Consider the following 110572-nt stretch of genomic DNA (forward strand, 5'->3'; position numbering starts at 1 on the left):
GCCGCCGGCGTGGTGCCGGGCTCGATGCAGGCGCAGTCGTTGTCCGGGATGCGGTAGGCCGGCTTCATCCAGAAGCCTTCGTAGACCTGGTCCACCAGCATGATCTCCGACAGGTGCTTGACCCAGTAGGTGCCGTAGTAGCCCGGCACCACCAGGCGCACCGGGTAGCCGTTGAGCATCGGCAGCTCCGCGCCATTCATCTGATAGGCGATCATCACGTCGGGGTCCATCGCCTGGCCGATGTCCAGCGACTTGACGAAGTCCCCGCCGCCCAACAGCGCCGCGTCCAGCCCGTCGAAGGTGACCTGGCGTGCCGTGTTCTTCGGCTCGGCGCGGGCCAGCACGTCCTTCAGCGGCACGCCGACCCAGCGCGCATTGCCCATCGCGCCATTGGCCAGCTGGCCGCCGGTGACGCGCGGGTTGAACAGCCCGCGGCTGTTGCCCGAGCACTGGTTCACCGCCACCACCTCCACCGGCTTGAACTGCGTGCGCAGCTCGGCCACCGTGATCTCGAAGGGCTTGCCGGCGGCATTGCCGCCGATGCGGATGACGTGCTTGTCGCCGTCGACCGAGGTCGGGATGCCGGCATTGTGGTAACGCACGAAGAACGCGTCATTGGGCGTGATGAGGCCTTCGTTGAACACCTCGAACGGCGTTTCCAGCTGCGGCGGCCGCGAGGTCAGCACGATCATCGGCCGCTTCTCGGGGTAGCGGGCGATCAGGCGGTGGCCATTGGCCATCGGCAGGTCGACGGCGGCGGCCTGCGCCCAGGCGGCCGGGGCAAGGGCGCCGAGGCCGGCGCCGGCCAGCAGGCGGCGGCGCAGGGGGTCGGTGGGTGCGGACATGGCGATCTCCTGGTGAGGTGCCGGCAGTGCGGCTGCCGACCGGCGATCGCCATTGGAGCGCGCCGCGCGGCGCGGCGCATCAGGCAAACCCCAAGGGTGCGTGCGGCGTCGACGTTGCCATCGCAGGCTGGCGAGGCGATGCGCCGACCTCCGAAAGGAGCGGCCAGCGAGGGCACCGCGTGCCGGCCGCACGGCGGCTCCGTCGCCAAGGATGATGAAGACAGCCAGCAAGCCCCGGCGCAGCATCACCGCCAACGGATCGACAGGAGGGCTGCCATGCGTCAATGTCCGTGCCGCCTGCTCAGGTTTGCCGCGGCGCTTGTTGCCGGCGCGCTGTGCGGATGCGGTGCAACCGTGAAGGAGAACCACTACTTCGCGGCCTTCAAGGACCGGGCTGGCGAGGAGCGCGAGGCCGTCCAGTTCTACCGGCTGAGCGTCAAGGGCGACAGCCACTTCGCGAATGCGCGCTACCTCACGGGCTATTTCGACGAACGCGCGATTGCGCTGTTCTTCAACGAATTGAAGTCCTTCGGCAACGCCAGCGCCAGCAACACCCACAAGCTGTTCGACGATGGCGCCAAGCTGCCCGGTGCGGATGCGGACACCAAGCTCACGCCGCTGACGCCCACGCCCGAGAACGGGGCCTTCGTGCTCATCATGAGCACCAACGCCGATGCGATCGCCAGCACCATCGGCAGCTTCGCCGAATCGCAAGTGGTGGCCGATGCACTGACGCGCGTGCTGAACAAGGATCGCTTTCTCGCGAAGGCACAGAGCGATGGCAGGTTGACGACGCTGAAGGCTGAAGGAGCCGCCCTGGCAGCCCAGGTCGACGCGCAGGCGGCAGCCGCCTCGGCGGCGGCCAGCGGCAAGGCGGCCGCAGTGTCCTATCGCCGGGCGCTGACGGCCCTGGCGCGTGGTCTGGGCTATACCGGACCGGAGTTCGTGAGCACCAAGGGTGCGGCCGACTGGTTCGCCTTGGAGTCGGCCAGCAAGTCGGGAGGCGGGCAATGAGTCGAGGTCTTTCCAGGGCTGCCCTGTGCGGCCTGTGGCTGGTGCCGTGCGCGTGGCTGGCGGGCTGTGCCGAGTTGCACGTGCGGGTGGACGTGCTGGATCCGGAGTACGTGCGCCAGCAGATGGACGACGAGCGCTTGCGCAAGCTCCACCGCGAACTGCAGGCTGCCCGGGAGGGTGACCAGGCGGCAACCGTCGATCGACAGTTCAGCGAGTACAAGGCCCAGGTGCTGCAGCTTGCCCAGACCTATGAGAAGGCTGCGAGCGTTGCCACCGAAGCCGGCGTCAAAGCCGGCTACAAGGCGGCGGCCGCGGGGCTGACAAGTGCCATGAGCTCCGGCCGAATCCCGGCCGAGGTCCAAGCCAAGGGAACCGAACTCGAACTGCGGGCGCAGGCGATCCGGGAACTGAGCACCGCGTTGAAGTGGAACGGCTTCGGCACCATCCCGCGCGAGTTGCGCGAACAGCTCTCGGCATTCCTGAGCGCTGCCCAGCAGTTGCGGGTGCTGCAGCAGAACGAGGTGCGAGAGGCGATCCGATCGCGACAACGCCTGGCCGCGCTGGCGAAGGACGGCGCGGCGGCGGACGGCGGCGCGGCGGCGGCGCAGGCCGCGACACAGGAGCGCATCGTGCAGTCGGCCATCCGCAGCCCCGTGCAGGGCTCCGAGCTGGCGAGCACCGAGTACGCCTATGTGGTCGCGAGTGCGCCGGACCCGCTGTGGCAGAAGAACTTCAACTATGCGCTGGGCAAGGCCACCTTCGGCAACAGCGACATCGTCATCCGGCTGAACTCGACCGCGGACTTCTCCGTCAAGGGCATGATGTTCGATGCCTCCAAGGTGGCGCAGGTGGCGAGCAAGGTGCTGACGCAGTCCGTTCTGCTCGGCGCGCAAATGGCAGGGGTTCCCGTCGCGACGGCCGGCAGCAACACCCAGACCGGGGGCGATGCGCTGAGCAAGGCTTCGGCGGACCTGGTCAGTGTCGACGCCTCGCTGGCCCAGCGACAGGCCGCAATCGGCGGTCAACGCGGCGCACTGCGTTCGGCGGCGCAGACGATGCTGGGCGCGATGCCCGCGCTGGAGGGTGAACTGGCCGACAGGCCGGCGGCCGATCGCGCGTCGCTGCATGCGACCGTCGACAAGATGCTCACGGCGGTGAAACCCCTGATCACCATTCAAGACCTGCAGTGAAGGAGCGCACCATGACCAGCAAGCGCAAGACGGGCGGTTCCGGTTCACGCCCGGCATCGGCCGGGCCTGCGGGCGCATCGCCGGGCGCTGAGGTCTCGGCGGGAACCGTGGCCGGCTTCGACGCCGGCGACGTCGTCCAGCGGGTCTCGGCGGGCGTGCATGCTGCGGCCGGCGGGGTCGTCGCCGCCGGGACGGTGGGTACCGTCTGCCGGGTCGTCAACCCGGGGCGCAGCTACATGGTCCGCTGGGCCGACGTTCCCATCTGCGTGCTCGTGTTCCAGGACTCGATGCGGCCAGCGCCGGCTGGAACTCCGGGCCCGGCGTGCGAGGCCGACTGCTGATGGCGATCCGCGGAAGCGCTGCCGTCGTCTTCGGGCAAGCGGCCGCTCAGCCGGCGAGCAGCGCGCAGTAGCGCGCGATGTCGACATTGCCGCCGCTGATCAGCACCCCGATGCGCTGACCCTTGAACTGAGCGGCCATGCGCCGGGCTGCGGCGAAACCCAGGCAGCCGGTGGGCTCGACGACCAGCTTCATGCGCTCGGCCATGAAGCGCATCGCGTCCACCAGTTCGGCGTCGCTGGCGGTGAGGATGTCGTCCACGTCGCGCCGGATGATCGGGAAGGTGATGTTGCCCAGGTGCTGGGTCTGCGCCCCGTCGGCGATGGTCTTGGGCGTGTCGATGTGGACGATGTGGCCGCTGCGGAAGGACTGCTGGCCGTCGTTGCCGGCCTCGGGTTCGACGCCGTAGAGCTTGCAGTTCGGCGCCAGCGCGCGCGTGGCCAGCGCCGAGCCCGACAGCAGCCCGCCGCCGCCCAGGCAGACGAAGAACGCGTCGAGCGGGCCGACCGCCTCGAACAGCTCCTTCGCGGCGGTGCCCTGGCCGGCGATGACGTCCGGATGGTCGTAGGGCGGGATCAGCGTCAGCCCATGCCTGGCGGCCAGGTCGCGGCCGATCTGCTCCCGGTCCTCGGTGTAGCGGTCGTACAGCACCACCTCGCCGCCGTAGCCGCGGGTGGCGGCCACTTTCGCGGCGGGCGCGTCGTTGGGCATCACGATGGTGGCCGGGATGCCGAGCATGCGGGCCGACAGCGCGATGGCCTGCGCATGGTTGCCCGACGAGAAGGCCACCACGCCGGCGCGGCGCTGCTCGGGCGTGAACTTCGACAGCGCGTTGAACGCGCCGCGGAACTTGAACGCGCCCATGCGCTGCAGGTTCTCGCACTTGAAGAACAGCTCGGCGCCGAGCTGCTCGTTCGCGGTGCGCGAGGTCAGCACCGGGGTCTGGTGGGCATGGCCTTGCAGGCGGGCCGCGGCGGCCTGCACGTCGTCGTAGGTCGGGAGGTTCTGCATGCGCCGATTCTGCCGTGCCAAGGCGGCTGCGGCCATGCCCGCGGCCGCCTCAGCGCGGGCGGAAGTAGTCCTCGTCCAGTCCGTAGACCACGAAGTAAGCGGCCTTGCGCAGGCAGTCGCGGATGGCGGCTTCCATCGGCGTGTTGCGGTAGACATTCAGCGCGCCCGGCACGGCCAGCGGCCCGATCGGCAGCGCGCCGGCGATCGTGCCCTGGGCCGAGCGCGCCATGCCGGGGATGCGCTGCGCGGCCAGCACGCGCGACGTGCGCAGGTCCACCACCCGCAGGTCGATGGCGAGCTCCGACCACCGGATCGTGGTGCCGATGCCGATCCGCGCGCCCATGACCGGGGTCATGAAGTGCGAGCCGCCGGCCTCGGGCTCGAACTCGGTCAGCGCGCCCAGCACCAGCACGTCGGCGCGGTCGGGGCTGCCGGCGTCGCTGGCGCCGCCGCGCTCGACGACGATGACCTGCCCGGTTTCCTGCAGCGCGCTGACCAGCATCTCGCGCAGGCCGTCGCTGATCGCGGCGCTGGCCTGCGCGGCCTTGAGCTCGAAGGCGCCGACCGCGACCCGCGCCATGCGGCCATCGGAGCGGCCCGCCGCGGCCACGGGCGGCGCGCGCGGCTCGGCGGCCGGCGTGCCGGCTGCCGGGGCCAGCCGGGCCGCGCACACCGATGCAGGCACGCCCCACAGCTGCAGCGTGAGCTCCCGTGCGTTGCCGTCGCGCTGCAGCCGCAGCTGCACGTGGTCGCCGGGCAGGGCCTGGGCGGTCCAGCGGGCCAGGTCCTCGATGCGGTGCAGCGGCGTGTCGTCGGCCGCGATCAGCACGTCGCCGGTGCGCAGGCCGGCCGCTGCCGCCGGGCCTTGCGGATCGAGCGCGGCAATGCGCACGCCGCTGCCGGCGAACTGCGGGTCGGGCGTCACGCCGATCCAGCCGCCGCCGCAGACCGCCGCCGTGGCGTTCGTCAGCGCAAGCAGCACGACCAGCGCGGGCAGCGCGACGAGGCGGTGCATGTCACAGGCTGTAGGGCTCGCGCCGGGCCGGCGCCGAGGCCGGCGCGGCCGGGGCAGGGCGCTGCGGGGCGGCCCGCTCCGGCACGGCGAGGCCCGGGCCGCGCGCCGCTGCGCGATCGGCCAGCTGGCGCTCGAAGGCGCGGCGGAACTTCTCGCATTCGTCGTCGAGCTGGTCGGTGTAGGCGATGTTCTTCGAGACCGAGCAGGTGGCCTGCAGCTGCAGCGCGCCGGCAGCCGCGGGGCTGACGCGGGCGTCGATCGTCAGCGTCATCACGTCGGCGCCGAACGAGTCCTTGCCGTTGCGCTCGCCGATCACCTGGCCCAGCGCCTCGCTCTGCCGCGTGGCGAAGTAGCCGATCGATTGCATCGCGCGCGCGGCCAGGCGCATGCCCTCGACGACACCGATGCCCTGGCCGGAGGCCAGCACGGCGTTCAGGGCATACGGGCTGGCGCAGCCCGCCAGCACCAGCAGCAGGGCGGCCAGCGCGGCCGGCAGCGGCGCGGCGCGGGGCGAAAGGCAAGGGCGCATCGTCGGCTCCAGGGGGTTCAGCGGTGGCGGAAGTAGGCGGGCGGCACCGTCGCGGCCACGTAGGCCACGGCCTGCTCGATGCACGAGCGGATGGCCGCTTCCATCGGCGTGTTGGCATACATGCCCAGGCCGATCGGGATGCCGAGCCCGTGCACGCTCGGTTCGGCCGAGATCGCGGTCTGCGACGAGCGCGCGTCGCCGGCAATGCGCTGCGCGCCGAGCACGCGGCCGCTGGCCACGTCGACCACGCGCACGTCCAGCGCCATGTGCGCGGTCTTGGCGCTGCGGCTCAGGCCCAGCAGGCCCGGCAGGTTGATCTGGCCGGAGGAGCCCTTGGCCTCGCCTTCGAATTCGGTGACCGCGCCGTAGACGATGATCTCGGCCACGTCCATGCGCTGCTCGGCCACCGCAGCCCCTTCGCGCGCCATGCGCGAGCGCGATAGCGCCTGTTCGGCGGCCAGCCCTTGCAGGTCCATGCGCTCGACGACGGCAAACGGGCCGGCGTTGTAGAACGCGGTGACGAGCATCTCGCGCAGGCCGTCGCCGATGGCGCGGTTGGCCGTGGCCGCCTTGACCTGGAAGTCGCCGATCGACACCAGCGCCTTGTGGCCGGCCGGCACGGCGGCCGCCGCGGGGGCGCTGGTTGGCGGCGGTGCCGGCGCCGGCGCCGCCGCCAGCGCGCCCTCGGGCGTGCCCGGTTGCGCCGCGGGGAAGACCGTCAGCTCGCGCGCCCAGCCTTCGCGCCGCACGCCCAGGTGCAGCGGCTTGCCCGCCGGCCAGTCGGCCAGCAGCGCGGCCACCTGGGCGGCATCGGCCACCGGCCGCGCCTCGGCCAGCACGATCAGGTCGCCGGCGCGCAGCCCGGCCTGCGCGGCCGGCCCGCCAGCGGCGACGCCGGTCACCTCCGCGCCGGCCGTCGCCGCGCCATCGGCACCGGGCGCGGGGTCGGCCAGCTGCAGGCCGATCCACGGGCGCGCCACCGCGGGCGCTGCGGCCACCGTGGTGCCGAGCAGGCTCACGTCCTTTTCCCAGCCATCGCGCGCCACCCGTAGCAGCAGGCCGTTGCGCGCCTCGGGCATGCGGGCGATGGCGAGCAGTTCCTCGGCATTGCGCACCAGGAAGCCCTGGGCCTGCACGATGCGGTCGCCCGCGCGCAGGCCGGCCGCGGCCGCGGCGCTGCCAGGCTGAACCGATAGCACCTCGGCGGCGCGGCCGTCGGGCGCGTCGCGCCACTGCAGGCCCCAGCCCTGGGCCGCGGCCAGGCCGGCCAGCAGCGCGAGGGCGATGGCCGCGGCCATGCGCCGGGGCCAGGCCGGGCGGTTGCGGGAATTCGTCGCGATGTCCATCGGGCTCACCTGCATTCACATCGATGGCGTGCGCCGCCGAGCACCGCGACCCCGCGCCGCCCGTCCTGCGCGCAGCGGGCTTCGCAGGCCTGCTGGACCCAGAGGTCCTTCTGCGTGTCCAGCTGGCGCTGCGCCTCGCGCTGGCAGTCGGTGCCGCGTTGGGCCCGGCCGGGCTTGCCGTCGGCGAGGAACTGGCTCTGGCACTTGGCGATGGCCGCGGCAAAGGCCGCCAGGCCGGCGCTGACCTTGGGCTCGTAGCTCGGGTGCAGCGGGCACCAGGCGGTGTAGTCACCGAAGCTGCCGCCACAGCCCGGGCAATCCAGCGCGCAGCCCGAGTAGCCACCGCCGGAGCAGTTCTTCTGCAGGCAGGCGTCGGTGGTCTGCTTGCATTGCGCCTGCGTGCGCTGGCCCACCGGCAGGCAGGGCTGGCCGCTGCCCTTGGGCTCGTAGATGCCCGCCGGCACCGTGGGCGTGGTGGGGGGTGTCGGCGCGGTCGGCGTGGTGGGGGTTGGCGGTGCGCTGCACACCACTGCCTTGGCGCCGCTGGGGCCCGTGTAGGTCGGCCGCGTCGGCAGCGGGCCGGCGTAGAAGCCGCGCCGCACCAGCGCCACCGCGCTGCGGCCGGCGCTCTGCGCACCCAGCGCCTTGGTGCTGGCATCGATCATCGCCTCGGTGGCCTCGGCGCGCAGGCCGAAGAACTCGCCCGAGATCGTCTGCGTGCACGCGGCGCCGCGGTACTGGTACGAGATCACCGCCTCGTAGCCCCACCAGGCCCGGGTCTCGGCCGGTTCGGGGACCCCGGGCTTGACCGGTGTCACCGGGACCACGGGCGGAACGCCGCCGTCGGTCACCGGGCCCTTGTCCTTGTCTTTGTCCGGGTCGGTCCGGGTCTGCTGGCCCTGCTCGCGCAGGCGGCGCAACGCATCGAGCTCGGCCTTGAGTTCCCACTCGCGCGGAATGATCTGCTCGTTCTCGCGCGGGTCCTGGGCCGCGCGGGCGGCGCGCTGCGCGGCCTCGGTGCTGCGGCGCTGGGCTTCGGCGCGGTTCAGCGCCAGGGCCTGCTCGGCCGCCGCATCGCGGCCGGGATCAGCGGCGGCGCGGGCCGGCGCAGTCGTGGCGGCGGCGGGTGTCCCGGACGAGAACAGGCCGGCGATCGCACCGAGCAGCAGGCCCAGCCGATCGCGGTCCTCGGCCGCCCACAGCGGGCCGAGCAGGTCGTTCATATCGGCCAGCTGGTCGGCGGCCTCGCGGCTCAGGCTGCGCAGCCCGGCGGCCAGCACGATGCCGGGCTGGCTCGCGCGCAGCGCCTGCATCTGGCGCAGCTCGACCTGGGCCAGGTTCTTCAGCGCCAGCGCCTCGTCCAGCACCAGCGGCAGGCCCTGTCGCATGGATTCCTTGACCAGCGCGCCCTGGTTGTCGACGAAGGCCTGGAGCCGCACGATGCGCCGGTCCATCGCCACCGCGGCCTCGCGCAGGCGCTGCGGATCTTCGAAGGCATAGCCCACCGTGTGCCGCGCGCGCTTGATGATGGCGGTCAGGCCCATCAGGCTTTGCGCGGTGTCGACGCCGAGGTCGGTGTTGGCCTCGAAGCGGTCCACGATGTCGTAGGCCTTCAGGCCCCACGGGCCCTGGAACTGCTCGCGCGGGAACACCCGACGCAGTTCGGCCACCGCGGCCTTCACCGTGCCCTTGATGCCGCCGCCGATGGCGTCCTGCGCAATCGCCACCGGCACCGCCATCACCCCCGCGGCGCCGCCCATCACCGCGCCGGAGCCCATGCCGATCAGTCCGCCGGGGCTGCCCAGCGCGGTGCCGCCGAGGGTGCTGATGACCGGCATCGACAGGTAGATGTAGCGGTTCTGGTAGACATCGCGCAGCGTGTGGTAGCCGACGCGCAGCATGCCGCGCTCGATAACGTTCAAAGAGCGCGTCGCCGGCGAGCTTGGCGAGGGTTCGTACAGCGCCACCGGCCGCAGCATGGCCGCCGGCGCCTGCACGATGTACTCGCGCTGGCGCTGCAGCCGCGGCTCGGCGCCGGCCAGGCCCGTCAGCCAGTAGGTCTGGCCGTCGAACTCGGTGGCCAGCTGCAGCTCGGCGCCACCGCCCCGCGCCAGCCAGGACAGCTCGAGCGCCTGGCCCAGCTGCAGCAGGGCGGCCAGCCGGTCGGCGGTGGGCAGTGCCGCGTCAGCGGCCCGCGCCAGTGCCGGGGCGGCGGCGCGCAGTGCGGCGGCCTGGTCGAACAGCCGCGTCCAGCCCTGCAGGCCGGTGGCCGCTTCGCGCCAGCGCGCGCCGGCCGCCGCCGCCATGGCCGCGCCGACGACCAGGTCGGTGCGGGCCTCCTCGTGCAGCGCACGCAGCTGGCGCTCGGCCGCCGCGTCCTCGCGCGCCTGGGCCTGGGCGGCATCCACCAGGCCCAGCGCCAGGCGGCCGATGTCGTCCTGCGGCGCGGCCGCCGGGCGCGTGGCGGCCAAGGCCTCGAGCGCAGCGGCGCGGCCCTGGCCGGCCTGAGCGGCGATCTCCCGCAAGGTGCCGAAGGCCGCTGCTTCAGCCTGGCCCAGGCGGTCCCACTCGGCGTGCCAGCGCGCCCAGCGTTCGTCGATGGCCTGCAAGGTCTCCAGGTCGCGGTGCCAGCGCGACGCGGCGTCGCCCAGCCGCGGCTCCGGCGTGCCGTGCGGGGCCGGGTCGAGCAGCAGCGCCAGCGTCAGCTGCCGCAGCCGGTCTTCGAGCTCGACCAGGACTTCGATGGCGACGGCGAACTGCTCGGTGGCCAGCGCGCCCGAGTCCGCGCGGGCCGAGGCGATGTCGCCGGCGGCGGTGGTCAGCGTGGCCACCTGCTGCCAGGCTGCGCGGGCCTCGTCATGCCACGTGGCGCGCAGCTGGCGTTGCGCGGCGCTCGCGGCCAGGTAGCCGGCCTCGTCCCACAGGCGGTCGCGCTCCGCGGCCAGCGCGCGCAGGGCGGGCAGTGTCGCCGCGCGTGCGGCCAGCCCGCGGCGCAGTGCGCCGACAGCGGCGGGCAGGCGCGCCAGCAGCGTGCTGCGCGCTGCGTCGGCGCTGCTGCCGGGGGCCGGCAGCGCGAGCAGGCCGTCGCCGTCGATGCTGCCGGCCAGGTGCGCTGCGGCGCGCAGCTGGGTCTCGGCGCTGGTGGCCAGCGCCGCGGCCGCTGCGCGCCGCAACCGGCCAGCGGGCGTGCCGTCGGCAGCGGCGCCCGCCTGCAGCGCCTGCTCGGCCTGGCGCTGGCCGGCCGCCGCTGCCAGCAGCCGGTCGGCCAGCGCCAGGTCCTGCAGCTGGCGCTCGGCCTGTGCCTGGGCGCGGCTGGCGGCCCAGGCGCTGGCCGCTGTCTCGTAGGCCGCGGCCACCTGGCGCCGGCGTTCGCGCAAGGGCGCCAGCGCGGCCAGCGCCGCGGGGTCGAGCTGCAGCCTGGCGCGGGACGCGCGGGCCAGCATCAGCGCATGCTGGCGGTCGAGCGCGAGCCTGATCTCGCGCTGTGCGCGCTCGGCCAGGTCCGACACATCGCGCAGCGCCGCGAGCCGCGCCTGGAAGTGGCCCCCGTCGTCGCCGGCGGGCGGGGGTGTGCGTTCGAGCACGCGGTAGTCCTGCTGCTTGGCCGCGAGCAGCGGCAGTGCGCCCAGGCGCAGCGCGGCTTCCTGCTGGCGCGCCGCGGGCGGCAGCAGCGTCGCCGGTAGTGCGCTGACCAGGGCCTCCCAGATCGGCAGCTCGGCGGCGTCCAGCTGTTCCAGCTGCGCGGCCTGGTCCAGCATTGGCTCGCGCAGCGCCGCTGCCGGCTGCGCGCGGGCGGCGCCGGCGGTGACGAAGAGCGCGGCCACTGCGCACAGGCCTGCCGTGACGCACAGCGCGATCCGTCCGCAGGCGGCCCGCGCCGATGCGGCGTGTGCTCGCGCGGCCAGGTGCCAAGGCCGGCGCGCCGGCCCCGTCATGCGATCGAACCGCGCGCGCTGCATGGCTGCAAGGTAGCCGCGCACGACGCGGCACGGAATGACGACGCTCAACGGGACTGCATGCGGGCCGTGCCCCGCCCTGCGTCGCGCGGCACCGCGCCGGCGGTCAGCGGCCGAGGGCCTGCTTCACCCAGCTGACGATCTCGGCCGCCGGCATCGCGCCGCTGCGCCGTGCGATCTCGCGCCCGCGGTGGAACAGCGCCATCGTCGGGATGCTGCGGATCTGGTGGCGCGCGGCGGTCTGCGGCGCGGCTTCGGTGTCGAGCTTGGCGAAGCGCACCTGCGGCAACTGGGCGGCCGCGGCTTCGAACTGCGGCGCCATCATGCGGCAGGGCCCGCACCAGGCGGCCCAGTAGTCCACCAGCACCGGCAACTCGGTGCCTTCGACGAAGGGGCCGAAGCTGCGGTCATCCAGCGCCACCGGCTTCGATGCCATCAGCGCGCTGCCGCAGCGGCCGCACACAGGCTGGTCGCCAAGGCGTTCATCGGGCACGCGGTTCCGGGTGCCGCAATCGGGACAGACGAGTTGCATGGTCGCAGGGGCCTCCGGGGCCGGGGTTCAGGCGCCGGGCTTGACGCCCAGCTTGCGCAGGATGATTTCCAGCGGGCACCAGCGCGTGAGCGCGCTTTGCAGCAGGTTGACGCCGACGAAGGCGGTGAAGGCCAGCCACCACTGGCTGACGAACAGCGGGCTGCCCGGGATGCCCAGGGCCAGCGACAACAGCACCATGCTACCGGCGAACAGGCGGACGATTTGCCAGGATGTCATGAAAGTCTCCTTCAACGATGCGGACATGAGGGTGGGGGGATGGAGCACAAGAGGTTTCTTCGTTTATTATTTAGCTGATTAGTTAAAAACGCAAGTGACTACATGGCTAGCCTTTCAAACACCGGCCGGATCGGGCATGATGCGGTTCCCTCATCCACCCCCGCGCCCACGATGGAAGGTCTGCCGCCCGAAGCGATGACACAGGTCGCCGCCTATTTCCAGGCGCTCTCCGAGCCCACGCGCCTGCAGATCCTGAACCTGCTGCGCAGCGGCGAGCGCAACGTGGGCGAGCTGGCGCAGGCCTGCGGCTTCACCTCGGCCAATGTGTCACGGCACCTGTCGGTGCTGATGCAGCAGGGCCTGGTCGCGCGCGAAGGGCGCGGCACCTCGGTGTACTACCGCATTGCCGACGAGTCGGTGTACGCGCTGTGCGACCTGGTGTGCGGCAGCATCGCGCGGCAGTTCGAGCGCAGCGCCGAAGACCGCAAGGTCTTCCTGCGCGGCGCGGCCGCTCAGCGTGGCGCCAGCGGCGCGAAGGTCTCGGCCGCGAAGTCGACGAAGGCCCGCACCCGCGCCGCCAGCTGAAGCCGCGGCGGCACCACCGCGTACAGGTCGGCCTCGGGCGTTTCCCACTGCGGCAGCACCGGCACCAGCCGGCCCTGCGCCAGGTGGCGCTGGATGTCCCACTCGGCCCGCATCAGGATGCCGTGGCCGGCCAGGGCCCAGTTGACCGCGATCTCGCCGTCGTTGGTGGCCAGGTTGCCGCGCGTCTTCACCGTCTCGGTGCGGCGGCGTGCGCCCTTTCCGGTGGACAGCCGCCAGGTGCCGTAGGCCTCGTCGCCCTGGCGGATGCCGATGCACTGGTGCCGCGCCAGATCGGCCGGCGTGGCCGGTTGACCGTGGCGCGCCAGGTAGGCCGGCGCAGCGCACAGCAGCCGGCGGTTCGGTGCCAGCCGGCGCGCGATGATGCGCGCGTCCGGCGGCGCGCCGAAGCGGATGCACACATCGAAGGCATCGTCGGTCAGCGGCGGCGGGTTCACCGACAGCTGCAGCTGCACCTCCACCTCCGGATGCCGGCGCACGAAGCGCGAGATCAGCGGCGCCACATGGCTGCGGCCGAAGCCCAGCGTGGCGTTCACCCGCAGCAGGCCGCGCGGCAGCTGCTTCGATCGCGTCAGCAGCTGGTCCAGCTCCTCGATGTCGCCCAGGATGCGGCGCGCGCGCTCGACCACCGCATCGCCCTCCGGTGTCAGGCTCATGCGGCGCGTGCTGCGGTTGACCAGCAGCACGCCGGTGCGCTGCTCGATGCCCGCCAGGCGCTTGCTGACCGCGGCCTTCGACAGGCCCAGCTCGCGCGCGGTGGCGCTCAGGCTGCCGCTGCCGGCCAGCGCCACCAGAAAGCCCAGTTCGGCGGGTTGGATGCCGGTGCCCATGTGCTGCCTCCAGTGTTCACTTCAGGTTGACGATGGATTCACTTTAGCCGCGATCGGCGCGGGGCTGGCGGCCTACAGTGGCGCCGTCACCACCACGGCCCGCAGTGCCAGGAACCATCGCATGAAGACCTATCGCATCGCCACCATCCCGGGGGACGGTATCGGCAAGGAAGTGGTGCCCGCGGGCCGGCAGGTGCTGCAGGCGGCGGCCGCCGCGGACGGCGGTTTCGCGTTCGCGTTCCAGGACTTCGGCTGGGGCGGCGACTGGTACCGCGCCCATGGCGAGATGATGCCGGCCGACGGCCTGGACGCCTTGCGCGGGCAGGACGCCATCCTGTTCGGCTCGGCCGGCGACCCGGACATTCCGGACCACATCACGCTGTGGGGCCTGCGGCTGAAGATCTGCCAGGGCTTCGACCAGTACGCCAACGTGCGGCCCACGCGCATCCTGCCCGGCGTGGACGCGCCGCTGAAGCGCTGCCGCCCCGAGGACCTGGACTGGGTGATCGTGCGCGAGAACTCCGAGGGCGAATACGCCGGCGTCGGCGGCCGCGCGCACCAGGGCCAGCCGATCGAGGTGGCCACCGATGTCTCGATCATGACCCGCGCCGGTGTCGAGCGCATCATCCGCTACGCGTTCCGGCTGGCGCAGTCGCGGCCGCGCAAGCAGCTGACCGTGGTGACCAAGAGCAATGCCCAGCGCCATGCGATGGTCATGTGGGACGAGATCGCCCGCGAGGTGGCGGCCGGCTTCCCCGACGTGCGCTGGGACAAGGAGCTGGTCGACGCGATGACCGCGCGCATGGTCAATCGCCCGGCCAGCATCGACACCGTGGTGGCCACCAACCTGCATGCCGACATCCTGAGCGACCTGGCCGCGGCACTGGCCGGCAGCCTGGGCATCGCGCCGACCGGCAACATCGATCCGGAGCGCCGCTACCCGTCGATGTTCGAACCGATCCACGGCTCGGCCTTCGACATCATGGGCCAGGGCCTGGCCAATCCGCTGGGCACCTTCTGGAGCTGCGTGATGCTGCTGGAGCACCTGGGCGAGCCGAAGGCCGCGCAGCGGCTGATGCAGGCCATCGAGCGGGTCACCGCCACGCCCGCGCTGCACACCCGCGACCTGGGCGGCCAGGCGCGCACGGCGGACGTGACGCAAGCGGTGTGCCGGCAACTGGCCGCGGCGGACCGCTGACATGCGGCCGCTGCGCATCGCGGCCTGCGCCGCCTTCATCGCCACGCTGGGCCTGCAGGCCGGCGCCGCCCGGGCCCAGACTTGGCCCGCCAAGCCAGTGACCCTGGTGGTGCCCTTCGCCGCCGGCGGGACCACCGACGTGCTGGCCCGCTCGCTGGCCGACCGGCTCGGCCAGGCGCTGGGCCAGCCGGTGATCGTCGAGAGCAAGCCCGGCGCCGGCGCGACGCTGGGCGCCGACTACGTGGCCAAGGCCAGGCCCGACGGCTACACCTTGCTGGTCGGCGCGGTGCACCACACCATTGCCAGCAGCGTCTACCGCAAGCTGCCCTACGACCTGCAGAAGGACTTCGTGCCGCTGACGACGATTGCGCTGGTGCCCAATGTCCTCGTCGTCAATGCTTCCACGCCGGTGCGCAACGTGGCCGAGCTGGTGGCGTTGGCCAAGGCCGCGAAGCAGCCGCTGACCTTCGGCTCCAATGGCAACGGCACCGCGCAGCACCTGATCGGCACGCAGTTCGAGCAGCTGGCCGGCATCCCGCTGCTGCACATCCCGTACAAGGGCAGCGGGCCGCTGACGACGGATCTGCTCGGCGGCCAGGTGACCATGAGCTTCGACACCGTGACGCCGGTGCTGCAACAGATCCGCGCCGGCAAGCTGCGCGCACTGGCGGTGACGACGGCCCGGCGCTCGTCGGCCCTGCCCGAGGTGCCGACCCTGGCCGAAGCCGGCTACAAGGGCTTCGACATCGGCACCTGGTTCGGCGTGCTGGCGCCTGCGGCGACGCCGAAGGAAATCACCGCGCGCCTGTCCACCGAGATGCAGCGCATCATCCAGTCGCCCGAGTTCAGGAAGCGCATGGACGAGATCGGCGCCGAGCCGATCGGCAATACCTCCGAACAGATGGCGCGCCAGATCAAGGACGAGACCGAGAAGTTCGCCAGGCTGGTGAAGGACGCGAAGGTCACGCTGGAGTGAGGCAGGCGCGCAGTGCGGCGCTGATGCGCAGCAACTCGTCGTGGGCCTGCAGCGCCAGCGTGCTCAGCCCGGACCCGGCTTCGGGGTCGAGTGCGTGGCGCTCGATCACCAGCAGCCGTTCGGCCAGGTCGAGCGCGCCGATCGTCGTGCAGGCGCCGCGGATCGAGTGGCAGGTGGCCTGCAGTGCCTGCGGGCTGGCCGGCGAGATCAGCTGCCGCGGCTCGGGCCGGCCCGGCGCGTAGCCTTCGACGAAGCGACGCAATACCTTGGCGAGCAGCGGGCCGCGGTCGCCGAAGGTGGGCAGCGTCGATGCGATGTCCAGCCCCGGGATGGCGCCCAGCGCCCGCAGCAGCCCGTCGCCTTCGTCGGCCGGCGCGCGGGCGGCGGGGTCAGACTGCGGCGGCCGGGGCCGTGCCGGCAGCCAGCGCAACAGCCGGGCGTGCAGTTCTGCCGGCTCCACCGGCTTGCCCAGGTGGTCGTTCATGCCGGCCTCCAGGCAGGCGGCGCGGTCCTCGTCGAAGGCATTGGCGGTCATCGCGATGATCGGCAGCTGCGTGCCGCAGCGCGCGCGGATGTCGCGCGTCGCGCTCAGGCCGTCCATCTCGGGCATCTGCACGTCCATCAGCACCAGGTCGTGCTGGCCGTGGGTGGCCTTGTCGACTGCCTCCAGGCCATTGGCAGCGATGTCGACCTGCAGGCCCAGCGACCCCAGCAACTCGGCGGCGACTTCCTGGTTGATCGGGTTGTCTTCGGCCAGCAGCACCTTGCGGCCGGCCGCGATGCGGCGCAGTTCGGCCATCAGCGCGGGCGCGTCGGCCGGGTGCGCCAGCGCGGGCTCGGCCAGCTCCTGGCCGCGCAGGGCGGCCACCAAGGTGTCGTGCAGGGTCGAAGCGGTGGCCGGCTTGGCAATCACCGGGCAGGACAGCGCGGCCGCCTGCAAGGCAGTGCGTGCGGCGTCGTCGCCGAAGGCGGTGATCAGGATCGACGGCGGCATGCCCGCGCCGAGCAGGCGGCGCAAGCCGACCAGGGTCTCGATGCCATCGAGCCCGGCCATCTGCCAATCCACCATCATCAGGTCGAAGGGATGGCCATCGACCAACGCCTGCTCGGCGTGGCGCAGCGCGGCTGCGCCGTCGCGCTCGGTCTCGACCTGCAGGCCGAGCTGGCGCAACTGGTCGCCCAGGGCCTGCAGCGATTCGTCGAGGTCGTCGACCAGCAGCAGGCGCAGCCCGCGCAGCTTGAGCGAGGTGTCAGCCACCGGCTGCGGCGCGGCGCGGCCCAGCCTGGCGGTGAACCAGAAGGTGCTGCCCTGGCCGACCTGGCTGTCGACGCCGGCATCGCCGCCCATCATGCGCGCCAGGTGCCGCGTCAGGGCCAGGCCCAGGCCCGTGCCGCCGTAGCGCCGGGTGGTGGAGCTGTCGGCCTGCTCGAAGGCCTCGAACAGGTGTTGCTGGCGCTCCGGTGCAATGCCGATGCCGGTGTCGCTGACGGCGAATCGCAGCAGCAGGCCATCGCCCGCCTCGGCCAGCAGCTTGGCGCTCAGGCGGACCCAGCCGTGCTCGGTGAACTTCACCGCGTTGGACAGCAGGTTGATCAGCGCCTGGGCCAGGTGCTTGGGGTCGCCGCGCAGGCGCGCGGGCAGGTGGTCGGTGTCGAGCACCAGTTCCAGGCCCTTGTGGGCTGCGGTTTCGGCGACCACCGTCATCACGCGGCTCATCAGGTCGTCGCGGGTGAACTCCACGGATTCGAGCGTCAGCTTGCCGGCCTCGATCTTCGACAGGTCGAGGATGTCGTTGATGACCTGCAGCAGGTGGCGCGCGGCGATGTCCACCTTGCCCAGCCGTGTGCGTTGCAGCGCATCGGCCGAATCGCGCGCCATCAGGTGCGTGAGCCCGAGGATCGCATTCATCGGCGTGCGGATCTCGTGGCTCATGTTGGCCAGGAAGGCGCTCTTCGCGCGCGTGGCGGCCTCGGCCTCGTCGGCGCGGCGCAAGAGCTCGTCCTGCATCGCCGCGATCTGCCGTTCGCGGGCGCGGCGCTCGCTGTTGTCGACCATCGTCGCGCGGTTGCCCACATGGCGGCCCTGGCCGTCGCGCACCATCACGGCGCTGATCAGCACCGGCAGCAGGCTGCCGTCGCCGCGCACGATCTCGTAGTCCAGGTCGCGCGCGGCGCCGGTGCGCTGGAACTCGGCATAGCGCTCGCGGAACAGCGCCTGGCTGGCCGGTGACAGGAAGCGCGCGATCGGCTGGCCGATGACCTCGTCGCGGGTGCGGCCCAGCATCGCCAGCTCGGTGGCATTGATCGCGACGACGGCGCCGTCCGGCGCCAGCGAGTGGTAGCCGCAGGGCGCGTTGTCGTAGAGGTCGGAGATGGCCTCGGCACGCTCGGCCAGCGTCGTGTTGGCCGCTTCCAGCGCCGCGGTGCGCTGCGCCACCAGCTGCTCCAGCGCCTGCTGCTGCTGCTCCAGCGTGCGGCGGGCCTGCACCTGCGGCGTGATGTCGACCAGCATCGCGATGAAGTGCGGCCGGCCGGCGATCTCGACCCGGCAGGCCGAGAACGAGACCTCCAGCGTCTCGCCCGAGCGGCGCCGCAGTTGGCGTTCCGCGGTCGGCAGGCGGCCCTGGCGGCGCAGCAGCTCGTGGGCCCGCTCGCGGAAGGCGTCGTCGGGCCAGAGCCCGAACTCGGCGCTGGTGCGGCCGACGACATCGGCCCGCTGGTGGCCCGTCAGCGCCTCGAAGGCCGCATTGACCTCGGCGAAGCGGCCATCCTCCAGGCTGCCTACCACCATGGCCACCGGCGCGGTGTCGAACAGCATCGCGAAGCGGTCGCGGGCCTCGCGCACATCGCGCTCGGCGCGCTGCTGCTCGCTGAGGTCCTCGGTCGAGAGGATCACGCCGCCGACCTCGCCCTGCTCGTCGGTCCAGGGCTGCAGCACCCAGCGCAGCCACAGCTCGGTGCCATCGGCGCGCTGCCAGTGGTCGTTGTCGTCGCGCAGCGTCTCGCCGGCCAGCGCGCGCTGGTGCAGCGTCTTGCAGGCATCCGGCAGGTCGGGCAGCACCGCGTAGTGGTTGCGGCCGACCAGGTCGGCATGGCCCTCGCCGAAGCGCTGCAGCCACATGCGGCTGGTGGCCAGGTAGTTCATCTGGCGATCGAACATCGCGATGCAGTGCGGCGCCTGCTGCACCAGCGCGGCCAGCTGGGCACGCGAACGGCGCAGCGCCTCGTCGGCCTGGCGGCGCGCGGTGATGTCGCGGTGCAGGCCCAGCATGCCCTGCAGCTCGCCACGGTCGTTGGTGATGCGGATGCCGGTCGATTCACACCAGAATTCGCTGCCGTCGCGGCGCCGGTAGCGCACCTCGAAGGATTCGCGGCGTCCCGCCATCGCGCTGGCGAAGCGGGTTTCGCCGATGGCGGAGAAGTCGGCCGCGTCGGCATACAGGAATTCGGTGCGGCGGCCGAGCACCTCTTCCGCTGCATAGCCGAACAGCTCGGTGAAGGCCGGGTTGGCCAGGCGGATGTGCCGTTGCGCGTCGGTCAGGATCATCGCGTCCGGCAGGCCGTTGAACATCGCGCGGAAGGTGGCTTCGCTGGCCTGAAGCGCCTGCAGTGCGGTCTCGCGCCCGGTCTGCACCGAATGCAGCGCTTCGCGCGCGGCCGTGATTTCGGCGATCGGCAGCGGCGCGGCCGCCGGCGCGGCCGCCGCCGTCGCGGGTTGGGCCAGCGTGCCCACGGCGCGGGCGAGCCGGCGTCCCCCATGCGCCCCGACCAGGCGCCCCATCAGCACGGCGCCGATCAGCGCCGAGGCCAGCAGCGCGCTCGCCACCAGGATCGGCTCCAGCCGGCTGCGGGCGGTGACATCGACCACCACGGTCCACGGTGCGGTCGCCAAGGCTTCGGTGTGGCGGGCGCCGCCTTCTGGGCCTGGATCGGCGCCGACGTTGCCGACGATCAGCGAGCGCGTGCTGTCCATCAGGCCCAGGTGCCAACCCGCGGGCACCTGGAGCGTGCGCATCAGCTGGGCGAAGTGCTCCACCCCCACCGAGGTGAGCAGCACGCGCGGGGCCCGCCCCGGGCGCAGCACCGGCACCGCCACCGCGACCAGCGGCTTGCCGATGATGGGGCCCAACACGAGGTCGCCCACCGCCGGCTTGCCGCTGGCCAGCGCAGCTGGCGCGGCCGCGCGCCCGGCAGGCTTGGGCAGCGGCGGCAACGGGCTGCCGAAGGGTCGGCCCGTGTGCAGCAGCATCTGCCCCTGCGCGTCGGCCAGGATCAGGTCATTGCCGAACTCCTCCCGGAAGGACAGGGCGCGGTGGTGGAAGTCCGCCAATCGCCCTTCGTCCAGCAGGGGCGACTGTGTCAGCAGCTTCAGCGCGGAGATGCGGCCGCGCAGTGTGTCGTCCACCGCCACCGCGACCTGCGTGGCGAGCCTGCCGGCCGCCCGGTCGTCGGCGGCACGCAGGCGGCGCACGCCATCGACGCCCAGCAGCAGCGCCAGCAGCAGCAGCGGCAGCATCGAGAGCCAGATCAGGCGCCGCAGGTAGCGTGCCAGCGACGGGCCGCGCGGCCGCGCGAGGTGCGGCCCATGTGCTGGGACGTCGGATGCCGGCATTGCGCCGTCGGACTTGCTGGCCATGGCGGCTTGGGGTTGGTTGCAGATCTTGGGCCGCAAGGTGCCACAGCCCCCCGGCGCGCGGCCTGACAAAGATCAATTCACGCCAATTGAAATGCTAGAAATTGCAGTCCATATCATATGATGTTTGGTGAACTTTTGAACGCTGCCCGGGCGCCCGTGTCCGAGCTGCTGCTGCGCCAGGCCGGCAGCGTGAGCCTGGACGCGATGCAGGGCAATCCGTTCCAGCCGGACCTGCAGTTCCGCGGCTTCACCGCGTCGCCATTGCCGGGCACGCCGCAGGGCCTGTCGGTCTGCCTCGACGGTGTGCGCTTGAACCAGCCACCTCGGTGCAGGGGCTGGGCGGCTCGTTCGGCCGCGCGGCAACGCGAACGGGCAGCACCAGCCCGATGGCCTGTACCGCACCGGCGCGGGCCGCAGTGCCGGCTATGCGCTGCTGAACCTGGGGCTGGATGTCGAGCCGGCGCCGCGCGGGGCCGGCCAGGGCGCCAACGGCGCCGGTACGAGACGCCCGCTGCTCAGGGCGCGGTGCTCTTGAGCAGCGACAGGCTCAGCGTCTGCGGCGTGCCCAGCACGGCCACCGGGTTGAGGCCGGCGCCGCGCATCGGCAGCGAGAGGAACTCGCTGACCGCCTGGCTGCTGCCGTCGCTGCCGGTCACGGTCTCGGGGATGCGGTGCGTGTAGCCCTCGCGGTAGCGGTTGATCTCGAGCCGCTCCGGGCGTGTCGCGCCGGTGGGGCTGATCAGGCTGTCGCGGCGGAAGGTTCCGGTCGTCGCGTCCGTGGCCACCACCGTGTGCCGGGTCTGGGTCATCTGCGCGGCCGCGGTGTCCGCGGTGGACACGGTGAGCTGCCAGAACTCCTGCACGCGTCCCAGCTCGGGCAGCTCGCTGCGTCGCGCCAGCGTCGAGAAGGCCAGCCGGCCGCCCAGCACCATCATCAGCTCGCCGCTGCCGCTGCGGTAGGCCGCCAGCCGGCCGGTGCTGCCGTCGCCGCGGTTGGTGACCAGGAAGCCACCGCCCGCGTCCACGCTCAGACGGATGTCGGGGATCTGCGTGCCCGTGCCGCTGATGCAATCGGCGGCCAGCTTGCCGGCGTCCTTGCCGCAGTAGGTCAGCTCGGTCAACCGGCCGCTGGCGTCGTAGGTGGAGGTGGCCGAGTGCAGGTAGCCCGCGGCCGCGGCCTGCGGGTCGAGCCCGGTGCTCAAGGCGTTCCAGCGGCCGGCCAGGTCGGCCAGGCCCAGGGTCTGCGCCGGCATCCCGATCACCGCCCGCGTGGCGCTGCCAATCGGCACGGTGCCGAGCAGCACGCCAGCGTCCGACACCGCGAGCTCCAGGCCGCCCTGCTGGTAGTGGCACTTGCCGGCGGCGGTCAGTGCCAGGTTCGGCTCCACCAGCTTCAGCGCGGTCGCATCGAGGGTCAGGGTCAGCAGCGGATTGGCGACGTCGCTGGTGGCGAACAGGTACTTGCCGCTGCGCAGCGCGCTGCAGTTCGGCGCCGCGGGGGCGAGCAGCAGTTCGGGCGGCAGGCTGGGCGTGCCCGCGGCCTTGGCGGCCGCGGTGGTGCGGGCGATGGCGTCCTCGAGCGTGGCCTGCGTCAGGCTGCCGCTCAATTTGGCAGCCAGCTGCACCAGCAGCTTGCCCTGCGCCGAGCCGTTCGCGCCGTGGGACAGGATGCCGTTGAAGATGTCGCCACCGGGCGTGAAGTCGAGGCCCGCCGTGCGCAGCGTGGACACCACCGAGGTCGCGGCGGCGGCCACCGCCGCCGGCGCCAGGCGGTCGGCCTGGGCGGCCGAGAAGCCCTCGTAGAACGCCGACGGCGCGCCGCCGGCGAGGTAGGCCACTGCCAGGCTCGTCATCGGCGTGATGTGGACGTTGTAGGAGCCGCCGAAGGCGCCCACGACGCTGGCGATCACCGAGTACAGCACCTGGCCGTCGGTTGCCGTGGCCCGCACCAGGCAGGGCAGGGCGTCGGCCGCGAAGAACTTGGTGTAGCGACCGGCGGCGTCCGTGGTCCCGCTGGTCACCGTCCCTTTGGCGCAGCGAAAGTCCACGCGCGCAGCGTCCCACGCGCTGGCGGCGCCGACGCGGCCGTAGGCGCAGGCCTGGTCGGTGGCCTGGCAGTAGTAGTCATTCGCCGCGCCCAGGCTCGTCAGCGTGCCGCCGGTGAAGGGGCCCAGGCCATAGACGACGCCGTCACCCTCGCCAATGCCGAGGTAGTTGCCGGTGCTGGCGTAGTAGCGCACCGTGTAGCGCTGGCCGCCGCTGTCGATGGTCTGGTTCGCGGGCCCGGCCGGGAACAGCGTCGGGTAGGCACGCTCGGCATAGCTGAAGAGCTGGGCCGGCTGGTACAGCAGCTGCACCGCCGCCAGCGCCTGCCGCCGCGGCTGCGCCGGCGTGTCGGCAGACTGACCGCCCCCGCACGACACCAGCGCAGTGGTGGTGATGATGATGGTGACGAATCGGCTGAGGATCCCCATGGCGGCGCCTGCTCCTTTGCGGCGCATGCTACGGGATGTGCGGGGTACCCCCGCTCGGGCCGGGGGCGATTGCGCGGCGCTGCGCGGCACGTGCTGCGCGCCCGACGCGCCGTGACATGGGCTGTCGGGAGTCAGGCCACCGGCTCTGCGACGCCGGGGCGACGCGCTCTCAGTTCGGCACGCAGTGCGCTGGGGGAGGCGCCCCAATAGCTTCGAATGGCGTGGGACAGCGCACTGGGCTCCGCATAGCCCAACCTGTCGCACAGGCTGGACAAGGGCAGCGCCGCATTGGCCAACAGGCGCAAGGCCTCGTTCATGCGCGCAGCCTCGGCCTGCTGCCGGAAGTTGGTGCCCGCCGCCGACAGGCGGCGCTGCAGCGTGCGGGTGCTCATGCCGAGCGCGCGGGCCACCTGCGCGCAGTCCACCGCGCCCAGGCCCTGGGCCATCAAGGCGGCCTGGACGTGATCGACCAGGCTCTCTGCATGGCCCTGGGATCGCAGCATCTCGTCGGCACGCGCCTGGGCGATCTGCAGCAAATGCGGATCGGCGGCCAGGAAAGGCCGGTCCAGCGCCGCGTGATCGAACTCGAAGCAGGCCTGCGCGGCGCCCAACACGACCTGACAGCCGAAGGCCGCTTCGTAGGCGGAACGCAGCCGCAGGTCAGGCGCCGGGAGGGCGACCCGTCGGGGCCTGACACCTGGCGGTGCGCAGTGCCTCAGCAGCGACAGGTAGCCGGCGAACACGCTGTCGATCTGGCTGGCATGCATCGCCACCGGACAGGGCGTGACCTGATAGTCCACGCGCAGGCCATCGGGCAACGGCCTGGCCCGCAGGCGGCCGGAGTTGCTGACCAGCGACTGGTAGCGAATGCTCAAGGCCAGCGCCTGGCGCAGGCTGGCGCTCTGCATCACCAGCAGGGCCACGACATTCATCGCCTGCAGGGGCAGGGCACCGCCCACCTTCAAGCCCAGCAAGGGATCGCCGGACTGCTCGGCCGCCTGTTGCCAGAGTCGGCGTGCCACCACGAGGTTGAGCTGGCGCGTCGGCGCGCGCCGGCAGGCATCCTGAAGCCAGGTGCCATCGCCCAGGCCACTCTGGCCGATGCCCTGCGACGCCAATTGCTCCAGCACGCCCACCAGCCAGGTGCCGATCACGGTCTGGGCGTGGGTCATGGACCGAACGCTAGGGGGCACGGCGCGGGCACGTCAAGATGTGCAGTCCCGGATGGCGTGTCAGATCAATTGTTTGGCGCGTCGTCGCACGTCGGCTTGCCACCCCGGCTTCAACAATGGTTCACGACCGACAGCCATCCAGTGGAGTGACCGCCTTGCCGAATCCTGCCGTGAGCGAAGCCGACCCGAGCTACAAGCGCGCGCTGGCGCGGGGCGACCTGGCGCGACCCTTCGATGCCCTGGTCATCGGCTCGGGTGCCGGCAGCCTGACCAGCGCCGCGTTGCTGGCGCTGGAGGGCCGGCGTGTGCTGGTGCTGGAGCGGCATGCCGTGCCGGGCGGCTGCCTGCAGGTGTTCAAGCGCCATGGCTACGAGTGGGACGTGGGCCTGCACTACATGGGCGAAGTGCAGCGCCCCAACAGCGGCCTGGCGCGGCTGTTCCACCGGGTCACCCGAGGACGTCTGGCCTGGGCGCCGATGCCCGAGGTCTACAACCGCATCGTCATTGCAGACCGCCGCTACGACTACCACGCGGGCGCCGAGGCCTTCAAGGCGCGGATGAAGGACTACTTCCCGGCCGAGGCCGCGGCCATCGACCGCTACGTGGCGCTGGTGCTGGCGGCCAACCGCGCGGCCAAGGGCTATTTCGGCGAACGTGCGCTGCCGCTCGCCATGGCAGACGCACGCCATGCCGAAGTGGCGCCGGCCTTCCGGGCCTTGTCCGACCAGACCGTGCTGCAGGTGCTGCGCGGCCTGACCGACAACGCCGAGCTGACGGCCGTGCTGTGCGGTCACTATGGGGATTATTCGTTGCCGCCCGACCAGGCCTCGTTCGCGGTGCATGCGATGGTCATTGCCCACTACCTGGATGGCGCCAGCTTTCCGGTGGGCGGCGCGGCACGCATTGCCGAGACCATGGCCGACACCGTCCGTGCCGCGGGCGGCCTGGTGCTGGTGTCGGCCGAGGTGCGGCAGCTGCTGCTGCACCGGCAGCGCGTGGTCGGCGTGGTGATGGCCGACGGCCATCGGCTGGAGGCGCCGGTGGTGATCAGCGGCATCGGCATCGCCCAGACGCTGCGCCTGCTGCCGAGCGACGGCGCAACGGGCGGCGACTCGGCCGCAGCGGCCGCACCGGCCGCATCGGCCGCTGCTGCGGCATTGCGCCAGACCGCGGATGCCATGCCGCTGTCGCAGTGCTACCTGGCGCTGAACATCGGCATCGAGGCGTCCAACGCCGAGCTCGACATGCACCCCGCCAACCTGTGGATCCACCCGTCGAACGACCTGGTGGGCAACTGGCAGCGCTACGCGGCCGCCCCGCGGGACACACCGATGCCGCTGCACTTCATCTCGCAGCCGTCGGCCAAGGACCCCAGCTGGCCCGACCGCTACCCGGGCCGCAGCACGATCGACATCTGCAGCATGACCGATTGGCGCCTGTACGAGCCCTTTGCCGGGACCGGCTGGATGAAGCGGGGTGCCGAGTACGCCGAGCTGAAGGCCCGGTTGACCGAGGAGATGCTGGCCGAGGTGTACCGCCACTACCCGCAGGTCCAGGGTCGCGTGGCCCATGCCGAACTGGCCACGCCGTTGAGCTTCAACCACTTTCTCAACCGCGATCGGGGCGACTTCATGTCCTTCGCGCAGACGCCGGCGCGCTTCGCGCAACGCTGGATGCGGGCCCATGCGCCGGTGGACGGCCTGGTCTTCAGCGGCCAGGACGTGGCCGCGGCGGGGGTCAGCGGTGCGATGGTGGGCGGCGTGATCGCGGCCTCGGCAGTGCTGGGCCGGGACCTGTTCCAGGGGCTGCGCGGATGAGCCGCGGCATCGCCTGCCTGGCCGACATCGAGGCGCTGGAAGCCGAGGCGCCCCTGGCACAGCGCCTGCCTGCGCGCACGGTCTGGGGCCTGATCGAGCGTGCTGCGGCGCGCTTCGGGTCCCGGCCTGCGATCAGCTTCCTGCCCAACGGGCTGCCCGACGACGAGGTGACCACCTGGTCGCATGCGGCCTTGCTCGGCGCCGCGCGCCAGGTGGCCAATGCGCTGCACGCGCTGGGGCTGCAGCCCGAGGACGGCGTGGGCATCCTGCTGCCCAACCTGCCGCAGACCTACTTTTCGATATTAGGCACCCAGGCGCTCGGCCATGCCTGCCCGATCAGCCCGCTGCAGGGGCCGGACCAGGTGGCGCGCATCCTCACTGCGTCGCGGTGCAGGGCGCTGATTGCGCCCGGCCCGGCACTGTCGCCCACGCTGTGGGCGCGGGCCCAGGCCGCCGTGGCCGGCGCACCCGGCGTGCGCCACCTGATCGCCCTGGGCGCGCCGGACGGCGCGGCGCCGGCGGGGTCGGTGCAGGTGCACGACTTCGACCGGCTCTGCGCCCTGCAGCCTGCCGATCGCCTGCGCTTCGAGCCGGAGAAGGACGCCGACGCGCTGGCCGCCTGCTTCCACACCGGCGGCACCACCGGTGCGCCCAAGGTGGCCCGGCACAGCCAGCGCAACCAGGTCTACGAGGCCTGGGCCTTCAGCCACCTGGCCGCGCTGAGCCAGGACGATGTGTGCCTGCTGGGCCTGCCGCTGTTCCATGTGCATGCCGTGATCCCGGCCAGCCTGTCGCCGCTGTCGGTCGGTGCCCATGTGGTGATGCTGGGCGCAGAGGGTTACCGGGGCGCCGGCGTGCTGGCCGGCTTCTGGCGCACCGTGACGCGCTTCGCGGCCACTGCCTTCAACGCCGTGCCGTCGGTCTATGCCGCCTTGCTGAATGTCGACACGCAGGGCGCGCGGCTCGACAGCCTGCGCTTCGCCATCTGCGGGTCGGCGCCGCTGCCGGTCGCGCTGTTCGAGGCATTCGAGCGGCACACGGGACTGCGCATCCTCGAGGGCTACGGCCTGACCGAGGGCACCTGCGTGTCCAGCGTCAACCCGCCCCAGGGCGAGCGGCGCATCGGATCGATCGGCCTGCGCTACCCCTACCAGGCCATGAAGACCGCCTGCCTGGACGAGCAGGGGCGCTGGCTGCGCGACTGTGCCGTGGACGAGCTGGGCGCGGTGCTGATCAGCGGACCGAACGTGTTCGCGGGCTACACCGACGACGCCCTCACCGCGGAAGCCTTTGCCGCGCCGGGCTGGCTCAACACCGGCGACCTGGGGCGCCAGGACGCGCAAGGCTACTTCTGGCTCACCGGCCGCGCCAAGGACATGATCAAGCGCAGCGGCCACAGCATCGATCCGAAGGCGGTCGAAGAGGTGCTGCATGCGCATCCGGCAGTGGCCGCCGCGGCCGTGGTGGGCCGGCCCGACCCCCAGGCGGGCGAACTGCCGGTGGCCTTCGTGTCGCTGCACCCCGGCGCCCAGGCCACGCCCGACACGCTGTTGGGCCACTGCCGCCAGAGGCTGGGCGATCCGGTTGCCCAGCCGGTGGCGCTCACCGTGCTGCCGGCATTGCCGCTCACGCCCGTCGGCAAGCTCGACAAGCTGCGGCTGCGGGCGATGGCAGGCGCCCAGGCCGACCCTGCCGCCCCCGCAAGCGTTCCTCCACACCACTCCAGCCAGGAGACTTCGATGATCCGTGTCACCGTGTCCTATGCCGGCGCCGCCGGCCAGCGTTTCGACCATGCCTACTACCAGTCGCATCACCGCGCCTTGATCCAGCGGCTGCTGGGCCAGCACGGCCTGCAGCGGGTGGAGATGGACCAGTGCCTGGCCGACGGGGCCGGCGGCCCGCCGCCCGTGGTGGCCGCTGCGCACCTGCTGTTCGACACCCTGGCGGGCTTCCAGGCGGGCATGGCGGCCCACGGCGCGGCGTTGATGCAGGACATCGCCCACTACACCGACCTGGCGCCCAATGTCCTCGTCAGCGAGACGACGCGATGAACGGCATTGCCACGCTGTCGGCCAAGCCGGCCCGCCGCTTCTGGGGCTGGGGATACCTCGACGATGGGCTCAGCGCCGCGGAACTCGGGCATGTCCAGGGGCTGTTGCGGCGATTGCCCGGTGGGCTGGGCCTGCCCGTGCCCGAGCCCCGCGAGGACGATTTCACGCTGGCGCCGCCGCGCGTGGCCGCACCGGACTCGCTGCGCGCCGTGCTGTCCTGCAGCCGCTACGACCGCCTGACGCATGCCTACGGCAAGGGCTTCGCGGACGTGGCGCGCATGTGGTTGCGCCAGGTGCCGCAGGCTCCCGATTGGGTCGCCTTCCCGCGCGACGAAGCCCAGGTCATCGACGTGCTCGACTGGGCCAGCCGCCACAACGTGGCCGTGGTGCCCTTCGGTGGCGGTACCAGCGTGGTGGGCGGGGTCGAACCGGCGGTCGGCAGCAGCTATGCGGCCACCGTGTCACTGGACATGGAGTGCTTCAGCCGCGTGCTGGAGATCGATCGCGCCAGCCGCTCGGCGCGCATCCAGGCGGGCGTGCTCGGACCCGACCTGGAAGCGCAGTTGCGGCCGCACGGGCTCACCTTGCGCCACTATCCCCAGAGCTTCCAGTTCAGCACGCTGGGCGGCTGGATCGCCACCCGCGCAGGCGGCCACTACGCCACGCAGTACACGCACATCGACGACTTCGTGCAGAGCACGCGGATGATCAGCCCTGCGGGCCTGGTCCAGACGCGGCGCCTGCCCGGCTCGGGTGCCGGGCCCGCGCCCGATCGGCTGGTGATCGGCTCCGAGGGCATGCTGGGCGTCATCACCGAGGCCTGGGTCCGCCTGCAGGACCGGCCGCGGTTTCGCGCCGCCGCATCGGTGCGCTTCGCCGACTACCGCGCGGCCGTGGCCTGCGCGCGCGCGCTGTCCCAGTCGGGATTGCAACCGAGCAATTGCCGCCTGCTGGACGCCGCCGAGGTGGCCTTCGCGGGCGTTGGCGACCGCAAGAGTCCGACGCTGGTGCTGGCGTTCGAGTCGGCCGATCATCCGCTGCAGGCCTGGATGTCGCGCGCGCTGGAACTGGTCGCCGACCATGGGGGCCGCTTCGACGCCGAGGAGGTCCAGCGCTCGATGGCGCCGGTGGCCGTCGACGCCGAGGCCGCGCACCGACAGGGCTCGGCCGGGCAATGGCGTGACGCCTTCCTGCGCATGCCCTACTGGCGCGACGAGACCACCCGGCATGCCGCCATCCTCGACACCTTCGAGAGCGCCATCACCTGGAGCGGCTTCGAAGCGTTCTACGACGGCGTGCGCGAGGACGTGGGAGAGGCCATCCGCCGCGTCACCGGCCACGCGGCAGTGGTGTCGTGCCGCTTCACCCACGTCTATCCCGATGGCCCCGCGCCCTACTTCTCGTTTGCTGCGGCCGGCAGCACCAGCGCCGACCTGGCCAGTGCGCTGGCGATGTGGCGGGACATCAAGCTCGCCTGCAACGCCGCCGTGGTGGGCCATGGCGGCACCTGCACCCACCACCACGCGGTCGGGCGCGACCATCGCAGCGGCTACGAGGTCGAGGTGCCGGCCCTGATGCGCGCGGCGCTCGCGGGCGCGAAGCAGGTCCTCGACCCGCACGGGGTGATGAACCCCGGCGTGCTGGTCGATCCGTGCCGGCGTCCGGTGGGCATCACGGGCGCCACGGCGCGCTGACGCTGGCGCTGCCGGCAATGTCTTCACGCGGGCCGCGGCTCAGGCCGGGTGGTAGACCGCCAGGTCCGGCCGGACGCCCAGCGCCTGCATGAAGGCCGCGGGCTCGAAGGCCTCGCGGGCGTAGTGCGCCTGCATGGCGGCCTTGGCGGCGGCCATGGCGTCTTCGCTCGCCCACTCGACCACCGTGACGACGGCGATCGAGTCGCCCTGCGCCGGGCCCTGCAGCACCAGGTTCTGCCGGCAGCCTTCGAACCCGCCGAGCAGGTTCTGGGTGTTCTTCAGTCGCGCCATGAACGGCGCCAGCGCGGCGCGTGGCACGTCGAAGCGGTCGATCCGGAAGGCGGGGGAAACGGGGGGAACGGCGGGTGAGGTGGTCGGCATGTCGCTTGACTCCAGCGGAAGTGCGCGGGATGCGCACGAAACGGGACGGAGTCTGAAACCTCAAGCAAGGATGAGGTCAAGTGGCTGCCAAGCGCCAAGCTCCGAACTGCTCAGGCGCCCGCCGGCATCGCCCGTGCGGCCTGTTGCAGCAGGCCACGCAGCCAGATCAGGCCCGGGTCGGTCGAGCGGTACTTGTGCCACTGCAGCGCCTGCTCCAGCGGCGGCATCGGCATCGGCATGGGCAGCAGCGTGACCGGCAGCGCCGGTGCGAGCAGCCGCGCGAGCCGCGTGTGCACGGTGGCGATCCGTTCGGTGCCGATCACCAGGTGCGGCAGCGCCGCGAAGCTGTAGGTCGTGACCTCGATGCGGCGCGACAGGCCGTAGCGCTGCGCGAACCAGCTCTCGAAGGCCGGCTGCGTGGTGCTCACCGGCACCATCACCACATGCGCGGCCTCGGCGTAGCGCTCGAAGCTCATCGGCTCGCGCGCATGGCGGCTGCCGGACCACACCACGCAGACGAAGCTGTCGTCGTAGACGATCTCGGTCGGATGCTCGGGCGAGCAGTAGGCCTTCGGGATCACCAGCAGGTCGGCCTCGCCGCGCTCGAGCGGGCGCGCCGGGTTCTGCACCTGCGGCAGCAGGTTGAAGCGCACGGTGCAGCCCATGCCGGCGGCCAGTGCCAGCGCCTGCGGCATCAGCACCGTCATCGAGTAGTCGGAGACGAAGAGCCGGAACTCGCGGTCCGAGCTCGTCGGGTCGAAGCGCGGCTGGGCCGCGACCGAGGTCTCGATGCGCAGCAGCACGTCGCGCACGGCTTCCCGCAGCAGCTCGGCGCGCGGTGTCGGCTCCATCTGCCGGCCGACCTGCACCAGCAGCTCGTCCTCGAAGTAGTCGCGCAGCCGGCCGAGCGAATTGCTCATCGCCGATTGCGACAGGTGCAGCCGCTCCGCCGCCCGCGTGATGCTGCGCTCGGTGAGCAGCGCATCGAGGGCGACGAGCAGGTTCAGGTCCAGCTTGTTGAAGCGCATGGGGCCGCGGGTTAACCCGAAAAGTATTCGCGGCATCGATGCGCCGCATGGATCCAAACCATTTTGCGCGGCACGTCCTCGTCCGTAATCTCTCGTCAACCCGATTCCCCAACACGACACGGAGACGACGAATGGCTCACGGCCATGCGGAGGGCGAACTCGTGCCTGCCACGCCGGAGGCACGGCCATGACGCTGCAGCAGCTGCGCATCTGCGTGGTCGGCGCCGGCATTGCCGGGCTGGCCTGCGCGCTGGCCGCGGCCGGGCAGGGCCATGCGGTGCAGCTGGTCGACGAGGCCGCGCTGCCGCGCCAGCTGCCCGCGTCGATCGACGTGGTGCCGGGCATGCTGCGCGACCTGGCGGCGCTGGGCGTGGCCGACGACTGCGTGCGGGCCGGCTTCGCGTACCACGGCATCGAGGTCATCGACCGCCAGGGTCGGCGCCTGTTCGAGCTGCCGACCGAACGGCTCGCGGGGCCGCGGCTGCCGGCCGCGGTCGGCATTGCCCACGGCGACCTGCATGCACTGCTGGCGCAGGCGGCGGTGCGCTGCGGCGCCGAGCTGCTGCGCGGCCAGCGTGTCGACGCGATCGAAGCCGTCGGTGACCGCGCCCGCGTGGTGCTCGGCGGCGAGCGCCGACTCGAGGCCGACATCGTGCTGCTGGCCACCGGCGCGCGCAGCCCGCTGCGCGCGGCGATCTTCCCGGCCGCACGCCCGGTGGCGCCACTGGGCCAGGCCTGGCACTACGCGCTGGTGCAGCGCCCGCCGCGGCTGGACCGTCCGCTGGTCGCGATGGGCGGCCCCGGCCACCGCGCGATCGTGCTGCCGGTGCAGCACGGCACTGCCGGCATCGCCGTCACCGAGCCAACCCCGCTGCAGGGTGAGTTGCCGGCGCCGACGCAGTTGCGCCGCGCGCTGCAGGCCTTTGCGCCGCCGGTGGCGGCCCTCGCGGCGCACCTGCGCGACGACACGCCGGTGGCCACGCGCCCGGTGCTCTCCGGCGTGCTGGACAGCCCCTGGCACAGCGGCCCGGTGCTGGCGGTCGGCGATGGCGCGCATGCCTTGCCGCCGCACTTCGGCCAGGCCGCGGCGCAGTCGGTCGAAGACGCGCGCGTGCTGGCCGACCTGCTGGCCACCGCCACCGAGCGCGACGCGCTGTTCCGCGCCTTCGAGCAACGCCGCAGCGCGCGCGCCCGGCAGGTGCACGAGATGGCCAGCACCGCGGCGCACTGGGACCTGCGACCCGACGGCACCGCGGACCTCGGCCAGCTGATGCAGCGGCTGATGCGCACGCTGGCGCAGCCGGCCTGAGCACCACCTTCCAAGAGATACCCACAGGAGACGAGAGATGCGAAGAGACAAGCTGCCGCGGCTGAGCGCGGTTGCCGGCGCGGCGCTGCTGGCCAGCGGCGCGCAGGCCTTCGAGGTCGACACCGGCAATGCCGACTGGTCGGTCCGCTGGGACAACAGCGTGCGCCTGAGCGCCAAGCTGCGCACCGAGTCCGCCGACCCGGCGCTGAAGGATTCGTTCCGCCAGGTGCCCACCGGCGCGCCGGCACCGGCACCGGCCAGCTTCGCGTTTCCGCAGGCGCTGAACTTCAACGCCGGCGACCAGAACTTCCAGAACAAGGGCCTGGTGTCGGCGCGCGTCGACCTGCTGTCGGAGTTCGACGCCGTGTGGCGCCGCGACTTCGGTGTGCGCCTCAGCGCGGCCGCCTGGTACGACGACCGGCTGCACCGCAAGACGAAGGCCGACAACGATCCGACCCTCGGCCAGGCGCCGTTCGATGCCTTTCCCGAGACCACGAAGAAGATCGCCGGCGACAAGGCCGAGCTGCTCGATGCCTTCGTCTTCGGCGGCTGGCGCCTCGACAACGGCATGAAGCTCACCGCGCGCCTGGGCCGCCATGCGCTGCAGTACGGCGAGAGCCTGTTCTTCGGCGACAACGGCATCGCCCGCGCGCAGGGCCCGGTCGACATCGACAAGCTGCTCGCCGCGCCGAACGCGCAGTTCAAGGAAATCATCCGGCCGGTGCCGCAGCTGTCGGCGCAGCTGCAGCTGACGCCCGAGCTCTCGCTCGGCGGCTATGTGCAGTTCCGCTGGGAAGAAGACCGGCTGGCCCCGGCCGGCAGCTACTTCTCCACCGCCAACGTGCCCTGGGGATCGCAGCAGCCGGAGTTCGTCAGCATCCCGGCCGGCACGCCGATCTCGGGCAACTACGTGCTGGCGCCGGGCGCGGACCAGAAGCCGAAGAACGGCGGCCAGTTCGGCCTGCAGCTGAAGTGGCGCGTCGGCGAGACCGACATGGGCGCGTATGTCGCGCGTTATCACGACAAGTCAGGCCAACTCTACGGCAACCTGAACCCGGCCGCGCCGCCCAGCCCCTTCGGCACGCTGCCGGGCAGCTGGTTCTACACGTTTCCCGAGAACATCAAGACGGTGGGCGTGAGCGCCTCGCATTCCCTCGGCGACTTCAACGTCGCCGGCGAAGCCTCGGTGCGCGACGGCATGCCGCTGCGCAGCACCAACATGATCTACCCCGGCGGCTTCGGCGCGCCGCAGCCGCAGGCCGCGCTCGGCCGCACCGCGCACCTGAACCTGTCGACGCTGGCCACCTTCGGGCCGAGCTTCATTGCGCGCGAGTCGAGTCTGGTCGCCGAGATCGCCTGGAACCGCGTGCTGTCCAAGGACGACCCGAACGGCGAGCTCGACAAGGCCGCCACGCGCGACGCCACCGCGCTGCAGCTGATCTTCACGCCCAGCTACCGGCAGGCGCTGCCGGGGCTGGACCTGAGCGTGCCGATCGGCCTGCGCTACATGCTGGCCGGCTATTCGTCGGTCACGGGCGCCGGCTGGGGCGCGGCGAAGACCGGCAGCGCGAACCTGGGCCTCGAGGGCAGCTACCTCGGCGTGTGGCAGTTCTCGCTGAACTTCACGCACTACATCGGCAAGGCGGTGCCTTTTGTCGACTACTCGCCCATCCTCGCCGGCGGGTCACCGAGCTTCGGCCGCGGCAATCCGCTGGCCGACCGCGACCACGTCGCGCTCTCGCTGCGCCGCACGTTCTGAACCAGGAGACCACGACCATGATTTTCCGCATCACGCTGCTGGCCGCACTGGCGGCCGCTGGCTGGCCGGCGCATTCGGCCGTTAGCACCGACGAGGCCGCCAAGCTGCGCTCCGAGCTCACGCCCTTCGGCGCCGAGAAGGCCGGCAACAAGGACGGCACGATCCCCGCGTGGACCGGTGGCTTCACCAAGCCCATCGCCGGCGACACGCCCGGCGGCCGCCGCGGGGACCCGTTCAAGGCCGACAAGCCGCTGTACTCGATCAACGCGAAGAACCTGGACCAGCACGCCGCCCAGCTCACCGAAGGGCAGAAGGCGATGCTGAAGAAGTACCCCGACAGCTACCGCATCGACGTCTACCCGACGCAGCGCACCGCCGCCGCGCCGGCCTGGGTCTACGAGAACACCTTCAAAAACGCGACGCGGGCCAAGCTGCACGGCGACGTGGTCGAAGGCGCCTACGGCGGCATTCCGTTCCCGATCCCGAAGACCGGCGCCGAGGTGATGTGGAACCACATGCTGCGCTGGCGCGGAACCTCTTGGGAGTTCAACGTCAACCAGTACCAGCTCACCGCCGACGGCAAGGCCGTGCTGACCACCGACGGCCGCGCCGAGCAGCAGATGCCGTACTACTTCCAAGACGGCAGCGCCGAGAGCTTCGCGAAGAGCAACGACTTCTGGCTGATCCGGCTGATCAACGCGGGTCCGCCGATCCGCGCCGGCGAGGCGATCGTCGGCCGCGAGAACCTCGACGGCAGCAAGAGCCAGGGCTGGGTCTACCTGACCGGCCAGCGCCGCGTGCGCAAGCTGCCCAACCCCTGCTGCGACACGCCGACCCCGGCGGCCGCCGGCGTGATGAGCTTCGACGAGATCGAGGTGTGGAGCGGCCGGCTCGACCGCTTCGACTGGAAGCTGCTGGGCAAGCAGGAGATGCTCATTCCCTACAACGCCAACCGCTTCCTGCAGCCGAAGACCGACGCCGAGGTCCTGTCGAAGAACCACTTCAACCCCGACCACATGCGCTGGGAACTGCACCGCGTGTGGGTGGTGGAAGCCACGCTGCGCGCCGGCCAGCGCCACCAGGCGCCGAAGAGCCGCTACTACTGCGACGAGGACACCTGGATCTGCGTGCTGGGCGACCGCTGGGACGCCAACGGCCAGCTGTGGAAGACGCTGTGGGCGCAGACCTTCGTCGCGCCGGACCTGCCGGGCACGCCGATCGCGAGCTTCGGCTTCAACGACCTGGTGTCGGGGCAGGCCTTCGTCGGCAACCTCTACAACGCGAAGGCCTCGCAGTACCCGGTCAAGCCGCGCTTCCCCGACAGCGTGTTCTCGCCGGACGCGCTGGCCGGCGAAGGCGTGCGCTGAGCGCGTGGCGATGCGAAGGAGCGCCTGGGTGACCCCCTCACGCCACCGCGCGGCCCGCACGATCGGGCCCGCCGCACTGCTGCTGCTCGGCACGCTGCAGGCCTTGGCCGCACCGGCCGGCGATGCGCTGGACCGGCCCGCGGTCGCGGTGCGACAGGTCGAGCGCGCGGTGCTGATCGGCGCGGCGCAGGCCGGCCCGCGCCTCGTCGCCGTCGGCGAGCGCGGGCTGGTCGCGCTGTCCGACGACGGCCTGCACTGGACCCAGGCGCCCACGCCGGTGAGCGTGACCCTGACCGCGGTGCGCTTTGCCGATGCCACGCATGGCGTTGCCGTCGGCCACGGCGGCACGGTGCTCGCCACCAGCGACGGCGGCCGCAGCTGGACGCGCAAGCTCGACGGCCGGCGCCTGGCGCAGATCGCGCTCGAGACCGCGCGTGCGGCCAACGATGCGCGGGCACTGAAGGAGGCCGAGCGCCTGGTGGCCGAGGGCGCCGACAAGCCGCTGCTCGACTTGCTGATGCTCGATGCGCAGCGCTGGATCGTCGTCGGCGCCTATGGCTTCGCCTTCGCCACCGACGACGGCGGTGCGCACTGGGCCTCGTGGATGCCGCGGCTGGACAACCCGAAGGGCCTGCACCTGTACACGCTGCGCCGCCAGGGCGACACGCTGCTGATGGCCGGCGAGCAGGGCCTGGTGCTGCTGTCGCAGGACGGTGGCCGCAGCTTCCGCCGCGTCGAGACCCCGTACAAGGGCAGCATCTTCAGCGCCGAGTTCACCGCCGCGAACGAGATCGTGCTGGCCGGCCTGCGCGGCCAGGCCTGGCGCTCGGCCGACGGCGGCGCGAGCTGGGCGGCGCTGGCCTCGCCGATGCCGGTCTCGATCACCGCGACGGCGCTGGCCGCCGACGGCGCGCTGCTGGCCGCCAACCAGGCCGGCTTCGTGATGGCGCTGCGCGGCGACCGCTTCGTGCCGCTGAACCGCGCGCCGCTGCCACCGCTGAACGGCCTGCTGCCGCGCGCCGGCGCGCCTTTGCTCGCGCTGGGCGTGCAAGGGGTGGCGGCGCTGGACCTTTCTGCCGGAACGCCGAAGTGATTGCCTCGTCCCCACCCCCCGTCGCCGCCGCGGTGACCGCTGCCGGCTTCGACCCGCGCTCCGGCTCGCTGATCGAGCGGGCGCTGTTCAACCACCGCGGCATCGTGCTGTGGCTGTGCGCGCTGGTCACCGTGCTGCTGGGCTGGCAGGCAACGCGGCTGCAGCTCAACGCCAGCTTCGAGAAGACGATTCCCGCGTCGCATCCGTATATCCGCAACTTCCTGGCCCAGCAGGCGGAGTTGAGCGGCCTGGGCAATGCGGTGCGCATCGCGGTCGAGAACCCGAACGGCTCGATCTACGACGCGGCCTACCTCGACACGCTGCGCAAGCTCAGCGACGAGGTGTTCCTCGTGCCGGGCGTGGCGCGCAACCAGATGAAGTCGCTGTGGACGCCCAGCACGCGCTGGGTCGGCGTCACCGAAGAAGGGCTCGAGGGCGGCCCGGTCATCCCCGATGGCTACGACGGCTCGCCCGGCAGCCTGGAGCGGCTGCGCGCCAACATCGCCCGCTCGGGCGAGATCGGCCAGCTCGTCGCGCTCGATGCGAAATCCAGCGTGATCTACCTGCCGCTGCTGGCGCGCAATGCCGACGGCCAGGCCATCGACTACGGGCAGCTCGCCGGCCGGCTGGAGACGCTGCGAGCGAAGTACGAGTCGCAGGGCGTGCGTATCCACATCACCGGCTTCGCGAAGATCGTCGGCGACCTGATCGACGGCGTGCGCGCGGTGCTGGTCTTCTTCGCGCTGGCGGTGCTGATCGCCGCGGCGATGGTCTACGGCTACACCCGCTGCGTGCGCTCCACCGGGCTCGTCGTCGCGGCCTCGCTGATCGCGGTGGTCTGGCAGCTCGGCCTGCTGCCGCTGCTGGGGCAGTCGCTGGACCCGTACTCGATCCTGGTGCCGTTCCTGGTGTTCGCCATCGGCATGAGCCACGGCGCGCAGAAGATGAACGGCATCATGCAGGACATCGGCCGCGGCCTGCGTTCGCTGGGCCGCCCCGAGAACGCAGGCCGGAGCGCGCAGCGCGAAGGCTTCCAGGATCTCAAGCTCGTCGCCGCGCGCTACACCTTCCGCCGCCTGTTCCTGGCCGGGCTGACCGCGCTGCTGGCCGATGCGGTGGGCTTCGCGGTGCTGCTGGTGATCGACATCCAGGCGATCCGCGAGCTGGCGATCGCCGCGTCCATCGGCGTCGCGGCGCTGATCTTCACCAACCTGATCCTGCTGCCGATCCTGCTGAGCTACTCAGGCGTCAGCGCCCCGGCGGCCGCGCGCAGCCTGCGCGCCGAGGCCGCCGATGCGGCCGGTGCCGACAAGCATCCGCTGTGGGCCTTTCTCGACCGCTATACGCAGCGGCGCCACGCGGCCGTGGCCATCGGCGTGGCCGCGCTGCTGGGCGCGCTGGGCTTTGCGGCCAGCACGCAGCTGAAGATCGGCGACCTCGACCCCGGCGCGCCCGAGCTGCGCGCCGACAGCCGCTACAACCGCGACGTCGCGTTCATGAACGCGGCCTACGGCGCTTCCAGCGACGTGCTGGCGGTGATGGTCAAGACGCCGGACGGCCAGTGCGCGCAGTACGCGACGCTGAACCAGGTCGACGCACTCGAATGGCAGCTGCGCCAGCTCGACGGCGTGGAGAGCACCAACTCGCTCGCGCTGCTGAACCGCCGCGTGCTGGCCGGGCTGAACGAGGGCAACCCGAAGTGGTACGAGTTCCTGCCCAACCAGGACATGCTCAACACCGTGACGGCGGGCGCGCCGCGCGGGCTGTACAACGACGCCTGCGGCCTGCTCACGCTGTACGTCTACCTGCGGGACCACCGGGCCGAGACGCTGGCGCGCGTGGTCGGGCATGTCGAGGCCTTCGCCGCCTCCAACGACAGCGCGCAGGCGAAGTTCCTGCTCGCCGCCGGCTCGGCCGGCATCGAGGCGGCGACCAACATCGTCGTCAAGGACGCCTGGCGCACGATGCTCGCGCTCGTCTATGCGGCGGTGGCGCTGCTGTGCTTCGTCACCTTCCGCTCGTGGCGGGCGGTGCTGGTCGCGGTGCTGCCGCTGCTGCTGACCTCGGTGCTGGCCGAGGCGCTGATGGTGGCCTTGGGCATGGGCGTGAAGGTGGCCACGCTGCCGGTCATCGCGCTGGGCGTGGGCATCGGCGTGGACTACGCGCTCTACATCCTCAGCGTCACGCTGGCCAACCTGCGCGAAGGTCGCAGCCTGTCGGAAAGCTACTACCGCGCGCTGCTGTTCACCGGCAAGGTGGTGATGCTGACCGGGCTGACGCTCGCCATCGGCGTTATCACCTGGGTCGCCAGCCCCATCAAGTTCCAGGCCGACATGGGGCTGCTGCTCGCCTTCATGTTTCTCTGGAACATGCTCGGCGCGCTGGTGCTGCTGCCGGCGCTGGGCCATTTCCTGCTGAAGCGCACCGGCACCAGCGCCGAGAACTCGGCGGCCTTCCATGGCGCGCTGCGGGCGCATTCCTGAGCGAGGACCTCGATGAATCCTGCCTCCCCCGTGCCGCGCCGCCGCGTGGCGATCATCGGCGCCGGCCCTGGCGGGCTCGCCGCGGCGCTCGCCTTCCACCGCGCCGGCCATGAGGTGCGCCTGTTCGAGCGGCAGGAAGGGGTCCGGCCGCTCGGCGGTGCGGTGCTGCTGTCGCTGCCGGTGCTGTCGGTGCTGCGCGACATGGGTGTCGACATCCGCGAACTCGGCGCCTACGGCGTCACCGAGTTCCGCAACCACCGCGGCCGGCTGCGCGCGCGACTGCCGTTCAATCCCCGCGCCGAGGCACGCGCCGGCCTGCCGGGCTGGCACTACGGCATGCTGCGTTCGGCCGCGGTGGAACGCATGCTCGCGGTGATGCCGCCCGGTCTGATTCGCGCGGGCAAGTCTTTTGCGCGTTATGCCGAGACGGCGGATGCGGTGACCGCCCACTTCGACGACGGCAGCCACTGGGAAGTCGACCTGCTGGTCGGCGCCGACGGCATCCGCTCGACCGTGGCGCAGCAGACCTTTGGCGAGCTCGGCCTGTTCCACTGCGGCATCCAGGTCTGGCTGGCCTGGTGCCACTGCGACGACCTGCCGCGCGAGGTCGGGTGGATCTCGCACTCGCGCACCGTGCAGGCGAGCTTCTTCCCGATCCTGCACGAAGGCCGGCCGGCCGTGGAGTGGTGGCTGGTCGAGCCGTGGAACGAAGGCCAGCGCTTCGACGGTGACGTGCGCGCGCACCTGACCCAGCACCTGCGCGGCTGGGCCGACCCGCTGCCGCGCCTGGCCGCGGCCACCGACTTCGAGCGTCATTGCTTCCGCTGGGAGATCTACAACCGTCCGGCACTCGCCAGCTGGTCCCGGGGCCGCGTGTCCTTCGTCGGCGACGCGGTGCATCCGGTCTCGCCGTATGCGGCCTACGGCATGGGCATGGCGATCGAGGACGGCTGGTGGCTCGCGAAAAGCCTCGAAGGCGCGGACCTCGCGCGGCGCGACGAGCTGGCCCAGGGCCTCGCGGCGTACGACCGCCAGCGGGTCGCCTACACGAACAAGAACGCGAAGATCGCCCGTCATATGGGCCACCTGTTCCACCGCACGCCGTGGCCGCTGTCGGCGCTGCGCGATGCCGTGTTCGACCACACCCCCTTGCTCGAGGCGATGCTGGTCGAGAACTACCTGAAGGACGCCGAGATGCAGATGGAAACGCTGCCGATCGCGGCGCACTGATCCCCGGAGCGAAGAAGAGCCTCATGTTCAAGTATTTCCCCACCAACTACGTCTGGAACCTCTCGGTCAACCTGGCCATCGAGATGGGCGCGCGCATCGGCGAGATCGAGGCGATGTGCGCGCCGCTGCAGGAAGCCGCGAAGGCGCCCGATGCCGCCGGCACCCAGGCCTTCCGCGAGACCTGGGTCACGATGGCCGACAAGCTGTGCGAACTGGCCGCCGAAGACGAGGCGCGCGGCCGCCTGGTCTCGGCCGGCGAGAAGTACCGCCGCGCCTCGGCCTACCTGACCACTGCCGAGCGGCTGCAGGCGCATGGCTCGGCGGGCCGGATAGCCATCTATCGGCGCGAGCTCGCGCTGTTCCAGAAGGGCCTGCGCCTGCTCGGCGACCCGGTGCGCCGCGTCGAGATCCCCTACGAAGGCCGGCAACTCTCCGCCCTGTACCGCCCCGCCGATGGCCTGAAGCCCGGCCAGCGCGCACCGCTGCTGGTGCAGCTCAACGGCCTGGATTCGACCAAGGAGATGAAGTACCTGGTCGGCCTGCCGGCCTGGCTGGCGCAGCGCGGCGTCTCGTCGCTGGTCGTCGACCAGCCCGGCACCGGCGAGGCGCTGCGCCTGCACGGCCTGACGGCGCGCTTCGATGCCGAGCACTGGGCCAGCCGTGTCGTCGACTGGCTCGAGACCCGCGAGGACGTCGATGCCCAGCGCATCGGTTGCGAGGGCGTCTCGCTCGGCGGCTACTACTGTCCGCGCGCCGTCGCGATGGAGCCGCGCTTCGCCTGCGGTGTCGCCTGGGGCGCCAACCACGACTGGCGCGAGGTGCAGAAGCGCCGGCTCGAGAAAGAGGGCGACTTCCCGGTGCCGCACTACTGGGCGCATGTGTGCTGGGTATGGGGCGCGAAGGACATCGACGAGTTCATGCGCATCGCCGAAGACGTGCACCTGGACGGCGTGGTCGAGAAGATCCGCGTGCCCTTCCTCGTCACGCACGGCGAGCGCGATTCGCAGATCCCGTTGAAGTGGGCGCACCGCACCTACGAGCAGCTGGTCAACAGCCCGAAGCGAGAGCTGAAGATCTTCACCGACCGCGAAGGCGGCGTGCAGCACGCGAGCTTCGACAACAGCATCAATGCCGGCCAGTACATCGCCGACTGGGTCGCTGAGACCCTGGGCGCCAGCACGGCCGCCTGAACTTCCCCAAGGAGCACCATGAACATCATCGGACCCGACGCGCTGGTCTTCGGCGTCGACGACCTCGCCGCCTGCCGGCAGTACCTGATCGACTATGGCCTGGCCGAGGCCGGCGACGGCCGCTTCGAGGCGCTGGACGGCACCGCCGTCGTGCTGCGCGCGAAGGACGATCCCGCACTGCCGGCGGGCCTGGGCACCGCGAGCCTGCTGCGCGAGACGGTCTACGGCGTTGCCGACGCGGCCACGCTGGATTTGATCGAGCACGAGCTGCGGCGCGACCGCGTCGTCACGCGCCGCGACGGCGTGCTGCGCACCGTCGACGACATGGGCTTCGCGCTGGCCTTCCAGGTGACGGTGCGCCGGCCGCTGGCGCTGCCGGCCGAGACGGTCAATGCACCGGGCGCGGTACCGCAGCGCGGCGCCAACCGGCTCGGCCTGAGCCCGGACATGGCGGCGCGGCCGCGCTCGCTGTCGCATGTCGTCTACTTCGTGCCCGACGCGGCGAAGGCCGAGGCCTTCTACGCGCGGCTCGGCTTCGTGACGACCGACCGCTTCACCGGCACCGGCCCGTTCATGCGGCCGGCCGGCACGCTGGAGCACCACACGCTGTTCATGATCCAGACGCCGCCGTTCATGAAAGGCTGCGAGCACTTCACCTTCCACATGGGCGGGCCCACTGAGGTGCTGCTGGCCGGCACGCGCTTCGTCGAGAAGGGCTATGAAAGCTTCTGGGGCCCGGGCCGCCACAAGTTCGGCAGCAACTGGTTCTGGTACTTCAACTCGCCGCTGGGCTGCCACGTCGAGTACGACGCCGACATGGACCTGCACGACGCGCAGTGGGTGCCGCGCGAGGCGCCGGCCAACGAGGACAGCTCGCAGCTCTTCCTGTTCAAGCCGACCGAGAAGTGGTTCCCGTCCGGCCCGCCGCCGAAGCACTGAGCGGCTGAGTCGATCGCCATGGACCGCAGCATTCCCCTGTGCCACCTGAGCGAGCTGCCCGACGGCAGCGTGCGCGGCTTCGACCTGCGCGGCAGCGGCCGCGACACGGTCTTCGTCGTGCGCCGTGGCGCGCTGCTGAAGGCCTACGCGAACGCCTGCCCGCACCATGGCACGCCGCTGCCCTGGCGCAAGAACGCCTACCTGAACGCCGCCGGCGACCGCATCGTCTGTGCCGCGCACGGCGCGCTGTTCGAGATCGACACTGGCGTCTGCACGCTCGGGCCCTGCCTGGGCGATGCGCTGACGCCGGTGCCACTGACCCTGCAAGACGACGGCGAGCTGTGCCTCGCCGCGATGCCCTTCGAGGAGACCTCCCCATGACACTCGCCACCCGACGCATCCTGATCATCGGCGGCGGCTTTTCCGGCATGGCCGCCGCCATCGAACTGCGCAAGCAGGGCGCCGAGGTCGACCTGGTCGAGATCGACCCCGGCTGGCGCAACTACGGCGCCGGCATCAGCCTGGGGGGTGCGACCTTGCGCGCCTTTCGGCAGTTAGGCATCCTCGAAGCCTTCCTGCGCGAAGGCAACGCGGCCGATGGCGTGCAGATCTGCGCGCCGCACGGCCCGCAGGTGGCCGAGCTGCCGACGCCGCGCCTTGCCGGCCCCGATGTGCCTGGCGGCGGCGGCATCCTGCGGCCGGTGCTGGCGAAGATCCTCGCCGACGCGACGCGCGCTTCGGGCACGAACGTGCGCCTGGGCTGCACGTTCACGTCGATCGCGCAGGACGCCGAGGGCGTGGAGGTCCGCTTCAGCGATGGCACCCAGGGCCGCTACGAACTCGTGATCGGCGCCGACGGCCTGTACTCGAAGACGCGCGAGGCGCTGTTCCCCGACGCGCCGAAGCCGCGCTACAGCGGCCAGGCGGTGTGGCGCGCGGTGCTGCCGCGCCCGCCCGAGGTGACGACCGCGATGATGTGGATGGGCCGCGTGAAGCCCGGCGTCAACCCGGTCTCGCGGGACCAGATGTACCTGTTCCTCACCGAGCACCGGCCGGGCAACGAACGCGTGGACCCGAAGGACTTCGTGCCGCTGCTGCGCGCGCTGCTGGCCGAGTTCCCGGCGCCGCTGCTGCAGCGCATCCGCGACCAGATCGACGAGCAGGCGCAGATCGTCTTCCGCCCGCTGGAAGGCCTGCTGCTGCCGCGGCCCTGGTTCAGCGGCCGCGTGGTGCTGATCGGCGACACGGTGCATGCCACCACGCCGCACCTGGCCAGCGGCGCCTGCATCGGCATCGAGGACGCGCTGGTGCTGGCCGAGGAACTCGCGCAGCGTGCCACGCTGCCGCAAGCCCTGCAGGCCTTCCAGGACCGGCGCTGGGAGCGCTGCCGCATGGTGGTCGAGAACTCGTTCCGCCTCGGCGAGATCGAGATGAGCAACGGCAGCCGCGACGAGCACGCGCAGATCATGCGCGACTCGCTGATGGCGCTGGCCCAGCCGATCTGAGCTGCAGGCAGAGGCCACACCGATGATCACGACCGCTTCGAGGCGCGGGCGCCTGGCGCTGATGGTGGCGCACTGCGCCGGCATGCTGGACCTGGTGGCGCTGCCCGTCTGGGTGGGCACGCTGATGGCGCACCACCGGTTCGATCCGCAGCAGGCCGGCGGCCTGGCGACGATCTTCCTCGTCGGCGCGGTGCTCGCCAGCGTCGCGCTCGCGCCGCGCTTCGGCCGGCTGCCGCGTCGCCGCGTCGCCACGGCAGGCTTCGGCCTGGCGGCGCTGGCGTTCTTCGCCGCGTCATCGCAGAGCGGCTTCGGTGCCATGGCTGCGCTGCATGCGCTGGCCGGGCTTTCGGCCGGCGCGGCGCTCAGCGTCACGCACGGCACGATTGCGCGGGCGGCCAATCCGCACCGGCTGTTCGCGCTGGTCGGCGCGGCGCTCGGCGTGTTCGCCATCGCGTTCTTCGCGACGGTGCCGCCGCTGCTGGCCGCGCGGGGCGGGCCGATGCTGTTCCGCGTCTTCGCGGTCGTGATGGGCGTGGCGGCCGCGGTCGCGCTGCTGGCCTTTCCGCAGCAGGATGCGCCGGCGGCCGCGCAGGCCGCTGCGCCCGCGGAACGGGCCGTGCCATTCCCGCGCGCGGTGTGGTTCGGCATCGTGGGCATCGGCGGCATGGGCCTGGTGCAGGCCATGACCTTCGCCTTCCTCGAGCGCGTCGGCGCGGCGCGCGGCTTCGAGGCCAGCGCGGTCGCGGCGGTGCTGGTCGCGATGAGTGGGGTCAACCTGGCGCCGGCCCCGCTGGCCGCGCTGCTGCAGCGGCGGCTGGACGCCCGCGCGGTGCTGCTGGCCGGGCCGGTGCTGCAGGCGCTGGGCGTGGCGGCCATCATGCTGTCGACCGCCTTCATGCCGTATGCGGCAGCGGCCGCGGTGTTCGCGGCGGTGATGATCTTCACCCACACCTTCGCCTTCGGCCTGCTGGCGCGGCTGGAGTCCAGCGGCCGCGCGCTCGCCGCGACGCCGGCGATGGTGATGACCGGCGCCGCCATCGGCCCGATCCTCGGCGGCACGCTGGTCAAGGCCTTCGGCTACGGCAGCCTCGCGCTGGCGGCGGCGGTGGTCGCCGTGGTGTCGGTGGGCTGCTTCCGGCAGTTGCCGTCGCGGCCCGCGGCGGTGGCGCGCGAGGTGCTGGCATGAACGGGCCGGCGAGCGTGCGGCAACGCCTGTGGCGGGGCACCGGCGCGCTGGTGCTGCTGCTGGTGATGATGGCCGCCGGCGCGATCTGGCAGCTGCGCGAGATGAGCGCGCAGATGCAGACCATCGTGCTCGGGCATGGCCATCGCGGCGAGCTGGCGCACCAGCTGCACGCGGCGCAGCTCAAGTGGATGGAACGCCTGCGGGCGCTGCTGCTGATGAGCGACCCCGAGGACGTGAAGGCCCAGGTGGCGGAGCTCGACGCCGCCGAGCGTGCCTACGGCGAGGCCGAGTCCCTGCTCGGCCAGGCGCTGGACGCGGCCGGTGTCGACCCCGCGATGCGGCAGGCCCTGGCCGAGGTGCGCACGCTGCGCGAGGCCGTGGCACCGTCTTATGCGCAGGCGGCCAGAAGCCTGCAGGGCGGGGCGGGCCGCGAAGGCGCGCTGGCGCTGCTGTTGCCGGCCGAGGCCACCGAGACGCGCTGGCGCACCGGCATCGGCACGCTGGTGGCGCTGGCCACGCGCGCGGCCCGCGCCGAGTTCGAGCAGGCCACCCGTCGCCAGCAGGTGGCGGTGCCCCTGCTGGGCGTTGCGGCGGCCGGGGCGGTGGCCGCGGCCCTGTGGATGGCGATGGCCCTGGTGCGCGGCATCACGCAGCCGATCGATGCGGCCGTGCGCGTGGCCGAGGACATCGCCCAGGGCCGGCTCGACGCGACCCTCGACACCCGGCGCGGCGACGAGTTCGGGCGTCTGGCCGCCGCGATGGCGACGATGCAGCAGAAGCTGCGCGACACCGTCGGCGCGCTGGCGGCCTCGGCCGATGCGGTGCTCGCCGCCAGCGGCGAGATTGGCGGCGGCAGCCAGCACCTGTCCGAGCGCGCCGAGGGCGCGGCCGCGCGACTGGCCGAGACCGCCTCGGCCGTGCGCGCACTGCGCCGCAGCGTGACCGAGGGAGCCGACGCCGCCCGCCAGGCCAGCACGCTGGCTGCCACCGCGCGCCTGGACGCCCAGCAGGGGCATGCGGCCGTGGCGCGCCTGGTGGCGCAGATGCAGTCCATCGAGACGGCGGCCCGCCGCATCACCGAGATCGTCGAAGCCATCGACGGCATCGCCTTCCAGACCAACGTGCTGGCGCTCAATGCCTCGGTCGAGGCGGCGCGCGCGGGCGAGCATGGCCGCGGCTTCGCGGTGGTGGCGTCGGAGGTGCGCGCGCTGGCCGGTCGCGCGGCCGAGGCCGCCGCGCAGATCCGCGGCCTGAGCATCGACACGTCGGCACGCATCCAGCAGGGCAGCAGCAGCGTCGGTGACCTGCAGGCCACCGTCCACCGCCTGGTGGGGGCCGCGCAGGACGTGGCGCGAACCGTCGAAGGCGTGGCCACCGGCGCGACGGAACAGGGCCAGGCCCTGGCCTGCGTCGACGACATGGTGCTGCAGCTGGACGCCAGCACGCAGCAGAACGCCGCGCTGGCCGAGCAGCTCAGCGCGGCGGCGCAGTCGCTGCATCAGCGGGCCACTGAACTGCAGCAGGTGGTGGGCGGCTTCCGCCTCGAGCCGCTGCCCGATAGCGCGGCGCCGGCATCGGCCCCCGACGCACCGCGCCGAGCATCTTTTCAGAAGGAACTTTCCGCATGAGCTTCCCCCCCATCCACCGCGTGGTCACCGGCCACGACGCCGAGGGCAAGGCCGTCGTCGCGAGCAACGGCCCGTTGCCGAAGGTGGCCGAGATCACCGCGATCCCCGGCACCGTGTTCCACGAGGTCTGGGCGACGAGTGGCACGCCCGCGCCGGTGGACAACGGACCCGACCCGACGGCCGGCCCGCTGATGTTGCCGCCGCCCAAGCAGGGCACGCGCATCCGCTTCGTCGACATTCCGCCGGACAGCGCCGAGTTCCTGGCCCACGGCGCGCAGCGCATGGGCGAGGCCTTCGCGCAGATCGGTGACGCGGCGGCCTCCACCGTGAAGGCCGGCTCGCCGCATCCGCTGATGCACCGCACCGAGTCGGTCGACTACGGCATCGTGATCGACGGCGAGATGACGCTGGTGCTCGACGACAGCGAGGTGCTGCTCAAGCCCGGCAGCGTGGTCGTGCAGCGCGGCACCAACCATGCGTGGGCCAACCGCAGCGGCCGGCCGTGCCGGATGCTGTTCGTGCTGGTCGACGGGGCCTACGATCCCGCCATTGCGGCGGCGCTGGCGCGGCGATGAGCGATCGCGCCGCCCTCCACGTCGTCGTCACCGGCGCGGCCGGCTTCGTCGGCCGCGCATTGGTGGCGCGGCTGCTGCGCGAGCGGCGCGTCGGCGCGCGGCCGCTCGGCGCGTTGACCGCGCTCGACCTCGCGTTCGCCGATGCGGCGCCCGCGGGCACGCGTCAGGCCGAGGGCACGCGTCAGCTCGTGGGCATGCGTCAGCTCGAGGGCAGCATCGCCGATCGGGCCGTCGTCACGCGCGCCTTCGCCGAGCCGGTGGACCTGCTGGTCCACCTTGCCAGCATGCCCGGCGGCAGCGCGGAGCAGCAGCCTGCGCTCGCGCGCGAGGTCAACCTGCACGGCACGCTACACTTGCTCGACGCCTGCGAACGGCAGGTGGCGCAGGGGGGACCAATGCCGCGCGTGGTGTTCGCGAGCACGATCGCGGTCTACGGTGCGGCGATGCCCGCGCTCGTCGACGACGACACGCCCGCCCGCCCGGCGATGGCCTACGGCGCGCACAAGCTGATGGCCGAGATCGCCATCGCGGATGCCACGCGCCGCGGTGGCTGCGACGGTGTCTCGCTGCGGCTGCCCGGCGTGCTGGCGCGGCCGCCGGTGCGCACCGGCCAGCTCTCCGCGTTCCTGAGCGACCTGCTGCGCGAGCCGGCCGCGGGGCGCGACGTGGTCTGCCCGATGTCGCCTGCGGCCACCACCTGGGCCAGCTCCACGCCGAACATCGTCGACAACCTGCTGCATGCGGCGGCGCTGGACACCGCGACATTGCCATCGCACCGCGTGCTGGCCTTGCCGACGCTGCGCTTCTCGATGGCCGAGCTGGTCGATGCGCTCGCCGCGGTGCACGGGCCGCAGCTGCGCCAGCACGTGTGCTTCGCGCCCGAGCCGCGCATCGAAGCGCTGTTCGGCCGCTTTCCCCCGCTGCGCACGCCGGCCGCGGATGCCGCAGGTTTTCGCCACGACGGCGACCTGCCCACGCTGTGCCGGCGCGCGATCGAATCCTGAACGGAGAAGACAACGATGAAACTCGCCACCCTGAAGAACGGCAGCCGCGACGGTCGCCTCGTGATCGTCTCGCGCGACCTGGCTCATGCGGTCGATGCCGCCGGCATCGCACCCACGCTGCAGGCCGCGCTGGACCACTGGTCGCGCTGCGAGCGCGCGCTGCACACGCTGGCCGACGCACTGGAAGCCGGCACGGCGCGCGGCGCCTTCGCCTTCGACCCGGCGCAGGCGATGGCGCCGCTGCCGCGCGCACACCAGTTCGTCGATGCCTCGGCCTTCCTGAACCACGGCGACATCATGGAGCGGGCCTTCAACCTGACGGTGAAGCGGCCCGCAGGCGTGCCGATCCTCGTGCAGCGCCAGGCCGACGATTTCCGCGGCCCCTGCGACGACTACCCGTTCCCCAGCGAAGCCGACCACTGCGACTACGAAGGCGAGTTCGGCGTCATCGTCGACGACATTGCCGCGGGCAGCACCGCCGCCGTTTGCGCGCGGGCCATCCGGCTCGTCGTGCTGCTCAACGACGTCAGCATGCGCCGCTTCGTCGTCCCGGAACTGCAGATGGGCTTCGGCTTCATCAACGCGAAGCCGGCGACCACCTTCGCGCCGGTGGCGGTGACGCCGGACGAGCTGGGCCCTGCCTGGCGCGACGGCCGCGTCGACCTGGACCTGCGGGTGCTGCGCAACGGCGAACTCGTCGGCCATCCGAACGGCGCCGAGATGGACTGGGGCTTCGGCGAACTGCTGGCGCACCTGGCCTACAACCGCGACCTGCGGGCCGGCACGGTGCTCGGCTCGGGCACCGTGTCCAACCGGCGCGCCGAGCAGGTGGGCTCGGCCTGCCTGGCCGAGGTGCGCGCGCTGGAGACGATCGCCCAGGGGCAGCCGGCGACGCCCTGGCTGCGCTTTGGCGAGCGCATGCGCTTCGAGGCGCTCGATGCGCAGGGCCGCAGCGTCTTCGGCGCCATCGACCAACGCTTCGTGGCAAAGGAGGCAGCATGACGACCCCCACGCTCACTTTGTTCGCTGCCCCCCAAGGGGGCTCGGCCTCCCTTGGGGCGGCCCGGCGGGAGGCCGTATGAACCTGCTCAGCCGCGGCCAGCGCCGCTTCGTCGACCTGTCGATCTACCTCGAGAACGACGTGCTGTCCGATCCGCCGCCGCTGGCGCCGAAGATCACCTACCAGCAGCATGCCGACACGCTGCACGAGTTCATGGCGATGCTGCCGGGCACGCAGCCGGAGGACTACCCCGACGGCGAGGCCGCGGCCGCCGAGTGGGTGACGCTGACCACGCACAACGGCACGCACCTCGACGCGCCGTGGCACTTCCATTCGACGCAGGACGCGAAGAACGGCGGCAGCCGGCCCTCGATCACCATCGACCAGGTGCCGCTGGCATGGTGTTTCCAGCCCGGCGTGAAGCTCGACTTCCGCCACTTCCCGGACGGCTACGTGGTGACCGCGGCCGATGTCGCGGCGGAACTCGAACGCATCGGCCACGTGCTGCAGCCGCTGGAGATCGTCGTCGTCAACACCCGGGCCGGATCTCGCTACGGTGAGAGCGACTACGTGCGCACCGGCTGCGGCATGGGCTACGAGGCGACGATGTACCTGCTCGAACGCGGCGTGCGCCTGACCGGCACCGACGCCTGGAGCTGGGACGCGCCGTTTTCCTATACCGCAAAGAAGGTGGCCGAGACCGGCAACAAGGCGCTGATCTGGGAAGGCCACAAGGCCGGCCGCGACATAGGCTACTGCCACCTCGAGAAGCTGCACAACCTGGAGGCGCTGCCGCCGCACGGCTTCGTCATCAGCTGCTTCCCGCACAAGATCCGCGGCGCCTCGGCCGGCTGGACGCGCGCGGTGGCGATCTTCGACGACGGCGGCGACTGAAGGGCCGGCCGGCTGGGCCGCCGCCTGCGCCGTGCGCGACGCCTAGACGCCCAGGTACGCGGCCAGTGCCGGGCTGGCGGCGACCTCGTCGGCGTTGCCGCGCAGCACCACCTGGCCCTTCTGCAGCACCAGGGCGCTGTCGCTGTGGGCCAGCACGCGGCGGTAGTCGCGGTCGACGATCAGCGTGGCGATGCCGCTGGCGCGGATCTCGCCGATCACGCGCCAGATCTCGGCCACGATCAACGGCGCCAGGCCCTCGGTGGCCTCGTCCAGGATCACCAGGCTGGGTTGCGTCATCAGCGCGCGGCCGATGGCCAGCATCTGCTGCTCGCCGCCCGAGAGCTGCGCGCCCAGGTTCTTCAGCCGCTCGGCCAGGCGCGGGAAGGTGCGCAGCACACGCTCGTAGCTCCAGTCGCCGCGGCGCGCGGCCATCAGCAGGTTCTCGCGCACCGAGAGGTTCGGGAACACGCCGCGGCCTTCGGGCACGTAGGCCACGCCCAGGCGCGCCACCTCGTGCGGGCGCGCGCGCGACTGGTCGTGCCCGGCGATCGTGATGCGGCCCTCGCGCTGCGTGACATGGCCCAGCAGGCTGCGGATCAGCGTGCTCTTGCCCATGCCGTTGCGGCCGAGCAGGCCGACCGTCTCGCCGCGGTGGATGGCGATGTCCACGCCATGCAGCACATGGCTGCTGCCGTACCAGGCGTGCAGGCCTTCGGCTTCGAGCAGGGTGTCGGTGCGGGCGGTGGACATCTCAATGGCCTCCGAGGTAGGCCGTTTGAACTTCCGGACTGGCGCGCACCTCGTCCGGCGTGCCGGAGGCGATGACGGTGCCGTTGACCATCACCGTGATGCGGTCGGCGATGCGGAACACCGCGTCCATGTCGTGCTCGACCAGCAGGATGGCGTGGCCGCGCTTCAATTGCGCCAGCAGCGCCAGCATGCGCTCGGTCTCCTCGGCGCCCATGCCGGCCAGCGGCTCGTCCAGCAGCAGCACCTGCGGCGCGGTGGCCAGGCACATCGCGATCTCCAGCTGGCGCTTCTGGCCATGGCTCAGGCTGCCGGCGGTGCGCTGCAGGCTGTCGGCCAGGCCCGCCTGGGCGGCGGCCTCGCGCGCGGCCTGCAGCGTGGCCTCGTCGCGCTGCGCGTCGCGCCACCAGGCCCAGGCCTGCTGCCGGCGCGCCTGCGCGGCCAGGCGGCAGTTCTCCAGCACCGTGAAGCTCGGGTAGATGGTGTTGCGCTGGTAGCTGCGGCCCAGGCCCGCGCGGGCACGGCGCGGCTGCGGCCAGCCGGTGACGTCCTGGCCCAGCAGCTCGACGCGGCCCGAGGACGGCGGAATCTCGCCGGAGAGGATGTTGATCAGCGTGGACTTGCCCGCGCCATTGGTGCCGATCACCGCATGCACCTGGCCGCGTTCGAGCGCGATCGACACGCCGCTCACCGCCACCAGCCCGCCCCAGCGGCGGGTGATGTCCTGGCCGCGCAGCAGCACGGGGTTCGTCGCGTTCATGCGGCACCGCCTTCGGTGGCGGTGGTGTCGGTGGCCGTGTCGGCCGCAGCACCGGCACGCTGCAGCGCGCCGCGCCCCATCAGCCGTTCGCGCCACAACGCCGGCAGCCCCACGAGGCCCTTGGGCAGCAGCGCCACGCTGGCGATGATCGTCAGCCCCAGGCCCAGGTGCCAGTGCTTGGCGAAGGCGCCGAACACGGCCTCGGACTTGAACAGCTCCTGCAGCAGCGCGAAGGCGAAGGCGCCGATCAGCGCACCACGCAGGTGGCCTAGGCCGCCCAGGATGATCATCACCAGCACCGCGCCGCTCTGGTGCCAGGCCATCAGCTCGGGGTTCACGACACCATCCTTCACCGCGAACAGGAAGCCGGCCAGCCCGGCGATCGCGCCCGACAGCGTGAAGGCCGCCAGCTTGTAGGGGTAGGTCGAGAAGCCGGTGGCACGCATGCGCTGCTCGTTGACGCGGATGCCCGCCAGCGCGCGGCCGAAGGGCGAGCGCAGCAGCAGTGCCAGCGCACCAAACACCGCCACCAGGCAGAAGAGCGTGACGCCGTACAGCTGCAGCGGCTGGTCCAGGTCCAGCAGGCTGCCCAGCACCGGCTTGGCCGTGAGGTAGATGCCGTCGGACCCGCCACCCCAGGGCGTGTCGTGCACCAGGTAATAGGCCATCTGCGCGAAGGCCAAGGTCACCATGATGAAGTAGACGCCCTTGGTGCGCAGCGACAGCGCGCCCACCACCAGCGCGTACAGCCCCGCGATGAGCATGCTGGCCGGCAGCAGCCACAGCAGCGCGCCGGCGTCCGACGCGGGCGACAGCATCACCGCCGCATACGCGCCGATGCCGAAGAAGCCGGCCTGGCCGAAGCACACCAGCCCGGTGGCGCCGACCAGCAGTTCCAGGCTCAGCGCGAAGATCGCGTAGACCATGATCTTGCTGACCAGGTCGATGCCGTAGGCACCGGCGGCCAGCGGCCACAGCGCCAGCGCGCCGAAGCACGCCAGCACGAACACCATCGATGCCTTCATCGGCTTCATGCCTTGAACAGCCCGTCGGGCTTCCACAACAGGATCAGTGCCATCAGCACGTACACCAGCACGCCGGCGGCCTGCGGCAGCAGCACCTTGCCGAAGGTGTCGGCCGCACCGATCAGCAGCGCGGCCAGCAGTGCGCCGCGGATCGAGCCGATGCCACCGATCACCACCACCACGAAGCAGACGATCAGCACCGTGTTGCCCATGCCGGGGTACACCGAAGACACCGGCGCGGCCACCATGCCGGCCAACACCGCCAGTGCGACACCGGCGGCGAACACCACGCGGTACAGGAACTGGATGTTCACGCCCAGGCTCTGCACCATCTCGCGGTTGCTGGCGCCGGCGCGGATCATCATGCCCAGCCGCGTGCGGGTGAACACCAGATACATGCCCAGCGCGAGCGCCAGGCACACGCCGCTGACGAACAGGCGGTAGACCGGATAGCTCATCACCGCGCCCAGCGGCAGCGAGCCGTCCAGCAGCGCGGGCACCGCGACGCCATGCACGTCGTCGCCGACCAGCAGGCTGCGCAGTTCCTCGAACACCAGGATCAGGCCGTAGGTCATCAGCACCTGCTGCAGGTGCTCGCGCTGGTACAGGAAGCTGAAGAAGGCCCACTCCAGCACGTAGCCCAGAAGCACCGCCAGCACCAGGCCCACCAGCAGGGTGGCGAAGAAGCCGCCGCCGAAGGTGGCCGCCACCACCGGCGCCAGCGCATAGGCCATGTACGCGCCGATCATGTAGAAGCTGCCGTGCGCCAGGTTGATGACGCCCATGATGCCGAAGATGAGCGTCAGACCCGAGGCGACGAGGAACAGCAGCAGGCCGTACTGCAGTGCGTTGAGGCACTGGATCAGGAAGGTGGCGAAGTCCATGGCGTCACCGCCTGTGCAAGGCGGTGTGGGCAGGGGTTGCGGGGCCCGGTGCGGGGGTCAGAGCTTGCAGCCGCGGGCGGGGTCGGCCAGGGCCTTCACCGCGACACCGACGTTCGTGTTTTCCTTGCCCTTGACCTCGCGGATGTAGAAGTCCTGCACCGGGTTGTGCGCGGCGCTGAAGGCCAGCTTGCCGCGCGGGCTGGGCAGCACGGTCTTGCCCATCGCGTAGTAGAGCTGGTCCTTCTGGCTCACGTCGCCCTTCACCGCATTGAGCCCGGCGCCGAGCAGCTGCGCGGCGTCGTAGCCCTGCACCGCGTAGACGTCGGGCTGCAGCTTGAACTGCTTGGCATAGGACAGGCGGAACTCGTTGTTGCGCGGCGTGTCGATGTTGTCGGCGTAGTGCAGCGAGGTGATCAGCCCCTGTGCCGAGGCGCCCTGCGCTTCGAGCGTGCCGTCGGTCAGGAAGCCCGAGCCCATCAGCGGCACGGTCTTCTTCAGGCCCGCGGCGTCGTAATCTTTGACGAACTTCACCGCGCCGCCGCCGGCGAAGAAGGCGAACACCACGTCGGGCTTCTGCGCGGCGATCTCGGTCAGCAGCGCCTGGAACTCGACGTTCGGGAACGGCAGCGTCAGGTCCTTCACCACCTTGCCGCCGCCTTTCTCGAAGGCCTCGGTGAAGCCCTTCACCGTCTCGGTGCCGGCGGCGTAGTTCCAGGTGATGGTCATCGCCTTCTTGTAGCCCTTCTGCGCGGCCACCACGCCGGTGGCGTAGCCCGGCTGCCAGTTCGAGAACGAGGTGCGGAAGATGTTCTTCGCGCACATCGGGCCGGTCACCGCGTCGGCGCCGGCGTTGGGCACGATCAGCAGCGTGCCGCTTTCCTTGGCGGCCTTGGCCATCGCCATCGCGACGCCCGAGTGCACGGTGCCGACGATCACGTCGACGTTGTCGCGCTTGATCAGCTTGTTGACGTTGTCGGTGGCCTTGGCGGGGTCGCTCTCGTCGTCGACCTTGAAGAACTCGATCTCGCGGCCGCCGAGCTTGCCGCCCTGTTCGTTGACGTAGAGCCGGAAGCCGTTCTCGATGGCCGTGCCCAGTGCCGCGAAGGTGCCGGTGTAGGGCAGCATCAGGCCGACCTTGAGCTTGGCCTGGGCATGGGCCGGGATGGCCGTGAAGGCCGCCAGGGCGGTGGCCAGGGTCAGGGCGGTGGGCAGCAGTCTCATCGTTTGTCTCCGCGGTGTGGTGGTGGTCAGGTCGGGGTCACGGCCAGGCAGCGCATCTTCGAAGGCGTGCGCTCATCGGCCAAGCGGTGAACCGGCATACGGCGTATCACGCGCCGTGATGGCGCCGTGCCGGGCAAGGAAACTAGTGGTCGCCGCGATCAGGCGCTGCGGCTGGTCGCGGTGCGGCGAGTGGCCGCAGTCGGGCAGCTCGAGCAGCTCGGTCTGCGGCACGCGGCGGGCAATGCCGCGGATCTGCTCCAGCGTGCCGTACTCGTCGTCCAGCCCCTGCACCGCGAGCAGCGGGCCGCGGATCGCGGCGATCTCGGCCTCGATGGTCCAGTGGCGGAACGGCGGGTGCAGCCAGATGCGGTTCCAGCCCCAGAAGGCCGAATCGGGGTCGTCGTGGTATCGGGCCAGCCGCGCACGCAGGTCGGTCTCGCGGTAGGCCGTGCGGGCCTTTTCGATGCTCGTGACCGAGACGTCCTCGACCAGGATGTGCGGCGCCAGCACGATGCTGCCGGCCACGCGATCGGGGAAGCGTGCCGCATGCAGCAGCGCGATCGAGCCGCCGTCGCTGTGGCCGAAGAGCCAGGGCTTGTCGCGCGAGGTGTCGATGTCCAGCGCCTGCAGCAGCGCGGGCAGCACCTCGTGCGCCTGGCGGTGCATGAAGTCCAGGTCCCACAGTTCCTCCGGCGCGCGCGGCGTCGAGCGGCCGTAGCCGGGGCGCGAATACACCAGGCCACGGCAGCCGGTGGCGTCGCACAGCGCCTGCGGGAAGTCGCGCCACATCGCCACCGAGCCCAGGCCTTCGTGCAGGAACACGATCAGCGGCGCGTCGCGGCGCTCGCGCGCCAGCCACTGGTGCTCGATGCGTACGCTGCGGCCGCGCCAGTCGAAGTCGATGAACTCGCTCACGACAGACGCACCCATCAGGCGTTAGCTTCGCGCTCGCGCAGCTTGAAGCGCTGGATCTTGCCGGTGGCCGTCTTCGGCAGGTCTTCCACGAACTCGATCTGACGCGGGTACTTGTAGGGCGCAAGCCGGTCCTTGACGAAGGCCTTGAGTTCATCCTCGGTGGCGCTGCCGCCGGGCTTGAGCACGACGAAGGCCTTGGTCTTGGTCAGGCCCTCGGCATCGGGCTTGCCGATCACCGCGGCTTCCAGCACCGCCGGGTGCTGCACCAGCGTCGCCTCCACCTCGAAGGGCGAGACGTAGATGCCGCTGACCTTCAGCATGTCGTCGCTGCGGCCGCCGTAGGTGTAGCTGCCGTCGGCGTTGCGGATGTACTTGTCGCCGCTCTTGGTCCAGCCGCCCTGGAAGGTCTCGCGCGTCTTCGCACGGTTGCCCCAGTACATCATCGCGGCCGAGGGGCCGTGGATGTACAGGTCGCCGGGTTCGCCGTCGGGCACCGGCTGGCCGTCGTCGCCGCGCAGCTCGATCTGGTAGCCCGGCACCGGCCAGCCGGTGCTGCCGTAGCGCACCTTGTTCGGCAGGTTCGAGATGAAGATGTGCAGCATCTCGGTGGAGCCGATGCCGTCGACGATGTCGACGCCGAACAAGTTCGGCGAGGCCAGCATGCCGGCAAAGCCGGTGGGGGCGCCGTAGAACACGGTCGGCTTCGCGCCGCCGATGCCGCCGGTCCAGCGCTTGAAGGTGGCGTCCGGCGTCGGCCGCTCGGCCATCAGCAGGGTGGTGGCGCCCACGCTCATCGGGAAGGTCAGCGCATTGCCCAGGCCGTAGGCGAAGAACAGCTTGGCGGCCGAGAAGCAGATGTCGCGCTCGGTGAGTTCGAGCACGCGGCGGCCATACAGCTCCGCGGTCCAGTAGGGGTTGGCATGCGAATGCACCGTGCCCTTGGGGCGGCCGGTGGAGCCGCTGGAGTAGAGCCAGAAGCCGGGATCGTCGGCGCCGGTGTTGGCCGGCTTCTGCATCGGGCTCTGCGCGGCCAGGAAGGCCTCGAAGTCGACCTCGGCCGGGTGCAGCGGCGCGATCGGGCGCGAGACGATGACCTTGCCGACTTCGTGATCGGATTTCACCAGCGCCGCGGTCAGCGTGGGCAGCAGGGCGCCGGACACCAGCACCGCCTGCGCGCGGCTGTGCTCCAGCATGTAGGCGTAGTCGTCGGCCGTCAGCAGCGTGTTCACCGCCACCGGCACCAGGCCCGCGTACATCGCGCCGAGAAAGCTCACCGGCCAGTCGTTGCAGTCCTGCATCAGCAGCAGCACGCGTTCCTCGCGCTTCAGGCCCAGGCCGCGCAGGCCGGCGGCCAGGCGCCGAACACGATCGGCCAGCTGGCCGTAGCGCAGCGTGCCGTGGTCGTCGATGAAGGCCGGCTTGTCGGCCCGCTGCGCATTCAGCGCCAGCAGGTGCTGCGCGAAGTTGAAGGGCTCGGGCGGCGCGGCAACGTTGGCAATGTCGGTCTGGGTCATCAGGGTCTCCTATCGCGCCATCGGTGCGGCCACGGGTTGGTGTCGGTCAGGCGAGCTGCGCCAGCACCGCGGTGCTGGCCTGCACCGCGCTGCGGCGGTGGTAGAAGTTCAGCGCCCGCAGGCCGCCGAGCTCCTCGCCGCCGCCGGCCCGGCCCGGGCCGCCATGCAGCGATTGCGGCATCACGTTGCCGTGGCCGGAGTGCAGCGCCGCGACGTCCGGGCTGATCACGTGCACGCGGCCGTGCAGCGGGGCCAGTTCGAGCGCGGTGTCGGCCAGCGCCTGCGCGTCGCTGCCGTACAGCGAAGCCACCAGCGAGCCCTGGCCGCGGCCGACCAGCTGCAGCGCATGCGCCGCGTCGCGGTAGGGCACCAGCGTGGCCACCGGGCCGAAGACCTCGGTGTCGTGCACGGTGGCGCTGGCATCGCTGCCGGCGGCGTTGCGCGTGCCCAGCAAGGTGGGGCCGACGCAGCAGGCCACGGCCGGGTCGGCCTCCACCAGTGCGTGGCGGTTGCCATCGTGCAGCGTCTCGGCCTGCGCCTGCAGGTGTGCCAGGCCTTCGCGCAACGCCAGCAGCTGCGCGCGGCTGACCAATGCACCCATGCGCACGGTCTCGTTGCGCGGGTTGCCGACGGTGGTCTTGGCCAGGCGCGCCGAGATGGCCTCGGCGGCCGCGCCGTACAGCGCTTCGGGCACGAAGACGCGGCGGATCGCGGTGCACTTCTGGCCAGACTTCTGCGTCATTTCGCGCGCCACTTCCTTCACCAGCAGCTCGAAGGCTTCGCTGCCGGCGGCTTCGCCGGGCAGCAGCAGCGCGCTGTTGATGCTGTCGGCCTCGATGTTCACGCGCACCGACTGCTGCGCCACCGCGGCATGCGAGCGGATCAGCGCGGCGGTGTCGGCCGAGCCGGTGAACGAGACCACGTCCAGCGGCTGCAGCGCGTCCAGCAGGCCGGCCGAGCTGCCGCACACCACCGAGAGCGCACCGGGCGGCAGCACGCCGGCCTCGACCACGTCCTGCACCATGCGCTGCGTCAGCCACGCGGTGGCGGTGGCCGGCTTCACCACCACCGGCACGCCGGACAGCAGCGCCGGCGCGGCCTTCTCCCACAGGCCCCAGCTCGGGAAGTTGAAGGCGTTGATGAACAGCGCCAGGCCGCGGCCGGGCACCAGCACATGCTGGCTCTGGAACAGCGGGTCTTTTGCCAGGCGGGCGGCCTCGCCATCCAGCAGGAAGCGTCGGTCGCCCAGGCCCTCGCCCAGCTTGGCGTAGGTGGACAGCGTGTAGATGCCGCCGTCGATGTCCACCGCCGAATCGTTCTTCACCGTGCCGCTGTTGGCGGTGGCGATGGCGTAGTAGTCGTCGCGCCGGGCCTGCAGCACCTTCGCCGCGGCGGCCAGCATCGCGGCGCGCTCGCGGTAGCTCAGCGCGCGCAGCGCGGCGCCGCCCACGTCGCGGGCGAAGGCGAAGCCGGCGCGCAGGTCGAGCCCGGTGGCATCGACGCGGACCAGTTCGGTGCCCAGCACCGGGTCGAACAGCGCGGTGCCGGCGCCGGTGCCGGCGACCCAGCGGCCGCCCAGGTGGTTGTTCAGCAGTTCAGTCATCGCGTGCTATTTCGTGAAGTCGATGGCGCCTTGCGGCAGCAGGTACAGCACCAGGGCGCGGCCCTGGCGTACGGTGGGGCGGTGCGCGCTGCCGGGCGGCATCACGACCCAGCCGGCGGGGCGGCCGTCGAACTGCGCATCGCCTTCGATCGGCATCACCAGGTCGATCTCGCCGTTCGGGTGCGTGTGGTGCGGCCCGGCGATGTCCTGCATGTCGACGACGTCCACCGAGAAGCCGTGCAGGTCGTCGGCCGGCTTGAAGATGCGGCCGTACTTGATGCCCCCGCCTTCGCGGTTGCACAGCCAGCCCGCGGCCACGCCGGCTTCGCAGCTGGCCTTCAGCTCGGCATAGCGGCTGCTGCCGGCGCCATGGTGCTGGTTCAGCCAGGCGTCCAAGGCGGCATCCAGCGGACGCCCGGCCAGCTCGGCGGCGATCTCGGACGTCAGGGCGGCAATTTGTGCGCGGAAGGTGTCGGGGGTCATGCGGACGGTCTCCGAAGCTGCTGTCTGCCTTGCCACTGCAGGGTTGATGCAGTATCGTGCATGCACTTTAGGGCGGCACACGACGCGATGTCAAGCACTATATTGCCTGTATCCGGGTTAACACCCAACGACAACGAAGCCGAGGGCGAGGGCGGCAAGCACCCCTTCCTGCTGGCGCTGGGCGAGCGCGTGCGGGCGCTGCGCGCGCGCCGCGGCTTCACGCGCAAGGCCCTGTCGGTGGCGGCCGATGTCTCGGAGCGGCACCTCGCCAACCTGGAATACGGTGTCGGCAATGCCTCGATCCTGGTGCTGCTGCAGGTGGCCAAGGCGCTGCAATGCTCGCTGGCCGAGATCCTGGGCGACGTGACGACGCAGTCGCCCGAATGGCTGCTGATCCGCGAGCTGCTGGAGCAGCGCGACGAGGCCACGCTGCGCCGCGTACGCGAGGCCATCGGCGAGCTGCTGGGCACGGGCGGCGCGCATGGGCAGGGCGGCAGCACACGCAGCCAGCGCGTGGCGCTGATCGGGCTGCGCGGCGCCGGCAAGTCCACGCTCGGCCGGCTGCTGGCCGAAGACCTGGGCTACCCCTTCGTCGAGCTGAGCCGCGAGATCGAGCAGTTCGCCGGCTGCAGCGTCGGCGAGATCCAGGGCCTGTATGGCCAGACCGCCTACCGCCGCTACGAGCGCCGCGCGCTGGAAGAGGCGATCCAGATCCACCAGGAGGCGGTGATCGCCACGCCGGGCGGCATCGTCTCCGACCCGTCCACCTTCAACCTGCTGTTGGCGCACTGCACCACGGTGTGGCTGCAGGCCGATCCGCAGGACCACATGCAGCGCGTGCGCGCGCAGGGCGACCTGCGGCCGATGGCCGCCAGCCGCGAGGCGATGGACGACCTGCGCAGCATCCTGGCCGGGCGCGCGGCCTTCTACTCGAAGGCCGAGCTGCACGTGGACACCAGCGCGCAGGACCTGACGGCCACCTTCCAGCTGCTGCGCCGCCAGGTGCGCGAGGCGCTGGCGCTGCCCGCCTGAGCAGAACAGGCAATAAAATGCATCAAAGTGCTTGACGCCCGATCCAGACAGGCACTATCATGCATTCATTGCTGCAGCGTCCTGCAGCTCGACCGCCCGACCAGGAGAGTGCCGTGACCCCAGCCGTCGACTACCAGACCCATCCCTCGCAGTACCGCCACTGGAAGCTCAAGTTCGAAGGGCCGGTGGCCACGCTGGCCGCCGACTTCGACGAGAACGCCGGCCTGCGCCCGGGCTACAAGCTCAAGCTCAACAGCTACGACCTGGGCGTGGACATCGAGCTCAATGACGCGATCAACCGCATCCGCTTCGAGCATCCGGAAGTGCGCACCGTGGTCCTCACCAGCGCGAAGGAGAAGGTGTTCTGCTCGGGCGCCAACATCTTCATGCTGGGCGTCAGCAGCCATGCCTGGAAGGTGAACTTCTGCAAGTTCACGAACGAGACGCGCAATGGCCTGGAAGACTCCTCGCAGCACAGCGGGCTGAAGTTCCTGGCCGCCGTCAACGGCGCCTGCGCCGGCGGCGGCTACGAGCTGGCGCTGGCCTGCGACGAGATCATCCTGGTCGACGACCGCTCCAGCGCCGTCAGCCTGCCCGAGGTGCCGCTGCTGGGCGTGCTGCCCGGCACCGGCGGCCTGACCCGCGTGACCGACAAGCGCAAGGTGCGCCACGACCTGGCCGACATCTTCTGCACCACCACCGAAGGCGTGCGCGGCCAGAAGGCCAAGGCCTGGCGCCTGGTGGACGACATCGCCAAGCCGGCGCAGTTCGCCGCCAAGGTGCAGGAACGCGCGCTGCAGCTGGCCGCGCAGAGCGACCGCCCGGCCGATGGCAAGGGTGTGGCGTTGACGCCGATCGAGCGCAAGGTCGAAGCCGACGCGCTGCGCTACCCCAACGTCACGGTCGAGATCGACCGCACCAGGCGCACCGCCACCTTCACCGTGCGCGGCCCGTCCGGCGCGCAGCCGACCGACATTGCCGGCATCGAGGCCGCGGGCGCCGGCTGGTACCCGCTGCAGCTGGCGCGCGAGCTGGAGGACGCGATCCTCTCGATGCGCACCAACGAGCTCGACATCGGCACCTGGCTGATCAAGAGCGCCGGCGACCCCGCCGCGGTGCTGGCGATGGACACCACGCTGATCGCGCACCGCAGCCACTGGCTGGTGCGCGAGACCATCGGCTACCTGCGCCGCACCTTCAGCCGGCTGGACGTGTCCTCGCGCAGCCTGTTCGCGCTGATCGAGCCGGGCTCGTGCTTCGCCGGCAGCTTCCTCGAGCTGGCGCTGGCCTGCGACCGCAGCTACATGCTGGTGCTGCCGGACGAGCCGCAGCGCACGCCGCGCATCGCGGTGGAAGAGGCCAACTTCGGCCTGTACCCGATGGTCACCGGCCAGAGCCGCCTGGAGCGCCGCTTCTACGGCGAGGCCGCCGCGCTGGAACCGATCCGCGCGCGCGCCGGCGAGCTGCTGGAAGGCGACGAGGCGATGACGCTGGGCCTGGTCACCAGCAACCCCGACGACATCGACTGGGCCGACGAGGTGCGCATCGCCATCGAGGAACGCGTGGCGATGAGCCCCGATGCGCTGACCGGCATGGAAGCCAACCTGCGCTTCAACGGCCCCGAGAACATGTTCACCCGCGTCTTCGGCCGCCTGACGGCCTGGCAGAACTGGATCTTCCAGCGCCCCAACGCCGTCGGCGAGAAGGGTGCGCTCAAGGTCTACGGCAAGGGCGACAAGGCCGCCTTCGATTGGAACCGCGTTTAAGCGCTAACGAGGAAAAGACATGTCCACGATCAACTACAGCGAGAAGATCCCCAACAACGTCAACCTCGCCGAGGACCGCACGCTGCAGCGCGCGCTCGAGCAGTGGCAGCCCAACTACCTGCAGTGGTGGGACGACATGGGGCCGGAAGGCTCGCAGAACTTCGACGTCTACCTGCGTACCGCGATCAGCGTCGACCCGCAGGGCTGGGCGCAGTTCGGGCACGTCAAGATGCCCGACTACCGCTGGGGCATCTTCCTGAACCCGGGCGAGAAGGACCGCAAGATCCACTTCGGCGACCACAAGGGCGAGGATGCCTGGCAGGACGTGCCCGGCGAGCACCGCGCCAACCTGCGCCGCATCATCGTGACGCAGGGCGACACCGAGCCGGCCTCGGTCGAGCAGCAGCGCCACCTGGGCCTCACCTGCCCGAGCCAGTACGACCTGCGCAACCTGTTCCAGGTGAACGTCGAGGAAGGCCGCCACCTGTGGGCCATGGTGTACCTGCTGCACAAGTACTTCGGCCGCGACGGCCGCGAGGAAGGCGAAGCGCTGCTCGAACGCCGCTCGGGCCAGGAAGACAACCCGCGCATCCTGCAGGCCTTCAACGAGAAGACGCCGGACTGGCTGAGCTTCTTCATGTTCACCTACTTCACCGACCGCGACGGCAAGTTCCAGCTCTGCGCGCTGGCCGAGAGCGCGTTCGACCCGCTGGCGCGCACGACGAAGTTCATGCTCACCGAAGAGGCCCACCACATGTTCGTGGGCGAATCGGGCGTGAGCCGGGTGATCCAGCGCACCTGCCAGGCGATGAACGAGCTGAAGACCGACGACCCCGCCAAGCTGCGCGCGGCCGGCGTGATCGACCTGCCGACGATCCAGCGCTACCTGAACTTCCACTTCAGCGTGACGATCGACCTGTTCGGTGCCGACCAGTCCAGCAACGCCGCCATCTTCTACAGCTCGGGCCTGAAGGGCCGCTACGAGGAAGGCAAGCGCGCGGACGACCACGTGCTCAAGGGCCAGCACTACAAGGTGCTGGAGGTGCAGGGCGGCCAGCTGGTCGAGAAGGAAGTGCCGATGCTCAACGCGCTGAACGAAGTGCTGCGCGACGACTACATCAAGGACTCCGTCGGCGGCGTCGAGCGCTGGAACAAGGTGATCGAGAAGGCCGGCATCCCGTTCCGCCTGAAGGTGCCGCACAAGGCCTTCCACCGCAACATCGGTGCGCTGGCCGGCGTGAAGGTCTCGCCCGAGGGCCTGCCGATCAGCGAAGCCGAATGGCAGGCCAAGGTCAGCCAGTGGCTGCCCACCGAAACCGACCGCGCCTTCGTCGCCAGCCTGATGGGCCGCGTGGTCGAGCCCGGCAAGTTCGCGAACTGGATCGCCCCGCCGGTGATGGGCATCAACCGCCAGCCGGTGGATTTCGAATACGTGCGGTTCAACTGACGACGAGGCCATGATGGACATGCCGGTGGCCGGGCTGCTGAAGCAGCACCTGATCGATCCCGAGATCTGCATCCGCTGCAACACCTGCGAGGCCACCTGCCCGGTGGGCGCGATCACGCACGACGATCGCAACTACGTGGTGATGGCCGACAAGTGCAACTTCTGCATGGCCTGCATCGCGCCATGCCCCACCGGCTCCATCGACAACTGGCGCACCGTGGTGCAGGTGCGCGCCTACAGCGTGCAGGACCAGCTGGGCTGGGACGAGCTGCCGGCCGAGCTGGGCAACGATGAACTGGCGCAGCAGATGGCCGAGGCCGGCATCGTCGGCGAAGCCGCGGTGCTGCCGCCGGCCGAAGCGCCGGTGTCGGCCGCAACGGCCGAGGCCACGCCCGGGGCTGCCGCGCCGTTCAACTCGGCCGCCTGGGGGGCCACGCTGCCGCCGTGGTCGGCCGCGCATGCCTACACCAACCTGTACGGCCCGAAGGCCGCCGAGAAATCGGTGACCGCCACGGTAACGGGCAATGTACGTGTCACCCAGGTCGGCACCGAGTACGACACGCACCACATCGTGCTCGACTTCGGCGCCATGCCCTTCCCGGTGCTGGAAGGGCAGAGCATCGGCATCGTGCCGCCGGGGGTCGACGCCAACGGCCGCCCGCACCACCCGCGCCAGTATTCGATCGCCAGCCCGCGCAACGGCGAGCGGCCCGGCTACAACAACGCCTCGCTCACCGTGAAGCGGGTGCTGGAAGACCACCAGGGCCGGCCGGTGCGCGGCGTGGCCAGCAACTACCTGTGCGACCTGCAGGTGGGTGACACCGTGCAGGTGATCGGGCCCTTCGGCACCAGCTTCCTGATGCCCAACCACCCGCGCAGCCACATCGTGATGATCTGCACCGGCACCGGCTCGGCGCCGATGCGCGCGATGACCGAATGGCGGCGGCGGCTGCGCCAATCGGGCAAGTTCGAGGGCGGCAAGCTGATGCTGTTCTTCGGTGCACGCACGAAGGAAGAGTTGCCGTACTTCGGCCCGCTGCAGAATCTGCCGAAGGACTTCATCGACATCAACTTCGCGTTCAGCCGCACGCCCGGCGCGCCCAAGCGCTACGTGCAGGACCTGATGCGCGAGCGCGCCGCCGACCTGGCCACGCTGCTGGCCGACCCGCAGGCGCACTTCTACGTCTGCGGCCTGAAGGCGATGGAAGAGGGCGTGGTGCTGGCGCTGCGCGACGTGGCCACGCAGGCCGGGCTGGACTGGGAAGCGGTGGGCGCCACGCTCAAGCGCGAAGGCCGGCTGCACCTGGAGACTTACTGAAGTCCCGATCCGGCCCGGCCGTGATCTGCGGCAACATCGGTCCCCTGTCCGCTGCGCCCCCGTGCGCGATCCAGGAGACCCATGTTCCGCCACAAGTACCTCGACCATGCCGAACTCCAGGCCCAGCTGAAGGCCTGGGCCCAGGCCCACCCCGACATCGTCCGCCTGGGCGTGCTGGGCCACAGCGCGGCCGGCCGCGAGATCCCGCTGCTGACCATCGGCCACCGGCCGGACGACCAACGTCCCGCCGTCTGGATCGACGGCAACATGCACGCCAGCGAGGTCTGCGGCTCCAGCGTGGCCCTGGCCATCGCCGAGGACATCCTGGCGATCCACGGCGGCGCCAACGAAGCCGGCGGCAAGCCGCTGGCGCCGGCCCTGGCGCAGACGATCCGCGAGACGCTGTTCTACGTGGTGCCGCGCATCTCGCCCGACGGCGCGGAAGCGGTGCTGAAGGTCGGCCGCTACGTGCGGTCGAGCCCGGTGGACGACCGCCAGCAGCAGGCCCATGCGCACTGGGTGGCCGAGGACATCGACGGCGACGGCCATGCCGGCTACATGCGCCGGCAGGATCCCGACGGCGAACTGGTCGAACTGCGCGGCGACGATGGCCAGCCGCTGCAGCCGCCGGTGATGGTGCCGCGCATGCCCGAGGACGAAGGTCCGTTCTACCGCCTGTACCCGGAAGGCCGCATCGCCAACTTCGACGGCCGGCGCATCCCGGCGCCGCACTTCCTGTCCGACAACGCCTACGACTTCAACCGCAACTTCCCGTACACCTGGGCGCCCGAGCCGCAGCAGGACGGCGCCGGCCCCTACCCGGGCAGCATGCCCGAGACGCGCGCGGTGCTCGAGTTCGCGACGAAGCACCCGAACATCATGGTGTGGCTGAACCTGCACACCTTCGGCGGCGTGCTGATCCGCCCGCTGGGCGACAAGCCCGACAGCAAGATGCACCCGGTGGACCTGGGCATCTACGAGCAGGTGGAAGCCTGGATGACCGAGCACACGGCCTATGCCACCGTGAGCGGCTTCCACGAGTTCCTGTACGAACCCGAGAAGCCGCTGCACGGCGACCTCTCCGACTACGCCTACCACCAGCGCGGCGCGCTGGCCTACGTGGTGGAGCTGTGGGACCTGTTCCACCAGCTCGGCATCGAGCGCAAGAAGCCCTTCGTCGACCACTACGTGAAGTTCACGCGCGAGAACATGCGCGCGCTGGCCGACTTCGACCGCCAGCACAACGCCGGCCGCGTGTTCAAGGCCTGGCAGAAGGTGCAGCACCCGCAGCTGGGCGAGGTGGAGGTGAACGGCTTCGACCCGCGCGTGGGCATCTGGAACCCGCCGTTCGAGCGCCTGCCCCAGACCTGCCAGGCGCAGAGCGCCGCCTTCCTGCGGGTGGCGGCGCTGGTGCCCAAAGTGAGCGTCCAGGTCGTGAGCCAGGAACGCAGCGGCGACCACACCCGCACCGAGCTGCGCATTGCCAACCACGGCTACCTGGGCACGGTGGGCGTGCCCTCGGCCAAGGACCTGCCGCATGCCGAGCCGCTGCGGCTGACGGTGCAGGCCCAGGGCGCGACGCTGCTGGCGCCCAGCGAGGCGGTGGTCGAGATCGGCCACCTCGGCGGCTGGGGCGCCGGCCTGTACGGCGGGCCCAGCGTGTTCTCGCCCTGGACCGGCGGCAACGCGCACGAGCGCTTCGTCACGCTGGTCAGCACCGGCAGCGGCACGCTGGCGGTGACCGTGGGCAGCTGCCGCGTGGGCACGCAGCGGCTGGTGGTGAACCTGCCCTGACAAAAAAATCGGCGCGCGTCGGGAACCGGCGCGCGCCTGGCGTTACAGAGCGGGCATCGCCTCCTGGAGTGCCCGTGATGCCCGCTTCGTTCCATCGACTCGCCGCCGCCGTGCTGGCGGCCGCGGCCGCGCTGCCCGCGTTGGCCAACCCGGTGCAGATCACGCCGGGTGGCAGCTTCTTCAACTCGTATGCCGCCTCGGTCAGCGACAACGGCCAGCGCATCGCGTTCTACTCGGCCAGCAACATCACCGGCGCCAACACCGACAACAGCTTCGAGATCTACCTGTACGACCGGCCGACCAACACGGTCACCCAGGTCAGCAACTTCGGCGGCGGCGCGCTCGCCGGCGGCAACCAGGTGCCGGTGCTCAGCGGCGACGGCAACCGGCTCTCCTACCAGCACTTCGAGACCCAGCCCAACAACACGGTGAACTTCCAGACCGTGCTGTACGACCACACCACGAAGGCCAGCACCACCGTCACGCCCATGGCGCTGTTCGGCGGGACCAACGAGCTCAGCCGCGACGGCAAGACCATCGCCGTGGCCACCGGCAACACCGGCCTGCGCCTGTACGACACCGCCACCGGCGTGCTGGGCGGCACGATCGCCGGCAACACCTTCGGCACCGCGATGAGCCGCGACGGCTCGCGCATCGCGTTGGAAACCTTCGGTGCGCTGAGCGTGAAGGACCTGCAGACCAACACCACGATCAACATCACCGGCTCGGGCGCCGGCTTCAACCTGCACCCCGATTTCAGCGACGACGGCAGCAAGCTCGCCTTCACCTCCACCTACGACCCGCTGGGCACCAATGCCGACCACAGCGCCGAGGTGTTCCTGTACGACCTGACGACCAACAGCGTGCGCCAGCTCACCGCCAGCAGCGGCAACGTGAACACCAGTTCGGGCGTGAGCCTCAGCGCCAACGGCAGCCGCGTGGCCTTCAGCTCCTCGGCCGACCTGCTGGGCACCAACGCCGACGGCAACCAGGAGATCTTCGTCTACGACCTGGTCACCAACGTGCTGCAGCAGGTGACGCAGACCAGCGGCGGCGACTACAACTTCGAAGCCGCGCTCAGCGGCGACGGCCTGACGCTGGCCTTCACCTCCTCGGCCGACTTCAGCGGCAGCAATGGCCGCCACGTGCCGCAGATCTTTTTCGAGACCCTGGCGCCCAGCACCACCGTGCCGGAGCCGGCCTCGCTGGCGCTGGTGCTGGTGGCGGCCGCTGCCGGCTGGGGCGCGCGGCGGGTGCCGCGCCGGGCCTGAAGCCACGCGGCTGGCGCGAGCCTTGGGTTAGGCTCGCGCCCCATGAAGATCACCATTCTCGGTGCCGGCGTCATCGGCACCACCACGGCCTACTACCTGGCCAAGGCCGGCCACCAGGTCACGGTGCTGGAGCGCCAGCCCGGCCCGGCGCTCGAGACCAGCTTCGCCAATGCCGGCGAGGTGTCGCCCGGCTACTCGGCGCCCTGGGCCGGGCCCGGCGTGCCCCTCAAGGCCATCAAGTGGCTGCTGATGCACCACAGCCCGCTGGTCATCAAGCCGATGCTCGACGCTGCGATGTGGCGCTGGGGCGCGGCCATGCTGCGCAACTGCACCGAGGCGCGCTACCGCGTCAACAAGGCGCGCATGGTGCGGCTGGCCGAGTACAGCCGCGACTGCATGGTGCAGCTGCGCGCGGACACCGGCATTGCCTACGACGAGCGCATGCAGGGCACGCTGCAGCTGTTCCGCACCCAGAAGCAGCTGGACGGCACCGCCAAGGACATCGAGATCCTGCAGCAGTACGGCGTGCCCTACCAGCTGCTGGACCGCAGCGGCTACCTGCAGTACGAGCCCGCGCTGGCCGAGGTGCAGGAGAAGTTCGTCGGCGCTTTACGCCTGCCCGGCGACGAGACCGGCGACTGCTTCCTGTTCACCAACCGGCTGGCCGAGCTGGCCCAGGCCGCGGGCGTGCAGTTCCGCTTCGGCACCCCCATCCGTCGGCTGGTGGCCGAGGGCGGCAAGCTCAAGGGCGTGGAGACCGAGGCCGGCCTGGTCAGCGCCGACCGCACGCTGCTGGCGCTGGGCAGCTATTCCACCGCCATGCTCGCGCCGCTGGGCCTGCGCATTCCGGTGTACCCGGTGAAGGGCTTCTCGATCACGGTGCCGATCACCGACGCGCGCCAGGCGCCCGAGTCGACCATCATGGACGAGACGCACAAGGTGGCCGTCACGCGCCTGGGCGACCGCATCCGCGTGGGCGGCACCGCGCAGCTCTCGGGCTTCGACCTGCGGCTGGACGAAGGCCGGCGCCGCACGCTGGAATTCGTCGTCACCGACCTGTTCCCCAAGGGCGGCGACGTGGCCAAGGCCAGCTTCTGGACCGGCCTGCGCCCGATGACGCCCGACGGCACGCCCATCGTCGGCCCCACCCGCATCGAAGGCCTGTGGCTGGCCACCGGCCACGGCACGCTGGGCTGGACCATGGCCGCCGGCACCGGTCGGCTGCTAACGGACTGGATGGACGGCCGGAAACCCGAGATCGACACCGAGGGGCTGACGATCGAGCGCTACGCGGGCTGAGGCCGCCGCACGCCACTCACCCACCCGCATCCCCCTCCGCAAACGCCAGCGCCGCCACATCCGCATCGGCCAGGTGGGCGCCGGCCGCGCGCAGGCGGGTGAAGGTGGCTTCGTCCAGCTGGGCCTGCATCAGCGCCAGGCCGCGCTCGGCAATGCGCACCTCGTTGGCTTCGGGCGTGAAACCGCTGCGGGCGTAGGCCGCGTCGCCATAACCCCGTAACAGAGCGGCACAGCGCGGGCGCTTTTCCAGCGCGGCCAGCAGCGAGAGGCTGTCGGACCACGAGTCCTGCAGGTCGAACAGTGGCGCCATCGGCCAGCCGCGCTGCGCCACCTGGCGCGCCAGCGCGGTGTCGTCCAGCGCCAGGCAGGCAGCGGTCAGGTTCAGCCGCGCGAAGGCTAGGTTCGATTGCGCCGCGCGCAGGCCGGCCAGCCGCTGCTCCAGCTGCAGGCCGTGGCGCACCGCGTCGGCGGCGCGGCCGGCGGTGAGCGCCAGGTCGGCCAGGTTCAGCAGCGCGGCATTGATGCCGGCGCCGTCGCCCATCGCCTGCGCCAGCACCAGGCAGCGCTGCGCGGCGGCCGAGGTGGCCTCGACATCGCGGCAGAACAGTTCCAGGAAGAACTCGGCCCGCGCGCCGGCATGCAGCACGCGCGGCGGCCAGCCGGGCTGTTCCAGCGCCTGCAGCCGCTGCAGCGCGGCGCGGTGGACCGGGTAGGGCGCCTCGGCTTCGGGCGTGCGGTTCAGCACCCCCACGGCCAGCGCCAGGTAGCAGCCCTGCGGGTCGCCCAGGCGTTCGAAGCGGGCCAGCGCTTCGTTGGCGGCCGCGATGCTGGGCACCGGCTTGTGCAGCGCCCAGAACGCCGCGCAGGCCAGCGACCAGCGCGCGCGCAGCGTGTCGTCCAGCGCCTCGGCCGCCGGGCTTGCGGCCAGCGCGCCGGTGGCTTCCCACATCGCCCGCGCCTCGGGCCGGCGGTCGCGCGTCAGCGCCAGGTCCATGCCGGGGGCCATCGCCAGCGCCAGCGCGGGGTCGTGCGCCAGCGCCCAGGCCATGGCTTCGCGCACGTTGTCCAGCTCGGGTTCCAGCCGCGCGCAGGCCGCGTCCAGGCCGATGCGGCCGGCCCAGGCCTGCGCATCGGCGTCGGCCAGCAGGTGCGCCACGGCGTGGGCATGGCGGCGCCGCAGCGCGGGCTGCTCGCCGGCCGCCGCCAGCTGCTCCAGCGCATGGGCGCGCGCCGTCTCCAGCAGCCGGTAGCGCGGCGGCGGGTCCGCGGCATCGGCCAGCGCGCCGCCGGCAATGCCGTCGGTGGTGACCAGCGACCGCTCGACCAGCACGCCCAGCGCGTCCACCACGTCCCAATCGTCCAGCGCGGGTTCGGCGGCGCTGCCGGGCGTGCCCGGCGCATCGGTCACCACGGCCCGCGCCATGTCCAGCGTGAAGCCGCCGGCAAACACGCCCAGGCGGCGGAAGGCCCGCTGCTCCGCGGGCTGCAGCAGCGCCAGGCTCCAGTCCAGCGCCGCACGCAGCGTCTGCTGCCGCGGCGGCGCGCCGCGCTGTCCGCGCGTGAGCAGCCGCAGCCGCTCGTCCAGCGAAGCGGCCAGCCGCGCCATGCCCAGCAGCGGCAGCCGCGCCGCCGCCAGCTCGATGGCCAGCGCCAGGCCATCGAGCCCGGCGCAGACCTGCCGCACCGCGGGCAGGTTTTGCTCGGTCAGCATGAACAGCCGGTCGGCCGCCTGCGCGCGCTGCGTGAACAGGGCGATCGCGCCATGGCCGCGGGCCTCGGCCAGCGGCACCTCGTCACCCGGCACCGACAAGGGCCCGAGCCGGAACACATGCTCGGCCGGCAGTTTCAGCGGCACCTGGCTGGTGACCAGTAGGTGCAGCCGCGGCAGGGCCTCCAGCAGCGCCTGCACCACCCGCGCCACCTCGTCGGCCAGGTGCTCGGCGTTGTCCAGCACCAGCAGCGCATCCAGCGGCTTCAGCGCGCTGACCAGCCCGGCCAGCGGATCGCCATTGCCCAGGCCGATGCCCAGCGCGCTGGCCATCGCGCCCACCACCAGCGCGGGGTCGGACAGGCCGGCCAGCTCGACCCAGCAGGCGCCATCGGCATGCAGCGGCTGGCGCACCTGCTGCAGCCGCTGCGCCAGCCGCGTCTTGCCCATGCCGCCAGCCCCGACGATGGTGACCAGCGCCTGCGTGCCCAGCAGCGGCACCAGCGCGTCCAGGTCGGCATCGCGGCCGATCAGCGCGGGCAGCTGCGCGGGCAGGTGGCTGGCCAGGCGCGGGCGCTGCGGCGCCGCCCCGTCCGCAGCCGCCGGCTGCTGCTGCGGCGGCGCCACCCCCACGGCCGGCGCCGGCCCCGTGGCCGCTGCGCTGAAGCGATAGCCATGGCCGGGAATGGTGATGATGGCCTCGGGCCCCAGCAGCTTGCGCAGCGCCCAGATGTGCACCTGCAGGTTGTTTTCCTCGACCACCGTGTCCGGCCACACGATGTCCAGCAGCTCGTTCTTGCCGACGATGCTGCCGCGGCGCTGGGCCAGCGCCAGCAGCACGTCGAGCGCGCGCGGCCCCAGCCGGGCCGGCTCGCCATCGGCCCACAGGCGGCGCTGCGACAGGCTCAGGCGGAAGCGGCCGAAGACCAGGTCCTCGGCCGCGCCGCCGTCAGCTTCAGTAGGGCCGGCCATCCTTGTGCGTGAAGCGCCACTGCCCGTCCTGCAGCACGGCCTGCAGGTCGTCGTCGGGATAGCTGCCCTCGTCGCCGGGCGTGCGGTCGCCGATCTCGAGGTACAGCACCGGCTGGTCGGTCTCGTTCACCAGCTGGTGGCCATTGCCGCTGCCGGCCTTGAAGCCGGCCACCATGCCCGGTGCCAGCGGCGTGGCGCCCTCGTCGGTGCGCAGCGTGGGGTGGCCTTCGAGGATGTAGACGAACTCGTCCTGCAACGTGTGCGCATGCCGCAGCGCCGAGATCGCGCCCGGCGCCAGCTGCGTCAGGTTCACGCCGAAGTTGCTCAGGCCGAACAGGTCGCCCAGCGGGCGCTTCAGCCGCCCGCCCATGCGCGAGGCGAACGGCTCGGGGTAGTTGCTGGGCTTGAGGCGTGGGGGCGCGTCGAGGGCGCGCAGGGCGACTGGTTTGGGGGTGGGGGTGGTGCTCATGGCGACGTTGTAGCGCAAGAGCGGTGGGCGGGGCGCGCGGGGGACATGTCGCTGGGATCGGCCGACTGGCTGAAGCGCGTCGCAGGTGGCAGGGCAGGGCAGCGAGTAAGCTCGTTCGCCAGAGTCAGCGCCCCATCGGAGCGTCCCATGCCCATCCCTGCCACCGTAGGCGCCTTCGCCATCGTGCCGAGCAACGACCTGGCCGCCGCCGTGCCGTTCTGGGAGCGCCTGGGCTTCGAGCGCACGGGGGGTGATGCCCACTACATCATCATGACGGGCTGGGGCTGCGAAGTGCACCTAACGCAAGCGGGGAGCGGCCCCTGGCGCGTGCCAGAAGAGCACAACCCGTTCGGTGTCTTCATCCGGACGCCGGAGGTCGATGCCATCGCCGCGAGGGTAGACGACCTCATCATCCGTCCCGGCGGCGTCTTGCGTCACCGCGAATGGGGGCTCTACGAGGTCGGGGTCTGTGGTCCGGACGGCCTTCTGGTCCGCATTGGCTGGCCATCGCGCCTGATGCAGGACAGCGCGGCGCAAGGTCGTACGTGACGGCGGCTCTCGCGGTCGGATCGCGGACGAGTGCGGGGCGGCCTCCTTGCTGCCGAGAATCTGCCGCCGCTTGAGACTCATCGTCGACATTCGCGCCGCTGCTTCTGCATATCGGCATTCAGCCAATTGCGGTCATTCAGTTTCGAGGAAGGACGCTAGGTGAGCGTCGGATGTCGAGGTACTGCAGACATGACCTCGGGACCGTGTGCGACTTGAAACGCAGAACGGATGCCGAAGCACGCCTGCTGCATGCCAACTGCCGGGGCAGGGCTGGCAATCTAGCCGACCTCGACGTCGGGCAGCAAGGCCCTCAGGTTTTGCAGCATCTGGTCGCGGACCTGCTGTCTTGAGAGCCCCCAGACTTCGGCAAGAGGACTGCAAACCTCCCAGGCTTGCCATGGCATTAAGGGTACCCCCTGCATTAGGGTAAACGGGCCGTCAGTCTCCGGAAGGACGCGGTTGCTCGGCATGAGCGCAGCCAACTGTCGACCTCGGGCGCTCCGCAGCATTGCTGGACCGACGCTGAACCAAGCATCTAGGCTGACGGCCGTTTGCAGCTCTCCATGGCTGCCGGAAAACCAGTGAAGCACCGGCGTACCCGCGCTCCGGTTGCGGACGAGTATGGCGAGCACCTCTGCCTCCGCCCCGCGGGAGTGGATGCTCATGACACGACCACCTTCGGCACGACAGGCTGCTACCGCAGCCTCAAACACTCGCCGTTGGATCGGCAGCGAGTCTCGGAACCGCGGCGACCCGTCCAGCCCAATCTCACCTACCAAATATGACTGGCGAACGAGGGCAACGAGTTGCTCTAGCTCGGTGGCCTTCGCAGCAGCCACCTCCGGATGCAGCCCAAGCCCCACGTGAATGTTCGGCCTGCCTTGAAACACCCGTGAGGTGGCGATGAATGCGCGCGGACTAGTCGTGACCGCGAAGGTGAAGACGTTTCGCCGCTCTACCTCAGGCAGCAAGGAGAGGGCGCCTGGATACAGGTCCAGGTGGCAGTGAAAGTCAATCACAGGACGCCTTGGTTCCTCAGCAATGACCCAAGCTCTTGTAATCCACGAACGACCACACGCTCGTACCCAGCGCGCTCGGAGGGCGCGGCAAAGCTCAACTGCCCGGCGGTTAGGCTTCGAGGGCCGTCTCGCTCTAGGCGAAGCACCGCGGCAGCTACAGCTCCGATGTCATTCGCACCGGACTTGCGCCCTGCCACTCGAAGATTTGGAAAGTAGTAGGCCTGCGTGGTGTCCGGGATACCGGAGGCCAAGAATGACGCGCGCCTGACTTGGCACGGCACACATCGCCCGCAGTGCGTGTAGTTGTAGTAGCCATAGCGGCCACAACTGGTGGACCTTCCTACGAGCCGGGTCAGCAGCCCTCGGTTCGAGCACTCTGCCAGCAGTTCGCCCTTTGTCTTGAAGGCGTACGGGCGCACCAGCGAGACGGGGAGACTCAGCGACGACAGTACCTCCTGGAGCTTTGTGAGAAAGACAGGATGGGTAGTCTTTGTGCTGAGGCTTCCAGTTCTTCCGGCGTTCAGTGGCACATTCAGGCCAATGAACCCGTTTTCCGGCACGTAGACCGGGACTGTTCCACCGGTCTGCGCGTGGAGTTCCGCGGCAGCGAGAACCGCGAACGCAAAGAACACGATGGACCGGGCTCGTGTTGAACGTTCTGTCGTGTGGTTGACGCGGATGTTCTGGTTCCACTGGAAATGCCTCTCGGAGCCACCTAGCTGCCGCGCATAGTGCATCTGCGTTTCCGAGTCCCCCTTTGCCATCTGCGACACATAAAGGGGACGCGCGCCTCCTGATGCAAGGTCGATGCCGCCGACCAGGCTATCAACACCGCCCGACAGGAGCGACACACAGTCCGCTTCGTAGAGCACCGGTGCCGTGGACCTTGGAGCGGGCTCTCCGCCCTCGACGAAGTCGAGCGTCCAAAAGTCTCCTGTGAGATATCTGAGCATGCCCTCCAGGGTCGTGGAGATTGCCTGGAACGGTGCGGGGTCCGCCAAGGCAACGGATAGTTCCATCACCCGAGTCCAGCCATCAGGAGATCGACTGCGCGCTACTGACTGGTCTGCGGCAGACACTGCCAGCGAGAAGGTAGTGAAGTCCCAGGCCGTCGCGGGCGGACAAAGGCCATTCTTGTCGAGGTCATAGAGGAGGCCAGTGCCGACTGTGCTGACGCGCTCGCTCCCCGAGCTCCGATAGACGGTGAAGTAGTCAACGCCCGGCAGCAGCTCGTCGGGCAGCTGGTCCGGGTGTACGCAGACGACTCTTGTCATACAAGACCCTCGTACACCTGGAACGTCAGACGCAGTGTTTCGCGCATGAGGCCATCGAGTTGATGCTGGCTTGGGTTCGGAGTTGCGCGGCGTAATTCGGCAAGCTGAACCCCAATCTCGTTGCGTACGAACTGCCGCATCTCCATCTCGCGCTGTACAGCCAAAGCCGGGGTCAGCTTGGCACTCTCGAATGCCTGACCCATGTCGAATCGCAGCCGGCTGCAAACCTCCTGGCTCAGGTAGAGCTGCATCAAGGTCCACGTGTTATCCGCATTCATGCGCAGCGGGTCGCAGTCAGGGGACAGCACCATCAAATCAGACAGCGCAATGGCCATCGAATCGCGAATCGCCTCTTCGTCGGTGCTGCCGCCCGGAGGCATGATGGCCTCCACAATGGCATCGACGACAGCGTCTGCTGAGGGTGCCGACGCCAAGAGGTCACTGACCCACCGGCGGACCTCGGCCGTTGCGCCGCTGCCGACCTGCTGCAGGAAGGAAACGAGGCCCGCGCCAGCGCGCGTCGAGGCGCGCATCCTATTGGCAGCCTGCCCGGAGCCACCCATGCCACTTCGAGAGTAGTGGCCGATGGCGCGGCCTAGGGACTGGGTGTCTCCTGAACGGGCGAACGAGGAGAGGTTTCGGCGTGCTGACCCGAAGCGTCCTGCCGCCGCAACTTGCGGTGGCGGTGCAGCAGGCCCAGGAGTCCCGGGCGGTGTGTTCGGCCCCTGCGGAGCATCCTCGCCATTACCAGGCTGCGCGTAGCCACCGGGAGGTGAGCTTCCCGGGCCCGCGCCACCACCGATGTCATCGAGCCAGGGCGGGTCGAGGCTTACGCCAGGCCCAGGGCCGGCGCTTGAGGTTGACGTACCCACGCTTACTTCCCCCTGAGCCCGAGCAGCCTGCGCAACTGCTCGGGTGTCTCCTTGTCGTCCTTCCACTGTGCCACCAGTTCGGTCGCCCACGGCTTGCTCACGAGAAGCGGGCCCACCTGTGGCGGCCGCTGCTTTGCGCCAATCTCTCGCAGCGCTGCGACCAACTGGCCGCCGAGATTCGGATGCGCGTCCGTGCAGTTGAAAAAGCGGGCGACCGAGGCGCCGCTCCAGTTGTCAGACCTTGCTCGGCGAACCAACCGATTGAGTACACGTTCGGCTTCCTGCTCGGAGAGAGTCCTGAATTGCGCGACAAGTCCAGGCAACACCTGGTCTGCCTTCAATGCACCCTCCAGCACAGCGCGTGCCTCCTGTGACATCTCGTCATAGGACGCCAAGGATGGTGCGCGGTCGCGGCTGAGATAGAGGAAGGGCTTCAGGTTTGTCTTGGCAAGCGGCGGGTCGAGCTTCAGCCACTGCTCGTAGAAGTTGCCTGCCCAACTGGGGTCTGGAGGAGACTTGTATTCTTCCCCCTTCCGCAGCGCAGACTCGATGTCAGCAAGACCGTCGAGGTGCCCTTCATCGTGCGACGAGACCTTCTTGGCCAGGTACTCGAACGCGGCGCTTGAAGCGCAACGCTCGAACAGCTGCATCTTCACGAGTGCGTCGAAGCCTGTGGTCATCCCCTGCGCCTTCGCAAGCGTGTCTCGAATAGCCAGGTTGTTCAGGAAGCGCTTGATGAGGCGCGGATTGCCGGCAATCTGCTCTGCGCTGACGAGCAGGGGCGCGAGCTGCTCTGCCATGTCGAGCTCGGTAGCCACCGATGTGGCGCTCTCGCCGAAGGCGCGCTTTAAGACATCGTGTGTGATGCCCCCAGACCATGCACGCTTCAGCGACTCAAGCAGCGAGGCCTGGGCGGTGGCGAGTGCCTGGGCTTTCAGCTTCCCACGTCGCTCGGCTAGCTCCGCCAAGAGCAAGGCCACGTAGACCTTCACCTCATTGATGCCGAGGCGTGGAACGCGCAGCGGCACCTGGATGAGCTTGTCGAAGTAGCTGGTGACGAGGTCGTCCGAGATGTCGGCGCTTCCAAAGTGCACGCGCACGGCGGTTCGAATCATCTGCTCGTCCGCGGCGATGATGAAGGCCGTCCGGGGCACATACAGGAGCAGCCGCATCGCTTCAAGGGTCGCGATTGCAGTGTTCGGCAGGCAACGGTCCAAGTCGTCCACCAAGACGACGAGCGTAACCTTGAGCTTCTCAAGTATGTCCTCGAACGCGTTTCGTAGCCCCTGGATTTCCTTTGGCAAAGAATCCGCAGGCCGCTCCTTCAGCACATTCGCAAGCTCGGGCTGGAGCTGTGCATACGCTTCCTTGAGCGAGTTCAGCTCCCTTTCGCGGCTGGCGTCGTCGACGCTGCGCATGAGGCCGCCGGCGGCGCCAATCAGGGCGCCAAGTGGCCCGCCGAGTGCCGTGCCGGCTACCAGGCCAGCAATGGTCGGCATCGCGATTCGACCCAGCTTGAGCCATTTGACGCGGTGACGCAGCGCAAGTACCTCCTCAACGAAGGACTTGCGTTCCTGAGCCACTTCGAGCAGGCGGTCCGTCACGGACTGGAGGAGCGCTTGGCGAGCGTCGTCAAAGCCCTGATACAGCCAAGCGTTGAACTCGAGAAAGATGTACTTCTTGCCCGCGTCCTTTTCAACTTCGAGGGTCGCGCCGACCAGCTTCACGAGAGAGGACTTTCCTGCACCCCACCCGCCGGACACACCGATGGTCACGGGCGCTCCGCGCGAGTCACGAATCAGCTCGGCGGCCGCGTTCGCGACCAGCGTGAAGTTCAGCAGGTCGACCTTGGCCTCGCAGTCCTGCCACATGCTCGTCTCCTCCGTCGTTGTGATGATGTACTGGACTACACGCGGGCTGCCCATGCAGTCAGAGCCGCCTGCAGCTCCTTCACAGCCGGATCTACGATGCCCATCTCTTCGAGCTTCGAAGCGATCCCGAAGACGTAGTTGATGCCGGTGCCATCCGTCCCTTGTGCCGACAGGATCATGCGTACTCGCTCGTCGAAGCTCAGTTCGCCGCACAGGTTCTTTCCTGTGTACAGCGGGACGAACGCTTCGACAGTTTCACCGCTGGCGATGTGGATCGGGAGCGGCTGCAGCGCGAAGTTCTTGCCTTCGCGCTCGCCGAGGTAAGCCAGCAGCCCGTCCTTGCTGGCCGCAGGGAAGGCAAACGCCATTCCCCGGCATGTTGCGGTCGGGTCTGGCAGCAGATTCAGCGTCGGGCACGGCGCGGCCTTTGTGCCCCAGTTTCTCTGCGACAGCTTGTTGAATGCACGGCGGTAGCCGGGCAGTGTCGCGACAAGCTTGTCCAGGCAGCTAAGACGGGCTTCCCAACCATCCCACATCAGCGAGCCGTAGCCGAATGCCCAAACGCGCCCGTCGCCAGCATTGCTTCTCGTCATCACTGCACCTGCGTGACTTTCGATCCGAAGAAGCGCAGGACCTTGGTCGTGCGGCCGTTGAGGATCGGCAGCTCCTCGCGGTTGCACCAGCCGATCAGCTCCTGCACGTTGGCCCGGCCAAACTCATTGAGCTTGTAGCGTGGGTCGTAGATCAGGCTCGCCATCCGCTCGACGATGTCACCATCGCCGAAGACGAGGTAGGCGAGGGACTCTCGCGCGCGCTTCGGATCATTGGATTTCGGGAAGACCTCGCGCCAGGTCTTGAGACCGCCCTCGAAGAAGCGGAAGCGGTCGTGGAAGCTGTGCAGTGTCGCCAGGGCGTCGAACAGCGTCCCGTCGTCGGCCGCCATGAGGGAGGCCCGGTCCGCAAACACGCGCTTCAGGCGCGGGTAGTTCTCGCCGACGATCTTGTTCACGAAATGCGGCCAGGGCGTCTCCTTCCAGCGCTCGATCAGTGCCCGGATCAACGGCTCCTGTTCGGCGGGCGTCCGGTACGGTCCGGTCTGCCAGGATTCGCCGATCGCCTCGCGTTCGCGTACAAAGCTGATGAAGGAGTCGATCTCAAGGCGCAGCGGGATGTCGGCTTCGCTTGCCTTGCGGTAGCCGCTCGCCTCGTAGACGCGCCGAACGAGGCTGAACGCGGCGACGCCTTCCTGATAGGCCCTGCGGAAGTGTGAGAGAAAGAGCGACTGCGTGGCAGGCTTCTTCTTGCCACGGTCGATGTTGTTAGGTGAGGTATTGCCGAGCTTCTCCGCCGCCTCGCGCGCCAGCATCTCGGCCGCGTTGTCGTGCCTCTCGAACTGGCGGTACAGCTCCTCGTAGAGCTTCAGCATCTCGGGCGTCGGCACGTCGGCCCCGTCCCAGTAGTCCTGAAAGATCGCCGCCAGCTCGACGAAGCGCTCGTCCTCCGCCTTGATGCTGACCATCACTTCCTGGTTTCCGGTGATCGCAGCATTGGTCAGATTGGCCGAACCGACGAGGGCGATCTGGTCGCCGAAGATGTAGAGCTTGGGGTGAAACGTGCGACCGCTGTAGACGCGGAGCTTCACATTCGGGTGATCCCTGACCTTGTCCAGCGCATACGGGTTGGTCGGGAAGCCCAGCCGCACGATCAGCCAGACACTGCAGCCGTTCTCCAGAAACCGCTGCACGACCTCGGCCTCGGTAAAGAAGGCGACCGCGACGAACACGTCCCGGCCTTCAACGCCACAGCGCTGCAGCTCATTGGTGATGAAGTCACGGTGCGCGGTCCGATTCGCAAAAACGCCCTCCATACAGCAACACTCCTCGTCGTAGCATTCTTGCCGCTAGCCCCTTGTCAGCGTTCGTCCAGCCCCTGGAAGAACGCGCAGGGCATGTCGGGCGAAAGAAAAGTGAGGGGGTTCTGCGGCCCCAAAACGGACTCCGGGAGCGCCGCTGCCATCGCTTCCATGACGACTGCGGGCCGGTCGTCGAGACCGGGCACCAGGCCGTTCTGCGCGCCCTCGCGGAAAGCTTCAATGATCTCGATGAGTTTGGCTTCACCGAGGACCGCAGGCAGCGTGACCCGAAATGTCTTCGCGCCGCTGTCGACGCAGAGATGCACGGCGTGCTTGTGCTGCGCCTCCGTCCATTTCAGCAGCCTGCGGTAGTCGTAGTGCCACTGGCCGCGGACCACGATGTTCACGTCATAGAGGAAGCCCGGCTGGTGTGCGATGGGGACCCTCCACATGGCCCACGGCATCCGCAGGATCTCGACCGTCATCGTGAACCGCTCGGCGGGATCGGCATGGCCAATGCGCGCCCATTTCTTGTCTTCAACTTCCGTCCACGCGAAGAGATCGAAGGGGAGGAAGTGCGCGACGACTGGATCATTTGACTGCGGCAGCACAGGATGCGCGTCGTTGTATGACGTGGAGAAGCGCCAGAAGCCCTGATCGATGTCGCGAAGGAACTGCCTGACGCGCGCCAGGTCGTCGCGGTGCAGGGTACGGAAGTGCGCGACCCGGTGCCGGATCGCGACCACCTCTTCAAGCTTCGCTTCCCAGATCGTCCTCGGCGGCAGGTACGCCTCGAACAGGTGCCAATGGTCGGCGACGACGCGCTGCAGCTCAGAAAGCTGGACGAAACTCAGCACGTCGTCCTCCGGCGTCGGCATGTGCGTCATCCGCTTGTCGTTGGTCTTGGGACCGACCGCCTTTCCCGCCCTGATCTTTGATTCCCAAGCATCGCCGTCGAGCGCGCGAAGCTGCACGTAGACCAGGCGGCGGAGCCAGGTTTCCAACTGCCAGAGATGCGCGTAGGCCGCGAGCACGTCGGGCGAAAGTTCCGAGATGCCGAAGAGCGGTCCTTCCGTTTGGTCCGTCATCGCACGTGTACCTCCCTCATCCTCACCCTATAGCACAGCACGCCAGGGCGCTGTCTTCGTGCTCCACACCAGAAGCCGGACTCTAACGCTGCTGCAGATTGACCTCTGAGCTTGGTTCCGCACCGTCCCGTCACGCGAGATCGGGGTGGTGCGGGACGACGCGTTCCCGCGAAGTCACGTCGCTCGGCCCGACGCCTCCGCTATCCCATCTGAGCAAGGAATGTGCAGAGCGTCATTAGTGACCGGATTGGAGCGATTTTACGGATGACCATTCATGGCCGGTGCCGTGAGTTGACTCCCTGCCTGCGTTGGGTACTTGCGCTGGCGTGTTCCGACAGAAGACTGTTGGCGGATGGCACGCGCCAGTGTTCTCGGTGCAACGACCGCTTTGACCCGGTCGATCTCGCCGGCATTACAAGGGAATGTCGCTAAAACTGGGTACACCGGACGTCGGTCGAAAGGCGCTCGGTCGACGGCGTTGGGTCGCAAGCTGTCAGGCGACGGGGCACCGGCTAAAGGCGGCAACGGCTGCACAGCGGTCCTGCAACGTTCGACGTCAGCACAAGGCTATTCAGAGGCACTTGCTCCCTCGGCTCCAGGAGCTGCCGGTCACTCGCTCTATTCCCATCTTGGCGGCCGGCCTGGCCTTGGCCGAGCCGAAGAGCCGATGTTTGTCCTACAACTGCTGGCTGCCACAAAAGAACAACCTTCGGGAGCCACTACCTATAGCTGACATCCCGCTGCAAGGGTCTGAGGCCCGCTCTGGCTCGGAGGCTGACGGGGGGCGCCGCTGAGCGTCAATGCCCGCCATCGCATCCGAGGTAGACCATCGGCGACTTGAACCGGGATCGCTCTATCGAATCAGGGCAAACCCCATCATCAGGCTGGTGACTTTTGGCGCGCACAATCTGTTGGCGGCATACGCCGAAGATTGAGGTAAACCCGACACATGCAAGACAGGTTGATCACGCTGATCGTTGCTGCGCTCTCCGCCGTGGTTGCATGGAAGATCAAGCCGGAAGAGCTACCCGCGTCGGCTCCGCCAGTCTTGTCCGTCCAGGAGATGGGAACGCTCACCACACTGCGGGTCAACTACTCCAATGTCATAGAGTTCAACCAGCAGCTTACCCAAGGTATTCCGTGGGTCAATTGGCAATTCAGTTTGGGTGGAACCCGCGTCCTCTTGATCGCTCGCGGTGAGTGTCTTCTGGGAACGGATCTCAATCTGGCCAAGTACGAACAGACTGTTCAAGTTTCCAAGACTGCCACGCTTTCACTGCCAATCCCCAAGGTGTTATCCGCGCGCCTCAATCACGATCCCAAAGCTGGGGGCTCCTACTTCTATCAGGTCGACACCAATGGCATAACTGCGCTGATGCCTGGCACTGCACGTCAAACGAACGCAATGAACCAAGCACTCCAGAAGGGGCAGGGTGATATTGAAGCTGCCTGCGGAGCGCCAGAACTGCTCGCCGCAGCGAAGAGGAGCGCGGAATCCGTCCTCCGGCCTGTTGTATCCGCTACGGGCTGGAAGATCAGAATTGCTTGGCGTTAGGCTGTGCCAGAGATCGATCCGCTATTGCGCAGGTCCTTCTTTCAAGCACGCTGGGTGGTTCGGCTTTGGCCGAGTGACAATCTTGTCCCGACACGAAACATGCGGCGAATGGACCCGTACGGCCTCCGATGATCCTGATCGCTGTAGCGAGCGTACTGTTGGTGGTCGGGAGCCTCATTGTGTGGAGGCTCAAAAGCCGGCGTGCAGCCTCATCCCCACAGACTGTCGATTCCGACAAGGGCCAGTCGCATTCGTCTCAACGAAAGTTGCTGGCGGACATGCCGATGTACCGTCGCTCTTGGACAGTGACGGACATCGCAGATTTCGAGTTCCTCCTTCGGTCGCAGCGCAGCGCCGACTCGCATACAGATTCGGCGCGGGATCGCCAGATCTATCTAGAGTTATTGTCCGACGCGCCCGCTGATGCCGTCAGGGAACGGCGCGATCTGCTTCGGTCTTGGCTTGAGGCCAGGCGGTTCCTTGCGCCAGAGAAGTACTTTGGCGGCGCTGATTTGGTGCGCAGTTGGAAGCTTCTGGTGACGGCCGCAATGTTCGCCAGCTTTGTGGGTGGTGTTCTCCACGCGGGCGGCGTCTTGCTGCTACTGGACCAGAATGGGCATGTGAGTGCGACCAAGGCCGCGCTGGCCACCGTTGGTGTGCAGATCATGTTCACGTTGTTCGCGGCATTGCTTTGGACTGTACGAGGCGCGCTTCGCCGAATTTTCGGTGAGTTCTCTTCTCTGCGCGTGTCCATTGCTCGAGCCGTTCTGCCACGACTGGCTGACAAGAGCCGTCGTCGAAAGTTCTCAATGTTTCTGGAGCAGATCGGCGATCTTGAGCAGTCCTACCGAGAACTGGTGATGTGCCATGTTATTGTCGCTGCGCAACTCTGCGTAGTCGCAATGAGCCTCGGGCTACTGGCGTCACTGGATTTCTATCACTTTATGTCCTCGGATATTCGATTTGGCTGGAGCATGACGCACGATGTCTCCGCCGAAACCGTTCACAGAGGCATCCAATTGATCGCAAGCCCTTGGAGCGGTCTGACAACTGCAGGCGTCCCTTCATTGAGCCAAGTGGTGGAATCCCGCCTTTCCCGTGAGGCAACAGATCGCGTTGTCTCGATCGACGCCTCGCGAGCCTGGGCGACATTCCTTTCCCTGGCGATCCTCACGTACGGTGTGCTTCTGCGGCTCGTCTTCTTGCTGCTGGCCGGCGGGCGCGCCATGAAGGCAGGGCGAGAACCCGTACTGAGAGGCCCGCCGGTAGATGAGTTGATCCGCCGCATGACGACCGATCTCCAGCCACAAGCTGAGGCCGCCCCGATGGCGGTGTCGCGGCCGTGGTGGCGGCCCTGGGGGCGCAAAGGCAGTTCTGCGAAAGACACCGGACAACCTCGTTCCGGCCAGAATCCTTAATGCAATCCCGCCGCCAAGCGGACGAGACTCGCCGGCCCGCTTTTGCGGCGTGTTCAAGCCTAGGGCAACGCTGATCAAGTTCGAGGCGGACACGGCGCCTGATCGATCCATCGCATGAAGCGACAGACTTTGGCCATCGCCGCTGACCAGAGCGCCGAGTTCGAGCGCTTACGTCGGCCGACCAGACGCGACCAGTTCCTGGCGGCGATGGATCGAGTGGTTCCGTGGGGCCACCTGAGCGGCGTGATCGAGTCGTTCTACCCCAAGGCCGGCAATAGGTCCGTTATTCGCAGGCGGGTGGACGGCAGCGTCCTGAACTTCGCGCGCCCCACGGAAAGCCCGACACCGCCTCGACTTGACGCGCCTCTTGGCCGTTATCGCCGCCTGCGCACCGGGGCGGGCGACCAAGCGCTCGCGGACAGCCAGCAGGTCAACGAAGCCAGACAGGTCGATGTTCGTCGGTTGGGCCCGTGCGGCCGACCGGGGCCCCGCAGACGCGAGATTCATCCGACCGATGATTCCGACGCCTCGCCAGCCCCTCTGGCCGAGCACCCACCGAAGCTCAGCCAGGCGCTCGGAGCCGCCGATCGGCTCCGAGCGCGAACGCTCAGCCCAGCACCTCGAAGCTCACCCCCGCATGGCCCTGCAGCCGCCGTGTCAGCGCCAGTCCCATCGCGGCGCCCGGGGTCCACACGCCGCCGGGCGTGGCCTCACGATCGACATCCTGCAGGAGGCACAACGCGCTCTCCGAGATCATCTTGCTGGTGGACCCGTAGCCCGGGTCGCGGTCGCCTCGCACGCGAACCGACAGCCGCTGGCCATCGGCCGTCTGGCCGGTGATCACCACCTCGTAGCGGCCTGACGCCTGCGCACGGCGGCTCGGGCCCTGGCCCGGCTGCGGCAGCGCGAAGCGGCGCAGCAGCGCGCGCGTGGGCGCCAGGCCCAGCAGCAGGTTCGTCACGCGCGACTGGCGCGCCAGCGCCTTGGCCGCCAGTTCGCCGAGCTTGCCGGCACCGGTCTGCAGTCGCTCGTCGTAGCGGAAGTCGGTGCCCCAGGGGTGGCCGCGCAAGGCGTGGGTGCGGTGGACGTTCTTGGTGTTGATGGCTGCCATCACGAACGGGCCGCACCAGGCCTGGGCCCAGTCGTCGAAGCCGGCCGCGTCGCCATCGGGCTGCACCGGGCCACGGAAGCCCGGTGTCAGCGCGAAGGGGTCGGCCATCAGCCGGGCCAGGCCCGGCTCGTGGCCGATCTGCTCGAAGGTGGCCAGCGCGCTGGCCGCGGTGCCACCCGACAGCGCGCCCTTCATCACCGTGACGCGGGCGCGCACCTGTTGCGCAAAGTGGCCCAGGCGCTGCTGCATCTCGTATTGCAGGAACACCACGCCCAGGTCGAAGGGGATGGAGTCGAATCCGCAGCTGAACACGATGCGCGCACGGCTGGCCTGCGCAGGCGCCTGCAGCTGCGGAATCATCTTCGCCATCCACAGCGGTTCACCGCACAGGTCCACGTAGTCGGTGCCGGCCTCGGCACAGGCGGTGACCAGGGCCTCGCCGTAGCGCTGGTACGGACCCACGGTGGTGATCACCACCCGCGCCTGGCGCACCAGGGCCGCCATCGCTGCGGCGTCGGACGCATCGGCCGTCAGCAGCGGCAGGCCGGGGTCGGCGCCGATCGCGTCGCGCACCTGCGCCAGCCTGGCGGCCTGCCGTCCGGCCAGCGCCCACCGCACGCCGGCATGGCGGCCCAGCCTGCGTTGCAGATACTCGGCCACCAGCCGGCCGGTGAAGCCGGTGGCGCCGAAGACGATGAGGTCGTGGGGGCGTGTCATGCGGTCATCGTCTCACAGGGCCACGGCATGCGGGCGGCCTCGTCACGGCGGCTTCCACGCCATGACCTTCTCCCCCGGACGAGTACAGGTCGCTGGCCGCCCGCTCGCTATTCGGGGGTGAGCATCCGCATACGCTGCAATGCGGAAGTAGATGCGCACCTGCGTAACAGGCTGCGCTGAATCTGCGGGCCTCCATGATGGCAATGTCACTCGACAGAGCATCCCGTCGCGCGCAGGGCGGCGTCTTGTCGCGGCAAGCCGGCGCATTTTGCGGGGCTCTTGGATTGGGCTGGCACGCAATCGTCCAGGGCAACTCCAAGATCACGGGATCTCCGCTGACTTGGACCTCGAGGTCACTTATGCGGCCTCCCGTCCGAATGGTGGCTGATGTCTCTCCTGGATTTCTTGGAGGTGCGCCAGCAGCCTTTCCCGATCAACACGTCCGACGTCCCTGAACTCCCAGTACCGAGGGCTCTCACTGCCATCGCGCTTGAGCTCCACCTGACGAGGCTCGATCGCGAATCCCATGCGCTCCATGGATTGCGCCGTGAGGTGGTCTGCCACCAGCAGCTTGAGCTTTGGCGAAGCGCGCCGGTTGACGGTAAAGGTCAGGTGGCCAAGTCGGATGACGAACCCGGCCTCCCCATTGGCTGGGGACGGGATGTCGTTGATGCTGCCGACTTGAACAACGAAGCCCATCTGCCGCACCTCTTCCGCGAGGTCCTCCATGAACGCGAATGCACCGGCGCGCTCGAGTTCGTCCAGCCTTTGGGCCTTGTACTCGCCGCCGGCGCGCTCTTCGGGCGCGGGTCTGAACCACGGGTCGACTTGGCGCTCCGCGTGAAGCGCCCGGACCCGTTGGACGAGGCGATCGATCTGCGGGAAAACGGGCGCGCCCCAGGCATCGATGCGAAAGAATTCGCATCCCAGTTGCCGACGGATCTCGGCTTCCCGACGCAGATCTTCCTGGCGTTGCTCCGCATTGCCGTGGTACTCCTCATCGACCTCGACCGCGAGATTGATGGACGGGAAGTACGCGTCGATCAGGAATCGTTCCCGACCCGGCAGGTCCACCGGTACATGGTGCTGGAAAACGATGTGCACGTCCCGCAGCGCGTAGGCAAGTGCATGCAGGACCAACGACTCCCAGCGCTTGGTACCGAACGACTGGTTGGCAAAGTACGTCTCGTTGGTGGTGGGACGGCACCAGGACCGAGTGGCATTGTCGAACCCGCAACGGCACTTTACGTTGCGAGGGCCAAGGTCAAACTGGCACTGGGAGCAGAGCATGGGGCGGATCCTCTAGTAGGACAAACGGGCAAATCGAAGTCGAATGGGGTCGAGTCAGGGCTGGGGCCGACACGGACGGCCCCTCGCGGGCCTCTGATCGACATACGGAGCGAAGACCCGCTCCGCAGTGACGGGGGCATCGGGCTTCATGAGACTCCTTCGTGTCGAGGGAGCCCTCAGTCTGGCCAGTGCCGACGACAGAAACTGTCATTTACCGGGCGGATCGATCGCATAGTGAGCGGCCATGCCGCGCACCCACTTCGCTGTCTCGGCGCGTACTTCCGCCGGGCCCACCACCTCCACCCAGGCGCCCAAGCTGACGAGAAACGGCACCAGCAGGAATGTGCGCGGCACGGTGGCGGTCACGGTGAACCAAGCATCCCGATCGCGCGGTGCGGTCTCGCGCTGGTCGTCCGACAGCGGACGTTCGCGGAAGTGATACATCGTCTCCGGCGCCACCCGAAGCTTCAGCTGGATGGGCGGCGAGGACCCGTCCAGCACATGACTGAATTGGTGTGACGCATGGATGTAGTCGTCGAGGTTGAAGTCCGGCCGGTGCTGCGCGTGTCGGAAGTGCATCCTGGCGTCGGACGCACGATGCAGCGCGAAATGCCGGGGGGTGTCGTTGAGCCCCTTCACACCAACCAGGTACTTGGTTCCGTCCTTGGCCACCAGCCCGAGCGGCGTCACGAGGTGCCGTGATGCCTTGCCCGCTGCGTTGCGGTAGGTGAACTGGATCTGCCGCTCCCGCCCGATCGCCTGGATGACCTCACGGACCACTTCCGGTGCAACCGGCGCGGCTCTTCGCCCAATGCCGTCCGGTACCGTTCGCAGCCGGTCGCCGATGCGCCGAAACTCCGGCGACGCCGCAATCACCTCGGCAGCCATGTCGCCCAGCTGGGCGCCTCCAGCGCGCCCCATGCCCTGGACCGCCTGCCCGAACACGTCGCGGCGCAACTGCAGGTCCAGCGCGGCCTCTTCCGACATGAACCACGTCGCCACCTGCGAAGCGCGCAGGTAGTACGCCTTGAGCCCGTTCTTGCGCGTGGTCTCCAGCAGGCTGGGGCCTTCGCTGTCGTCCGAGAGCTGGCCCATGTAGCGCTGGATCGATCGCAGCGTGACCTCGGCACCGCCGAGATCGCGCCAGCGGCGATCGATCTCCTCGGTGGTCATCGCGTACTCGGGGCGGGTGCTCAGCAGCCGTAGCAGGTGGATGGCGGTGCTCAGCTTCATCGCAAACAGGCGACCAGGTGGAACGGCTCGAGCGTGGCGTCTCAGACGTCCAGATCAAGGTCCTCGAGTTCCGCTTCGAAGGGATCGATCGGCGGCAGGGTGTTCTCCCGAATCGACGATCCGACGAGGAACCCGTCATGGAACCTCAGGAACAGATCTCGCTCCCGGATGCCGCCGTAGGCCACGTGCTCGTAGCGGAGCAGCCGCCCGAACGGGCAGCACACCGTCTCGGAGAACCAGAAGGCAAAGTGCCCAGGCCCCGCATGGGCCGGATCCAGGGCATGGGTGCTGGCGTAGTAGGACGGTGGGTAGCGGTCGAAGAGCTCCTCGACTGTCGCTTCGCGGCCATCCGGCCAGGTGGCTGTGAAGCCGGTCAGGTACAGGCGCCCGCGCGCGACGGCCCATGATGCGACGTAGCCACGCGAACAGGCCGTGTGCGGACGCCGGAACCGAAGGTCCCGGTTGCGCCGACGTGCCAGCCAAGTGCCCAGAGGCTCCGAAGCCAGCGCGAAGTCGCGGCCCTCGAAGTGGATGCTGTCGCGAACCTGGGCGGTCATGAGAGGTCGGGCTCCGGGGCTGAGGTCGCTGGGCGTACTGCTTCAACTCGTTCGAGCTTTTCGGCTTGTCGACGCGCAGCTTGAGCGGATTGGCAATAACCCAGTGCGCTATGGCACAGCGCCTGCTCTCGCAGGGTCGCAGCCAGCAGCGATACCCACTCGGCGTCCGGCTCGCAGACGCTGAGCGACCGGATTGGGATGTCCAGCGACGCCAAGGCCAGATTGCTGGCGCCGGCCTGCCGGAGCAGGGATGCGAACACCCGCGCGCGCTCGCAGGCGTGCCAGCCGGTCGTCGGCCTCGATCTGCCGGGCCACAGCCGCCTGCCACACCATGGCGTGCACGTGGGGCTGCAGACGTGCCGCCACCGCATGGTGCTGCGCTGTGTCCCCATAGCGTCCGTCGAAGTCCAGGGAGCGCGCCCGATCGACCTCATTTGCCAGACAGTCGCCGTCCTCGGGGGCCAGCTTTGCACAGAGGTGTGCTTTTGTCCGGTCCCGAAGCGCATTCGCTGTCTCCAGATCGCCTTCGGCATGGAAGCGACGCGCCAGGCCGAGCAGCAGCCGCGTCGGCGCCGAGCGGACCACGGCTCTCAGGCGAGCCGGGCGGACAGGGGCCGGAAGCCCGGGTTACGCTCCGCCGCGAGTTGCATGGCTTCGTAGCAGCTGTGCGCCATCACGTGTGTGCCGAGACCGCAACCACTGGCATTGCGCATCTCGACAAAGTAGCTACGCTGGTTCGACATGGGGTGCTCCTGTGAGGATTGGCGACGTGCCAACCGCATTGCACACAGGTGCAGCGACGAAACCTGTCGTTTGGCCAGCGCCCGAAAGCCCTTCGTCGATCGCCGTGGCGGAACCGTGGCTTAAGACTGGTGGCGGCCTTTCGCGCTTCTGCGGTTAAGCGACTGCTCCCGACCCGGAGCCGCCATGCGACTCGCGAGGCTCGGCGTCGCAGAGCTGCCCTCCGACGGTGGCTGCACACGGCGACGACCGCACAGACGCGGTCCGGGTATGGCACTCAGGGTCGCCGAAGCTGTGGTGCCGCAGCACTGAGCCCGGTCACTCGCCTGCCAGCCCAGTTCCCGGATCCGTGCGGAGGTCCTTCGACAGGCGATCGTCGCGTTCGCGGAGCAGCCAGTAGACGACGCCCAGGACGAGGGTGGCAAGCGCCAGTGCGGCAATGGTCTGCGCTTCCGTGACCTTGCTGTCCAGCACGATGAACTTCCTGGACAGGGCCAGCAAGGCGATCAGCACCACGGTCTTGACCTGCACGATGCTCTCTCGGCGCAGTGCCACGCGAATGATCGAGTGCTTGAACTCGAGCGCGATCAGCAAGGTCATGATCATCCCGAACAGGCCCTGGAAGACTTCGTGATCCAGCGGATCGATCGAGCCCGACAGGAGCAGCGGCACCACACGCGTGAGCAGCTGCAGCAGGGCGAGCGCGATGACCAACGCGATGATCACGCTCAGGATGAACGCGACCATGTGCTCGAAGCGCTCGTAGTGGTTCATCAGCGGCCACTGGTCGCGCGTTTCCTGGAGCAAGCCGCCCAGGCTTCGACGAGGTGACGGCATGGCGCCCTCCCTGCCGTTGGTAGACGCGTATTCTGCGCCAGGGCAAAGATGCCCACCTTGTCGATGCTTCGCGGCGGCCGCCGTGCGGGGGACTCAGAGCTTGCCCGGTCGCGTCGGCAGGTGCCCCGGCATCAGCACTTCGCCGTTCGGCCCCCACTCGACCTGCGTGATGCCCGGCTCCTGTGCCTCGAGCCGGCGCCGTTCCAGTTCGTCGGCGCTCGGGACGGCACAGGGGTCGAACACCAGCGCCGCGCGCAGGTCGGCGAGCAGCTGCGGTTCGCTCCACGGCTTCGGGATGTAGCGGAAGATACCGGCGCGATTCACCGCCGCGAGCACGGTGCCGAAGTCGGACGCGGCGCTGAGCATGAGGCGCACCGTGCGCGGGTCCAGTTCTCTGGCGCGTGCGAGCAGCGTCACGCCGTCCAGCCGCGGCATGCGGTAGTCGCAGATCACCACGTCGAAGTGCGCCTCGTGCAGGCGCTGCAGCGCGTACAGCGGATCGGCGCAGATCTCCACGCCGAGTTGCTGCGGCTTGAAGTGCCGCTGCAGCAGACGACGCAGTGCGTGCAGTACCAGCGTCTCGTCGTCGACGATCAACACACGCTTCACGGGCGAGCCTCCGGCGCCGACTGCACGGCCAAGGTCAGCGCCAGGCCGTGTTTGCGCTCGAACGCACAGATGCGAGCGATCAGGTCGTCGTTCAGCTGCTGGCCGGCCGACAGCAGCAGCACGCCCTCGGGCGACACGAAGTCCTGCGCCAGCATCTGGCCGGCGCGCAACTCCGCGGTGCGCAGGCGCCGCGGCGCCACGGCCGGCTTGGGCGGCGCCGCTGAGAACAAGCTCGCGAAGGCGTCGACGACGCTCGGGTCGAACTGGCTGCCGCGCGCGGCGAGTACCGTGCGACGGGCATCGAGCGGGCTCAGGGCCTGGCCGTCGATCCGGCCGCAGCGCAAGTCCTCGAAGGCGTCGGCCACGGCCAGGATGCGGGCACCCAGCGGGATCGCCGCGCCGCGCAGTCCGTCGGGGAAACCTTGCCCGTCCCAGCGTTCGTGGTGCGCGCGGATCAGCGGCGCGACGCCCTGCATGTCATCGCTGGCCAGCAAGGCCTGCTCGCCGAGCACCGGGTGCAGGCGGTAGCGCCGCAATTCATCGCGGTCGAGCCGGTTCACCGGTCGCGCCAGCACGTCGTCGCTGAGGCCGATGTGGCCGATGTCGTGCAGCAGCGCGGCAATCGGCAGGTCGTGCCGCGTGCCGGCATCCAGCGTCATCGCCTGGGCGATGCGACGGGCCAGGTCGGCCACCTGGCGCGCGTGTCCGACCTGGGCGCTGCCGCGCAGCTCGATCAGCGCGGTGAAGGCCTTGATCGACGTCAGGTAGTTGCGCTTCAGCCTGTCGTTGGCGGCAGCGAGTTCCTCGGTGCGCAGGGCGACGTGGACCTCCAGACTCGAGTTCAGCGTCTTCAGGTCCTCGTTCTGCTGCTGCGTGAGTCGCTCCAGCGCCTGCTTCTCGGCTTCGAGCTGCTGGCTCTCCGCGACCTGGCGCAAGGTCAGCACGAGCTCGTCGTCGTTCCAGGGCTTTGTGATGTAGCGGTGCAGTCGGCCGCGGTTGATGGCAGCGATCGTCGAGCCCAGGTCGGCCTGGCCCGTCAGCAGCAGCCGCGCCGTGCGCGGCCAGCCCACGCTGACCCGTTCGAGCAGCTGCACGCCGTCCATGCCCGGCATGCGCATGTCCGACAGCACGGCGTCGACGGGTTCGGCGGCCAGCAGCGCGAGCGCCTCTTCGGCGTGCGCGGCGGTCAGGATGCGCCAGCCCGTGGCGCGGAACAGGCGCCGCAGCGCGGCCAGGATGTTCGGCTCGTCGTCGACGGCGAGCACCGTCCAGGGCGGGTTGGCGGCCGTCATGCCGCCGCCCCTTCGGCGCCCGGACGCCGCACCGGCAGCGTGACGCGGAAACACGAGCCGCGACCCGGTTCGCTGCGCACGTCGATGTGGCCGTGGTGCTTCTGCACGATGCCGTAGGCGAGCGACAGGCCCAGGCCCGTGCCGCGGCCGACCGGCTTGGTGGTGAAGAAGGGGTCGAAGATGCGCGCCAGGTGTTCGGGTGCGATGCCGCTGCCGTTGTCCTCGACCTCGACCCAGACCTGGTCCCCGGCATCGGCGCTGCGCACGACGATCAGGCCGCGCTGCGGGCCGATCGCATGGGCCGCGTTGACGAGCAGGTTCAGGAACACCTGGTTCAGCTCCGACGGCAGGCACTCGATGTCGGGCAAGTCGCCGTACTCGCGCTTCACGTCGGCGCGGTACTTGATCTCGTTGGCGACGATGTTCAACGTCGAGTCGATGCCCTGGTGCAGCGAGGCCCAGACCCACTCCTGGTGGGTGTCCACACGCGAGAAGTCCTTCAGGTCCTGGACGATCTTGCGCACCCGTGACAGGCCCTCTTTCGACTCGCCCATCAGCATCGGGATGTCCTGCTTCAGGTAGTCGAGTTCGACCCGCGCACGCAAGGTCGCGAGCCGGTCCGCGACGGCGCTGTCGGCCAGCGCGGGTTCGGCCTGCTCGTAGGCTTCGAGCATCTCGAACAGGCGCTCGAGATAGGCCTCCAGCGTGCCGAAGTTCGAGAACACATAGCCGATCGGGTTGTTGATCTCGTGCGCCACGCCGGCCGCCAACTGCCCGATCGACGCCAGCCGTTCGGACTGCAGCAACTGGTCCTGCGCGCTGCGCAGGACTTGATTGAGTGCGCGCAGTTCGTCGTTGGCGCGCTGCAGCAAGACGAGTTCGGAATCGGATGTGGACATGGTCTTCAGTGCAGCAGCGCTTCGCAGACGGTCTCGAACTGCGCCTCGGCGCGGGCGAACAGTCGCATGCAGGCGGCGTCGTCCAGGCGGCAGGCGGCCCAGACCGGCAACACCAGCGCCGGCACCGCCTCGTCGGCGTCGCCGGCCAGGCCGAGCGCGTGGGCGATGGCATCGGCCACGTGGGCGATGCCCGTCAAGGTGACTGTGCCGGCCGTGTCCGGCGGCGCGTGGTGCTCGCGAATGGCATCGACGATCGCCGGCGCGAAGTTCCACTGCCGTGCGATCAGCCCGCCGACCTCGGCGTGATCGATACCGAGCACGGCACGCTCGGCGTCGCCATCGGGGCCATCCTGGTCGCGCCGCCACTGCTCGACCTCGCCATAGGCCGGTGCAAACGCGCTCGCCAGCGCCAGCCGGCCGATGTCGTGCAGTAGCCCGACCGTGAACGCCAGGTCGGCGTCGTCGCGCCCCAGTTCACCGGCCAGGGCCTGCGCACACAGGGCGCTGCCGATCGAGTGGCGCCAGAAGGCGTTGTGGTCGAAGCCAGGACGGCGCTGAAAGCTGCCGGCCATGCCCGCGGCCGTGACGACGCCACGCACCGTGCGCAGGCCGAGGACCGAGATCGCCTCGGCGACCGAGTGGACCTGCCGGCCGCGGCCGTAGAACGACGAGTTGGCCAGCCGCAGGGTCTTGGCGGCGAGCGCCTGGTCGCGCGAGATCTTGGCCGCGTACTGCGCGGCGCTGAGCTCCTCGTGGCCGAGCGACTCGACCAGTTCGAGCACCACCGAAGGCAGCGGGGGCAGGTCGCGCAGCGCGGCGAGCAGTTCGTCGCGCGAGATCGGTCGTTGGGCCGTGCTCATCGCGGAGTCTCCTGGCGGTAGCGCTGCACCACGTGCAGCAGCGGATGCACCCGCCCTTCGCGCAGGCTGTGGCGGAACAGCTGCGTCAACGCCACCGGCACGGCTGGCACGACAGCCGGCGGCGTGTCGGGAACGGCCGGGGCGGTCACTTCGAGGCTCCGGCTTGCGGCAGCAGCACCAGCAGGCGGCCGCGTGCGATGCCGCTCAGCGGCCGGCTCATCGCCCACCAGCGGCGCCCTGCCAGCGTCACCAGCATGGCGTCGCCGTCGAGCGCTGGCCGCACGGTCTGCGGCAGCTGCTCGGCCGCCGGCCCGCCCAGCTGGTTGCCATCCAGTCCGAACAGCGCCTGCGCCGGGGCGTTGGCGAAGACCAGCAGGTCTTCGTCGTCGATGCCGAACACGGGCACCGGCACCGCATCCAGCAGTTCCTGCGCCGCCTCGCGGCTGCCGACCTCGCGCTCGTTCTGCTCGCGCTGCGCACTTAGCAGCGTCTGCAGCCGCCGGTTCAGCTCGGCCAGTTCCCGGTTGGCGGCCTGCACCTCGCGGTCGAGGCGGCGATTCTGGTCGGCCATCTCCTTCAGCGCGAAGGCTTCGCGAAGGTGAGCGCGCAGCTGCTCGTCATCCCATGGCTTGGCGAGGAACTTGTAGATCGCACCCTCGTTGATCGCGTCGGTGATCGACTGCAGCTCGGTGTAGCCCGACAGCACCAGCCGGATCGTTTCCGGGTACAGCTGCCGGGCCCGGCGCAGCAGCTCGACGCCGGTCATGCCCGGCATGCGCTGGTCGGACAGGATCACGTCGACCTCGTGGCGTGCCATCAGCTCCAGCGCCTGCTCGGCGCTGGTGGCGCTGAGCAGCAGCCAACCCTCGGCGCGCAGCAGCCGGCGCAGCGCGGCGACGATGTTCTCCTCGTCGTCGACGAGCAGCAGGGTGCGCTCGCGCGAGCGCCGGCCAAGCAGGGCTGGGTCGATGCGGCGGCCGTCGCGCAGCATCGCCTCGACCGCTGCCGCCGGCTGCGCGGCACTGAACCACCAGCCCTGCATCTGGTCGCACTGGTTCGCGGCCAGCAGCGCCGCCTGCCCTTCGCTTTCGACGCCCTCGGCGAGCACCTTCATCTGCAACTGGTGCGCCATCGTGATGATGGCGCGTGTGATCGACACGTCTTCTGCCGGCGCGGTGACGTCGGGTACCAGCGAGCGGTCGATCTTGACCACGTCGACCGGCAGCCGGCGCAGATAGCTCAGGCTCGAGTAGCCGGTGCCGAAGTCGTCGAGCGAGACCTCGACGCCGAGCGCTCGCAACGCTCGCAGGTGCTGCACCGCCTGGTCGACGTTGGTGATCATCATGCTCTCGGTGACCTCGACACCGAAGCGCCGCGGGTCGAGTCCCGTCGCGGCAAGCAGGCCTTCGATGCGCCGCGCCAGGTCCGCCTGCAGCAGCTGGCGCGCCGACAGGTTGACCGCCATGCGCAGCGGCGGCAGCCCGGCGCGCTGCCACGCGGCGGCCTGCTCGATGGCGCGGCGCAGCACCCAGTCGCCGATGGGGACGATCAGACCGGTCTCCTCGGCGATCGGGATGAAGCGGTCCGGCGCAATACGACCCAGCGTCGGGTGCATCCAGCGCAGCAGCGCCTCGACGCCGACGATGCGGCCCTGTACCAGATCCACCTGGGGCTGGTAGTGCAGCTCGAGCTGCTCGTCGCGCAGCGCCTGGCGCAGCGCGGTCTCCAGCGCCAGCTGTTCAGGATCGTCGTCATGCGGCGCTCGGGCATAGACGCTGAAATGGTTGCGCCCCTGCAGCTTGGCCTGTTCCAGCGCGGCATTGGCGCGTCGCAGCAGGGTCTCGGCATGGTCGCCGTCGCCAGGGGCCTCCGCGATGCCGACGCTGCAGGTCAGGTGGATCTCGTGCCCCGCTATCGTCATCGGTCGCGCCACGGCGCCCAGCAGCGCCCGCGCCAAGTCCGTTGCCGCGCCCGCAGGGGCGGGCATCACGATCACGAACTCGTCGCCGCCGCGGCGCGCCACCAGGTCGATGTTGCGCACGGAGGCGGCGATGCGCTGTGCGACTTCGCGCAGCACCGCGTCGCCGATATGCGGGCCAAGACCGTCGTTGATGCGCTTGAAGCGGTCGAGCTCCAGCACCAGCACCGCGGTTTCGGCGCGGGTCTGCAGGGTTGCACCCAGGTGCTCGAAGAGCCGCTGGCGGTTCGGCAAGCCCGTCAGCTCGTCGAACTGCAGCAGCTGCTGGATGCGCTGTTCGGCGGCGCGGCGCTCGCGCAGGTCGTCGACGCAGACATGGGCGAAGGTCTCCCCGTCACTGGTCACCAGGCTGACGGAGACATCGACAGGAATCTCGTGACCGTCGTGATGGCGAACGTCGGTCTCGAAGCGCAGGGAGCCGCGTTCGCACATCTCGCGCCAGCGCTGTGGCCATGACGTCTCGTCGACCTGAGTGTCGATGTCGGACACGCGCAGGCGCAGCAGGTGCTCGCGCGTGAGGCCGAGCAGCCGGCATGCCGCTGTATTGGCATCGCGAAAGGCACCGTCGGGCCCGACCTGGAACAGCGCGTCGTTGGCCTGTTCGACGGCATGGCGGGTCAGGCGCAACTGGCGGCGCGCCCGCTCGCGGTCGCTTACGTCGCACGCGGAAGGGATCAACCAGGCCACGCGCCCGTCCGGGCCGTAAAGCGGCAGCAGCGAAAAGTCCATCGCCAGCGTGTCGCCGCTGCGGGTGGCCAGGCGCACGTCGAAACGAGAGGCCTGGCCGCGCGCTGCGCTCGCCAGAGCCTGCTGCAGCCGGCGTTGCGACAGCTCGCAGGCCTGCCACCAGGGGGTTGTGTCGAAGCGCTGGCCGAGCACCTGCTCCGGCGTCACGCCGATGGCCTGCAAGGCCGCGTGGTTGGCATAACGCAGCACGCCGTCGGCGTCGAGCAGGCCCGCGAAGACCGAGGGTCCCAGCCGGTCCAGCACTTCGCGCAACGCGTGTTCAGGGCCTGGCGGCGCGGGGCTGGCCGCCACCAGCGTCAGCGCGGCATCGCGGTGCGGCATACGCGGAACAGCATGGGATTGAACATGCCCGCACTCTGCCCGGCGGCCTGCGCCGGCGGCGTGAGCAGTTGCGGCCCCCGGCGACCGGATCAGACCGTTGCCGGTGCAGCCTCAGCGGTGGCGGCGGCGCGAGGTGCGTCAGCGACCAGCCGTGCCAGCACGCGCATGGCGCGCTCGAGCGAATCGTCCCAGAGCTGGCCGCAGGTCAGCCGGATGTGGTGCTGGAACTCGGCGCGCGCCGAGAACATCGGCCCCGGCGCCAGGCTGATGCGCTGGGCCAGCGCGGCACGGTGCAGCGCCATCGCGTCGATGCCGGCGGGCAGCTCGACCCACACAAAGTAACCGCCGGCGGGCCGCACCACGCGCGTGCCGTCCGGAAAGTGTCGGTTCACGGCCTCGAACAGGCTGTTGCGTTGCGTGCGCAGAGACTCGCGCAGGCTGCGCAGATGGCGGTCGTAACCACCTTCCTGCAGGTACTCGGCCAGCGCCGCCTGCACCGGGATCGATCCGGACAGGCTGGTCATCAACTTCAGCCGTTCGACCTCGCGCGCCAGCCGGCCGGGCGCGGCCCAGCCGACGCGGTAACCCGGCGCCAGGCACTTCGAGAACGACGAGCAGTGCAGCACCAGGCCACGGCGGTCGTAGGCCTTGGCCGGCAGCGGTGCCGCGGGGCCCTCGTAGAGCTCCGCGTACACGTCGTCTTCGATCAGCGGCACGTCGTGGCGGGCTAGCAGTTCGACGAGGTCGCGCTTCTTCGCCTCGGGCATCAGGCTGCCGAGCGGGTTCTGGAAGCTCGTCATCAGCCAGCAGGCGCGCGGGCGGTAGAGCTCGACCACCTGCGCCAGGCGGCCGAGGTCGATGCCCTCGCGCACATGGGTGGGCACTTCGATCGCGCGCAGGCCCAGGCGCTGCAGCGCCTGAAGCGCCATGTAGAAGGTCGGCGACTCCACTACCACCGCGTCGCCCGGCCGCGTCACGGCGTTCAGGCACAGGTTCAGCGCCTCCATCGCGCCGTGGGTCAGCACGATCTCGTCGGTGGCCACGGTCATGCCCTGACGCAGGTAGCGCTTGGCGATCTCGCGCTTGAGCCGCAGGTTGCCCGGCGGCAGGTCCTCGACCATGCTCCAGGGCTCGAGCCGCCGCGTGCTCGAGACCAGCGCGCGGCGCAGCCGATCGAGAGGGAACAGGACGGGACTCGGGAACGCGGAACCGAAGGGCACGATGTCGCGGGCGCGCGCGGCGCCGAGGCACGCGTAGATCAGGTCGTTGACCTCGACGGCCTGCGATCCGGATTGCGGCTCCGAGGTCTGCGGCTCGGCCAGCAGCATCCCGTCGGGGCGTGCGAGGACGAAGTAGCCCGAGCGCGGCGCTGCGCGCACCAGGCCGCGGGACTCGAGCAGGTAGTAGGCCTGGAATACGGTGCTCGGACTCACGCCCCGGCTGGCGCAGGTCTGCCGCACGGAGGGCAAGCGATCGCCCGCGCGCAGCACCCCGGCAGCGATCTGCTGCTCGAGTTCCTGAGCGAGCAGTTCGAACCTCGTGGAGGCGGCGGTGGGGCGATCACGCATGGTGTCGGCACCGCGCCTCGGTCGACTGCCGGCTGGGTGGGGTGGCGTCGTCGCAGTCTAGGGCTTGTGCGGCGCGATGCAAGCATCGGGACTGGGCCGGGTGGTTCCAGGACGGCCTGCTGGAGGGGGGCGGCCGCGCCTGCGGCGGGCCATGGATGCCACCGGATCGCGGCATCCCCGACGCGCGCAGGCGACAAGCCGCTCGGTCCCGCCTGGACGCGCAGCGCAAGCCCAGCGTCCGGACACTCCTGAGACGCCAGGAAGCGGCCTGTGACGAGTGACTGGACATGGCCGAGTCCTGGCTTTCCCCAAATATGGCATGCGGCCACGCTTGCCAGCGTTTGGGAGCCATGGCAAAAGGACTCGCGTCCTAGGAGGCAGATGGGGAGCAGACAGTCCAACCAGGGACCTGTAGACTAACCAACGAGAGGAGCCTCATCGGGGCTTCATGAACTTCAGGACGAACTCGTCCTTCGGCATCGGAGGGTCCGGCGTTTCCTTGTCGCGTGGATCTGCAGGGTTGCGCAGGAAGGTGCCCGATTCGACCCACTGGAAGCCGGCCGCCTCCACCTCGTGGCGCAAGAAGGCTTCCTCGATGCGGTGCAAGGTGGTGGACTCCGAGATGCCCGTGCCCGCTCGGCCGGCATGGTCCGCAATGACATAGAGGCCGCCAGGCTTCAGTGCCGAGAACACGGCGCGGTTCATCTGCGCGCGGCCTTCGCCCAGGAAGCCGAGGTCGTGGTAATTGAACATCAGCGTCACCAGGTCCAGCTTGCCCTGCAGTTCGGGCGGTACCGGGTCCACCAGGCGCTGCAGCGCCAGGTGGATCGGCGCTGCGGGAACCTGGGCGCCAACCAGCCGGGCCGCGCGGTCCAGCACACCGGCGCCTGGCGGGCGCGCCCCGGCAGCGGCCGGTCGGCTCGGGTCGCGCGGCTGCGCCTGCCCGAACACCTGGCCCGTCGGGCCGATGGCGCGGGCCAGCAGTTCGGTCGTGTAGCCGCCGCCGGCCACCAGGTCCAGCGCCACCATGCCGGGGCGCGGGTCGATGAAGTGCAGGAACTGCTCGGGCTTGCGCCGCTTGTCGTTCTCGCGGTCGGCCGGTGTGCGGTCGGCGCTGGCGACGATGGCGGCAATCTGGGGCGCGCTCAGCGCCGTCGGCGCCTGTGGACCGGGCGCTGCAGCGCAGCCTGCCAGGACGCACAGCACCGCCGCTGCGACAGCGGGGCGCAGCCCCTTCAAGTCGGATGTGGTCATCGGCGCATTCCCTTCGTTGAATACAAGCGCCATCGCCAGCGCCGTGGGCAACGATAGCCGATGCCGGCCGGCTTCAGGCGCCTTGCATCGCCCTGAGGCCTTGCTCCCAGGTCACGATGGGTCGGTAGCCCAGCTCGCGCCGGGCCTTGCCGATGTCCAGCGTGAAGGGCTGGCCGATCAGACGCAGCATCTGGCGCGTGATGGGCGGTTCGCCAGGACGCGAGAAGGCGCGCCACATCCACTCCATCACGCCGGCCAGGACCCATGCCAACGGCAGGGGCGCGGAAGCGCGCGGCGGCTCGATGGCGCGGGTCTGCAGCAGGCCGGAGATGACCTGCTTCAGCGTGCTGTCGGCACCGTCGCTGACGAAGTAGGCCTCGCCGCCGCGGCCCTTTTCCAGGGCCAGCTCGACCGCGTGGCAGACGTTGTCCACATGCGCGGTGGACATGGCCTGGGAACCATCGCCCACCCAGCGGAACTGGCCGGCGCGCACGGTTTGCACCATGTGGTCCAGCGTGGGCATGCCGGCCCCCCAGATCATCGGCGGGCGCAGCACCACGGTCTCGAACACGCCCGGCCGGTTCGCACCCTGCACCAAGGCTTCGCTGCGAGCCTTGGAGGCGCTGTAGGGGGCCCAGGCGCGCTCCTGGCGCGGCAGCGACTCGTCGGCGCGCAGCATCGGCCCGAGGTCGCCCATCACCACCGCGGCGGCACCGACCTGGACGAAGCGCTTGACGGACGCGGCCGCCGCGGCCTGCAGGAGCTTGGCCGTGCCTTGCACATTCGCTCGCTCGAACCAGGCAGGATCGCCCCACAACTTGAAGAGCGCGGCCACGTGGATCACGACGTCGCAGCCGGCGGTCGCGGCGGCCAGTGACGACGCGTCGTCCAGCGAACCCGCCACCGCCTGCGCACCGCGCCTGCCTACAATTCGCATGGCTTCTGCGCTGCGCGCGAGCGCACGAACCTGCCAGCCGCGAGCAACCAGTCGTTCGATGAGTCGGCCGCCGACAAATCCGGAGCCGCCGGTGATCAGACAGGTAGGAGCCATGGCGCTGCTTTCTATATCGTTGATATAGAAAGCGTATATCAACGATATAGCTTGGTCAAGAGACCCTGACGGCACCGATGGACACCGAAACGGCGATCCTGGACGCGGCGGAGGCACTGCTCGAGCAGCAGGGCCAGTCCGCACTGACCACGCGAGCGGTTTGCGAGGCCGCGGGCGTGAAGGCGCCCACGCTGTACCACCACTTCGGCGACAAGGACGGGCTGGAGCGGGCGCTGGTTCAGCGCGGACTGGCCAATTTCATGCGACGCAAGCAGCAGCCACCGGCCTCGGCCGATCCGCTGGACCAGTTGCGCGCGGGCTGGGACCTGGCGCTGGACTTCGCGCTCAAGCGGCCCGCGTTGCATGCGCTGTTCGCACACCACGCCCGCGCGCAACCCGCGCTGGTTGCAGAGGCCTATGCGTTGATGCACGGGCGCGTGCAGCGACTCGTGGACCTGAGGCGTTTTCGCGGCCCGGTGGACGCGGCGGCCCGAGCGGTGTGGGCGGCATCCAACGGCGCCCTGGCGCTGGTGCATCTCGGCACGGCGCGCAAGGATGTCGAAGCGGCCAGCGACCTTCTGTTCAACGCGGTGGTCGCCGAGTTGTCTCGTCCCGCGCCCTAGCGGCGTCGATGGCGCCTGGCGCTCGCGAAGTCGATCGCCGCGAGCCCGCCGGCGGGGCCTTCATTTCACCGGGTCGGTCCAGCCGCCGCCGAGCACCTTGTAGAGCGTGACCAGGTTCTGCGCCTGCTGCAGCTGCACCTGCACGACCGCCTGGCGCGCCGCGAACAGCGAGCGCCGCGCGTCGAGCACGTCGAGGTAGCTCGCCGCACCGTTGCGGTAGCGCAGGTCCGCGAGCCGCGTGCGCACCTCCTCGGCAGCGGCCTGCGCCTGCTGGGCACGCAGCTGCTCGCCGAAGGTCGCCCGTCCGGCGAGCGCATCGGCGACCTCGCGGAACGCGCTCTGGATCGCCTTCTCGTACTGCGCCAGCGCGATGTCGCGCCCCGCCTGCGCGGCCTGCAGGTTGCCCTGGTTGCGGCCGGCATCGAAGATCGGCAGCAGCAGCTGCGACGCCACCGTCGTCGCGAACGAGCCGGACTTGAACAGCCCCGACAGCTCCGAGCTCGCGGTGCCGGCGCTGCCGGTCAGCGTGATGCGCGGGAACAAGGCCGCCCGCGCCGCGCCGATGTTCGCATTCGCCGCCATGAGCTGGCGCTCGGCCTGGCGCACGTCGGGCCGGCGATCGAGCAGTTCGGAAGGCAGCCCGGCCGGCACGTCGGCGAGCAGCTTCTGCTGCGCCAGCGGCAGCGCGGGCGGCAGGTCGCTCGGCAGGCTCTGGCCGACCAGCAGCACGAGTGCGTTCTCGTCGAGGGCGCGCTGGCGCCGCGTCTGCGCCAGCGTCACGCGGGCGCCCTCGAGCAGCGACTCGGCCTGGCGCAGGTCGAGCTCGGAGGCGGCGCCATGGTCGAACTTCAGCTTCGTCAGGCGGAACGAGTCCTCGCGCGTCGCGAGCGTCTCGCGCGTCGTCTCGAGCAGCTCGTCGTCGGCCTGGATCGCCAGGTGGGCCGACGCGACCGCGGCGATCAGGCTGATCTGCGTGGCCTTGCGCGACTCCTCGGCGGCGTAGAACTGCGACAGCGCCACGTCGTTGAGGCTGCGCAGCCGACCGAAGAAGTCGAGCTCCCAGGTGCTGAGCGTGAGGCCGACGCTGTAGCTCGTGTTCTCGTTGCCGTTGACGACGCTCGGCTGGCGCGCCGCGGCGGCACCGACGTTCACGGTCGGGTACACGTCGGCGCGGCGCACCTGCAGCTGCGCGCGCGCCTGCTCGATCGACGCGGCAGCGACGCGCAGGTCGCGGTTGTTCTGCAGCGCCAGCGCGATCAGGCGGCGCAGCCGTTCGTCGGCGAAGAAGGCCTGCCATTCGATGTCGTGGGCCGGCCGGTTCGTCCCGGTCGCATCGCCCGGGTAGGCGGCAGCGACCGGCGCGTTCGGGCGCTGGTACTCCGGTGCCAGCGACATGCAGCCGGCGCCCAGCGCCGCGACGGCGAACGGCACGAGGCGGGCGAGCATGCGGCGCGGGCTCATGCCTGGCCTCCTGCGTTGCCGCCGTCCTTGTCGAGCTCGTGCGCGTAGATGCGGCGCTGGCGTTCGCTGCCCTTGAAGATGCGCCGCACGACGACGAAGAAGACCGGCACGAAGAACACCGCCAAGCCCGTGGCGGTCAGCATGCCGCCGAGCACGCCGGTGCCGATCGCGCGCTGGCTCGCCGAGCCGGCGCCGGAGGCGAGCACGAGCGGCATCACGCCGAGGATGAAGGCCATCGAGGTCATGATGATCGGCCGGAAGCGCAGGTGCGCTGCCTCGAGCACCGCCTCGACGATGCCCTTGCCCTGCGCGACGAGGTCCTTCGCGAACTCGATGATCAGCACCGCGTTCTTCGCCGACAGTCCGATGATCGTGATCAGGCCGACCTTGAAGTAGACGTCGTTGGAGAAGCCGCGCAGGCTCGCACCGAGCAGCACGCCGACGACGCCCAGCGGCACCACGAGGATCACCGCGAGCGGGATCGACCAGCTCTCGTACAGCGCCGCGAGGCACAGGAACACCGCGAGCAGCGAGAACGCGTAGAGCAGCCCCGCCGTGTTGCCGGCGGCACGTTCCTCGCGCGACAGCCCGGTCCATTCGAATGCGAAACCTTGCGGCAGCTGCGCGGCCAGGCGCTCCATCTCGGCCATCGCGTCGCCGGTCGAATACCCCGGCGCGGCGTCGCCGCCGATGCGCATCGTCGGGTAGCCGTTGTAGCGGATCGTCTGCATCGGGCCGGTGATCCAGCGGGTCGTCGCGAACGCCGCGAGCGGCACCGGCTGGCCCTTCGTGTTGAGCGCGTTCAGCGCCAGCAGGTCGGCCGGCTGCATGCGCGCCGGCGCGTCGGCCTGCACGATCACGCGCTGCAGCCGGCCGGCGTTCGGGAAGTCGTTGACGTAGGCCGAGCCGAGCGCGGTCGAGATCGTCGCGTTGATCGCGTCGAACGAGACGCCGAGCGCGGCCGCCTTGTCGCGGTCGATGTCGAGCTGCAGCTGCGCCGCGTCCTCCAGGCCGTCGGGGCGCACGCTCGTCAGTACCTTGCTCTGCGCGGCCATGCCGAGCAGCTGGTTGCGCGCCCGCACGAGCGCCGCGTGGCCGTTGCCGCCGCGGTCCTGGAGGCGGAACGCGAAGCCCGACGCGGTGCCGAGCTCGGGGATCGGCGGTGGGCTGAGCGGGAAGATGAAGGCGTCGCGCACGCCCATCATCGCGCCGAAGGTGCGCCCGGCCACCGCCTGCGCGGTGTGCGCGGCGCCCTCGCGCTCCTTCCAGTCCTTCAGCGTGACGAACGCGAGGCCGGCGTTCTGGCCCTGGCCCGAGAAGCTGAAGCCGAGCACCGAGACCATGCTCTGCACCTCGGGCTGCTTCAGGACGAAGCCCTCGACCTGCTGCATCACCTGCAGCGTGCGGTTGACCGTCGCGCCGGGCGGCAGCTGCACGTTGACGAGCATGTAGCCCTGGTCCTCGGCGGGCAGGAACGAGGCCGGCAGCCGGGCGAAGAGGACCCACACCGCGCCGATGACCGCCGCATAGATGAAGAGGTAGCGTGCCGCGCGCTTCAGGATGCGTGCGACCAGGCTCTCGTAACCCCTGGCGGAGCGCGCGAAGCCGCGGTTGAACCAGCCGAAGAAGCCGGTCTTCTCGTGGTGGTGGCCGGCCTCGACCGGCTGGAGCAGCGTCGCGCACAGCGCCGGGGTCAGCGACAGCGCCATGAACGCCGAGAAACCGATCGAGGCCGTCATCACCGTCGAGAACTGGCGGTAGATGTTGCCCACCGAGCCGGTGAAGAACGCGAGCGGCACGAACACGGAGATCAGCACGACGGTGACCCCGACGATCGCGCCCTGGATCTGGCCCATCGCCTTGCGCGCGGCGGCGCGCGGCGCGAGGCCTTCCTCGCTCATGATGCGCTCGACGTTCTCGACCACGACGATCGCGTCGTCGACGACGATGCCGATCACCAGCACCATGCCGAACATCGTCAGCACGTTGATCGAGAAGCCGAGCGTGAGCAGAACGGCAAAGGTGCCGAACAGCGCGATCGGCACCACGATCGTCGGGATCACGGTGTAGCGCCAGTTCTGCAGGAACAGGAACATCACCAGGAAGACCAGCCCGACGGCCTCGAGCAGCGTCTCGGCGACCTGGCGGATCGAGATGTCGATGAAGCGCGAGCTGTCGAACGGGATGACGTACTTCATCCCGGGCGGGAAGTAGCGCGCCAGCTCGTCCATGCGCGTGCGCACCGCCTTCGCCGTCGCGAGCGCGTTGCCGGTCGGCGACAGCTGCACGCCGATGCCGGTCGAGGGCTTGCCGTTGAGCCGCGCCGAGGTCGCGTAGTTCTGCGCGCCGAGCTCGATGCGCGCGACGTCCTTCAGCCGCACCGTCGAGCCGTCGGCGTTGGAGCGCAGCACGATGTTGCCGAACTGCTCGACGTTGGCGAGCTGGCCGTCGACGACGACCGTCGCGAAGATCGCCTGTCCCGGCAGGTTCGGCAGCTCGCCGATGGTGCCCGACGAGACCTGCGCGTTCTGCGCCCGGATCGCCGCGTTGACGTCGTTGGCCGACAGGCTGAAGCCCACCAGCTTGGCCGGATCGACCCAGATGCGCATCGCGCGCTCGGTGCCGAACAGCTGCGCCTGGCCGACGCCGGGCAGGCGCTGGATCTCCGGCAGCACGTTGCGCGACGCGTAGTCGCCGAGCGCGATCGGGTCCCACTTCGGGTCGTCCGACGACAGGATCGTGAAGAGCAGGAAGTTCGAGCGCGCCTTGTCGACCCGCACGCCCTGCTGCGTCACCGCCGAGGGCAGGCGCGGCGTGGCGCGCGACAGGCGGTTCTGCACGTCGACCTGGGCGAGGTCGGGGCTGGTGCCGGGCTGGAAGCTCAGCGTGATCGAGCCGCTGCCATTCGCCTGGCTGACCGACTCCATGTAGAGCAGCCCGGGCGAGCCGTTCATCTCCTGCTCGATGACGCTGATGACGCTGTTCTCCAGCGTCTGCGCCGAGGCGCCCGGGTACACCGCCGAGACGACGATGGACGGCGGCGCCACCGGCGGGTACTGCGCGACCGGCAGCTGCGTGATCGCGACGCTGCCGCCGACGAGGATGAACAGCGCGATGACCCACGCGAAGATGGGCCGGTCGATGAAGAACTGGGCCATGGTGCGTTTGCCTCGCGCTCAGGCCTTCGAAGCCGCCGAGGCGGGCGCCGCGGGCACGCCCGAGGCCGCGCCGGCCGGCGTCCACGGCACCGGCTTGACCGGCGCTCCCGGCGCGAACATCTTCTGGAAGCCGTCGACGATGACTTGCTCGCCCGCCTTCAGCCCGTCGAGCACGACCCAGCTCGAGCCCTGCGCCGAGCCGATCTTCACGGGGCGCGGCGCCGGCTTGTTGTCGGCACCGACGACGAGCACGGTGTCGCCCTGGTTCGAGCGCGTGACCGCCTGCTGCGGCACGAGGATCGCGCCTTCGAACTGGGCCTGCACGAGCCGCACGCGCACGTACATGCCGGGCAGCAGCACGCCGTCGGGGTTCGGCACCTCGGCGCGCAGCGTCACCTGGCCCGAGGTCGGGTCGACGCTGAGGTCGGTGAAGAGCAGCTTGCCGGGCCGGCCGTATTCGGTGCCGTCCTCCAGCACGAGGTGCACCTGCGCGACCTCGCCCTGGCCGGCGCGCTGCAGCTGGCCGCTCTGCAGCGCGCGGCGCAGCCGCAGCACGTCGGCGGTCGATTGCGTGAAGTTGACGTACATCGGGTTGATCTGCTGGATCAGCGCGAGCTGCGTCGCCTCGCCCTGGCCGACCAGCGCCCCTTCGGTGACGAGCGCGCGGCCGATGCGCCCTGAGATCGGCGCGGTGACACTCGCATAACCCAGGTTGATCTGCGCCGTCTGCACCGCGGCCTTGCCGGCCGCGACGTCGGCCTCGGCGGTCTTCTGCGCCGCGACCGCGCTGATGTAGTCCTGTCGACTCACCGCGTTCGCCTCGACGAGCGGCTTGAAGCGCTCGGCCTGCGCGGCCGCCTGGGCGAGGTTGGCCTGCGAGCGCGCGAGCGCCGCCTGCGCGCTGTCGAGCGCGGCGCGGTACGGCGCGGCGTCGATCTGGAACAAGGGCTGGCCCGCCTTCACGTCGCCGCCTTCGCGGAACAGGCGCGATTGCACGATGCCGGCAGCCCGCGCGCGCACCTGCGCGACGCGCGAGGCCTCGAGCCGGCCCGGCAGTTCGGTCGCGAGGCCGACCGGCTGTGGCGCGACCGTGATCACGCCGACCTGCGGCGCCGGCATGCCCCCGCCCCCGGGCGGCGCAGCGCCGGCACCTTCCTTCTTTCCGCACGCGGCGAGCCCGACGGCGGCGAGCACGAGCGCGGCGACGAGTGCGGCCCGGTGCATGGCAAGGGGGGCTGCGGGTGGGGGCAACGCAGTCATTCGAGACCCTTCAGGAATTGCGCCGCAGCGAGGTGCGCGAGCGCGAAAACGGGCGCCGGTGGCAACGCCGCATCGTCTTGTCGACGCGCGCGGACGGAGCACCGGCGCGAGGCGAGTCTACCCAGATCCGCACCGGGCTGCGGCCGTCGCGTAGCGGTCAACGCCCGGCCGACCACCGCAGCAATCCCACCGCATAACTCACGTAGTACCCGGCCAGCGTTCCGAAGATCAGCAAGGTCAACGGACTGCGCACCAGATCCGTCGGCGGGCCCTGCAGCGATTCCCCGGCCAGGTACAGGCTGCCGAAACGCCAGGCCAGGCGCGCCACCAGCAGCAGCGAGAGGGCGATGCCCAGGTGCGCGTTCGGGGTGTAGGTGGGCGCGGGGCCGGTGGTGTCGAAGCGGGTCAGCTTCAGCCCGTAGCGGCCCAGCGCGGCGCCCAGGCCGGCGCCGGCCAGCAGGGCCGCGGCGTTCAGCGGATGCGGCAGCGCGCCCAGCAGCAGCAGGCCGAACAGCAGCGGCAGCAGTACCACGGTGAGCCAGGCCCGCGGGCGCGACAGCGTCTGCCGGCCGACCAGGCGGCGCACGCGCTTGACGATGCGCCAGACCACCAACGCGCCCACGGCCGCCCACAGGCCGGCGGTGGGCAGTTGCAGCGTGGTGCTCATCGCGGGGCGCCTTCGGCGGGCCGGGCGATCGAGGCCTCGGCCGTGGGCCACACGATGGCCTGCGCCACGATGACCTGCTGGCCGTTGAAGGTGGCCGCCGGCGAGCCGTAGAGCTTGTAGCCCAGCGCCAGCGCGTCGCTGACGCGGCGGCAGAACGCGGCGTCGTCGGGGCCGGTCAGCAGGCGGTAGGGGGGCAGGTTGTCGGGTGGGTTGGTGGCGCTCATCGGGCGTGCGGGCTGGGTTGAGGTCAAGCTTGGCAGTATGCCCAGCCGGCGCTTTGGCGGGCATCGAGGCCCGCTGGATGACGTACATCAATCGGGCGCCGGTGCGGCAACAGCAGAATGCGGCGCGATGAGCGATCCGGGTCCTGCAGCCACGGCGGCGCCCAAGGCCTGGACCTCGGTCCTGCCCCGCGGGCAGGCCGGGCGCGCGTTGGGGCTGCACGCGATACGTGCCTTGCTGGCCGCATGCGTCCTGGCCGGTGTGGGCGCCCAAGGCGCCCAAGGCGCCCAGGGCGCCGCCCGTGCTGGCCTGTGCGAGCAGGGCCTGCGCCAATCGCCCATCGACATCGTCGCGCCCTTGCGCAGGCCCTTGCCGTCCCTGCAGTTCGACTATCACGCGGCGCCGCTGCGGCTGGTCCATGACGGCCACACGGTGCGCGTGCGCTTCGCCAACCGCAGCCAGCTCGTCGTCGGCCGGCAGCGCTACACGCTGCAGCAGTTCCACTTCCACCTGCCGGGGGGCGACCGCATCGCGGGCGAGGAATTCGCGATGGGCATGCACTTCACGCACAAGAGCCCGTCGGGCCAGTTGATGACGCTGGTGCTGCTGTTCCGCGTGGGACAGGAGAACCCCGCACTGGCCGCGTTGCTGCCGCACTTGAGCGCGCCCGGTCAGCCGGAGCACACGGTGGCGCACCAGACCGTGGACGCCGCGGCATGGCTGCCGGCGCAGCGCGGCTACTACGTCTACGACGGCTCGCTCACCGGCCCGCCGTGTACCGAGGGCGTGCGCTGGCTGGTCATGAAGCAGCCGCTGCAACTCTCGGCCGCGCAACTCGCGCTTCTCAAGTCCCTGATCCCCGCCAACGCCCGGCCGGTGCAGCCCCTGAACGGGCGCCCGATTCTTGAAAGTGAATGATCCATGGCCACTTCCGTTTCCACCCGGCGGCTGAACGTCATCGGCCTGGTGGCCTGCCTGTGCTGCCTTGCCTGCGGGCGGACCGAAGCCGCCGACAAGCCGCGAGCACCGGGCGTGCCGGTCACCGTAACGCCGGAGATGACCGGGGCCGGCATGGTCAGCAGCGGCGTCGTGCTGCCGCCCGTGCCGCCCACCACGGGCACGCGGCGAAACCCGGTGCCGAGCTGGGGCAAGCCCTTGCCCTACCCGATCGTGATCGCCGACCGGCGCAACAACCGCCTGATCGAGGTGACGCCGGACAAGCGCATCGTCTGGGAGTTTCCGTCGCCCAACCTCCAGGTCTACCGGGGCAACGAGGACGTCAACTTCTCGCACGACGGCAAGCTGCTGGCCGTGAGCGAGGAGGACAACTACGACGTCCACATCGTCGACTACGAGCAGCGCGCGATCCGATGGACCTTCGGCATGCCGGACACGCGCGGCAAGGGCGATCTGCTGAACTACCCCGACGACGCGCACCTGTTGGAAGACGGCCAGTTCCTGACCGCCGACATCCGCAACTGCCGCGTGCTGATCGTCGATCCGAAAGACAGCCGCATCACCACGCAATGGGGCCAGACCGGCCAATGCCGGCACAACCCACCGCAGCAGCTGGCCTATCCCAATGGCGCCACGCCGATGGACAACGGCGACATCCTGGTCAGCGAGATCAGCGGTTCGCGCCTCTCGCGCATCACGCGCGCCGGTCGGGTGCTGTGGAGCCGACAGGCGCCCGACGTCCGCTATCCATCAGACGCCTTCCCCACCGTGGACGGCCGGCAGGTCATCGTGGCCGACTTCAGCCAACCCGGGCGCGTGGTGATCTTCGACCCGGCCTCGGGCAAGAAGACCTGGGAGTATTTCGTCAAGGACGGCGAGGGCGCGTTGGACCACCCGTCGCTGGCGCGCGAACTGCCCGACACCGGTGACATCATCGTGGCCGACGACCTGCATGACCGCGTGGTCGTCATCGACCGCCACACCAAGGCCATCATCTGGCAGTACGGCGTGAAGGGCGTCAAGGGCCACCTGCCCGGCTACCTCAACTACCCCGACGGCTTTGACCTGGACGTCTACCGGAACTGGCGCGACGCGCTGAAATAGCGCGCCGGGTGGCGTGCTCATCAGGGCGATTCAGTCCGCCGTCAGTCGGCCAACAGGGCCCAGCGCTCGTGGTCGCGCCAGCGGCCGCGGATCTTCAGGTAGCGCGCCGAATAGCCTTCCTTGACGAAGCCGCCGCTGCGCACCAGCGCGATGGAGGCCTGGTTCTCGGGCTGGATGTTGGCTTCCAGCCGGTGCAGCTTCATCGCGCCGAAGGCGTGGCGCGCCACCAGGCGCAAGGCCTCGCGCATCAGGCCCTGGCGTTCGTGGCCGGCAAACGCGAAGTAGCCGAGGTA

General features: G+C 70.1%; 91 protein-coding genes. 38 read left to right on the forward strand and 53 right to left on the reverse strand.

Going from position 1 to position 110572, the window contains the following annotated elements:
• Positions 1 to 845: molybdopterin-dependent oxidoreductase (locus ACILR4_RS07085; protein WP_395700138.1), on the reverse strand; the 845-nt coding region annotated here is incomplete at its 3' end.
• A 138-nt stretch (positions 846 to 983) separates the two neighbouring features.
• Here ACILR4_RS07085 and ACILR4_RS07090 point away from each other — a divergent pair.
• Genes ACILR4_RS07090 through ACILR4_RS07100 form a run of 3 tightly spaced genes read left to right on the forward strand, consistent with a single transcriptional unit; the run spans position 984 to position 3390 of the window.
• The gene (locus ACILR4_RS07090; protein ID WP_395700139.1) at positions 984 to 1859 is read left to right on the forward strand and encodes a hypothetical protein; all 876 of its coding nucleotides are present in this window, start codon (positions 984 to 986) and stop codon (positions 1857 to 1859) included.
• Entirely contained in the window at positions 1856 to 3049 is a 1194-nt protein-coding gene (locus ACILR4_RS07095; RefSeq protein ID WP_395700140.1) for a hypothetical protein, read from the forward strand. Before ACILR4_RS07090 ends, ACILR4_RS07095 begins: the two co-directional genes overlap by 4 nt.
• 11 nt (positions 3050 to 3060) lie before the next feature.
• Complete coding sequence (locus tag ACILR4_RS07100) at positions 3061 to 3390, forward strand: hypothetical protein (protein ID WP_395700141.1); 330 nt, start codon at positions 3061 to 3063, stop codon at positions 3388 to 3390.
• Positions 3391 to 3436: 46 nt separating this feature from the next.
• Here ACILR4_RS07100 and ACILR4_RS07105 read toward each other — a convergent pair whose 3' ends face one another.
• The 7 genes from ACILR4_RS07105 to ACILR4_RS07135 form a co-directional block, all read right to left on the reverse strand.
• Positions 3437 to 4399, reverse strand: a complete 963-nt coding sequence (locus ACILR4_RS07105; RefSeq protein WP_395700142.1) for a threo-3-hydroxy-L-aspartate ammonia-lyase — start codon at positions 4397 to 4399, stop codon at positions 3437 to 3439.
• Between the two features lie 49 nt (positions 4400 to 4448).
• Entirely contained in the window at positions 4449 to 5414 is a 966-nt protein-coding gene (locus ACILR4_RS07110; protein WP_395700143.1) for a CsgG/HfaB family protein, read from the reverse strand.
• Between the two features lies 1 nt (position 5415).
• Positions 5416 to 5943, reverse strand: coding sequence for a hypothetical protein (locus ACILR4_RS07115; protein WP_395700144.1), 528 nt, complete (start codon positions 5941 to 5943; stop codon positions 5416 to 5418).
• A gap of 17 nt (positions 5944 to 5960) precedes the next feature.
• Positions 5961 to 7289 (reverse strand): CsgG/HfaB family protein, encoded by a 1329-nt coding sequence (locus ACILR4_RS07120; RefSeq protein ID WP_395700145.1) that lies wholly within the window; start codon positions 7287 to 7289, stop codon positions 5961 to 5963.
• Between the two features lie 5 nt (positions 7290 to 7294).
• Positions 7295 to 11113, reverse strand: coding sequence for a hypothetical protein (locus ACILR4_RS07125; RefSeq protein WP_395700146.1), 3819 nt, complete (start codon positions 11111 to 11113; stop codon positions 7295 to 7297).
• A 238-nt stretch (positions 11114 to 11351) separates the two neighbouring features.
• Positions 11352 to 11777, reverse strand: a complete 426-nt coding sequence (trxC, locus tag ACILR4_RS07130) for a thioredoxin TrxC (protein ID WP_395700147.1) — start codon at positions 11775 to 11777, stop codon at positions 11352 to 11354.
• A gap of 27 nt (positions 11778 to 11804) precedes the next feature.
• Positions 11805 to 12014, reverse strand: coding sequence for a DUF2892 domain-containing protein (locus ACILR4_RS07135; RefSeq protein ID WP_395700148.1), 210 nt, complete (start codon positions 12012 to 12014; stop codon positions 11805 to 11807).
• A 171-nt stretch (positions 12015 to 12185) separates the two neighbouring features.
• On the opposite strand from ACILR4_RS07135, the gene ACILR4_RS07140 reads away from it, so the two are divergent.
• Positions 12186 to 12599 carry an ArsR/SmtB family transcription factor gene (locus ACILR4_RS07140; protein ID WP_395700149.1) on the forward strand — a complete coding sequence of 138 codons (414 nt, stop codon included), beginning with the start codon at positions 12186 to 12188 and terminating at the stop codon, positions 12597 to 12599.
• On the opposite strand, the gene ACILR4_RS07145 is transcribed toward ACILR4_RS07140, so the two are convergent.
• Positions 12527 to 13447, reverse strand: coding sequence for a LysR substrate-binding domain-containing protein (locus ACILR4_RS07145; RefSeq protein WP_395700150.1), 921 nt, complete (start codon positions 13445 to 13447; stop codon positions 12527 to 12529). The two genes, ACILR4_RS07140 and ACILR4_RS07145, sit on opposite strands and share 73 nt — an antisense overlap.
• A 121-nt stretch (positions 13448 to 13568) precedes the next feature.
• Here ACILR4_RS07145 and ACILR4_RS07150 point away from each other — a divergent pair, with 121 nt between their 5' ends.
• Positions 13569 to 14645 carry a tartrate dehydrogenase gene (locus ACILR4_RS07150; RefSeq protein ID WP_395700151.1) on the forward strand — a complete coding sequence of 359 codons (1077 nt, stop codon included), beginning with the start codon at positions 13569 to 13571 and terminating at the stop codon, positions 14643 to 14645.
• Between the two features lies 1 nt (position 14646).
• On the forward strand, positions 14647 to 15621 hold the full coding sequence (locus ACILR4_RS07155) for a Bug family tripartite tricarboxylate transporter substrate binding protein (RefSeq protein ID WP_395700152.1): 975 nt from the start codon (positions 14647 to 14649) through the stop codon (positions 15619 to 15621).
• On the opposite strand, the gene ACILR4_RS07160 is transcribed toward ACILR4_RS07155, so the two are convergent.
• From ACILR4_RS07160 to ACILR4_RS07170, 3 genes are all read right to left on the reverse strand, one after another.
• Positions 15608 to 20257 carry a PAS domain S-box protein gene (locus ACILR4_RS07160; RefSeq protein ID WP_395700153.1) on the reverse strand — a complete coding sequence of 1550 codons (4650 nt, stop codon included), beginning with the start codon at positions 20255 to 20257 and terminating at the stop codon, positions 15608 to 15610. The two genes, ACILR4_RS07155 and ACILR4_RS07160, sit on opposite strands and share 14 nt — an antisense overlap.
• Positions 20258 to 20772: 515 nt before the next feature.
• Positions 20773 to 22731: a hypothetical protein gene (locus ACILR4_RS07165; RefSeq protein ID WP_395700154.1), complete on the reverse strand. Its 1959-nt coding sequence runs from the start codon at positions 22729 to 22731 to the stop codon at positions 20773 to 20775.
• Between the two features lie 131 nt (positions 22732 to 22862).
• Positions 22863 to 23903 (reverse strand): AraC family transcriptional regulator, encoded by a 1041-nt coding sequence (locus tag ACILR4_RS07170; protein ID WP_395700155.1) that lies wholly within the window; start codon positions 23901 to 23903, stop codon positions 22863 to 22865.
• A gap of 170 nt (positions 23904 to 24073) precedes the next feature.
• On the opposite strand from ACILR4_RS07170, the gene ACILR4_RS07175 reads away from it, so the two are divergent.
• From ACILR4_RS07175 to ACILR4_RS07185, 3 genes are read left to right on the forward strand one after another with little or no spacing between them, the layout of a single operon-like run.
• On the forward strand, positions 24074 to 25720 hold the full coding sequence (locus ACILR4_RS07175; RefSeq protein ID WP_395700156.1) for a phytoene desaturase family protein: 1647 nt from the start codon (positions 24074 to 24076) through the stop codon (positions 25718 to 25720).
• Complete coding sequence (locus ACILR4_RS07180; RefSeq protein ID WP_395700157.1) at positions 25717 to 27771, forward strand: acyl-CoA synthetase; 2055 nt, start codon at positions 25717 to 25719, stop codon at positions 27769 to 27771. Before ACILR4_RS07175 ends, ACILR4_RS07180 begins: the two co-directional genes overlap by 4 nt.
• Positions 27768 to 29465 (forward strand): FAD-binding oxidoreductase, encoded by a 1698-nt coding sequence (locus tag ACILR4_RS07185; RefSeq protein ID WP_395700158.1) that lies wholly within the window; start codon positions 27768 to 27770, stop codon positions 29463 to 29465. Before ACILR4_RS07180 ends, ACILR4_RS07185 begins: the two co-directional genes overlap by 4 nt.
• Before the next feature lie 39 nt (positions 29466 to 29504).
• Here ACILR4_RS07185 and ACILR4_RS07190 read toward each other — a convergent pair whose 3' ends face one another.
• Together ACILR4_RS07190 and ACILR4_RS07195 are read right to left on the reverse strand one after the other, a co-directional pair.
• Positions 29505 to 29846 carry an antibiotic biosynthesis monooxygenase gene (locus ACILR4_RS07190; RefSeq protein WP_395700159.1) on the reverse strand — a complete coding sequence of 114 codons (342 nt, stop codon included), beginning with the start codon at positions 29844 to 29846 and terminating at the stop codon, positions 29505 to 29507.
• 110 nt (positions 29847 to 29956) lie between these two features.
• Positions 29957 to 30874 (reverse strand): LysR family transcriptional regulator, encoded by a 918-nt coding sequence (locus ACILR4_RS07195; RefSeq protein ID WP_395700160.1) that lies wholly within the window; start codon positions 30872 to 30874, stop codon positions 29957 to 29959.
• A gap of 187 nt (positions 30875 to 31061) precedes the next feature.
• Between ACILR4_RS07195 and ACILR4_RS07200 the strand changes: the two genes are divergently transcribed.
• From ACILR4_RS07200 to ACILR4_RS07275, 16 genes are all read left to right on the forward strand, one after another.
• A complete protein-coding gene (locus tag ACILR4_RS07200; protein ID WP_395700161.1) occupies positions 31062 to 32183 on the forward strand; it encodes an FAD-dependent oxidoreductase in 1122 nt (373 codons plus the stop codon).
• A 37-nt stretch (positions 32184 to 32220) separates the two neighbouring features.
• On the forward strand, positions 32221 to 33942 hold the full coding sequence (locus ACILR4_RS07205) for a DUF1302 domain-containing protein (RefSeq protein ID WP_395700162.1): 1722 nt from the start codon (positions 32221 to 32223) through the stop codon (positions 33940 to 33942).
• Positions 33943 to 33959: 17 nt separating this feature from the next.
• On the forward strand, positions 33960 to 35309 hold the full coding sequence (locus ACILR4_RS07210) for a DUF1329 domain-containing protein (RefSeq protein ID WP_395700163.1): 1350 nt from the start codon (positions 33960 to 33962) through the stop codon (positions 35307 to 35309).
• Positions 35310 to 35337: 28 nt separating this feature from the next.
• Positions 35338 to 36402 carry a WD40/YVTN/BNR-like repeat-containing protein gene (locus ACILR4_RS07215; protein WP_395700164.1) on the forward strand — a complete coding sequence of 355 codons (1065 nt, stop codon included), beginning with the start codon at positions 35338 to 35340 and terminating at the stop codon, positions 36400 to 36402.
• Between the two features lie 32 nt (positions 36403 to 36434).
• Complete coding sequence (locus tag ACILR4_RS07220) at positions 36435 to 38885, forward strand: RND family transporter (RefSeq protein ID WP_395700165.1); 2451 nt, start codon at positions 36435 to 36437, stop codon at positions 38883 to 38885.
• A 12-nt stretch (positions 38886 to 38897) separates the two neighbouring features.
• Positions 38898 to 40115: an FAD-dependent oxidoreductase gene (locus ACILR4_RS07225; protein ID WP_395700166.1), complete on the forward strand. Its 1218-nt coding sequence runs from the start codon at positions 38898 to 38900 to the stop codon at positions 40113 to 40115.
• A gap of 23 nt (positions 40116 to 40138) precedes the next feature.
• Positions 40139 to 41305 (forward strand): alpha/beta hydrolase family protein, encoded by a 1167-nt coding sequence (locus tag ACILR4_RS07230; protein WP_395700167.1) that lies wholly within the window; start codon positions 40139 to 40141, stop codon positions 41303 to 41305.
• An 18-nt stretch (positions 41306 to 41323) separates the two neighbouring features.
• Positions 41324 to 42244, forward strand: coding sequence for a VOC family protein (locus ACILR4_RS07235; RefSeq protein ID WP_395700168.1), 921 nt, complete (start codon positions 41324 to 41326; stop codon positions 42242 to 42244).
• 18 nt (positions 42245 to 42262) lie between these two features.
• Positions 42263 to 42625, forward strand: coding sequence for a Rieske (2Fe-2S) protein (locus tag ACILR4_RS07240; RefSeq protein WP_395700169.1), 363 nt, complete (start codon positions 42263 to 42265; stop codon positions 42623 to 42625).
• Positions 42622 to 43749, forward strand: a complete 1128-nt coding sequence (locus ACILR4_RS07245) for an FAD-dependent oxidoreductase (RefSeq protein ID WP_395700170.1) — start codon at positions 42622 to 42624, stop codon at positions 43747 to 43749. The genes ACILR4_RS07240 and ACILR4_RS07245 overlap by 4 nt, the downstream gene beginning before the upstream one ends.
• Before the next feature lie 22 nt (positions 43750 to 43771).
• A complete protein-coding gene (locus tag ACILR4_RS07250) occupies positions 43772 to 44935 on the forward strand; it encodes an MFS transporter (protein WP_395700171.1) in 1164 nt (387 codons plus the stop codon).
• Positions 44932 to 46563: a methyl-accepting chemotaxis protein gene (locus ACILR4_RS07255; protein WP_395700172.1), complete on the forward strand. Its 1632-nt coding sequence runs from the start codon at positions 44932 to 44934 to the stop codon at positions 46561 to 46563. Before ACILR4_RS07250 ends, ACILR4_RS07255 begins: the two co-directional genes overlap by 4 nt.
• The gene (locus tag ACILR4_RS07260) at positions 46560 to 47138 is read left to right on the forward strand and encodes a cupin domain-containing protein (protein ID WP_395700173.1); all 579 of its coding nucleotides are present in this window, start codon (positions 46560 to 46562) and stop codon (positions 47136 to 47138) included. Before ACILR4_RS07255 ends, ACILR4_RS07260 begins: the two co-directional genes overlap by 4 nt.
• The gene (locus ACILR4_RS07265) at positions 47135 to 48142 is read left to right on the forward strand and encodes an NAD-dependent epimerase/dehydratase family protein (RefSeq protein WP_395700174.1); all 1008 of its coding nucleotides are present in this window, start codon (positions 47135 to 47137) and stop codon (positions 48140 to 48142) included. Before ACILR4_RS07260 ends, ACILR4_RS07265 begins: the two co-directional genes overlap by 4 nt.
• Before the next feature lie 15 nt (positions 48143 to 48157).
• Positions 48158 to 49144 (forward strand): fumarylacetoacetate hydrolase family protein, encoded by a 987-nt coding sequence (locus ACILR4_RS07270; RefSeq protein ID WP_395700175.1) that lies wholly within the window; start codon positions 48158 to 48160, stop codon positions 49142 to 49144.
• Between the two features lie 76 nt (positions 49145 to 49220).
• A complete protein-coding gene (locus tag ACILR4_RS07275) occupies positions 49221 to 50036 on the forward strand; it encodes a cyclase family protein (protein ID WP_395700176.1) in 816 nt (271 codons plus the stop codon).
• A gap of 42 nt (positions 50037 to 50078) precedes the next feature.
• Here the strand turns inward: ACILR4_RS07275 and ACILR4_RS07280 are convergent, their stop codons facing one another.
• The 9 genes from ACILR4_RS07280 to ACILR4_RS07320 form a co-directional block, all read right to left on the reverse strand.
• Complete coding sequence (locus tag ACILR4_RS07280) at positions 50079 to 50786, reverse strand: ABC transporter ATP-binding protein (RefSeq protein ID WP_395700177.1); 708 nt, start codon at positions 50784 to 50786, stop codon at positions 50079 to 50081.
• A 1-nt stretch (position 50787) separates the two neighbouring features.
• Positions 50788 to 51543 (reverse strand): ABC transporter ATP-binding protein, encoded by a 756-nt coding sequence (locus ACILR4_RS07285; protein WP_395700178.1) that lies wholly within the window; start codon positions 51541 to 51543, stop codon positions 50788 to 50790.
• Positions 51540 to 52568: a branched-chain amino acid ABC transporter permease gene (locus ACILR4_RS07290; RefSeq protein ID WP_395700179.1), complete on the reverse strand. Its 1029-nt coding sequence runs from the start codon at positions 52566 to 52568 to the stop codon at positions 51540 to 51542. Before ACILR4_RS07290 ends, ACILR4_RS07285 begins: the two co-directional genes overlap by 4 nt.
• A 5-nt stretch (positions 52569 to 52573) precedes the next feature.
• Entirely contained in the window at positions 52574 to 53452 is an 879-nt protein-coding gene (locus ACILR4_RS07295; RefSeq protein WP_395700180.1) for a branched-chain amino acid ABC transporter permease, read from the reverse strand.
• Between the two features lie 57 nt (positions 53453 to 53509).
• Positions 53510 to 54673 carry an ABC transporter substrate-binding protein gene (locus ACILR4_RS07300; RefSeq protein ID WP_395700181.1) on the reverse strand — a complete coding sequence of 388 codons (1164 nt, stop codon included), beginning with the start codon at positions 54671 to 54673 and terminating at the stop codon, positions 53510 to 53512.
• Positions 54674 to 54745: 72 nt separating this feature from the next.
• A complete protein-coding gene (locus ACILR4_RS07305; protein ID WP_395700182.1) occupies positions 54746 to 55603 on the reverse strand; it encodes an alpha/beta fold hydrolase in 858 nt (285 codons plus the stop codon).
• The gene (locus ACILR4_RS07310) at positions 55603 to 57102 is read right to left on the reverse strand and encodes a benzoate-CoA ligase family protein (RefSeq protein ID WP_395700183.1); all 1500 of its coding nucleotides are present in this window, start codon (positions 57100 to 57102) and stop codon (positions 55603 to 55605) included. The genes ACILR4_RS07305 and ACILR4_RS07310 overlap by 1 nt, the downstream gene beginning before the upstream one ends.
• A gap of 46 nt (positions 57103 to 57148) precedes the next feature.
• A complete protein-coding gene (locus tag ACILR4_RS07315) occupies positions 57149 to 58705 on the reverse strand; it encodes a 3,4-dehydroadipyl-CoA semialdehyde dehydrogenase (protein WP_395700184.1) in 1557 nt (518 codons plus the stop codon).
• A 6-nt stretch (positions 58706 to 58711) separates the two neighbouring features.
• Positions 58712 to 59188 (reverse strand): DUF4863 family protein, encoded by a 477-nt coding sequence (locus tag ACILR4_RS07320; RefSeq protein ID WP_395700185.1) that lies wholly within the window; start codon positions 59186 to 59188, stop codon positions 58712 to 58714.
• A gap of 87 nt (positions 59189 to 59275) precedes the next feature.
• Between ACILR4_RS07320 and ACILR4_RS07325 the strand changes: the two genes are divergently transcribed.
• The 7 genes from ACILR4_RS07325 to ACILR4_RS07355 all read left to right on the forward strand — a co-directional run bounded on the left by ACILR4_RS07325 (position 59276) and on the right by ACILR4_RS07355 (position 69115).
• Positions 59276 to 60220 (forward strand): helix-turn-helix transcriptional regulator, encoded by a 945-nt coding sequence (locus ACILR4_RS07325; protein ID WP_395700186.1) that lies wholly within the window; start codon positions 59276 to 59278, stop codon positions 60218 to 60220.
• A gap of 59 nt (positions 60221 to 60279) precedes the next feature.
• Positions 60280 to 61986 carry a 2,3-epoxybenzoyl-CoA dihydrolase gene (boxC, locus tag ACILR4_RS07330; RefSeq protein ID WP_395700187.1) on the forward strand — a complete coding sequence of 569 codons (1707 nt, stop codon included), beginning with the start codon at positions 60280 to 60282 and terminating at the stop codon, positions 61984 to 61986.
• 19 nt (positions 61987 to 62005) lie between these two features.
• The gene (boxB, locus tag ACILR4_RS07335) at positions 62006 to 63433 is read left to right on the forward strand and encodes a benzoyl-CoA 2,3-epoxidase subunit BoxB (RefSeq protein WP_395700188.1); all 1428 of its coding nucleotides are present in this window, start codon (positions 62006 to 62008) and stop codon (positions 63431 to 63433) included.
• Positions 63434 to 63446: 13 nt separating this feature from the next.
• A complete protein-coding gene (gene boxA / locus ACILR4_RS07340) occupies positions 63447 to 64751 on the forward strand; it encodes a benzoyl-CoA 2,3-epoxidase subunit BoxA (RefSeq protein ID WP_395700227.1) in 1305 nt (434 codons plus the stop codon).
• An 81-nt stretch (positions 64752 to 64832) separates the two neighbouring features.
• Entirely contained in the window at positions 64833 to 66545 is a 1713-nt protein-coding gene (locus tag ACILR4_RS07345) for a M14 family metallopeptidase (RefSeq protein WP_395700189.1), read from the forward strand.
• A 77-nt stretch (positions 66546 to 66622) separates the two neighbouring features.
• Positions 66623 to 67816: a PEP-CTERM sorting domain-containing protein gene (locus tag ACILR4_RS07350; protein ID WP_395700190.1), complete on the forward strand. Its 1194-nt coding sequence runs from the start codon at positions 66623 to 66625 to the stop codon at positions 67814 to 67816.
• Positions 67817 to 67858: 42 nt separating this feature from the next.
• Complete coding sequence (locus ACILR4_RS07355) at positions 67859 to 69115, forward strand: D-amino acid dehydrogenase (protein ID WP_395700191.1); 1257 nt, start codon at positions 67859 to 67861, stop codon at positions 69113 to 69115.
• 16 nt (positions 69116 to 69131) lie between these two features.
• Here ACILR4_RS07355 and ACILR4_RS07360 read toward each other — a convergent pair whose 3' ends face one another.
• Together ACILR4_RS07360 and ACILR4_RS07365 are read right to left on the reverse strand one after the other, a co-directional pair.
• Positions 69132 to 71795 carry an ATP-binding protein gene (locus ACILR4_RS07360; protein ID WP_395700192.1) on the reverse strand — a complete coding sequence of 888 codons (2664 nt, stop codon included), beginning with the start codon at positions 71793 to 71795 and terminating at the stop codon, positions 69132 to 69134.
• Positions 71779 to 72264 carry a cupin domain-containing protein gene (locus ACILR4_RS07365; RefSeq protein WP_395700193.1) on the reverse strand — a complete coding sequence of 162 codons (486 nt, stop codon included), beginning with the start codon at positions 72262 to 72264 and terminating at the stop codon, positions 71779 to 71781. The genes ACILR4_RS07360 and ACILR4_RS07365 overlap by 17 nt, the downstream gene beginning before the upstream one ends.
• A gap of 147 nt (positions 72265 to 72411) precedes the next feature.
• On the opposite strand from ACILR4_RS07365, the gene ACILR4_RS07370 reads away from it, so the two are divergent.
• Entirely contained in the window at positions 72412 to 72813 is a 402-nt protein-coding gene (locus tag ACILR4_RS07370) for a VOC family protein (RefSeq protein WP_395700194.1), read from the forward strand.
• A gap of 278 nt (positions 72814 to 73091) precedes the next feature.
• On the opposite strand, the gene qatD is transcribed toward ACILR4_RS07370, so the two are convergent.
• The 7 genes from qatD to ACILR4_RS07405 form a co-directional block, all read right to left on the reverse strand.
• On the reverse strand, positions 73092 to 73832 hold the full coding sequence (gene qatD / locus ACILR4_RS07375) for a Qat anti-phage system TatD family nuclease QatD (protein WP_395700195.1): 741 nt from the start codon (positions 73830 to 73832) through the stop codon (positions 73092 to 73094).
• Positions 73829 to 75106, reverse strand: a complete 1278-nt coding sequence (gene qatC, locus ACILR4_RS07380) for a Qat anti-phage system QueC-like protein QatC (protein ID WP_395700196.1) — start codon at positions 75104 to 75106, stop codon at positions 73829 to 73831. The genes qatD and qatC overlap by 4 nt, the downstream gene beginning before the upstream one ends.
• Positions 75103 to 75669: a Qat anti-phage system associated protein QatB gene (qatB, locus tag ACILR4_RS07385; protein ID WP_395700197.1), complete on the reverse strand. Its 567-nt coding sequence runs from the start codon at positions 75667 to 75669 to the stop codon at positions 75103 to 75105. Before qatB ends, qatC begins: the two co-directional genes overlap by 4 nt.
• A gap of 311 nt (positions 75670 to 75980) precedes the next feature.
• Positions 75981 to 77849, reverse strand: coding sequence for a P-loop NTPase fold protein (locus ACILR4_RS07390; RefSeq protein WP_395700198.1), 1869 nt, complete (start codon positions 77847 to 77849; stop codon positions 75981 to 75983).
• A 35-nt stretch (positions 77850 to 77884) separates the two neighbouring features.
• A complete protein-coding gene (locus ACILR4_RS07395) occupies positions 77885 to 78442 on the reverse strand; it encodes a gamma-glutamylcyclotransferase (protein ID WP_395700199.1) in 558 nt (185 codons plus the stop codon).
• Positions 78442 to 79716, reverse strand: coding sequence for a phospholipase D-like domain-containing protein (locus tag ACILR4_RS07400; protein WP_395700200.1), 1275 nt, complete (start codon positions 79714 to 79716; stop codon positions 78442 to 78444). Before ACILR4_RS07400 ends, ACILR4_RS07395 begins: the two co-directional genes overlap by 1 nt.
• A 44-nt stretch (positions 79717 to 79760) precedes the next feature.
• Positions 79761 to 80789 carry an SAV2148 family HEPN domain-containing protein gene (locus ACILR4_RS07405; RefSeq protein ID WP_395700201.1) on the reverse strand — a complete coding sequence of 343 codons (1029 nt, stop codon included), beginning with the start codon at positions 80787 to 80789 and terminating at the stop codon, positions 79761 to 79763.
• Positions 80790 to 81750: 961 nt separating this feature from the next.
• On the opposite strand from ACILR4_RS07405, the gene ACILR4_RS07410 reads away from it, so the two are divergent.
• Positions 81751 to 82344, forward strand: coding sequence for a DUF4230 domain-containing protein (locus tag ACILR4_RS07410; RefSeq protein ID WP_395700202.1), 594 nt, complete (start codon positions 81751 to 81753; stop codon positions 82342 to 82344).
• Positions 82345 to 82472: 128 nt separating this feature from the next.
• The gene (locus tag ACILR4_RS07415) at positions 82473 to 83762 is read left to right on the forward strand and encodes a DUF2868 domain-containing protein (protein ID WP_395700203.1); all 1290 of its coding nucleotides are present in this window, start codon (positions 82473 to 82475) and stop codon (positions 83760 to 83762) included.
• Positions 83763 to 84369: 607 nt separating this feature from the next.
• Here the strand turns inward: ACILR4_RS07415 and ACILR4_RS07420 are convergent.
• The 15 genes from ACILR4_RS07420 to ACILR4_RS07490 all read right to left on the reverse strand — a co-directional run bounded on the left by ACILR4_RS07420 (position 84370) and on the right by ACILR4_RS07490 (position 100827).
• Complete coding sequence (locus ACILR4_RS07420) at positions 84370 to 85590, reverse strand: saccharopine dehydrogenase family protein (RefSeq protein WP_395700204.1); 1221 nt, start codon at positions 85588 to 85590, stop codon at positions 84370 to 84372.
• A 357-nt stretch (positions 85591 to 85947) separates the two neighbouring features.
• Positions 85948 to 86880, reverse strand: a complete 933-nt coding sequence (locus tag ACILR4_RS07425) for an AbaSI family restriction endonuclease (RefSeq protein ID WP_395700205.1) — start codon at positions 86878 to 86880, stop codon at positions 85948 to 85950.
• A gap of 207 nt (positions 86881 to 87087) precedes the next feature.
• Positions 87088 to 88113: a helix-turn-helix transcriptional regulator gene (locus tag ACILR4_RS07430; protein ID WP_395700206.1), complete on the reverse strand. Its 1026-nt coding sequence runs from the start codon at positions 88111 to 88113 to the stop codon at positions 87088 to 87090.
• Positions 88114 to 88154: 41 nt separating this feature from the next.
• Positions 88155 to 88670 carry a hypothetical protein gene (locus ACILR4_RS07435; RefSeq protein WP_395700207.1) on the reverse strand — a complete coding sequence of 172 codons (516 nt, stop codon included), beginning with the start codon at positions 88668 to 88670 and terminating at the stop codon, positions 88155 to 88157.
• A 590-nt stretch (positions 88671 to 89260) separates the two neighbouring features.
• Positions 89261 to 89413, reverse strand: a complete 153-nt coding sequence (locus tag ACILR4_RS07440) for a hypothetical protein (protein WP_395700208.1) — start codon at positions 89411 to 89413, stop codon at positions 89261 to 89263.
• Positions 89414 to 89729: 316 nt separating this feature from the next.
• A complete protein-coding gene (locus ACILR4_RS07445; protein ID WP_395700209.1) occupies positions 89730 to 90248 on the reverse strand; it encodes a phosphate-starvation-inducible PsiE family protein in 519 nt (172 codons plus the stop codon).
• 93 nt (positions 90249 to 90341) lie between these two features.
• Positions 90342 to 90857: a response regulator gene (locus ACILR4_RS07450; RefSeq protein WP_395700210.1), complete on the reverse strand. Its 516-nt coding sequence runs from the start codon at positions 90855 to 90857 to the stop codon at positions 90342 to 90344.
• On the reverse strand, positions 90854 to 92149 hold the full coding sequence (locus ACILR4_RS07455) for an HD domain-containing phosphohydrolase (protein WP_395700211.1): 1296 nt from the start codon (positions 92147 to 92149) through the stop codon (positions 90854 to 90856). Before ACILR4_RS07455 ends, ACILR4_RS07450 begins: the two co-directional genes overlap by 4 nt.
• Positions 92146 to 93048, reverse strand: a complete 903-nt coding sequence (locus ACILR4_RS07460) for an ATP-binding protein (RefSeq protein WP_395700212.1) — start codon at positions 93046 to 93048, stop codon at positions 92146 to 92148. Before ACILR4_RS07460 ends, ACILR4_RS07455 begins: the two co-directional genes overlap by 4 nt.
• A gap of 5 nt (positions 93049 to 93053) precedes the next feature.
• Complete coding sequence (locus tag ACILR4_RS07465; protein WP_395700213.1) at positions 93054 to 93908, reverse strand: HDOD domain-containing protein; 855 nt, start codon at positions 93906 to 93908, stop codon at positions 93054 to 93056.
• Positions 93905 to 94057: a hypothetical protein gene (locus ACILR4_RS07470; RefSeq protein WP_395700214.1), complete on the reverse strand. Its 153-nt coding sequence runs from the start codon at positions 94055 to 94057 to the stop codon at positions 93905 to 93907. Before ACILR4_RS07470 ends, ACILR4_RS07465 begins: the two co-directional genes overlap by 4 nt.
• Positions 94054 to 96954 (reverse strand): EAL domain-containing protein, encoded by a 2901-nt coding sequence (locus ACILR4_RS07475; protein WP_395700215.1) that lies wholly within the window; start codon positions 96952 to 96954, stop codon positions 94054 to 94056. Before ACILR4_RS07475 ends, ACILR4_RS07470 begins: the two co-directional genes overlap by 4 nt.
• An 89-nt stretch (positions 96955 to 97043) precedes the next feature.
• Positions 97044 to 98522, reverse strand: coding sequence for a PLP-dependent aminotransferase family protein (locus tag ACILR4_RS07480; protein WP_395700216.1), 1479 nt, complete (start codon positions 98520 to 98522; stop codon positions 97044 to 97046).
• A gap of 435 nt (positions 98523 to 98957) precedes the next feature.
• Positions 98958 to 99776 carry a class I SAM-dependent methyltransferase gene (locus tag ACILR4_RS07485; protein ID WP_395700217.1) on the reverse strand — a complete coding sequence of 273 codons (819 nt, stop codon included), beginning with the start codon at positions 99774 to 99776 and terminating at the stop codon, positions 98958 to 98960.
• A 73-nt stretch (positions 99777 to 99849) separates the two neighbouring features.
• Positions 99850 to 100827 carry an NAD-dependent epimerase/dehydratase family protein gene (locus ACILR4_RS07490; RefSeq protein ID WP_395700218.1) on the reverse strand — a complete coding sequence of 326 codons (978 nt, stop codon included), beginning with the start codon at positions 100825 to 100827 and terminating at the stop codon, positions 99850 to 99852.
• A gap of 77 nt (positions 100828 to 100904) precedes the next feature.
• Here ACILR4_RS07490 and ACILR4_RS07495 point away from each other — a divergent pair, with 77 nt between their 5' ends.
• Complete coding sequence (locus ACILR4_RS07495) at positions 100905 to 101450, forward strand: TetR/AcrR family transcriptional regulator (RefSeq protein ID WP_395700219.1); 546 nt, start codon at positions 100905 to 100907, stop codon at positions 101448 to 101450.
• Positions 101451 to 101510: 60 nt separating this feature from the next.
• Here ACILR4_RS07495 and ACILR4_RS07500 read toward each other — a convergent pair whose 3' ends face one another.
• The 5 genes from ACILR4_RS07500 to ACILR4_RS07520 form a co-directional block, all read right to left on the reverse strand.
• Positions 101511 to 102911, reverse strand: a complete 1401-nt coding sequence (locus ACILR4_RS07500) for an efflux transporter outer membrane subunit (protein WP_395700220.1) — start codon at positions 102909 to 102911, stop codon at positions 101511 to 101513.
• On the reverse strand, positions 102908 to 106069 hold the full coding sequence (locus tag ACILR4_RS07505; RefSeq protein ID WP_395700221.1) for an efflux RND transporter permease subunit: 3162 nt from the start codon (positions 106067 to 106069) through the stop codon (positions 102908 to 102910). Before ACILR4_RS07505 ends, ACILR4_RS07500 begins: the two co-directional genes overlap by 4 nt.
• 18 nt (positions 106070 to 106087) lie before the next feature.
• Positions 106088 to 107329, reverse strand: a complete 1242-nt coding sequence (locus tag ACILR4_RS07510; protein WP_395700228.1) for an efflux RND transporter periplasmic adaptor subunit — start codon at positions 107327 to 107329, stop codon at positions 106088 to 106090.
• A 157-nt stretch (positions 107330 to 107486) separates the two neighbouring features.
• Positions 107487 to 107996, reverse strand: coding sequence for a hypothetical protein (locus ACILR4_RS07515; RefSeq protein ID WP_395700222.1), 510 nt, complete (start codon positions 107994 to 107996; stop codon positions 107487 to 107489).
• Positions 107993 to 108220, reverse strand: coding sequence for a DUF1737 domain-containing protein (locus ACILR4_RS07520; RefSeq protein WP_395700223.1), 228 nt, complete (start codon positions 108218 to 108220; stop codon positions 107993 to 107995). The genes ACILR4_RS07515 and ACILR4_RS07520 overlap by 4 nt, the downstream gene beginning before the upstream one ends.
• 127 nt (positions 108221 to 108347) lie before the next feature.
• Here ACILR4_RS07520 and ACILR4_RS07525 point away from each other — a divergent pair, with 127 nt between their 5' ends.
• Together ACILR4_RS07525 and ACILR4_RS07530 are read left to right on the forward strand one after the other, a co-directional pair.
• On the forward strand, positions 108348 to 109136 hold the full coding sequence (locus ACILR4_RS07525; protein WP_395700224.1) for a carbonic anhydrase: 789 nt from the start codon (positions 108348 to 108350) through the stop codon (positions 109134 to 109136).
• Between the two features lie 3 nt (positions 109137 to 109139).
• A complete protein-coding gene (locus ACILR4_RS07530) occupies positions 109140 to 110279 on the forward strand; it encodes a PQQ-binding-like beta-propeller repeat protein (RefSeq protein WP_395700225.1) in 1140 nt (379 codons plus the stop codon).
• Between the two features lie 41 nt (positions 110280 to 110320).
• Here ACILR4_RS07530 and ACILR4_RS07535 read toward each other — a convergent pair.
• On the reverse strand, positions 110321 to 110572 hold a 252-nt coding region (locus ACILR4_RS07535; RefSeq protein ID WP_395700226.1), incomplete at its 5' end, for a GNAT family N-acetyltransferase.

The organism is Aquabacterium sp., assembly GCF_044226965.1.
In the GTDB taxonomy this organism is placed as follows: Bacteria; Pseudomonadota; Gammaproteobacteria; order Burkholderiales; family Burkholderiaceae_C; genus Pseudaquabacterium.

Coding starts and splice junctions, on each gene's coding strand:
- ACILR4_RS07110 (WP_395700143.1), bottom strand. CDS start 5,414: ATGCACCGCCTCGTCGCGCTGCCCGCGCTGGTCGTGCTGCTTGCGCTG.
- ACILR4_RS07160 (WP_395700153.1), bottom strand. CDS start 20,257: ATGGCCAGCAAGTCCGACGGCGCAATGCCGGCATCCGACGTCCCAGCA.
- ACILR4_RS07230 (WP_395700167.1), top strand. CDS start 40,139: ATGTTCAAGTATTTCCCCACCAACTACGTCTGGAACCTCTCGGTCAAC.
- ACILR4_RS07460 (WP_395700212.1), bottom strand. CDS start 93,048: ATGTCCACATCCGATTCCGAACTCGTCTTGCTGCAGCGCGCCAACGAC.
- ACILR4_RS07320 (WP_395700185.1), bottom strand. CDS start 59,188: ATGACCCCCGACACCTTCCGCGCACAAATTGCCGCCCTGACGTCCGAG.
- ACILR4_RS07445 (WP_395700209.1), bottom strand. CDS start 90,248: ATGCCGTCACCTCGTCGAAGCCTGGGCGGCTTGCTCCAGGAAACGCGC.
- ACILR4_RS07370 (WP_395700194.1), top strand. CDS start 72,412: ATGCCCATCCCTGCCACCGTAGGCGCCTTCGCCATCGTGCCGAGCAAC.
- ACILR4_RS07345 (WP_395700189.1), top strand. CDS start 64,833: ATGTTCCGCCACAAGTACCTCGACCATGCCGAACTCCAGGCCCAGCTG.
- ACILR4_RS07280 (WP_395700177.1), bottom strand. CDS start 50,786: ATGTCCACCGCCCGCACCGACACCCTGCTCGAAGCCGAAGGCCTGCAC.
- ACILR4_RS07390 (WP_395700198.1), bottom strand. CDS start 77,849: ATGTGGCAGGACTGCGAGGCCAAGGTCGACCTGCTGAACTTCACGCTG.
- boxC (WP_395700187.1), top strand. CDS start 60,280: ATGCATTCATTGCTGCAGCGTCCTGCAGCTCGACCGCCCGACCAGGAG.
- ACILR4_RS07415 (WP_395700203.1), top strand. CDS start 82,473: ATGATCCTGATCGCTGTAGCGAGCGTACTGTTGGTGGTCGGGAGCCTC.
- ACILR4_RS07180 (WP_395700157.1), top strand. CDS start 25,717: ATGAGCCGCGGCATCGCCTGCCTGGCCGACATCGAGGCGCTGGAAGCC.
- ACILR4_RS07425 (WP_395700205.1), bottom strand. CDS start 86,880: ATGCTCTGCTCCCAGTGCCAGTTTGACCTTGGCCCTCGCAACGTAAAG.
- ACILR4_RS07170 (WP_395700155.1), bottom strand. CDS start 23,903: ATGACCCACGCCCAGACCGTGATCGGCACCTGGCTGGTGGGCGTGCTG.
- trxC (WP_395700147.1), bottom strand. CDS start 11,777: ATGCAACTCGTCTGTCCCGATTGCGGCACCCGGAACCGCGTGCCCGAT.
- ACILR4_RS07210 (WP_395700163.1), top strand. CDS start 33,960: ATGATTTTCCGCATCACGCTGCTGGCCGCACTGGCGGCCGCTGGCTGG.
- ACILR4_RS07475 (WP_395700215.1), bottom strand. CDS start 96,954: ATGCCGCACCGCGATGCCGCGCTGACGCTGGTGGCGGCCAGCCCCGCG.
- ACILR4_RS07235 (WP_395700168.1), top strand. CDS start 41,324: ATGAACATCATCGGACCCGACGCGCTGGTCTTCGGCGTCGACGACCTC.
- ACILR4_RS07100 (WP_395700141.1), top strand. CDS start 3,061: ATGACCAGCAAGCGCAAGACGGGCGGTTCCGGTTCACGCCCGGCATCG.
- ACILR4_RS07105 (WP_395700142.1), bottom strand. CDS start 4,399: ATGCAGAACCTCCCGACCTACGACGACGTGCAGGCCGCCGCGGCCCGC.
- ACILR4_RS07455 (WP_395700211.1), bottom strand. CDS start 92,149: ATGACGGCCGCCAACCCGCCCTGGACGGTGCTCGCCGTCGACGACGAG.
- ACILR4_RS07350 (WP_395700190.1), top strand. CDS start 66,623: ATGCCCGCTTCGTTCCATCGACTCGCCGCCGCCGTGCTGGCGGCCGCG.
- ACILR4_RS07515 (WP_395700222.1), bottom strand. CDS start 107,996: ATGAGCACCACGCTGCAACTGCCCACCGCCGGCCTGTGGGCGGCCGTG.
- ACILR4_RS07185 (WP_395700158.1), top strand. CDS start 27,768: ATGAACGGCATTGCCACGCTGTCGGCCAAGCCGGCCCGCCGCTTCTGG.
- ACILR4_RS07295 (WP_395700180.1), bottom strand. CDS start 53,452: ATGGACTTCGCCACCTTCCTGATCCAGTGCCTCAACGCACTGCAGTAC.
- ACILR4_RS07365 (WP_395700193.1), bottom strand. CDS start 72,264: ATGAGCACCACCCCCACCCCCAAACCAGTCGCCCTGCGCGCCCTCGAC.
- qatC (WP_395700196.1), bottom strand. CDS start 75,106: ATGACAAGAGTCGTCTGCGTACACCCGGACCAGCTGCCCGACGAGCTG.
- ACILR4_RS07200 (WP_395700161.1), top strand. CDS start 31,062: ATGACGCTGCAGCAGCTGCGCATCTGCGTGGTCGGCGCCGGCATTGCC.
- ACILR4_RS07315 (WP_395700184.1), bottom strand. CDS start 58,705: ATGACTGAACTGCTGAACAACCACCTGGGCGGCCGCTGGGTCGCCGGC.
- ACILR4_RS07240 (WP_395700169.1), top strand. CDS start 42,263: ATGGACCGCAGCATTCCCCTGTGCCACCTGAGCGAGCTGCCCGACGGC.
- ACILR4_RS07400 (WP_395700200.1), bottom strand. CDS start 79,716: ATGGAGGGCGTTTTTGCGAATCGGACCGCGCACCGTGACTTCATCACC.
- ACILR4_RS07405 (WP_395700201.1), bottom strand. CDS start 80,789: ATGACGGACCAAACGGAAGGACCGCTCTTCGGCATCTCGGAACTTTCG.
- ACILR4_RS07325 (WP_395700186.1), top strand. CDS start 59,276: ATGTCAAGCACTATATTGCCTGTATCCGGGTTAACACCCAACGACAAC.
- ACILR4_RS07420 (WP_395700204.1), bottom strand. CDS start 85,590: ATGACACGCCCCCACGACCTCATCGTCTTCGGCGCCACCGGCTTCACC.
- boxA (WP_395700227.1), top strand. CDS start 63,447: ATGGACATGCCGGTGGCCGGGCTGCTGAAGCAGCACCTGATCGATCCC.
- ACILR4_RS07225 (WP_395700166.1), top strand. CDS start 38,898: ATGAATCCTGCCTCCCCCGTGCCGCGCCGCCGCGTGGCGATCATCGGC.
- ACILR4_RS07260 (WP_395700173.1), top strand. CDS start 46,560: ATGAGCTTCCCCCCCATCCACCGCGTGGTCACCGGCCACGACGCCGAG.
- ACILR4_RS07305 (WP_395700182.1), bottom strand. CDS start 55,603: ATGGGTGCGTCTGTCGTGAGCGAGTTCATCGACTTCGACTGGCGCGGC.
- ACILR4_RS07285 (WP_395700178.1), bottom strand. CDS start 51,543: ATGAACGCGACGAACCCCGTGCTGCTGCGCGGCCAGGACATCACCCGC.
- ACILR4_RS07440 (WP_395700208.1), bottom strand. CDS start 89,413: ATGTCGAACCAGCGTAGCTACTTTGTCGAGATGCGCAATGCCAGTGGT.
- ACILR4_RS07165 (WP_395700154.1), bottom strand. CDS start 22,731: ATGGGGATCCTCAGCCGATTCGTCACCATCATCATCACCACCACTGCG.
- ACILR4_RS07395 (WP_395700199.1), bottom strand. CDS start 78,442: ATGACGAGAAGCAATGCTGGCGACGGGCGCGTTTGGGCATTCGGCTAC.
- boxB (WP_395700188.1), top strand. CDS start 62,006: ATGTCCACGATCAACTACAGCGAGAAGATCCCCAACAACGTCAACCTC.
- ACILR4_RS07250 (WP_395700171.1), top strand. CDS start 43,772: ATGATCACGACCGCTTCGAGGCGCGGGCGCCTGGCGCTGATGGTGGCG.
- ACILR4_RS07500 (WP_395700220.1), bottom strand. CDS start 102,911: ATGAGCCCGCGCCGCATGCTCGCCCGCCTCGTGCCGTTCGCCGTCGCG.
- ACILR4_RS07520 (WP_395700223.1), bottom strand. CDS start 108,220: ATGAGCGCCACCAACCCACCCGACAACCTGCCCCCCTACCGCCTGCTG.
- ACILR4_RS07290 (WP_395700179.1), bottom strand. CDS start 52,568: ATGAAGGCATCGATGGTGTTCGTGCTGGCGTGCTTCGGCGCGCTGGCG.
- ACILR4_RS07090 (WP_395700139.1), top strand. CDS start 984: ATGCGCCGACCTCCGAAAGGAGCGGCCAGCGAGGGCACCGCGTGCCGG.
- ACILR4_RS07355 (WP_395700191.1), top strand. CDS start 67,859: ATGAAGATCACCATTCTCGGTGCCGGCGTCATCGGCACCACCACGGCC.
- ACILR4_RS07150 (WP_395700151.1), top strand. CDS start 13,569: ATGAAGACCTATCGCATCGCCACCATCCCGGGGGACGGTATCGGCAAG.
- ACILR4_RS07255 (WP_395700172.1), top strand. CDS start 44,932: ATGAACGGGCCGGCGAGCGTGCGGCAACGCCTGTGGCGGGGCACCGGC.
- ACILR4_RS07510 (WP_395700228.1), bottom strand. CDS start 107,329: ATGACTGCGTTGCCCCCACCCGCAGCCCCCCTTGCCATGCACCGGGCC.
- ACILR4_RS07190 (WP_395700159.1), bottom strand. CDS start 29,846: ATGCCGACCACCTCACCCGCCGTTCCCCCCGTTTCCCCCGCCTTCCGG.
- ACILR4_RS07490 (WP_395700218.1), bottom strand. CDS start 100,827: ATGGCTCCTACCTGTCTGATCACCGGCGGCTCCGGATTTGTCGGCGGC.
- ACILR4_RS07310 (WP_395700183.1), bottom strand. CDS start 57,102: ATGACCCAGACCGACATTGCCAACGTTGCCGCGCCGCCCGAGCCCTTC.
- ACILR4_RS07435 (WP_395700207.1), bottom strand. CDS start 88,670: ATGACCGCCCAGGTTCGCGACAGCATCCACTTCGAGGGCCGCGACTTC.
- ACILR4_RS07135 (WP_395700148.1), bottom strand. CDS start 12,014: ATGACATCCTGGCAAATCGTCCGCCTGTTCGCCGGTAGCATGGTGCTG.
- ACILR4_RS07205 (WP_395700162.1), top strand. CDS start 32,221: ATGCGAAGAGACAAGCTGCCGCGGCTGAGCGCGGTTGCCGGCGCGGCG.
- ACILR4_RS07095 (WP_395700140.1), top strand. CDS start 1,856: ATGAGTCGAGGTCTTTCCAGGGCTGCCCTGTGCGGCCTGTGGCTGGTG.
- ACILR4_RS07430 (WP_395700206.1), bottom strand. CDS start 88,113: ATGAAGCTGAGCACCGCCATCCACCTGCTACGGCTGCTGAGCACCCGC.
- ACILR4_RS07145 (WP_395700150.1), bottom strand. CDS start 13,447: ATGGGCACCGGCATCCAACCCGCCGAACTGGGCTTTCTGGTGGCGCTG.
- ACILR4_RS07485 (WP_395700217.1), bottom strand. CDS start 99,776: ATGACCACATCCGACTTGAAGGGGCTGCGCCCCGCTGTCGCAGCGGCG.
- ACILR4_RS07480 (WP_395700216.1), bottom strand. CDS start 98,522: ATGCGTGATCGCCCCACCGCCGCCTCCACGAGGTTCGAACTGCTCGCT.
- ACILR4_RS07270 (WP_395700175.1), top strand. CDS start 48,158: ATGAAACTCGCCACCCTGAAGAACGGCAGCCGCGACGGTCGCCTCGTG.
- ACILR4_RS07195 (WP_395700160.1), bottom strand. CDS start 30,874: ATGCGCTTCAACAAGCTGGACCTGAACCTGCTCGTCGCCCTCGATGCG.
- ACILR4_RS07245 (WP_395700170.1), top strand. CDS start 42,622: ATGACACTCGCCACCCGACGCATCCTGATCATCGGCGGCGGCTTTTCC.
- ACILR4_RS07300 (WP_395700181.1), bottom strand. CDS start 54,673: ATGAGACTGCTGCCCACCGCCCTGACCCTGGCCACCGCCCTGGCGGCC.
- ACILR4_RS07525 (WP_395700224.1), top strand. CDS start 108,348: ATGAGCGATCCGGGTCCTGCAGCCACGGCGGCGCCCAAGGCCTGGACC.
- ACILR4_RS07155 (WP_395700152.1), top strand. CDS start 14,647: ATGCGGCCGCTGCGCATCGCGGCCTGCGCCGCCTTCATCGCCACGCTG.
- ACILR4_RS07465 (WP_395700213.1), bottom strand. CDS start 93,908: ATGAGCACGGCCCAACGACCGATCTCGCGCGACGAACTGCTCGCCGCG.
- ACILR4_RS07140 (WP_395700149.1), top strand. CDS start 12,186: ATGGAAGGTCTGCCGCCCGAAGCGATGACACAGGTCGCCGCCTATTTC.
- ACILR4_RS07495 (WP_395700219.1), top strand. CDS start 100,905: ATGGACACCGAAACGGCGATCCTGGACGCGGCGGAGGCACTGCTCGAG.
- ACILR4_RS07120 (WP_395700145.1), bottom strand. CDS start 7,289: ATGGACATCGCGACGAATTCCCGCAACCGCCCGGCCTGGCCCCGGCGC.
- ACILR4_RS07115 (WP_395700144.1), bottom strand. CDS start 5,943: ATGCGCCCTTGCCTTTCGCCCCGCGCCGCGCCGCTGCCGGCCGCGCTG.
- ACILR4_RS07360 (WP_395700192.1), bottom strand. CDS start 71,795: ATGGCCGGCCCTACTGAAGCTGACGGCGGCGCGGCCGAGGACCTGGTC.
- qatB (WP_395700197.1), bottom strand. CDS start 75,669: ATGGGTGGCTCCGGGCAGGCTGCCAATAGGATGCGCGCCTCGACGCGC.
- ACILR4_RS07275 (WP_395700176.1), top strand. CDS start 49,221: ATGAACCTGCTCAGCCGCGGCCAGCGCCGCTTCGTCGACCTGTCGATC.
- ACILR4_RS07265 (WP_395700174.1), top strand. CDS start 47,135: ATGAGCGATCGCGCCGCCCTCCACGTCGTCGTCACCGGCGCGGCCGGC.
- ACILR4_RS07530 (WP_395700225.1), top strand. CDS start 109,140: ATGGCCACTTCCGTTTCCACCCGGCGGCTGAACGTCATCGGCCTGGTG.
- ACILR4_RS07505 (WP_395700221.1), bottom strand. CDS start 106,069: ATGGCCCAGTTCTTCATCGACCGGCCCATCTTCGCGTGGGTCATCGCG.